Source organism: Streptomyces sp. NPDC021749, assembly GCF_040640655.1.
Taxonomy (GTDB): domain Bacteria; phylum Actinomycetota; class Actinomycetes; order Streptomycetales; family Streptomycetaceae; genus Streptomyces.
In genome coordinates, this window is the sequence record NZ_JBFACE010000004.1 from 1 (window position 1) to 112,113 (window position 112,113).

The following is a 112,113-nucleotide window of genomic DNA, read 5'->3' on the forward strand; positions in this document are numbered from 1 at the left end:
TACAGTGCCGCCAGAAGGGCGTCCAGGCTGGTAGTCACACACGAGCCAACGGGCGCCCTTCGCCATAGTTGCGGCCAGCACAAACATCGGACTCATTCATCTAGATGTAGCGACCTGGAGCGCCGATCATTCCGGGCGCGGGTGTGCGGCCCCCTCCTGCTGGGGCTCGTGACGTGGAGGGGCTTCGGTCCCCAGACGCACGGTCGGGTGCGCGGCCTCTGACTGAGGGGATACTTCGCTGCGGTGCCGACCGCCCTGGCCCGCGGGCTGTACTTCGCGCGGCTGGCCGCCGTGTGAGCGGTGGCCGTCTCGTATGCCGACCGCGAGGCGAACGGGCCTGCTGCTTCCGGCCGTCGCCGCGCGCGGCGTGAGGGAGGCGCGCGGCGCTGTGGTAGCCGCACGGGCACGGCACTCAGCTGTGTGCCGGCGCCCGGCTGAGGCGACGGCCCTCGGCTGACGCGACGGCGTTGGTGGGTGCCACGGCGCCTTGGGCAAGTCGAGGAGGATCCGGCCCGGCGCATCGGGCCGGATCCTCCTCGCCTGCTGGGCATTACGCTCAGGGAGCGGGCGTCCTCGGGACCGTACCGGTTGTCGTCGCCAGGCGGCGCTGCTGGTGGGCGCGGGCGGCCGCGTCGCGGGGGCCGTTCCGCTCGGCGAGGCGTGCGGAGATGCGGTGCTGGACGGTCTCGCTGCGCTTGCCCCCGTATTTGAACTTGGCGCGGATGTCGTGCACTTCGAGGCGCAGGCCGCGGATGCCGGAGAGCAGCCGCCCGTACGGTGCCTCGCCGGCGGCGACCGGAGCCGAGCCACCCTCGGGCTGGAAGTGGCCCATCTGCCGTTGCAGCAGCGCCGCCTTCGCCTCCGGATCGTCCACGACGTGGGCCGTGCAGCTCAGCTGGACCGCGGCGTAGAAGCTCGTGGGGACGCCGTGCTCGGGCGGCCGGTCTTCCTCGGCCTGCCAGGGGCCGGGGATGAAGGTGTAGTCGTCCACCACGCTCAGCAGCACCTGCGGGCGGTCCGCCAGCGCCTCCCAGAGGGGGTTCGGGCGGGCCAGATGCGTCACGGCCTCGCCGCGGTCGGGGTCGTAGGCGAAGTGCAGGGGCTGTACCAGCGGCGGTTCACCGATTCTTCCGTTGGCGGCCAGCTGGCCGAAGTCGTGTGCGGCGAGCCAGTGTTGCCACTCGGCGTCGTTGGTGGGGGCGTCCCAGGGGTGGATCAGCACGGGTGCTCCTCAGCGGGCGGTGAGGTACGCCGGCTCCGGGATGCCGGGTGCGAGGTCGTCGGACGGTATGGGGGCGCCGTACACCGGGGCCACGGGAAGGACGCCGCTCCAATACGGCAGCGCGACGTCCTCCGGCTCGTCGCTGGGGCCGCCGGTACGGATCTTGGCGGAGACGTCGCGCAGGTCCAGGCGGATCACGGCGGTGGCGGCCAGCTCCTTGGCGTTGCCGGGGCGGGAGTCCGCGGCACGCCCGGGCAGGACGTGGTCGACCAGCGCATCCAGCGCGGCCGTCTTCTCCTCCGGGTCGGTCACCTGGTACGCGGTGCCGTGCACCACCACCGAGCGGTAGTTGATGGAGTGGTGGAAGGCGGACCTGGCCAGCACCAGGCCGTCGACATGGGTCACGGTGACGCAGACCTCAAGACCGGGGTCCGGGGCTCCGCCGGCCATCCGCAGCGGCCGGGAACCGGTCGAACCGTGCAGGTAGAGGCGGTCGCCGACCCGCCCGTAGAGCGTCGGCAGCACGACCGGGGAACCATCGCGGACGAAGCCCAGGTGGCAGACATAGCCCTCGTCGAGGATGGCGTGCACCGTCTCGTGGTCGTAGGCGGCGCGCTCGCGGGCGCGTGTCGGGGTCGTGAGGTCGCTCGGCGCGTACGACTCGGCAGAGGCCATTGCCAGCTCCATTGCACTAGTGCATAATCGAGTTTGTGCTAGGAGAGTATCGGATCGAAGGGCGGCGCGCATCGGACATTGCCGCCAGCGTCGAGCGAGCCATCGGTGCGGGCGAGCTCCAACCAGGCGAAGTCCTGCCACCACTGCGGGAGTTGGCCGTCTATCTGGAGGTCAATCCCAATACGGTCGCGGCCGCGTACCGCACGCTGCGTGACCGGGGAGTGATCGAAACCGCGGGCCGCCGCGGCAGCCGGGTGCGCCCGCGCCCCGCGAGTACTCCTCGCGAGGCACTGCGGGTGGAGGTGCCCCCGGGGGTCCGCGACACCTCCGACGGCAACCCGGACCCGTCCCTGCTGCCCCCGCTCGAACGGGCGCTGGCCGCCGCCGCGGCGCGCAGTTCCCGGCGGCCGGTGCTCTACGGCACCCCGGCCGTCGACGGGGAGCTGGCCGCGCTGGCCCGCTCGGCCTTCGCCGGCGACGGCGTGACGGAGGGCCCGATCGCCGTCACCAGTGGCTCACTCGACGCCATGGAGCGGGTGCTCGCCGCCCATCTGCGGCCCGGTGACAGCGTGGCCGTGGAAGATCCCGGGTGGGGCAGTCTGCTGGACCTCGTCCCGGCACTCGGACTGCGTCCCGCACCGGTCGGCGTGGACGACGAAGGGCCGCTGCCCGCCGGGCTGGCACGGGCGCTGGAGGACGGCGCCCGCGCGGTGGTCGTCACGGCCCGGGCGCAGAACCCCACCGGCGCCGCCGTGACGGCCGCCCGCGCCGCCGAGCTCCGTGCGCTCCTCGCCGAGCATCCCGGCGTCCTCCTCATCGAGGACGACCACGGCCACGGCATCGTCGATCTCCCGCTCCATCCGCTCTCCGGCGTCACCGACCACTGGGCGCTGGTCCGCTCGACGGCCAAGGCGTACGGCCCCGATCTGCGCCTTGCGGTGCTCACCGGGGACACGGTGACCGTCGACCGGGTGCGCGGACGGCAGAGTCTGGGTCCCGGCTGGGTCAGCCATCTGCTCCAGGACGCGGTCGTGCAGCTGTGGCAGACGTCCGCCGTCGACCCGAAGGCCGTGGCCGCCGCATATGACCGGCGCCGGGACCCGCTGATACGGGCCCTGGCCGAGCGCGGCGTGCCGGCGCGAGGGCGCAGCGGGATGAACGTCTGGGTGCCGGTCCCGGACGAGACCGGCGCGGTGGCCCGGCTCCTGCATGCCGGCTGGGCGGTCGCCCCCGGCGCGCGCTTCCGGCTGCAGTCCCCACCGGGAATCCGCATCACGGTCTCCCAGCTGTCCCACGACGACATCGACCCGGTCGCCGACGCCGTCGCCGCGGCCACGGGGGCGGGTGAGCCACGACGATACGAATAGGGGGTGTTGAGGCGCTACGGGGACCCGCCTCGGTCGTACCGCCCGTGCATCCAAGCTGCTGACTGCTGACTGCTGACTGCGGGACGGGTCAGGGCTGCCGTCGGGGTAGGTCGGGGGCGAGGAAATTGGTCCGTCGGGCGCTGCTCGGTGCGGAGCCGTCGAAGGTGAACAGGCTTTGCTCGGGGGTGTTCGGGCCTCGGCGGGCGGCGGCGAGGGTCGGTCAGTCGTAAGTGCCGCGGTGGGGCTCCAGGCCGTTCAGTGGGCGCGGCTGTCCCAGAAGCGCATCGCGCCTATGGGGAGCCGATATGGATCCGATGTGGATCCGATGTGGAAGTGCGGCATGGTGTCGGCCGGTGTCGGAGCCCATGGTGATCCCGAAGGTCGTCCGGGATGCGGGATGCGGGATGCGGGATGCGGGGAGGGGCGCGGGGTGTGGGGAGGGGATGCGGGGAGGGGGCACGGGACGCGGAGAAGGGGGCGGGGGAGGGGAGGGGAGGGGCCCAGGGGCCCAGCAGTCGCCGGCGCCGTCGCCGAAGCCCGTCGTACCTGGCGACTCCGCCGGCCGGGTGCGTGCTCCCGCCCAGTGCGTGCTCCCGCCCAGTGCGTGCTCCCGCCCAGTGCGTGCCCCCTCGCCCGTTGCCTTGGCGCGGCCCATTGGGGCCAACTGCCGCAGGCAGCCGGCTCGTTGCCCTGACCCCAAGGAGGAGGGGCAACGGGCCAGGGGCTCAGTCCGTGGCGGTGGAGCGCTGGGACGTTGACGGGCGGGGGCGGGGCTTGCTCTGGGTGAGGGCGGCGCCGCCCAGGACGATCAGTGCGCCGACCGGGGTGTTCCAGCTGAGCTGCTCGTTCAGGAGGGCGACTCCGGCGGCGGTGGCGATCACCGGGACGAAGTAGGTGACCATCTGCGCCGTGGTGGGGCCGATCTCGGCGACCAGGCCGTACTGGAGGAGGAAGGCGAAGCCGGTCCCCAGCGCGCCGAGTGCGAAGACCGCGAGCAGCGGGAGGAGCGGGTATGCGGCCGGAGCGGTGGTGAACAGCGGTGTGATGACGGCGAGTTGGGCCGTGGCCAGCAGTATCTGGGTGCTGGACATCGACAGGTGGGAGTGCGGGGCGCCGGCCAGGGTGCGGCGAACGTAGATCCAGCCGATGGGGTAGCTGAGTGAGGCGCCCAGCGCCATCGCGGTGCCGGTCAGATCCGTACCGGCGAAGCCCTGCCAGGCGCCGAGCACGGTCAGCACGCCAAGGAAGCCGATGCCGAGACCGGCGACCCGCCGCCGGGTCGGGCGGTCCTCGGAAAGTGCCACGACCGACAGTGCCATGCCCCACAGCGGCGAAGTGGCGTTGCAGATGCCCGCCAGGGTGGAGGGGATGGTCAGCTCGGAGTAGGCGAAGAGGGAGAACGGCAGCACGTTGAGGAAGAACGCGGCGACGGCGAGATGCCCCCAGGTGCGGGCGGAGCGCGGCAGCCGCTCGCGCTTGATCACGAGGATGGCCAGCAGCACCAGCGCGCCGAACGTCACCCGGCCGAGCGTGACCTGCAGCGGCGCGAAGCTCTGGGTGCCCACCTTGATGAAGAGGAAGCTGAAGCCCCAGATGAGGGTGAGGATCGCGAACTTGACCTGCCAGCCGCGGGCGCGCGGCCGGGCGACGGCGGCGGGCCCCGGGGTGGGGGAGGTGGGGGAGGTGGGCGAGTCCGGGGTCGCGACAGTGGTGGCGGAGGCGACGGGAGTGCTGGTGGCGCTGGTCATGAACCCCAAGATGGTCGATGCAACTTAGTAGCACAAGCGAGTTTTCATGGCTGGTATCGCGTAGCATTGCTTATATGTTGAACCTTGATCGCCTACGGACGCTGAGCGCGGTCGCCCGCCACGGCTCGGTCAGTGCGGCCGCCGAAGGGCTCCATGTGACCACCTCGGCTGTCTCCCAGCAGATCGCCAAGCTGGAACGGGAGACCGGGCAGCAGCTGCTGGCGAAGAACGGGCGCGGGGTGCGGCTGACCGACGCCGGACGGTTGCTCGCCGACCATGCGGTGCGCATCCTGTCCCAGGTGGAACTCGCCCAGGCCGAGCTGGAGGCGCACCGTGGCCAGGCGGTCGGCGAGCTGCGGATGGGTGCCTTCCCCACCGCGGCGCGCGGGCTCTTCCCGGCCGCGCTCGTCGGGATGCGCACCGCGCATCCTCAACTGCGCGCCCACCTCACCGAGATGGAGCCGGACGAGTCGGTACGCGGGGTGGTGCGCGGCGACATCGATCTGGCCGTCGTCCTGGACTGGTACAACCGCCCGCTGTCCCTCCCCGACGGGCTGGCGAAATCGCCGCTGCTGGACGATGCGGCCGATGTGGCGATGCCGGCCACGCATCCGCTGGCTCAGCGGCGGTCCGTGGAGCTGGAGGAGTTCGCGGAGGACGAGTGGATCTCCTGGCCGCAGGGGGAGTTCTGCAACGAATGGCTGATGTTCACGCTGCGCAGCAAGGGCATCGAACCACGCATCGCCCATATGGCGGAGGAGCACGGTACCCAGCTCGCCCTGATCGCGGCCGGGCTCGGCGTGGCGGTGGCGCCCCGCCTGGGCCGCGGGCCGGTGCCCGAGGGGGTGAGTGTGGTGCCCGTACGCCACACGATGCGCCGCCATGTGTACGCCATCTGGCGGGCGGACGCGGACCGGAGGCCCTCGATCCGGGCCGCGGTGGACGCGCTGCGGACGGCCGCGGAGAAGGTTGAGGCGGACTGAACGGGGCCGTGGGCGACCTCAGTTGTCCGGGACCGCCGCCCCGTCACGGGCCGTGGGTACGACCCCGCGGATGACGCCCAGGTCCAGCAAGTCCTGGGGGCGGATGCGGAGTTGTTCGGCGGTGTCGTGCACCTGCCCTTCGTCGCGTTTGAGGATGGCGGCGGCCAGTTCCGGGGCGATCACCGAGAAGTAGCTGTCCGGCGTGGCCCAGAGCCGGCCCGGCGCGGCGAGGGCCAGCGCGCCGCCCGAACCGCCCTCGCCGATCAGCAAGGACGTCACGGGGACCTCGGCAGTGGCCAGCGCCGCGAAGGTGTCGGCGATCGCCGCTCCGGCACCGGCCCGCTCGGCCTCCGCGTCGTTCGCGGCGCCCGGGGTGTCCACCAGCGTGAGCACGGGTATGCCGAGCCGGTCGGCGAGCCGGACCAGCCGGGCCGCGGTGCGGAAGCCGGCCGGGCGGGTGGCCGTACCGCACTGGGCGACGAAGGCGATCGTCCGGTCGTCGCGACGGCCGAATCCGCACCGTATACCGGGGTCGGTGCCGCCGCAGCGGTCGCCGCTGATCTCCTCCCGGTCGTCGAAATACGCCCGCAGGTACGCTTCGGCGCGCGGCCGCCCGGCTGCCCGGGCGCGCACCACCGCGTCCCAGCCGGCCTCCGGCAGCCCCGGCGCGCCGAGGGCGGCCGGTGGAGGCGCAGGCGTGGTGTCGGCTCGGCCCGGCCGGCCGGCGGGTGCGAGCAGCCGCAGCCACCGCTGGAGCGTGCCCCGCAACCGGTCGGGCGGGACGACCGCGTCGACCTGGCCGGCGGCGAACTGCCCCTCGGCGGAGTAGGCGTACGGGTCGGCGTCCCGGGGACGCACCCGCGAGCCGGCGAAACCGATCTGCGCCCCGGGCAGCGCGAGGATCACATCGGCGGATGCCCCGAGCGTGGCCCAGCCGCCGCCGGTGGTCGGATCGCGGACCACGGCGAGCTGCGCCAGCCCGGCGGCGCGGTTCAGCGCCGACTGCCGGGCCACCCGCTGCAGTTGGCTCAGGGCACGCATGCCCTCCTGCATCCGGCTGCCGCCGGTGGCGATCAGCGAGACCACCGGCAGGCGCCGCTTTCTCGCCTCGGCGTAGGCGGCCTCCAGACGGTCGCCGGTGCGCTCGCCCAGGGAGCCGCCGAGGTAGCGGAACTCGAAGGAGACCACAACCGCCTGGGTCCCACCGATGTCGGCCACGGCCGTGACCACCGACTCGTCCTCGCCGGTCGAGGCGCGGGCGCGGGCCCGGGCGGCGTCATAGCCGGGCCAGCCGAGCGGCCCGTCCGGCCCCGGTGGCACCGTGACCGACGGGATCGGCAGCTCGGTGTACGTCTCCGCGACCGCTGCCAGTGCCTGACGAGCCGTCAGGCGCGCACACGGTTTCGCCATGCCGCCCGCGCCCATACCCGCGCCCGCGCCCATGCCCGCGCCCGCGCCCGTACTTGCGCCGGTCGGGCCGCCCTTGCCGTCCCCGCCGTCACGCATGGAGCTCTCGCTTCAGGATCTTGCCCATGTCGTTGCGCGGCAGCGCGTCCAGGAAGTGCACGGTGCGCGGCCGTTTGTGCGGGGCGAGTTGGCGGGCGACATGGTCGGCGAGTTCCTCGGCGGACGGTGGCGGACCGGCTTCCGGGCCGCGCTCGGTCACGACCCAGGCGACGATCCGCTCACCGAGGTCCTCGTCCGGGACGCCGGTGACGGCCGCCTCGGCGACCCCGGGGTGCGCCAGCAGTGCGTTCTCGATCTCGCCGGCCCCGATCTTGTAACCGCCGCTCTTGATCAGATCGGTGGCCCGGCGGCCGACGATGCGGTAGTTGCCGGCGGTGTCCCGGACCGCCATGTCGCCGGTACGGAACCAGCCGCCGTCGAAGGCGGCCTCGGTGGCGTCGGGGCGGTTGAGGTACTCGACGAAGAGGTTCGGGCCGCGGACCTGGATCTCCCCGACCGTCTCGCCGTCCCCGCCCTCGATGACCTGGCCGGTGTCGTCGACCAGCCGGACGAACACCCCCGGCAGCGGTACCCCGACCGTGCCCGTGGCCTCCGGGCCGTCCGCGCGCACGCTGGTGTTCATCAGCGTCTCCGTCATGCCGTACCGCTCGATCACCCGCCGTCCGGAGGCCGCCGCGATGAGCTCGTGATCGGTCAGCGGCAGCGCCGCCGAACCGGAGACCAGCAGCCGGGCGCGCGACAGCGCCTTCGCCAGGGCCGGATCGCGGCCCGCCTCCACGGCCAGACGGTGGTACATCGTCGGTACGCCGAAGAGCATCGTGCCCTCTCCCGACAGCTCCCGGGCGACCGCGTCCGTACGGAAACGCCCCAGGTGGTGGACGCTGCCGCCGCGGCGCAGCGGCCCGAGGATGCCGAGGATCAGACCGTGGACGTGGAACAGCGGCAGGGCGTGCACCAGGACGTCGTCGGCGGTCCACTGCCAGGCGTCCTGGAGGGCGTCGAGGGTGTGGGCGATGGCGCGGCGGGGGAGGACCACGCCCTTGGGCGGGCCGGTCGTCCCGGAGGTGTAGACGATCAGCGCAGGTGTCTCGTCGCCCGGTTCGTACGGCAGCGTGGACCCGCCCTCCTCGGGCGGCTCGGTGGCGTCGACGTCGATACGGGGCAGCGCGGCGAGCGGGGTCGGCAGCTCGTCGTCCGCTCCGGCCAGCACCAACGTGGGGGTGCTGTCGCCGACGATGTGCGCCAGTTCGCTCTCACCGATCTTCGGGTTCACGGGGACGGCGGCCACCCCGGCGAGCAGCGCGGCGACCACCCCCACGGCGGTTTCGAGCGTCGGCGTCGCCCAGACCGCTATGCGGGTCTCACCGGCGATCCGCTCGGCCAGCGCGCCCGCCACCGACGCCAGCTGCCGATGGCTCAGCCCACGGTCACCGAAGCGCAGCGCGGGGGCGGGCGAACCCTCGCGCAGTGCGGGGAAGAGCACGTTCACCGGATCTCCTTCGTCTCGTCGGCACCCGGCCGCGCCCGGCCGGGCCGTCCCGCCTCCGCACCCTGCGCGGGCGCGGAACGGGCTGACGCAGACCACTCTCGCAGACACCACTGACAACGCGATGAGATCCGGCGATCACCGCGGGTGACGCGGCCCCGGCCGCCTCGTCATGACCGGCGCTCAGCCCGGGATCTTGCGGAAGTCCCACGACACCACGGAATCCGGCGTCAGCCGCAGCCAGGCGTGCCGCCCGTCGTGCGGCATCGCGGTCAGTCCGAAGTATTTCTGCGCGAACAGCCGCTCCGGGGGGTCGAGTTCGGCACAGGGCTCACCGGTCCGCGGCGCCTCCCCGACGCACTCCGCGCGACCCGACAGCTCCACGCCGCGCAGCTCGCCGTACTCGTGCCCGTCGTCGATCACCACCGCGATCCGCGGGTCCCTGCGCACCTGGGCCCATCGTTTGCTTCGGGTGATCGAGTAGAGCCACAGTGCGGTGCCGTCCCAGGCGAACCACAGCGCCCCGACGTGTGGCGCCCCGCCCCCGCCGACCGTCGCGACCCGGCAGGTGCGCTGCTCCCTGAGGAACGCGTCGAGTTCGCCCGGCGTCATCATGATCCGGCGCCCGCGCCGCTGTGTGTCGGTCATCCGGCATCGCCTCCGCTACGACTGCCCGGCCGGGACCGCTCGGCCGGAACCACCTGACTGGGCGTCAGAAATCATCGGCGCTCTTCCTGGCGGACGCAATGCCCGGTACTCTCGCCCGCCTCGAAAGCCCGGCAGGCAAGGCCGCCCGCCGGGGGAGGCCGCTGTCAGGGACCGGCCACCGGAACCGGGAGGACCCTTCATGCCCACGGACGCCGCACGGCTCGGCGAGCAGCTCGACCCGGCCTCGACGGTCCTGCTCACCGTCGAGTGCCAGCGGGGCGTGGTCGGCCCGGAGAGCGCGCTGCCCGAACTCGCCGACGTGGCCCGCACCTCAGGGGCGCTGGCGAACATCGCCCGCCTGGTGGCGGCCGCGCACGAGGCGGGTGTCCAGGTGATGCACGCGGTCGCCGAACGCCGTCCCGACGGGCGCGGCGCCAGCCGTAACGCGCGCTTGTTCAGAGCCGCGGAGAAGCTGCCCGTCCAACAGCTCGCCGGATCCATCGCGGTGCGCATCGCCGAACCCGTACCGGTCGGTGCGGCGGACCTGGTGGTGCGCAGGCTGCACGGCCTGTCGCCGGTCGCCGGCACCGAGGTGGACGCGCTGCTGCGCAACCTCGGCTGCCGGACGCTAGTCGTCACCGGGGTGTCGGCGAACGTGGCGATCCCCAATACGGTGTTCGACGCGGTCAACCTCGGCTACACGACGGTGGTGCCCGCGGATGCCATCGCCGGGGTGCCCGCCGACTACACCCCGGCGATGATCCGCAACACTCTCGCCCTGGTCGCCACCATCACCACTACGGAGGCGGTGCTGACCAGCTGGCGGAGACCGCGCCGCACCCGCTGACGGGCCGCACCCGCTGACGGGCCGGGCCGGCCGACGGGCCGGGCCGGCGGCGCAGGCCGGGCGCGCGGCGGCGCGCCCTTCCACGGAACGTCGACGTGCCTCAGGCGAGCGTGACCGTACCGCCCTTGACCTCCACCTTGGCCGGCGGCAGGCCCTTGGTGGCCGGGCCGTGCTTCACGCTGCCATCGGTGATGTCGAACTTGCTGCCGTGACAAGGGCAGTTGATGGTGCCTCCGGAGACCTCGTTGACGACGCACCCGGCATGCGGGCAGACCGCGGAGAACGCCTTGATCTCGCCGTTCTGCGGCTGGGTGACCACGACCTTCTCCGCCTTGAAGATCTTTCCGCCGCCCTGCGGGATCTCCGCCGCCTTGGCGAGCTCCTTGCCGGCCGGACCGGCGCCACCGCCGGCCTCGGCGCCGCCCGCCCCTGTGGCGCCGTTGTCGTCCGCCGCCTTGGAGCCGTCGCCGCCCGCGTCCGCCATATCGCCGCCGCAGCCCGCGAGCGCCGCCGTGAGGCCGGCCGCGCCGACCGCCGCAACCACGGTCCGCCGGGCCATACCGCAGCACGGCCGTGCCGGAACCGTCTCCTCCGTGTCCGTCGTCGCCGCGGTCTCCGTCCGCCCCGTTGTTGCCTGTCGTGCCATGGTCTGCCTCCGGTTCCTGGTGGTGCCTTCGGTGCGCGATCTGGTCCATGGACGTTGCACAGGCTCCATACGGGGGCGCCGGTGGCCGCGTTCAAACCCGGGCACGTTTTTGTCGGTGCGTCACACTCCGACGGCCGACAGCGCGTCCCGCAGGAAGTCCCGCTGGAAGTGCAGCAGCTGCTCGTTGACCGCGTCGTCGGCCGGCATGTGGGTGGCTCCCGGCAGCGGCAGCACGCTGTGCGGCCGGCCCGCCGCGAGCAGCTCGGCCGAGAAGCGCAGGGTGTGCGCGGCCGCCACGTTGTCGTCCGCGAGCCCGTGGACGAGCAGCAGCGGACGTGTCAGCAGATGACCGTGCCCGGCCAGGGAGGAGCGCACATAGGCGTCCGGACGCTCTTCCGGGTGGCCCAGGAACCGCTCCTTCCAGTGGGTGTCGTACAGCCGCTGGTCGGTGGGCGGGGCGCCGGCCACCGCCGCGTGGAACACATCGGGGCGGTGCAGCACCGCGGCGGCCGCCAGGAACCCGCCGAACGACCAGCCGCGGATCGCCACCCGAGACAGGTCCAGGTCCCGGTACCGCGCCGCGGCCGCCCGTACCGCGTCCACCTGGTCCTCCAGCGCCGGTCCGAGCTGGTCGCCGTGCACCGCCTTCTCCCAGGCGGGCCCCCTCCCCGGCGTGCCTCGCCCGTCGGCCACCAATACGGCGAAGCCCTGCTCGGCGAACCACTGCGACACACAGGTGAACCAGTCGCGGGCCCGCCCCACCGTCTGGATCCCCGGCCCGCCGTACGGATCGAGCAGGACCGGCAGCCGGCCCGCGCCCTCCCTGTGCCACGACGGCAGGTAGAGGGCGGCGCGCAACTCCCGCTCCCCCAGGGTGAGAAAGACCGGCCGAGGGGTGATCGCCGGCGTCTCGGCGAGCGAGGTGAGGGGCGTCGCGGGCCGGCCGTCGCGCACCACACCCACCTCGTCGCCGTGTGGGTTCTGCCCCTCGACGACCACGGTGCCGCCCCGCCCGGTGCCCGTGAACCGGCCCGGCCCCCGGCTCAGCCGCCGGTTGCCGCGTCCGGGCTCATGGCACCACACATGGGTCTCCAACGGGTCCTCGCTCGCCGTGAAGAGCACCCGTTCCCCCTCGACCCCCACTACGGTGCGCAGTTGCAGCCCTTCCGGCGTGACCCGCCGGCCCCCGACGGCCAGATAGCGGGTGCCGCCGTCGTCCTCGGGGAGCACCCACGCGCCGGACGCGGTACGGGCCGGGGTGCCCGGTATGAGCTCCACCCAGGCCGGATCGGTCCGCTCGTGCCGCACCTCGGTGGCCCCGGTCGCCGGGTCGACCGCGAGCAGCCGGACCGTGCGCTGATCACGGCTCTGCACGGCCAGGAACGGGCCGTGCGCGTCCCAGCCGGCCTCGGTGAGGTACTCGTACGCCGTGCGGTCCCAGACGACCTCCACGCGCGTGCCGTCCAGAGCGACGAGGTGCACGGTGACGTCCGCGTTGGCGGTCCCGGCGGAGGGGTACCGGATCGTCCGCGGCGGCCTGGCCGGATCCGCGGGGTCGGCGAGGTAGCGCCGTGCCACCCGGCTCGTGTCGACCCGCGCCACCAGGAGACGGCGGCTGTCCGGGGCCCACCAGTAGCCGCGCAGCCGGCCCATGGATTCGGCGGCCACGTATTCGGCGAGTCCGTAGGAGACCTCGGGACCCTCCGCGCGGGCCAGCTGCCGGTCCTCCCCGTCCGGGGTGACGACGTGCAGGGAGCGGCCGCTCACATAGGCGATGGAGCGCCCGTCGGGGGAGGGGCGGGGGTCGATCACCGGCCCGGCGGCCGGGACGGGGAATGGCGCGCCCCCGTCCGTCCGCACCGCCCACAGCGCACCGGACAGCGCGAACGCCACCAGCCGCGCGGCGTCGTCGGCCGCATAGGAGACCACCCCGGTCGAGCGCTCACGGGCACGCTCCCGGCGCAGTCGCTCCTCCTCGGGGAGCGATTCGGCCGTGTCCCCTACGAGGAGCGCCGGGTCGGCCAGCACCCGTTCCGCACCGTCCTCGTACTGCCAGAGCCGGCCCACCGGGTCGGTGCCCGAACCCGTACGGACGAAGAGCACCCGGCGGCCGTCCGGGGAGACGGTGAAATGCCGGGGCACCCCCAGGGAGAAGCGGCGGGTGCGCGCGAACTGTCGTGGAAAGGCTGCTGAGTTGGCGGAATCGGTGGGGTTGGCGGGGTGCGCGGGGTGCGCGGGGTCGTGGGGGTGCGCGGGGCCGGCGGTGCCGGTCTCCATGATGCTGTCGTCCAGGGGGCGGTCGTCCACGATGCTGTCCTCCAGTGTGTGTGCTGCACTCTCATCCCGGGATGCCGCCGGGGCGTTCCACAAGCGGTTCTGCGCGGTATTCCGCCGAGGCATTCCGAGGCGGTCTCCGGGGCTTTCTGACGGAATCCGCGCAGCACGGAGCACCGGTACCGGACCGGGCGGAAAAGGAAGAACGCGTGGCGGAACGCTGCCGTAGCCTGTGGGGATGTTGACCGAAGTCATGGCGACCCGCTATGTCACGCCGTTGCGTGAGGGTGGATCGCTCCCGGGAATCGTCGAGGCCGACGATCTCGGAACTTATATCATGAAGTTCACCGGTGCGGGGCAGGGACGGAAAACCCTCGTCGCCGAGGTGCTCTGTGGGCAGTTGGGCCGTCGGCTCGGGCTGCGGGTACCGGATCTGGTCCGGATGCAGCTCGACCCCGTCATCGGCCTCAGCGAGCCCGACCAGGAGGTCCAGGAGCTGCTGAAGGCCAGCGGCGGGCTCAATCTCGGCATGGATTACCTCCCCGGATCGCTGGGATTCGATCCGCTCGCGTTCGAGGTGAGTGCACGGGAGGCGGGCCGGGTGGTCTGGTTCGACGCGCTGATCAACAATGTCGACCGGTCCTGGCGCAATCCCAATCTGCTGGTCTGGCACGGCGAACTCTGGCTGATCGACCACGGCGCCGCGATGATCTGGCACCACAACTGGCCGACCGCCGAAAAGGCCGCGGCCCGGCCGTACAACGCGTCCGACCATGTGCTCGCCACGTTCGGTCCGGACCTCGCGGCGGCGGCCGAGGAATTCGCGCCGCAGATCACCGAGGAACTGCTGACCGAGATCGCGGCGGACGTGCCGGACGAATGGCTCGTCGGCGAGCCCGGATTCGACTCGCCGGACGTCCTGCGCCAGGCCTATGTGAAGACGCTGCTGGCGCGCGCCCGTACGATCAGCGATCGGATCACCGTCGGGGAGCCCACCAAGGACAAGCCCTCGCAGGCGCCGGCATGGCTGGCCGGGAAGTTGCCTCGGAGGGCAGTGAAGTGACCGGTCTGCACAACGGACGCGATGTTTTCGAGTACGCCCTGCTGAAGGTCGTGCCCCGGGTGGAGCGCGGCGAGATGATCAATGCCGGTGTGGTGGTGTACTGCCGTGCCCGGCGCTTCGTCGAGGCCCGCACCCATCTGGACGAGGCCCGGCTGCTGGCCCTGGATCCGACGGTCGACGTCGAGGGGGTGCGCGCCGCCCTCGGCGCAGTGGAAGGGATCTGCGCGGGCGGCGAACGGGCCGGACAGGCCGCGGCGGACGACGCGGGGCGCCGGTTCCGCTGGCTGATCGCCCCGCGCAGCACCATCGTCCAGCCCGGCCCGGTGCACACCGGGCTGACCGCCGATCCCGCCACCGAGGCGGAGCGGCTGCTGGACCTCCTGGTGCGCTGATATTCGGTTATCAGATTTCGGACTCTCGATTCTGGATTCTGGATTCTGCGTGCAGCCGGTCCTCGCCGCTGCACGCGCGGATTCGGCAGGCACCTGCATTCCGCCGACAACCGGTTGCGTCCACCAGGGCGCCCGGCCCGTTTTCCGGGCCGGGCGCCCTTTCCTTCTTCCGTCCGGTTTGCGCTCCTCCACCGGGGCGGTGCAGGTGAGCTCTGCAACGGCGCGGTGGTGGGGCGTTGACAGCGCGTGGCCGGGCTTCTAGCGTCAGCCCTGCTCAGGCTACTAAGCGGTTGCTCACCCACGGGATCGGTGCGGACCGCTTGTCGAGGTTTCGAGGTGAGGAGAACCCGCATGTCCACCACCGAGCAGCGCGTCGCCATCGTGACCGGCGCGGCCCGCGGTATCGGCGCGGCCACCGCCGTACGCCTGGCCGCCGAGGGTCGTGCCGTCGCCGTACTCGACCTCGACGAGGCGGCCTGCAAGGACACCGTCGAGAAGATCACCGCGGCGGGCGGCAAGGCCGTCGCGGTCGGCTGTGACGTCTCGGACGGTGAGCAGGTCGAGGCGGCGGTGGCCCGGGTCGCCTCCGAGCTCGGCGCGCCGACCATCCTGGTCAACAACGCCGGTGTGCTGCGCGACAACCTGCTGTTCAAGATGAGCGAGAGCGACTGGGACACGGTCATGAACGTGCACCTCCGGGGCGCGTTCCTGATGTCGCGCGCCTGCCAGAAGCACATGGTGGACGCCAAGTTCGGCCGGGTCGTCAACCTCTCCTCCAGTTCGGCGCTGGGCAACCGCGGCCAGGTCAACTACTCGGCCGCGAAGGCCGGTCTGCAGGGCTTCACCAAGACCCTCGCGATCGAGCTCGGCAAGTTCGGTGTGACCGCCAATGCCGTCGCCCCGGGTTTCATCGTCACCGACATGACCGCCGCCACCGCCGAGCGCGTCGGCATGGGTTTCGAGGATTTCCAGGCCGCGGCCGCCACCCAGATCCCGGTCCAGCGCGTCGGCCGGCCCGAGGACATCGCCAACGCGATCGCCTTCTTCACCGGCGACGCGGCGGGGTTTGTTTCCGGCCAGGTCCTGTACGTCGCCGGCGGCCCGCTCAACTGACCGCCCACCGACCACAGGAGTACAGGACCAGGAGTAAAGGACATGACCGAGCAGGCAAGCGGGCTCCCGGAGCCCTCCGGCAAGGTGGCGCTGGTGACCGGCGCCAGCCGCGGTATCGGCTACGGCATCGCGGAGGCGCTGGTCGCCCGCGGTGACCGGGTCGTCATCACCGGGCGCAACGAGGACGCCCTCAAGGAGGCCGTCGAGAAGCTGGGCGCGGAACGGGTGCTCGGCGTCGCGGGCAAGGCGCACGACGAGGCCCACCAGGCCGTGGCCGTCGAGCGGGCGATGGAGACCTTCGGCCGGGTCGACTACCTCGTCAACAACGCCGGTACCAACCCGGTGTTCGGCCCCATCGCCGACCTCGACCTCGGCGTCGCCCGCAAGGTGTTCGAGACCAACGTCATCTCGGCGCTCGGCCTCGCACAGCGCACCTGGCACGCGTGGCAGAAGGAGAACGGCGGCGCGATCGTCAACATCGCGTCGATCGCCGGGCTCAGCGCCTCGCCGTTCATCGGCGCGTACGGCATCAGCAAGGCCGCGATGATCAACCTGACGCAGCAACTGGCGCATGAGTTCGCGCCGTTGGTGCGGGTCAACTCCATCGCGCCCGCCGTGATCAAGACCAAGTTCGCGGCCGCGCTCTACGAGGACCGCGAGGAGGAGGCGGCGGCCGCGTATCCGATGGCGCGGCTCGGTGTCCCTGAGGACATCGGCGGGGCGGCGGCCTTCCTGCTGTCCGACGCGGCGGGCTGGATCACCGGCCAGACGCTGGTCGTGGACGGCGGGTTGTTCCTCAACGCGGGGGCGTGAGCAGACATCGCCCATCGGGGCGGCGTGGGCGTGCTCCGACCTGGTCGGTGGGGGTGTGAGCGCGCTCCGGTCTGATCGCGTCGGGCTGAGGGGGCTCGGCCGGACGGCGCGCGGCCGGCCGAGCCCTTGGCGGACCTGGTCGGCAGGCCCTGGCCGGGCCTGTATCGGTGAACGCTGGGTGAGCCCGGGCCGCTGAGCCCCGGGGCTTGCGTTGGTGTGCGCTCCAAGAGGCAGAGTCCGTGGTGCCGGTCCCCGAGGGGCCGGCACCACTTGCGTGAGCGGACCGCCGGGAGACATGCCATGCACCACCGCACGCTCGGGAGCGGCCACGGGCCCCGGATCAGCGCCGTCTGTCTGGGCACGCGGCCGTTCGGCACCACGGTCGACGAACCGACCGCGTTCGCGATCCTCGACCGCTTCGCGGAGGCCGGCGGTACGTTCGTCGACACCGCGAACCACTACGCCTGCTGGGTGCCGGGCGCCACCGGCGACGAGAGTGAGCTGCTGCTCGGCCGCTGGCTGCGCAGCCGGCGGGCGGCCGGCCGTACGGTCGTGGCCACTACGGTCGGCGCCCGGCCCGATCCCGCCCACGGAGGGCGGTGGCCCGCCAATACGGAGGGCCTGGGCGCCTCAGCCGTACGAGCCGCCATGGAGGGCAGCCTGCGCCGCCTGGGTCTCGACCGGGTGGACCTGTATTACGCCCACACCGAGGACCGCGGCGTTCCGCTGGAGGAGACCGTGGAGGCGCTGGCCGGTCTGGTGCGGGACGGCACGGTGGACGTCCTCGGGGCCGCCCACCACCGGACCTGGCGGCTCGCCGAGGCCCGTCTCCTGGCAGCCGGTCGCGGTCTGCCCGGCTTCCAGGCCGTACAGCAGCGGTACACGTATCTGCGGCCGCGCCGGGGGCTGCCGCCGGACCACCAGGTGGAGACCGACGAGGAACTGCTCGACTACGCGGCGGCGCACCCCGGCCTGACGCTGCTCGCCCACGGGACGCTGATGGGCGGGGCGTACGCGCGCCAGGACCGCCCGCTGCCCGAGCGCTACGACCACCCCGGGTCGGTGGTGCGGCTGCGCGTACTGGCGGAGGTCGCGGCGGAGTGCGGCGCCACGGTGAACCAGGTGGTGCTGGCCTGGCTCATGGGCGGCCAGCAGCCGGTCGTGCCCGTAGTGGGAGTGACCTCGCCGGCCCAGCTGGACGAGTGCCTGGCGGCCTTGGACCTCCACCTGGATCCGGTGCAGAGGGCTCGGCTGGATACGGCGTGAGGGGCTAGGGGGTGAGGGGGGAGGGCTCAGGGGCTGAGGAGTTGGGTGGGGTGGGGCGTTGGGGGCCGGCAGGGGGCGGGCTGCAGACGGGCTGGGGCTGGGCGGGGGTGGAGGTGACGGGGTGGAGGTGGTGGGGGGGAGGTGGCGGGGTGGGGTGGGGGCTCCGGTGGTCGTTGCGGAAGTGGCCCCATCCCCCCACCCCCGAACCCACCCCCCGCCCCCTCCCCCGAAGGGGGAGGAGGGGGAGGGGGCGGGGGAAGTCCGCCAAGGCCCGGCGGGGGCCGTCCCCGTCCCCGCCCCGTCCCCGCCCCGTCCCCGCCCCGGCTCCGACCCCGGCCCCGACCCCGACCCCGGTCCCCGCCCCGGCCCCGGCCCCGGCCCCGGCGGGAAGGAAATGGCCCGTCGGTGGTGTTGTCAGTGGTCGCCGGTAGGTTCTGTGAGTGAGAACGCAACGCACACCGGAGGTTGTTGACGTGGTGACCGACATGCTGCCCGAGTCCTGGCGCGGGGTACTCGGCGAGGAGTTGGCGAAGCCCTATTTCAAGGAGCTCACCGACTTCGTCGAGCAGGAGCGGGCCCAGGGCCCGGTCTATCCGCCCCGCGAGCAGGTCTTCGCGGCGCTGGAGGCGACGCCTTACGACCAAGTGAAGGTGCTCATTCTCGGCCAGGACCCGTATCACGGCGCGGGCCAGGGTCACGGCCTGTGCTTCTCCGTGCAGCCCGGGATCAAGACGCCGCCGTCGCTGCGGAACATCTACAAGGAGATGAAGGAAGAGCTGGGCCACCCCATTCCGGACAACGGTTATCTGATGCCCTGGGCCCAGCAGGGCGTACTGCTGCTGAACGCCGTCCTGACGGTCCGCGAGGCGGAGGCCAATTCGCACAAGGGCAAGGGGTGGGAGAAGGTCACCGACGCGGTGATCCGGGCGGTGGCGGCCCGGCCCGACCCGGCGGTGTTCGTGCTGTGGGGGAATTACGCCAAGAAGAAGCTGCCGCTGATCGACCAGGACCGGCATGTCGTGGTGCAGGGTGCGCATCCCTCCCCGCTGTCGGCGAAGAAGTTCTTCGGCTCCCGCCCGTTCACCCAGATCAACGCCGCGATCGCCGCGCAGGGCCACGCCCCGATCGACTGGCGCATCCCGGACCTGGGCTGAGCAGCCGGCCGGGAGGCGTACAGCCCGCTCTCGTAGGGGGCTGTCGCAGGACCGGGAGCGCAGCCCCCTCTCGTACGGCTGTCACACGGCTGGGAGTGCAGCCCGCCCTCGAAGGCTGCGCCCGGCCCTGCCCGGCCCGGCCCTGCCCGGCCCCGCCCGGCCCGGACCGTGGCGCGCTCCCGTAAGGCTGGCGCCTGGCCGCCCCGTAAGGCTGGCGCCCGGCCGGAGCGTGGCGCGCTCCCGTAAGGCTGCCGCCCGGCCGCCCCGTAAGGCTGGCGCCCGGCCGGACCGTGGCGCGCGCTCTCGTCATGCCGCCGCCCGGCCGGGACCGTGGCCCGCTCTCGTACGGCTGCCACCCGGTGCGTCGCGCACACCGAGCGAAGCTCCCCGGTGGCGGTTAGCGTCGAGGAAATGTCAGCGGCGGTGAGTGGATACGGGGAGTGCGCGGTGGTGGAGGAGCGGCGGGCGGCGAGGCCCGAGGACGGCGTTCTGACCCGGATCGGCCAGGCGATCATGCTGCATCGGGCCGGCGACCGCGAAGAGGCGCGCAACCGCCTCTCCGCACTGTGGCACGAGATCGGGCCGCAGGGCGACGCCTTCCACCGCTGCGCTCTCGCGCACTACATGGCCGACACCCAGGACGACCCGCAGGACGAGCTGGACTGGGACCTCCGGGCCCTGGAAGAGGCCGAGGGCTTCGTCACCGAGCGGCGCGAGGGCCCCGGGCCCGCCGCGGGTGAGCCCGGTGTGGCCGCCGCGCCGGGGGCGGGCCCCGGCACCCGCCAGCACCCCCTCGTCGCGCTGCGGGCGTTCTTCCCCTCGCTGCATCTCAACATCGCGGCCGACTATGCGGCCCTCGACCGGCCGGCCGACGCCCGGGCCCAGCTGCTGCGGGCCCGGGCATCGGTCAATGCGCTCGCCGACGGCGAATACCGCCAGGGGCTGCGGGACGCGATCGATCGTCTGGAGCTCCAGCTCGGCGGGACCGCCGGCCGTACCCCTTAGCGTCCCGGGGCCTGGCGGTGCAGCATTCCGGTCAGGAGTTCCGTGCAGGAAGCGCGTAGCTCGGCGCGGGTGGGGGTGGCGGTGTGGAACTGCCCGGCGGTGCAGGAGAACAGCACACCGTCGCACCAGGCCACCATCGTGAGCGTATGCCGTTCGGGCGCGGGGGAACCGGCTGCTGCCAGCATCGCCGCCATCGGTTCGCGGAAGGCCCGCCCCGCCCGGTCGTAGATCTCCCGCAGCGCGGGCCTGCGGGTGGCTTCCAGAGCGATTTCGTAGCGGGCGAGGAGCAGCTCCCGGTGCCGGGAGAGGTAGTGGTGCAGCGCGAGTGAGAGAGCGTCCGCGAGCGCCTCGGGGCCGGTGTCCCGCCCGTCGGCACCAGGGCTCGCCGCCTCCGGGGCCGTGGTGTGCGCCGGGCGGCCGGCCGGCATTTCCGTCGGGGTGAGGACCGCGGCCTCCCGCTCGGCCAGCCGCCGTACCGCCGTCTCCAGCAGGGCCTCCCGGGTCCGCGCGAGGTTCGAGGTGGAGCCCAACGGCAGACCGGCCGCCTCGTCGACGGCCCGATGGGTCAGGCCCCGCATCCCGCGTTCGGCGAGCAGTGCAAGTGCCGCGTCCGCGATCAGTCGAGGGCGGCCGGAGGGGGAGGGCGTGGGTGTGGGGGCGGTCGGGGCCGGGCGGGCCGGGCGGCGGCGGTCACGGGCGGTCATGTGGCTGAGCCTAGCGGGCTCACTACGGACGTAGTCCCGATTGCTCACTACAGGTGTAGTCTCGGTGGTGCGGCGGTAACTACACTTGTAGTCAAGCGATCCGCCCCGGACGGACTGGGAGACGAGATGACACGGCAGCGCACCGCGCTGGTGATCGGTGGTGGGATCGGCGGGCTCACCGCTGCGGTGGCCCTGGAGCGCCGGGGGTGGTCGGTCACCGTCCTTGAGCGGGCCGCCTCGCTGGAGCCGGTCGGGGCGGGCATCGCGCTGGCGCCCAACGCCCTGCGCGCACTGGACACGATCGAGGTGGGTGACGCGGTGCGGGCGATGGCTCAGTGGCAGGGGGCCGGGGAGTTCCGGCTGCCCGGCGGCCGTCGGCTGGCCCGTACGGACAACGCCGCGGCCGTCCGGCGCTTCGGCGGGCCGGTGGTGGTCGCCCACCGCGCCGAGATCGTCGATCTGCTCGCCGCCCGGCTGCCCGACGGGGCGGTCCGTACCGGTGCCACGGCCACCCTCGTCGACCCGGGCGACCCCCGCCCGGGCGGCCGCCCGGCGCGGGTCCGCATCCACACGGGCCGGTACCGCGACACCGATACCGCCACCGCCACCGACACCAACACCGAGACCCGCACTCGGCCCGACACCCCCACCCGCACTCACACCCACACCCTCACGCCCACCCGCCGCACCCACACCGCCCCCGACACCGCCCCCACCCCCCACCTGGAACTCTCCGCCGACCTCGTAGTCGCCGCCGACGGCATCCACTCCCTCCTGCGCCGTGAGCTCTTCCCCGGTCACCCCGCGCCCCGGTACGCCGGGTTCACCGCCTGGCGGTTCGTCGTTCCGGCGCCCGACGGGGTGGGCACAGTGGCGCACGAGACCTGGGGGCGCGCCAGTCTGTGGGGCACCGTGCCGCTGACCGGCGGGCGGATCTATGCGTACGCCACCGCGGCCGTGCCCGCCGGGGGCCGGGCCGTCGACGACGAGCGGGCCGAACTCCTGCGGCGCTTCGGGGCCTGGCACCACCCCGTGCCGGCGCTGCTCGACGCCGTCGGCCCGGCCGAGGTGCTGCGCAACGACGTGTACACCGCGGCCGCCCCGCCGCCCGCCTTCCACCACGGAAGGGTCGCCCTGCTCGGTGACGCCGTCCATCCGATGACGCCCAACCTGGGGCAGGGCGGGTGCCAGGCCGTCGAGGACGCCGTCGTGCTGGCGTACGAGGCCGGGCCGGACGCCGATCTGGGCGCCGCGCTCGCCGCGTACACCCGGCAGCGGTTGCCGCGCACCATGGAGGTGGTGCGCCGGGCCGAGCGGATCGGCCGGCTCACCACCTGGCGGTCCGGGCCCGCGCGGGCACTGCGCGCCGGGCTGATGGCCGCCACCGCCCGTCTGGCCCCCCATCTCGCGCTGCGCGCCCTCGACGGCATCGCCGACTGGCGGCCGCCGGCCGGCACGTATGCTGCCGGGGCACGGGGCACCGGGACCGCGGCACGACGCGAGGAGCAAGAGTGAAGATCGGCTGCATCGGACTCGGCGACATAGCGCAGAAGGCGTACCTGCCCGTACTGGGCGGCCTTCCGGGGACCGAACTCCATCTGCACACCCGCACCGCGGCCACCCTCCAACGGGTCGGCGCGGCCCACCGGCTGACCGGCGACCGGCTGCACGCGGATCTGGACTCGCTGCTCGCCGTCGGCCTGGACGCCGCGTTCGTGCATGCGGCCACCGCCGCCCACCCGGAGCTGGTCACCCGGCTGATCGAGGCCGGTGTGCCGACCTACGTCGACAAGCCGCTCTCCTACGAACTCGCCGAGTCCCGGCGGCTCGTGGCGCTGGCCGAGGACCGGGGCGTGGGCCTGACCGTCGGCTTCAACCGCCGGTTCGCGCCCGCCTACGCGCAGTGCCGGGAGCACGCCCGCGATCTGATCCTGATGCACAAGAACCGGGTCGGGCTGCCCGAGGACCCGCGCACGCTGGTGCTGGACGACTTCATCCACGTCGTCGACACCCTGCGGTTCCTGGTGCCGGGCGAGCCGGACCACATCGACGTCCGGGCCAGGATCCGGGACGGTCTGATGCACCACGTGGTGCTGCAGCTGTCCGGCGACGGGTTCACCGCCATCGGCACCATGAACCGCCTCAGCGGCTCGGCGGAGGAGGTCCTGGACGTCTCCGGGCAGGACTCCCGGCGGCAGGTCGTGAACCTCGCCGAGATCATCGACCACAAGGGGCAGCCGACGATCCGGCGGCGCGGCGACTGGGTGCCGGTCGCGCGCCAGCGCGGCATCGAGCAGATCGTCCTGGCGTTCCTGGACGACGTACGGGCCGGCCGGCAGCCGTCCGCCCGGGACGCGCTGCGCACCCATGAACTGTGCGAGCGCGTCATCACCGACGCGGTCGAGCAGGCCGCTCGCTGAGCCGGCCCGGGCGCGCCGCCCGGCCGCCGGGCTCGGGTGATCGCGGGGTCCGGCCGCCGGGCCGCCTTGAGTGCAGCCGCCGGCCCCCGGCCCACGCGCCGGCGAGTACCAGCGCGCCCACCGCCCCGTACGGCACCCAGTCGCCGAACCGGGCGTACGGGCTGGTGCCGGCGGCCAGCGGCAGGTCGTAGACGGCGGCCGCGCTGCGGTCGGTGCCGAGCGTGCCGCCGATCCGCTCACCGCGGGGGCCGTACACCGCACTGACGCCGGTGAGCGTGGCGTGCACCATCGGCCGCCAGGTCTCCGCGGCCCGCAGGGCGCCCAGGGAGGCGTGCTGCCCGGGCGCCCAGCTGTCCTGGAACGTGGACGTCGAGGACTGCGCGACGATCACCTGCGCCCCGCCGCGCACCAGCCGTCGGCTGAGGTCGGGAAAGGCGGTCTCGAAGCAGACCAGCGGCCCGATCCGCAGCCCGCCGGCCGTGGCGACCGGCATCACCACCTGGTGGGTGCCGCGTATCCGGTCGGTGGTGGCCGCCTTGCCCACCTTCGTCGCCCAGCCCAGGACGGACCGGAACGGTATGTACTCGCCGAACGGCACCAGCCGTCTCTTGGCGTAGCGGTCGCCGGTCGGGCCGTGCGGGCCGATCAGTACCGCGCTCTTGTAGATGCCCGGCCGGCCGGCGCGCCGCGAGTCGGCGTTGACCAGCAGGTCGGCGCCGGTCTCCCGGGACAGTGCGGCGAGCCGTGCGGCGAGCGCCGGGCGGTCCGCCGGGTCCTGGTACATGCTGCTCTCGCCCCAGACGACCAGGTGCACCCCGCGGCCGGCCAGCGACCGGGTGAGCGCCTCGCTGCGGGCCAGCCGCTGGGTCGGGGTGCCGTCCGGGCCCGGCTGGACGACCGCGATCCGTACCGTGCCGGCCGGGCGGGGGGCCGGCGCCACGCACCACGCGCCGCCGCCCGCCAGTGCGCACACCAGCAGACCGGCGACCGCGGGCCGCCGTGCGGAGCGGCGGGCGATCAGCTCGGCCAGCGCCGTGTTCACCACCACGATCAGGAAGCTCAGCAGCCAGACCCCGCCGATCGACGCCAGCCGCAGGGCCGGCGCGACCTGCCACTGGCTGGCGCCCAGCAGGCCCCAGGGGCCGCCCAGGTACTCCCAGGAGCGGACGAGTTCCACCATCAGCCAGCCGGACGGCACCAGCACCAGAGCGGCAGCCGCTCTCCCGGCGCGCGGTGTGCCGCCCAGCAGGGCCCGTACCAGCAGCCCCCAGGGCGCCCAGAGCGCACCGAGCAGCAGGGCGAGGACGAGGATGAAGACGTGCAGGCTCGGCAGCAGCCAGTGGTGCACCGCCAGCATGAAACCGGCGCCGCCCAGCCAGCCGTCCAGCGCCGCCCGCCGGGGCGTCGGCGCGGTCCGCACCAGCAGCAGCCACGGCACCAGGGCGACGTACGCCAGCCACCACCACGACGGGGCGGGGAAGGTGAGGGCCGGCAGCGCCCCGGCGAGCGCGGCGGTCGCTCCCCGGCCCCAGGCGGAGCCGAGCCACCGTGCCCGGGGGCCGAGCGGTCTGTCCATGCGGTCTCCACGGTCTGCCTGGGTGCCGGTGCGTCCGTCCGGCCGGGCGCGCGGACCGGCCGGACGCTCAGTGTGCGCGGGTGATGCGATCAAGGAAAGGGGGCCTCGCCCGGGGACGCGGACCCTCGCCGGGACGGCCGAGGCGCCCGCGGCCGCGGACCGCCGGGGGTCAGTCGCTCGGCTGCCGCACCTCCCGCCATTTCTCCCGTACGACGACTCCGGTCAGCCGCCAGCCGTCCGGGGTGCGGCGGGCGGTGAAGTCGTAGCGGCCGGCGCAGGTGTAGTTGGGGGCGGTGGGTCCGCCGTCGGCGTCGGTCGCCGGGCCGGCCAGCCGCATGGGGTTGAGGTAGTCGGCCCGGACGGTGGCCGTGTCGCCCGGTGCGCCGTCCTGTGAGGACAGGGTGATCAGGCGGTTGACGATCAGGTGCTGGCGGATCTCGAAGAGCCGCAGCATCTCGGCCAGCCATGCGGCGACCTCCTCGGCGCTGCCCTCGATGCCGCCCGCCGAGCGGTAGTCGACCCGTGCGTCCGGGGCGAAGAGGGCCAGGTAGCCGGGCCAGTCGCCGTCGTCCACGGCGAGCGCGTAGCCGGTGACCAGGTCGTCCAGGGCGAGCCGGTCCATGACGATGGAGTGTTCCGCGCGCTGCGTCATCTCCTCAGTTTTCGGTATGCGGAAGGCCCCCGCCAAGAGGTGGGGGCCTTCCGCATGCCGTGTTCAGTTCACCAGCGCGGGGTCCACCAGGAGGTCGTCGCCGGAGCCGGCGGGCGCGGCCGCGGCGTCCGGGCCCGCGGGCGGCCCGCTGGGCGACGCCGTCGCCTCGGTGAACTGGGTCCGGTACAGCTCCGCGTACCGCCCGTCGGCCGCCAGCAGCGTCTCGTGGGTCCCGCGTTCGACGATCCGGCCGCCCTCGACGACCAGGATCAGGTCGGCGGCGCGTACGGTCGACAGCCGATGGGCGATGACCAGCGCGGTACGTCCCTCCAGGGCCTCACCGAGCGCCTCCTGGACCGCCGCCTCCGAGGTGTTGTCCAGGTGGGCGGTGGCCTCGTCCAGGATCACCACCCGCGGGTGGGCCAGCAGCAGCCGGGCGATGGTCAGCCGCTGCCGTTCGCCGCCGGAGAGGCGGTAGCCGCGTTCGCCGACGACCGTGTCCAGGCGGTCGGGGAGGCCGGCGATCAGCTCCTCCAGGCGGGCCCGGCGCAGCGCGTCCCACAGCTCGTCCTCGGTCGCCTCCGGCTTGGCCAGCAGCAGGTTCTCGCGGATCGAGTCGTGGAAGAGGTGGCCGTCCTGGGTGACCATGCCGAGGGTCTCGCGCAGCGAGGCGGCGGTCAGATCGCGGACGTCCACGCCGGACAGCCGGACCGCGCCGGAGTCCGCGTCGTACAGCCGCGGCAGCAGCTGCGCGACGGTCGACTTGCCGGCGCCCGAGGAGCCGACCAGGGCGACCATCTGGCCGGGTTCGGCGCGGAAGGAGATGCCGTGCAGCACTTCCTCGCCGCCGCGGGTGTCGAGCGTGGCGACCTCCTCCAGGGAGGCCAGCGAGACCTTGTCGGCGGACGGGTAGCCGAAGCGTACGGAGTCGAACTCCACCGACACCGGGCCGTCGGGGACCTCGCGGGCGTCCGGCTTCTCGGCGATCAGCGGCTTCAGGTCCAGCACCTCGAAGACCCGCTCGAAGCTGACCAGGGCGCTCATCACCTCGATGTGGGCGCCGGACAGCGCGGTCAGCGGGGCGTAGAGGCGGGTGAGCAGCAGGGCGAGCGAGACGATCGCACCGGCCTCCAACTGCCCGCGCAGCGCCAGGAAGCCGCCCAGGCCGTAGACGACGGCCAGCGCCAGCGCGGAGACCAGGGTCAGCGCGGTCACGAAGTACGTCTGGACCATGGCCGAGCGGACGCCGATGTCCCGGACCCGGCGGGCGCGGACGGCGAACTCGGCGGACTCGCGGGCCGGGCGGCCCATCAGCTTGACGAGGGTGGCGCCCGGGGCGGAGAACCGCTCGGTCATCTGGGTGCCCATCGCCGCGTTGTGGTCGGCGCCCTCCCGGCGCAGCGCCGCCAGCCGGCGGCCGACCCGGCGGGCGGGCAGGACGAACACCGGCAGCAGGACCAGGGCGATCAGGGTGATCTGCCAGGACAGGGTGAGCATCACGCCGAGCGTGAGGAGCAGCGTGACGATGTTGCTGACGACCCCGGAGAGGGTGTCGCTGAACGCCCGCTGGGCGCCGATCACGTCGTTGTTGAGCCGGCTGACCAGGGCGCCGGTGCGGGTGCGGGTGAAGAAGGCGATCGGCATCCGCTGGACGTGGTCGTAGACGGTGGTGCGCAGGTCCAGGATCAGTCCCTCGCCGATGCTCGCCGACAGCCAGCGGGTCAGCAGTCCCAGGGCCGCCTCGGCGACCGCGATGACGGCGATCAGCCCGGACAGCCCGACCACGAGGGCGGACGAGTCACCGCCGACGATCGCGTCCACCACCCGGCCGGCGAGCAGCGGGGTGGCCACCGCGAGCATCGCGGTCACCGTGCTCAGCACCAGGAACCAGACCAGATGCCGCCGGTGCGGCCGGGCGAACGCCAAGATGCGGCGCAGTGTGCCGCGGGAGAAGCGGTGCCGGCCCTGCTGCGCGGTCATCGTGCTGTGCAGCGAGTGCCAGGCGGTGACTTCCATGTCCATGGTGGCCTCCGGTGTGCCGGGTCGTCACGGGATCGCCGTGCGTGACCGGCGACATGAAAGGAACCTAGGACCTCAACCAATATTGAGGTCAAGCGATTCCCGCAGGATCACCCGCCGGGTCCCGCGGGGGAGCCGGACGGGTGCGGAAAATGACCGGCGGCCCGGCCCGGACCGTGGTTACGGTGCCCCGGTGATGACGACTCAGCCGCGCCCCGACACCGGCCCGCCGGGCACCGACGACGACGAGAAGGCCACCCTGCTCGCCTTCCTGGACTACGTCCGCGAGGCCGTGGCCGCCAAGGCGCAGGGACTCGCGGAACAGGAGGCACGCGCTCCCGGGGTTCCGTCCGGGACCAGCCTGCTCGGGCTGGTCAAGCATCTGACCGCGGCGGAGCGGTACTGGTTCGTCTGGGCCTTCGAGGGCGCCGGGGACGCGCCGCCGGACCTCGGCATGACGGTCGGCGAGGCGGAGAGCGTCAAGGACGTGCTGGCCGGATACCGCGCGGCCGTCCGGCGGTCCAACGAGATCGTCGGGCGCTGCGACGACCTGGGCCGCAGCTGCGTCCGGCCGGCGGGGCAGGCCGGGGCGATCCGGTCGCTGCGCTGGGTGCTGGTGCACATGATCGAGGAGACCGCGCGGCACGCCGGGCACGCCGACATCCTGCGGGAGCAGGCCGACGGGGCGGTCGGCAGGTGACGGCGTGCGTGACGCGGGTACCGGCCGCCGTGCGCCGAGGGGCGACTTTGAGACAACCTCGTGAGGCGGCGTACGCCGGGGAGTTGAGGGGGCGGGACGGCGGGTAAGCCGTAGACAACTCAAGCGCAACGACGCCCCGGAAACGGGCCGACCCGCCCGGATCGCGCCGGGCGCCCCCCACCTCTCTTGTACGTCTCCGCCACGGCGTACGGCCGTTTCCGGCGCCGCGGCACGAAAGTGGGCCGGGCCGATGGACGAACGTCAGTACTACCCGAGAATCGTGGGTACCGGTCGCGCCGCCGACGGTGCGACCGTCTTCGAGCTCCGCGGGGAGCTCGACATCTTCGCCGTGTCGGTGCTCTCCGCCCGGCTCGACGACCTCACCAACGCGCAGGGCGCCGATCTCGTGCTCGACGTGCGCGCGGTGACCTTCATCGACTGCGCCGGACTCTCGCTGCTCAGCCGCGCCCGCTACCGGGCCGGGCAGCGGGGCGGCCGGCTGCGGCTGGCCGGGGTCACCGAGGACGGCAGCGTCGCCCGGCTGCTGCGGATGACCGGGCTGACCGGTCACTTCGCGCTCGTGCCGGACGACGCCCCCGGCCCCGCCGGCGACGGTGCCGGAGCGGCCGAGGGCGCGGACACCGCCGTGGCGTGAGGCCCGCCCGGGCTCAGGCCGGCAGGGCCGCCTCGATCGCGGCGACCAGCTCGGGGGCCTCCGGCTCGGTACGCGGCCGGAAGCGCCCCGCGACCCGGCCCTCGGTGTCGATCAGGAACTTCTCGAAGTTCCACTGCACGTCGCCGGCGTTCCCCTCGGCGTCCGCGGCGGCCGTCAGTTCCGCGTACAGCGGCTGTCGGGCGGTGCCGTTGACGTCGCCCTTCTCGAAGAGCGGGAAGCTCACGCCGTACGTCGTCGAGCAGAACGTGGCGATCTCCTCGGCGGTGCCGGGCTCCTGGCCCGCGAACTGGTTGCTGGGGAAGCCCAGCACGGAGAAGCCCCGGTCGGCATAGCGCCGCTGCAGCCGCTCCAGACCTTCGTACTGCGGGGTCAGCCCGCACTTGGACGCCACGTTGACCACCAGCAGGGCCTTGCCGCGGTGGTCGGCGAGCGAGGCGGGCTCACCGGTCAGGGTGCGCAGCGGGATGTCGTACAGGCTCACGGTCATGCTCCTCTTGACGGTTACGCGGACGGGGACGGCCCTCATCGTTCGCAACAGCGCCGCCCGCCCTGATCTTCCCTGGATCGTCGGTGGGCCAGGAAACCGTCGGGCGCAGGGTGCCGTCCCGCCATTCCTTGAGCAGCTGGTCGAAGATGGGTGTGTCCTCCTCCGGCGGCCGGCGCGCCTGCGGGGCGGGCGGCGGCGGCAGCGACGGGGGCCGGTGCGACAGCGAGATCCGCTGAAAAGGGTGCGAGACGGGCTTCTTGACATCCATGCCCGGACTCAACCGGAAATCGGCGCCCGGGTTGCGGGACGCGGCCGGGGCGGCCCGCAGATGCCCCTGCGGTGGTGACGAGCAGAAGATACGTTCCCGGTGCGAAGGGGTCGGCGGACGCACCGCCGGCCCCTTGGTTCACCTCAGCACCACCGGCCGCAACGCCAGGGGCGTGTCCGGTGGCTCGGCCCGGTTCAGGACCGGCACAGCAGGGCTTCGAAGACCTCCGCGAGCGCCGCCTCGGGATCGGCCACCCGGCCCTCCGCCCGCCACGCCACATAGCCGTCCGGCCGCACCAGCACCGCGCCCTCGGGCGTCGTGCCGTGCTTCTCGGCCCAGTCGGCGCCCTCCTCCGGGGCCAGGTCGTCGTCCGGTTCGGTGCCGATCAGATAGCAGTTCAGGTGCACCCCGAAGCGCTGGACGGCGCCCTTGGCCGCGGTGCGCCACATGTCGCCGTCGGAGCCGGACAGCAGGGTGAACGAGGTCTCGTAGAGGTCGAGGGTGGAGCGGCGGCCCTCCGGGCCGGTCAGCCACATGTGCGGGGCGCGGGTGCCCGGCTCGCCCGTCATCCGCAACTGGTCCGGGACCACCGGCAGTTCGGGATCGGCGCCGACGACCGCACCGCGCGGGTAGCAGTAGCCGAGCGCGACCGTGAGCACCCCGCGCTGCCGCCCGCCGCCGGCCCCGGGCGCCGGTGCGTACCCCGGGTGGCTGTGCTCGGCGGAGCGGGCCGAGGCGCGGGCGCTGGTCTCCCGGGCCACCGGCAGCCGCTCCGTCTCGTACGTCGACAACAGCCCCGGCCCCGCCGCACCGTTCAGGACGGCGGCGATCTTCCAGGCGATGTTGTGGGCGTCCTGGATGCCGGTGTTCGAGCCGAACGCGCCGGTGGGCGACATCTCGTGGGCCGAGTCGCCGGCGAGGAAGACCCGGCCCTCGCCGTACCGCTCGGCGACCCGCTCGGCGGCGTGCCACGGGGCCTTGCCGGTGATCTCCACCGCCATGTCCAGTGCGCCGGTCGCCCGCCGGATGTGGTCGATGCACCGCTCGTCGGTGAAGTCCTCCAGGGTCTCGCCCTGATCGGGGTGCCAGGGCGCGTGGAAGACCCAGTCCCGCTCGTTGTCCACCGGCAGCAGCGCGCCGTCGGCCTCCGGGTTCGTCAGATAGCAGGCGATGAAGCGGCGGTCGCCCACCACCTCCGCCAGCTCGGGGGCCCGGAAGGTGATGCTCACGTTGTGGAACAGGTCGCCCGGGCCGGTCTGTCCGATGCCCAGCCGTTCGCGTACCGGACTGCGGGGACCGTCGGCCGCGATGAGGTAGTCCGCGCGCACGGTGCTCCGCTCGCCGGTCTCCCGGCTCGAAAGCGTGGCGGTCACCCCGTCCGCGTCCTGCTCGAAGGAGACCAGCTCGGTGGAGAAGCGCAGGTCGCCGCCGTGCTCGCGGGCGCACCGCACCAGGACCGGTTCGAGGTCGTTCTGGCTGCACAGACACCACGCGGACGGGCTGATCCGGGCCAGCCCGCCGCCCGGGTCGATCTCCTTGAACAGCCATTCCTGTTCGTCACCGGTCAGTGAAGGCGCCTGCAGGATCCCGTGGTTGCCGGCCAGCGTCGAGGCCGCCGCGCGGATCGGCTCCTCGGCCCCGGCCACCCGGAACAGCTCCATCGTGCGGACGTTGTTGCCGCGGCCGCGGGGGTGATGGGAGGTGTCCGGGTGCTTCTCGACCAACAGGTGCCGTACACCCAGCCGTCCCAGGAACAGTGAGGCGGACAGGCCCACCAGGGACCCGCCCACGACCAGTACCGGGACCTGTTCTCGGGGGGTGGGATTCATGGCGTGCTCCAGCTCCAAGGCGCATTGAGGGCAGATGGAGCACGAATGCCCGGCCGCGGGCCTGTTCGATCACGGTTCACCTGCATGGCTCACAGATCTCGCGCCGCCCGTACGTCCCGGCCACGATCGAATCCGGGACACCCCCCGGACACCGGGGCGGGCAGCCCCACCATCCGGCTCAGTCACCCGGATCGCACCGGAACTGACGACGCACCACAGGAGCCCTCGGGCACCGAAGGAGATGCGTAGACGATGACCACGCTGTCGGAACGAATATCCCAGTCAGCCTTCGACGGCTCCCGGCTCAGGGTCGTACTGCTCCTGGACCTCCACGACGGAGCCCAGCAGCAGTTCCTGGAAGCCTACGAGCACCTGCGCAACCAGGTCGCGTCCGTTCCCGGGCACCTCACCGACCAGCTGTGCCAGTCCATCGAGAACCCCTCGCAGTGGCTGATCACCAGCGAATGGGAGAGCGCACCCCCCTTCCTCGCCTGGGTCAACAGCGAGGAGCATGTCAAGATGGTCCAGCCGCTGCACGCCTGCGTCCGCGACACCCGCTCGCTGCGCTTCAGCGTCCTGCGCGAGACCTCCAACATCGCCGCCCGGGCCCCCGAGCCCCCCAAGGGCCGGCTGCAGGCCAACCCCCGTGTCGGCGACGGCGTGGTGCGCCATGCGCTGACCTTCACCGTCAAGCCCGGCAGCGAGGACAAGGTCGCCGAGATCCTGGCCGGCTACGACTCGCCGGAGGCCCGGGTCGACGACACCACCCGGCTGCGCCGCACCTCCCTGTTCATGCACGGCAACCGCGTGGTCCGGGCGGTCGAGGTCCAGGGCGACCTGGTCGCGGCGCTGCGCCACGTCTCCCAGCAGCCCGAGGTCCGGGCCGTCGAGGAGGCCATCAACCCCTACCTGGAGCAGGACCGCGACCTCAGCGATCCGAACTCCGCCCGGGTGTTCTTCACCCGCGCCGCCCTGCCCGCCGTGCACCACGTCGCCTCCGGCAGCGCGCGGCCCGAGGACGTACGGCGCCACGCGCTGTTCTACCCCGCCAAGGAAGGCTGCGGCATGGCGCTGGCCAGGATGCTCGCCCGCCAGGACGAGCTGGCCGCCGACGACCCGGACTGCCCCGTCGCCGGCAGCACCATCTTCCAGCGCGACGACGTCGTCGTCCGGCTCATCGACATGCGGATCCCGCTCGACCGCGATCCGCTGCTGTCGCTCGGCATCCGCGGTCCGCGCAAGACGGCCGTGCTGCGCCGTCTGCTCGACACCGAAGTGGCCGGCGGTCTGTCCAACGACCGCGAGCTCGCACGCTTCCTCGCGCGCTGCGACATGGCCCTGATCACCGACCGCCGGTCCGCGGGCGCCTGACACCGCCCGCCCGCCGCAGGTCCCACCCATCCCACCGCCGGCTTCACGCAGCCCCTGGAGGAAAGCCATGACCACGCACCGCCCACGCATCGTGGACCTCAGCGAGACCCAGCCCAACCGCCGGCGCGGAGGTGATCTGCGCGCCATGCTGACACCCAGCGCGGTGGGCGCCACGAGCGGCTTCATGGGCATGGCCCTCGTCCAGCCCGGCGAACGCATCGGCGAGCACTACCACCCGTACTCCGAGGAATTCGTGTACGTCGTGCAGGGCGCGCTCGAAGTGGACCTCGACGGGGAGCCGCACCCGCTGCGCCCGGACCAGGGCCTGCTGATCCCGCCCTACATGCGGCACCGGTTCCGCAACGTCGGGGACGTCGAGGCCCGGATGGTCTTCCACCTCGGTCCGCTGGCGCCCCGCCCCGAGCTGGGCCACGTCGATACCGAGGGCACCGAGGAGGGCACCCCCGCGGCCCCGCCCGAACGCACGGAGCCGGTGTCATGAGTCGCCGCGTGGCGGTCACCGGAGTCGGGATCGTCGCGCCCGGCGGGGTGGGAGTGCCCGCCTTCTGGGACCTGCTGTCCGCCGGCCGTACGGCGACCCGTGGCATCACCCTCTTCAACCCGGAGGGGTTCCGCTCGCGCATCGCCGCCGAATGCGACTTCGACCCCGCGGCGCACGGCCTGAGCGCGGAGCAGGTCGCCCGCTCGGACCGGTACGTCCAGTTCGCCATGGTCGCCGCGGACGAGGCGCTGCGCGACGCCGGCCTGGACCCCGAACGGGAGGACCCCTGGCGCATCGGGGTCTCCCTGGGCACCGCGGTCGGCGGCACCACCCGCCTCGAACACGACTACGTCGCCGTCAGCGACCGCGGCAAGCGCTGGGACGTCGACCACCGGCCGGCCGGCCGCTACCTGGAGCGGGCCTTCTCGCCCAGTTCGCTGGCCTCCGCGGTGGCCGAACAGGTCGGCGCGCACGGCCCGGTGCAGACCGTCTCCACGGGCTGCACCTCCGGTCTCGACGCCATCGGCTACGCCTTCCACTCCATCGAGGAGGGCAAGGTCGACGTCTGCATCGCCGGCGCGTCGGACTCGCCGATCTCCCCGATCACCGTGGCCTGCTTCGACGCGATCAAGGCGACCTCCGCCAACAACGACGACCCCGCCCACGCCTCCCGTCCGTTCGACGCCCACCGCGACGGTTTCGTCATGGGCGAGGGCGGCGCCGTGCTCGTCCTGGAGGAGCTGGAGCACGCCCGGGCCCGCGGTGCGACCGTGCACTGCGAGATCCGCGGCTACGCCACCTTCGGCAACGCGTACCACATGACCGGTCTGACCCAGGAGGGCCTGGAGATGGCCGAGGCGATCAACCGCGCGCTCGACCACGCCAGGATCGACGCCACCCAGGTCGACTACGTCAACGCGCACGGCTCGGGCACCCAGCAGAACGACCGGCACGAGACCGCCGCGGTCAAGCGGTCGCTGGGCGCACACGCCCACAAGGTGCCGATGAGTTCCATCAAATCCATGGTGGGCCACTCGCTGGGCGCGATCGGCGCCATCGAGATCGTCGCCTGCGTGCTGGCACTGACCCACCAGGTCGTGCCGCCGACGGCCAACTACGAGACTCCGGACCCGGAGTGCGACCTGGACTACGTGCCGAAAACGGCGCGGGCACTGCCGCTGCGTTCGGTGCTCTCGGTCGGCAGCGGCTTCGGCGGATTCCAGTCAGCGGTGGTACTGACCCGACAGGGTGGGAGGGCAACATGAGCTCCCCGAAGGAACGACGCTCCGTCGTCACCGGCATGGGTGTGATCGCCCCCAACGGGGTGAGCACCGACGCCTTCTGGAAGGCGACCAAGGAAGGCATCAGCGTCCTCGACCGGGTGACCCGGGAGGGCTGCGAGCACCTGCCGCTCAAGGTCGCCGGTGAGGTACGCGGTTTCGAGCCGGCCGACCTGATCGAGGAGCGCTACCTCGTCCAGACCGACCGGTTCACCCACTTCGCCATGGCGGCGGCCAACCTCGCGCTGGACGACGCCCGCCTCGGCCGCGCCGACTACGCCGACTCGCCGTTCGCGGTCGGCGTGGTCACGGCCGCCGGATCCGGCGGCGGCGAGTTCGGCCAGCGGGAGCTGCAACGGCTCTGGGGCCAGGGCTCCAGATACGTCGGCCCCTACCAGTCGATCGCCTGGTTCTACGCCGCCAGCACCGGACAGATCTCCATCCGCGGTGGCTTCAAGGGCCCCTGCGGCGTCGTGGCCAGCGACGAGGCGGGCGGCCTGGACGCCCTGGCGCACGCCTGCCGCACCGTGCGGCGCGGCACCGACGCGGTCGTCGTGGGCGCCGCCGAGGCACCGCTGGCCCCCTACTCGGTCGTCTGCCAGCTCGGCTACGACGACCTGAGCACGCTCGACGACCCGGTCCGCGCCTACCGTCCGTTCACCGACGGGGCCTGCGGATTCGTGCCCGCCGAAGGCGGCGCGATGCTGGTCGTCGAGGAGGCGACGGCGGCCGAGGGCCGCGGCGCACCCGTCCGGGCCGAACTGGCCGGGCACGCCGCGACCTTCACCGGCGCCTCCCGGTGGGAGGAGTCCCGAGCCGGACTCGCCCACGCCATCCGCGGCGCGCTGGAGGACGCGCGGTGCGCCCCGGACGAGATCGACGTGGTGTTCGCGGACGCGCTGGGCGTCCCCTCAGCCGACCGGGCCGAGGCGCTGGCCCTCGCGGACGCCCTGGGCCGGCAGGCCGCCCAGGTCCCGGTGACCGCGCCCAAGACCGGCACCGGGCGGGCGTACTGCGGTGCCCCCGTCCTGGACATCGCGGCCGCGGTGCTCGCCATGGAACACGGTGTGGTGCCGCCCACCCCCAACGTCGTCGACGTGTGCCACGACCTTGACGTCGTGACCGGCCGGGCCCGCCCCGCCGAACTGCGAACGGCGCTGGTGCTGAGCCGGGGACTGATGGGCTCGAACGCGGCCATGGTGCTGCGGCAGGGCCCGCCGTCCCCCTCGTGAGAAGGAGAACCGCACATGACTGCTCAACTGACTCTCGACGAGCTGGCAGCGCTGATGAAGTCCGCCGCCGGCCTCACCGTCGACCCGAAGGACCTGGCGAACCGGGCCGACTCGACCTTCGCCGAGTTCGGTCTCGACTCGCTGGGCCTCCTGGGCATCGTGGGCGAGCTGGAGAACCGGCGCGGCCGGCCGATGCCGACCGACGCCGAGCGCTGCAAGACGCCGCGCGACTTCCTCGCCCTCGTCAACACCCCCGGCAAAGCCCCCTCCGAAGCCGAAAAAGTGCCTACGACAGGAGCCTGACATGCCCGGCCACACCGAGAACGACATCACCATCGCCGCGCCCCTCGACCTCGTCTGGGACATCACCAACGACATCGAGAACTGGCCGCAGCTGTTCAGCGAGTACGCCGCGGTCGAGGTGCTCTCCCGCGAGGGCGACAAGACGACCTTCCGGCTGACCATGCACCCGGACGACAACGGCACCGTCTGGAGCTGGGTCTCCGAGCGGGTCGTCGACCGCGCCCACCGCACCGTCCGTGCCCGCCGGGTCGAGACCGGCCCGTTCCAGCACATGGACATCCACTGGAAGTACGCCGAGATCCCGGGCGGCACCTCGATGCACTGGACCCAGGACTTCGCGATGAAGCCGGACGCCCCGGTCGACGACAAGGGCATGACCGAGCTCATCAACCGCAACTCCCGGATCCAGATGGAGCTCATCCGGGACAAGATCGAGCAGCGGGACCGTGAGCTGCGGTCCGCCGCCGTCAGCTGACGGCCCGCCGGGCCGCGTCCGGACCGCCACCCGGCGGCAACGAAGGGATCTTCCCGATGCATCACGCTCTGATCGTCGCCCGTATGAAACCCGGTTCGGCGCCGGACATCGCGGAGGTCTTCCGCGAGTCCGACCGTACGGAACTGCCGCACCTGGTCGGCGTCTCGCGGCGGACCCTGTTCCAGTTCGGTGACGTGTACCTGCACCTCATCGAATCCGACCGGCCGCCCGGCCCGGAGATCGCCAAGGTCACCGGGCACCCCGAGTTCCGCGCGGTGAGCGAGAAGCTGTCCGCCTTCGTCAGTGCCTACGACCCGGAGACCTGGCGGAGCCCCAAGGACGCGATGGCCCAGCAGTTCTACCGCTGGGAGCGCGACGGCAGCGGCTGACGCGCAGGCGGAGCCGAGGCGATCCCTGGGCTCCGGCCACCGCCCGGGAACAGGCACGGCCGCCCGGCGGGGAGCGAACTCCCCGCCGGGCGGCCGGCCGTTCGCGGGCGGCATCACGACGGCGGGTTCCTCATGCCGGGACGGTGCACTCGAAGGCGTGCAGATACGGGTTGACGACCAGCACGTCGTGCACCTCCAGCCCGGCGTCCGAGATCCGGCGGACCATGCTGTCCTTGGTGTGCTTGGCGCCGCCCACGTTCAGCAGGAGCAGCAGGTCCATGGCGGTGGTGAACTTCATCGACGGGCTGTCGTCGACGAGGTTCTCGATGACCACCACCCGGGCACCCGGCCGGGCCGCCGCCTTGACGTTGTGCAGCGTCCGGCGGGTGGAGTCGTCGTCCCACTCCAGGATGTTCTTGATGATGTAGACGTCGGCCCGGACCGGGATCTCCTCCCGGCAGTCGCCGGGCACCAGCCGCACCCGCGGGGCGAGCGGGCCGCCCGGGCGCAGCCGGGGGTCCGGGTTCGCCACGACCGTGGGCAGGTCGAGCAGGGTGCCCTCCAGGGAGGGGTGCTTCTCCAGCAGGCTGGCGAGGACGTGTCCCTGCCCGCCGCCGATGTCCGCCACCGACTGCGCCTTCGACAGGTCGAGCAGCCGGGCGACGTCCTCGGCCGACTGCTTGCTGGAGGTGGTCATGGCCCGGTCGAAGACCCGGGCGGACTCCGCGGCGTCCTGGTGCAGGTACTCGAAGAAGCTCTTGCCGTACAGGTCGTCGAAGACGTTGCGCCCGGAGCGCACCGCCTCGTCCAGCCGCGGCCACGCCTCCCAGGTCCACGGCTCGGTGCACCACAAGGAGATGTAGCGCAGGCTGTTCGGGGTGTCCTCACGCAGCATCCGGGACATGTCGGTGTGGACGTACTTCCCGTCGTCGGTCTCGGCGAAGATCCCGTAACAGGACAGGGTGCGCAACAGCCGTTCCAGCGGCCGCGGTTCGGCCTTCACCTCGGCGGCCAGCTCCTCGGCGGAGGCCGGCCGGTCACCGAGCGCGTCGGCGACGCCGAGTCGCGCCGCCGCCCGTACCGCCGCCGCGCACGCGGCGCCGAAGATCAGCTCCCGCAGCCGCATGGCCGGCTGGGGCGTGGGACTTACGGTGGACATTGGAGCCTCAATTCTCCCGTGGTAGGTGAGCGCACCCGTGGCACCGGGCGACCCGGTGGGCCGTCAGCACAGCCCGGCCGGCTTCGAGGTCCGGCAGACGTTGCGGACGAACCGGTTGCCCCGGCCCTTGGTGTCCCGGTTGACCAGGTCGGCCGGCTTGTTGCGCAGCACGATGTTGTCGACGACGGTGTTGTGCTCGTTGAGCGCGCCCACGAAGCTGTGGAAGAGCACGACGCCGCCGGAGAGCGGCGACTTGCCCCGGTTGTCGCGGACCAGGTTGTGCCGCACCAGTGCCCGTTCGGTGCCGGTGAGCACGATGCCCGAGCCCTGGAGGAACGGCAGCCGCTTGGTGGCGGCGCAGTACTTGTTGTTCCGGGAGACGTCGTTGTCCCGCACGGTCAGCGCGCCCGCCCGGGGGCGCGACTCGTCGCCGACGATGAAGACCCCGCTGCAGTTGTCGGTGATGGTGTTGTGGCCGACCGTCAGGTTCCTGACCCGGCGGATGGTGACGCCGATCCGGTTGTGGGAGAGCCGGTTCTCGGTGATCGACGCGCCCCGGGTGTCGGTGGCGCCGCCCTCTTCCTTGACGGTGTTCGCCAGGAAGATGCCGGAGTCACCGTTGCCGGTGACGAAGTTGTCGCGGATCACGCCGCGGGTGGACTTCTCCTGCGCGATGCCCCAGACCCCGTTCTTCCGGGACGTCACCTCGTGCACGGACATCCGGTCGGTGCCGGAGGCCCAGATGCCGTTCTTCTTGAAGCCGGTGACGGTCAGCGCGCGGATGCCGACCTCCCGGAGCGGACGGTGCCGCGAGCCGAGCACGCAGATGCCGTTGCCCTCCTCGCCGCAGCGGTTGTTCGCCGCCCGCTTCGCCGGCGGGCGGATCACCGTCTTCTTGCCGGCCCCGACGAGGCGCAGCCGCGACGTGGTGATCAGCACGCTCTCGCGGTAGACCCCGGGCCGCAGGACGACGGTGTCACCCGGCCGGGCCGCGTCCACCGCCTGCTGGATCGATTCGCCCGGGCGGACCACATGCCGTCCCGGAGCATCGGTGGGAGGGGCCGCGCCCAGTCCGCCGGCCATCACCGCGGCGACGCAGCCCAGGAGTGTCATCTGTTGTAGCGCCATGAGGCGAAGCTATGGGCGATCAACCCCGCTCGCCATTCGTGGTGAGCCGATGACGGGGGAGGGCGCGCCCGCCGGCGTCCGACACGCCGTCAGGTCGGCTGGCAGGCCGCCCGTCCGACCGCGCATCAGGGCCGGTCAGCGGGGTTCTCCGGGGGCTCGTCGCGGCTTTGCCGGCCGGTCGGCGGATCGACCGGCCGGCACTCACCTGACCGGGTATCGGATGCCCCGTCCGAACGGTCCCCGGGCTGCGCATCCGACGGGGGGTCAGCCGGGCCGTCCGGCCACACCTCGGTCAGGAACGCCGTGAGGCTGGCCGGCAGGAACCACGGTCGGACGCGGAAGACGGTCATGGCAGACCAACGCGCGGGGCCCGGCCGACGACACCGGCAACCGGCAGGACGCCCCCTTCATCACCCCAACGGCCCTCGGCGGCGGGGCCGGTGCGGCCGGTCCCGGCTCAGCGGGCGCGCCGGACCGCCGCCTCGATCCCGTCCAGGACGACCGCGAGCCCGCCCTCGAAGGTCGCCCGCGCCTCGCGTTCCAGATACGGCACCGCGTCGTCGGTGACCGGTGCCGCGCCCTCGGTCTCCAGCCGGACCAGCAGCGGGAAGCGCTCGGCGAAGTCGGGCACCACCTCCTCCAGCATCCCGGACCGGGCCAGCCACCAGTCCTCGTCGGACACCCCGGTCGAGGCCGCGGCCGCCCGGGACTCGGCGACGGTCTGCGCGGCTCCGCGCACGACGTGCACCAGCGTCCCGACCACCGGCCGCAGCACCGCGGAGTCCAGTTCCGTGGCGTACAGCAGCCGGAGCAGCGTCTCCAGGGCGCGGTACTCGTGCGGGCCGAGCACCGGGCGGGCCTGGGAGACCTGCAGCACCCAGGGGTGGCGCAGATAGAACTCCCAGGTGTCCTCGGCCCAGGACGTCACCGCGGCCCGCCAGCCCGCCGTCAGGTCGTACTCCCGTGGCAGCTCGGCCAGCACCTGGTCGTACATCAGGTCCACCAGCTCGCCCTTGCCCGGGACGTAGGTGTACAGCGCCATGGCGGTGCGCCCCAGCCGCTCGCCGACCGCGCGCATGGACAGGGCCGCCATGCCTTCCGCGTCGGCGACCGCGATCCCCGCCCGGACGATCGCCGCCACGCTCAGGGCCGGCTTGGGGCCCGGCCACTGCCGTGCGCGCGCTCCGTCGGGGCGCTCGTCGCGCCACAGCAGAGCCATCGACCGACGGGGGTCGCCCTGGCCGGCGAATACCACCACTTGCCGTCTCCTTACGCCATAAAGTAACGTCGCCCAGCGAACTCTTTACGGTGTAAGGATATCAGGAGGGGTGGCGGCTGACATGGGGGCCGAGCAGGTGGGAAAGCCGGAAAGCGGGACCGGGTACGCGGCGGACGGCCATGAGGTGATCGAGGTGCGCGGCGCCCGGGAGAACAATCTCGCCGACCTCTCCGTGGACATCCCCAAACGCCGTCTCACGGTCTTCACCGGAGTCTCCGGATCCGGGAAGTCCTCCCTGGTCTTCGGCACCGTCGCGGCCGAGTCCCAGCGGCTGATCAACGAGACCTACACGGCCTTCGTGCAGTCCTTCATGCCGGCCCGCAGCCGGCCCGACGTGGACGCCCTGCGCAATCTGAGCGCGGCCATCGTCGTCGACCAGGAACGCATGGGCGCCAACGCGCGCTCCACGGTCGGCACCGCCACCGACGCCCACACCATGCTGCGCATCATCTTCAGCCGCCTGGGCACCCCGCACGCCGGCACCTCCACCGCGTTCAGCTTCAACAGCGCCGAGGGCATGTGCCCCGAATGCGAGGGGCTCGGGCGGGTCTCCACCATCGACCTCGACCAGCTCGTGGACACCTCGCGCTCGCTCAACGAGGGCGCGATCAGCGCCCCCGGATTCACCGTCGGCTCGTGGTACTGGCAGACCCTCGCGCACTCCGGATTCTTCGACCCGGATGTGAAACTCGCGGATTTCACGCCCGCGCAGTGGGACGATTTCCTGCACAAACCCGCGACCAAAATCAAGCGCGGCACCTCGAACATCACCTATGAAGGACTGCTGACCCGGGTCCGGCGGACGTATCTCGCCAAGGACCGGGAATCCCTGCAGCCGCACATCCGGGCCTTCGTCGACCGCGCGGTGACCTTCACCGCCTGCGGTGCCTGCGGCGGCGCCCGCCTCAACCCCGCGGCCCTCGCCTCCCGCATCGCCGGCCGCAACATCGCCGAATGCTCCGCCCTCCAGATCAGCGATCTGGTGGAATTCGTCCGCGGCATCGACGACCCGTCGGTGGCCCCGCTGGTCGCCACCCTCCGCGAGACCCTGGAATCCCTCGTCGAGATCGGCCTCGGCTATCTCAGCCTGGACCGGGAATCCGGCACCCTCTCCGGCGGCGAGGCCCAGCGGGTGAAGATGGTCCGCCACCTCGGCTCCAGCCTGACCGACGTCACCTACGTCTTCGACGAACCCACCGTCGGCCTGCACCCGCACGACATCCAGCGGATGAACGAACTGCTGCTGCGCCTGCGCGACAAGGGCAACACCGTCCTCGTCGTCGAGCACAAACCCGAGACCATCGCGGTCGCCGACCACGTCGTCGACCTCGGCCCGGGCGCCGGACCGGCCGGCGGACGGCTCTGCTACACCGGTGACGTCCCCGGCCTGCGGGCCTCCGGCACCCTCACCGGCCGCCATCTCGACCACCGCGCCCCGCTGCGCGAGCAGGTCCGGCGGCCCACCGGCCACCTCGCCATCACCGGCGCGACCACCCACAACCTCAAGAACGTCAGCGTCGACCTGCCGCTCGGCGTGCTCACCGTCGTCACCGGCGTGGCCGGCTCGGGCAAGAGCTCCCTCATCCACGGCTCACTCGGCGGACGGGACGGCGTCATCACCGCCGACCAGTCCCCGATCCGCGGCTCCCGGCGCTCCAACCCGGCCACCTACACCGGACTGCTCGGCCCGGTACGCACCGCCTTCGCCCGGGCCAACGGCGTCGGTCCCGGACTGTTCAGCGCGAACTCCGAAGGCGCCTGCCCCACCTGCAAGGGCATCGGCCTGGTCTACACCGACCTGGCGATGATGGCCGGCGTGGCCTCGGTCTGCGAGGAGTGCGAGGGCCGGCGGTTCACACCCAAGGTGCTCACCTACACCCTGCGCGGCAAGAACATCAGCGAGGTGCTCGCGATGTCGGTCGCCGAGGCCCGGGAGTTCTTCCCCACCGGGCAGGCCCGCACCGTCCTCGACCGGCTCGCCGACGTCGGCCTGGCCTACCTCGGCCTCGGCCAGCCGCTCACCACCCTCTCCGGCGGCGAACGGCAGCGGCTCAAACTCGCCCTCCACATGGCCGCGAAGGGCGCGGTCTACGTCCTCGACGAGCCCACCACCGGACTGCACCCGGCCGACGTGGACCAGCTGCTGGGCCTGCTCGACCGGCTCGTCGACGACGGCAACACCGTCCTCGTCATCGAACACCATCAGGCCGTCATGGCGCACGCCGACTGGATCGTCGACCTCGGCCCCGGCGCCGGCCACGACGGCGGCCGCATCGTCTTCGAAGGTACCCCCGCCGACCTCGTCGCCACCGGCGACTCCCTGACGGCCCGTCACCTGCGGACCTACCTCGGCCGGTCCGCCGGATAGGCCGGTGGACGCCGTCTCGGCCCGCGCGCGAGGGTGTTGACCGCCGCCTCAGCCCGCGCGCTCCGCCGCGCTGCGCTCCACACAGAACTCGTTGCCCTCAAGGTCGGCCATCGTCGCCCACCCCGTCCCGTCGGGCCGGCGGTGGTCGGCCACCAGGGTCGCGCCCAGCGCCAGCAGCCGCTCGACCTCCTCGTCCCGGCCGCGGTCCTGCGGCTGCAGATCCAGATGCAGCCGGTTCTTCCCGGCCTTGGCCTCGGGCACCGCGACGAACAGCAGCGCACCGGCCGCGGCGCTGACCGTGGCCTCCGGGTCGCCCGGGACGTCGTCCTCGGCCAGTGAACCGCCCAGCACCGCGGCCCAGAAGGTCGCCAGCCGGTGGGCATCGGTGCAGTCGACGGTGATGTGCCGTATCAGTGAGGTCATGCGCGTCACTATCGGCGGACGCGCCGGGGCTGTCCACCCGGTTCCGTGCCGGGGGGACCCGGTTTGTCCGGCCCACCCATTCAGCTCGGGCACCCCCGTCGTCTACAGTTGCAGAAATCCGCAATTCAACAGATGACGCGACGGCCGTGCGGCCTGAACGCGGAGGACCATGCGTGGGCGGTTTCGCCGAGTGGGTACGGGCACACCAGACGCGCGGTGCGGGCCGGGCGCGGACCCGGGAAGGGGCGCGGACGTGAGCGGCGCCCGGTCACACCACGCCGGGACCGGGTGAGCGCGGATGTCCGGCGCAGCTCGGCGCAAGGGACCGCCGCCCTGGCGGGCGGTCCGCTCCCGCACCTGCATACCGGCGCCCCCCGGCCCGGGTGCCGGCCGCCCCTGCCGCGGGCGCCCGCCGGCCCGGGGGCCGTTGCGCCGCCCCCGCGGACACGGCCGCGGCTGCCCCGAACCGACCCTCCGTCACCACGCCTCCCCGCGCTGCGGCGTCCGGCGGCCGGGCAACACCGCGCTCCGCCCGGGCCTCCAGCTGGCCCGGCTGCCCGGCGCCGTACTGGTCACCCACCGGCCGCCGCGCACCGGCCCGTTGCGCCGGGTCCTGCTCTCCATCCTCGTCACGAACCTGTTGCTGCTCTTCCTCGCACTGGTCGTCTATCTGGGACGGCACGCGGGCACGTAGGGGCGGCTCCCCGCGCACCCGGCCGGACCCGCCACAGCCACCTGACGTCCCGTCCGAACGACCACACCAGCAGCGCCAGCGCCCCGGCCACCGCGACGCCGTCCACCGTCCGCGGCACGATCCCGGCACCGGCCACCACCAGCACGATGCCCTGCAGCGCCGCCACCGTCTTCCGGGCCGTGCTGGGCGGCAGTTCACCGCGCAGCCACGGCCAGGCCCAGGACGCCGCGACGAACGCGTACCGCATCAGACCGATCGCCAGGACCCAGACGCCCAGCGGCATCGCGACGTACACGGACAGCACCAGGATCAGGAACGCATCGACCTCCATGTCGAAGCGCGCCCCCAGCCGCGTCGCCGTGCCGGTGCGCCGGGCCACCTGGCCGTCCACGGCGTCCAGGATCAGCGCCACCGTGGCCAGTGCGGTCAGCACCGCCACCGGGGCCCGGTGGTCGAAGGAGTCCGCGACCAGCGCGGTCACCCCGCCCACCAGGATCGTCCGGGCCAGCGTGACGCGGTTCGCCGGCCCGAACGGACCGGTCCACGACCGGCGCAGCGCCAGCGTGAGCACCGCCCAGGTCACCACCGCGAACACCGAACCCGTCAGCCACCCCGCGGTACCCAGCCCGGCCACCCGGCACAGCGCCTCCAGCACCAGCAGCTGCACGCCCATGCCCGCCGTGGTGTCCGGGGCCAAGGCTCTTGTGTCGTAGTGCTCTTGTACGGCCACCATGCCTCCTCAAGACCTGTGGCGGAGTCGGGGGCCGCCGCGTAGGGTGACGGCGTCCTTGATCCCCAGCATCGAGGACTCCTCGCCGTAGCGTCCAGGAGGATTCCGTTGTCGCGCGCCGCTTGTGCCTTTTGGACAAACGCCCCAGGGCAGGGCGGGATCCGGCCGGCGGAGCTGCCCGCGCCCGGCCCCGACGAGGTGCTGGTGCGCACCCTCTGGTCCGGTGTGAGCCGCGGCACCGAGACCCTGGTCTTCCACGGCGGGGTGCCCGAGAGCCAGCACACGGCGATGCGGGCGCCCTACCAGGAGGGCGACTTCCCCGGGCCGGTCAAATACGGCTACCTCAACGTCGGTGTCGTCGAGGAGGGACCCCCCGCGCTACGCGGCCGTACGGTCTTCTGCCTGTACCCGCACCAGACGCACTACGTCGTCCCGGCCCGCGCCGTCACCCCCGTACCGGACACCGTGCCCGCCGCCCGCGCCGTCCTCGCGGGCACCGTCGAGACCGCGGTCAACGCCCTCTGGGACGCCGGGCCGCTGATCGGCGACCGGATCGCGGTGATCGGCGGCGGCATGGTCGGGTGCAGTGTGGCCGCCCTCCTCGCCCGATATCCGGCGGTACGGGTGCAATTGGTGGACGCCGATCCCGGCCGCGCCGCCACCGCCGAGGCGCTCGGCGTGGACTTCGCGCTGCCCGCCGACGCCCGGGGCGACTGCGACCTCGTGGTGCACGCCAGCGCCACCGAGGAAGGGCTGGCCCGGGCCCTCGAACTGCTCGCGCCGGAAGGCACCGTCCTGGAGCTGAGCTGGTACGGCGACCGGCGGGTCAGCCTGCCGCTGGGTGAGGCGTTCCACTCCCGCCGGCTGGTCGTGCGCAGCAGCCAGGTCGGCACCGTCTCCCCGGCCCGGGGAGCCCGCCGCAGTTACGCGGACCGGATGGCGCTGGCCCTCGAACTCCTCGCCGATCCCGCCTTCGATGCACTGATCACCGGCGAATCCGCCTTCGAGGAGCTGCCGCAGCTGCTGCCCCGGCTCGCCTCCGGCGACCTCCCGGCGCTCTGCCACCGCATCCGGTACGCGCCGCCGGACGGCCGGTAGGCGCCGCGCCCGGCCCCGGATCCGCCCCTCACCACACCGTCACTGAGACCGACATCACACCGGAGGAACGGCCTTGTTCAGCATCACCGTCCGCGATCACCTGATGGTCGCGCACAGCTTCCGCGGTGCCGTGTTCGGCCCCGCGCAGCGGCTCCACGGCGCGACGTTCATCGTGGACGCCACCTTCCGCCGGCCCGAGCTCGACGACGACAACATCGTCGTCGACATCGGCCTGGCCACCCAGGAACTCGCCGGTGTGGTCGGCGAGCTGAACTACCGCAACCTCGACGACGAGCCCGCCTTCGCCGGGACCAACACCTCGACCGAGGCGCTGGCCAAGGTCATCGCCGACCGGCTCGCCGACCGCGTGCACGCCGGCAACCTCGGCGAGAGCGCCCGCGAACTGACCGGCATATCGGTCACCTTGCACGAATCGCATATCGCCTGGGCCAGCTACGAGCGCGCGCTGTGACCCGCGGCGGCACCGCCCCGGCGGGGGAGCGGACGGTGCACTTCGTCCTGCCCGGCGGTGTCGACGACCCGGCGGCGCCCAGCGGCGGCAACACCTACGATCGCCGGGTGTGCCGGGGCCTGGCGGCCGCGGGGTGGCGGGTGCACCCGCACACCCTGCCCGGCGCCTGGCCACGGCCGGGCGCCGCCGACCGGGCGGAGCTGGCCCGGCGGCTGGCGGCGCTGCCCGACGGCGCGGTGGTCCTGCTCGACGGGCTGGTCGGCTGCGGCGTCCCCGAGGCCCTGGAGCCCGAGGCCGCCCGTCTGCGGCTCGGCATCCTCGTCCATCTGCCGCTGGCCGACGAGACCGGACTCGAACCCGTTCCGGCGGCCGAACTGGACGCCCGGGAACGCCGTGCCCTGCACGCCGCCGGCGCCGTCGTGGCCACCAGCACCTGGACCGCCGGCCGGATCACCGCCCACCACCAAGTGCCGCCCGCCCGTGTGCACCTCGCCCGGCCGGGGACCGACCCGGCACCGCTCGCCCCCGGCACCGACGCCGGCACCGCACTGCTCTGCGTCGCCGCACTCACCCCGCGCAAGGGGCACCGCCGGCTGCTCGACGCCCTGGCGGCCGTGGCCGACCGGCCCTGGCGGTGCACCTTCGTCGGCGGTTCCGGCGGCGACCCCAAACACGCCACCCAACTGCACGACCACGTGGGCGCGTTGGGGCTCGGCGACCGGGTCCGCTTCGCCGGGCCACGGACCGGCGCCGAGCTGGCCGCCCACTACGCCGCCGCCGACCTGCTGGTCCTCACCTCGCACGCCGAGCCCTACGGCATGGTCGTCACCGAGGCGCTGGCCCGCGGAATTCCCGTCCTCGCCACGGCCGTCGACGGCATACCGGAGGCCCTCGGACGGGCCCCCGACGGCACCCCGCCCGGCCTCCTCGTCCCCTCCGGGGAGCCCGCGGCGCTCTCCGGCGCCCTGCGGGACTGGCTCGCGGACCGCGCGCTGCGGCACCGCCTGAGGGAAGCCGCGCACGGACGGCGTGCCATGCTGGAAGGGTGGGAGATGACGTCGCACAGCCTGGCCGAAGCGCTGGAACGGCTTCGGCACGAGCCCCGGAGCAGCCGTTGACCGCCGTCGGCAGTCCCCGATTCCCGTCCCGCTGGCTGCAGTTGCGCGAACGCGCCGACGCCGCGGCCCGGGCCCCCGAACTCCTCCGCCCGCTGCGCGGCTGGCTGGCCGGACGGGCCGGCCCGCCCGGCTTGGTCATCCGCGATCTGGGCTGCGGCACCGGCTCCATGGCGCGCTGGCTCGCCGTCCGGCTGCCCGGCCCGCAGCGCTGGATCCTGCACGACCACGACCCCGCGCTGCTCGCCGAGGCCGGCGCCCGGATGCCCTCGACGGCCGCCGACGGCACGCCCGTCACGGCCGGCACCGAGCGCGGCGACCTGACCGCCCTCACCGCCGCCGACCTCGCCGGGACCTCCCTGGTCACCGCCTCCGCCCTGCTCGACCTGCTCACCCGCGACGAGATCGAGGCGCTCGCCGCGGCCTGTGCCGGTGCCGGCTGCCCGGTCCTGCTGGCGCTGTCGGTCGCCGGACGGGTCGAGCTGACCCCGCACGATCCGCTCGACGCCGAGCTGGCCGGCGCCTTCAACGACCACCAGCGCCGTACGGACGAGGGCCGCGCCCTGCTCGGACCGGACGCGGTCGCGGCGGCGGTCGGGGCGTTCGAACGGCACGGCTGGACGGTGCAGCTGCGGACCAGCCCCTGGCGGCTCGGCTGCGCGGAGTCCGCGCTGACCGCCGAATGGCTGCGCGGCTGGGTCGGCGCCGCACACGCCCAGCGGCCCGAACTGGCACCGGAGGCGGCGGCGTATCTGCGCCGCAGGCTGGAGGAGTGCGCGGCGGGCGAGCTGGGCGTGACCGTGGACCACACCGACCTGCTGGCCCTGCCCGGCCCGCCGTCCGGGGACGGGGGATGAACCGGCGCGGCTGGGCGGTGCTGCGGCTGCTCGCGGGCGCGGGCATCCTGGCCGCCCTGGTGTGGCACCTGGGTTCCGGTGCCTTTCTGGACGGGCTGCGCCGGATCGACGCCCCGGCGTTGCTCGCGGCCCTCGGCCTCGGCCTGCTGACCACGGTCGGCAGCGCCTGGCGCTGGTGTCTGGTGGCCCGCGGACTGGGCCTGCGGCTGCCGTGGGGCCGGGCGGTCGCCGACTACTACCGGGCGCTGTTCCTCAACGCGGCGCTGCCCGGGGGCGTCCTGGGCGACGTCCACCGCGCGGTGGGGCACGGCCGGGCCGCCGGCGACCTGGGCCGCGGGGTGCGGGCGGTGGTCCTGGAACGCACCGCCGGCCAGCTGGTGCTGGTGCTCGCCGGGACCGTGGTGCTGCTCGCCCGGCCGTCCCCGGTCCTGGCACCGGCCGTACGCGCCCTCACCTCGCCCACCGCCGCGGTGACCGCCGCCGTGGCGGGCGCCGCGGCGCTCGTCCTCGCCCGGTGGCTGCGGCGGCGCCGCGGTACCTCACGCGTCCGGCGGGCGCTCGCCACCTTCCTGACCGAGGCGCGCCAGGGCCTCGGCGCCCCCGGTGTCCGGTCCGGTGTCGCGCTCTCCTCCGTGGTGGTCCTCGCGGGCTACCTCGCCACGTTCGTGCTGGCCGCCCGGGTCGCCGGTGTCACCGCGCCGGCCGCCGAGCTGGTGCCCCTGGTGGTGCTCGCGCTGCTCGCGATGGCGCTGCCGTTGAACGTCGGCGGCTGGGGCCCCCGTGAGGGCGTCGCCGCCTGGGCCTTCGGCTCCGCCGGGCTGGGCGCGCAGCAGGGCCTGGCCACCGCCGTCGTCTACGGCGTGCTCGCCTTCGCCGCGAGCCTGCCCGGCGCCGTGGTGCTGGGCGTCCGGTGGGGCGCCGCCCTCCGCGCCGGCCGTCCGCAGCTCCAGCTCGAAGAGGGTGTCCTCCCCGAGCAGGCTGCGCCGCAGCGGCGGCCGGAGCGCCTCACGCATCACCGTCGTCCCGGGAAACCGCAGGCCGGGCACGCCGTCCCCGATCAGTACCGGCGCGACGGTGAGGTACAGCCGGTCCAGCGCACCGGCCTGCAGGAAGCGCGACACGGTCACCCCGCCGCCCTCGATCAGCACCCGGCCCAGGCCGCGGCGCGCCAGGGCCGCGAGCAGCCGTGACGGTGCGAACGCCGCCGCATCGGGCAGCCGGAGCACCTCGACCCCCGGGCTCGGGACGTCCGGCGGCAGCGTGGCGTCCGGCCCCACCAGCCACAGCGTCGGCGCGGCCCGGTCCGTGAACACCCCGCTGCCGCACGGCACCCGGCCCCGCGGATCGAGCACCACCCGCACCGGGTTGTCGCCGGGGCAGGCCCGTACGGTCAGCCGGGGATCGTCCGCCACGGCCGTGCCCGCCCCGACCAGGACGGCGTCGGCGAGCGCCCGCAGCCGGTGCAGATGGCGGCGGTCGGCCGTCCCGGTGACGTAGTCGGCGTCGCCGGTACGGGTCGCCACGAAGCCGTCCAGGCTCTGCCCCAACTGCCCGAACGCCACCCGCGGTCCGGCCAGGCAGAGCGGCAGATAGCGTGCGGCGAGCTCGGCGGCGCCGGACGAGGCGGGCTCCGCCCAGCGCGGCGTGCCGTCGCCGTCCCGTACCAGCCCGGCGGCCCGGGCCTGCCCGTCCGTGCGGACCCGGCGCAGCCGCTGCCACGCCTCCGCGGTCCCCAGTACCTCAGTCATCGGCGTCCGCCCCGGCATCCAGCAGCGCGACGTACTCGGCGAACGCCTCGGTCAGCCCGGCCAGCAGCTTTCGGCCCTTGGGAGCGGAGGCGAGCGAGGGGCGGCCGACGACACCGGACGAGGTGTACGCCGACAGCCCGAGCGTCAGCAGGTGGCGGCGGTCGTCGGCCGCGCAGTCCGCGCCGGCGTAGCCGTCCTTGACCAGTTCCGGATGGGCGTGCAGGAGGATCGAGGTCTCCAGTTCGCCGGCGTGCATGTCGCTGTGCGCGGAGGTGCGTATCCCGGCCCGGTCGCGCGCCGCGTCCCAGTCGGCGGTGCCGGGGAACAGCGCCATCCGCATGCCGCGCCCGGCGGATTCCTGCACCACGTTGCGCAGCACGTAGTTCCCGCCGTGGCCGTTGACCAGGACCAGCGCCCCGATCCCGGACCGGAGCAGCGAATCGGCGAGGTCCGTGACGACCGCGTGCAGCGTCCGTGCCGAGATGCTGACCGTGCCCGGCCAGGCGGCGTGCTCCTGCGAACAGGAGACGGTCAGTGGTGGCAGCAGCAGGACGTCATGGGCGGCGGCCACCTCCCGGGCGATGGTGCAGGCGATGACCGTGTCGGTGGTCAGCGGCAGGAAGGGGCCGTGCTGTTCGAAGCTGCCGACGGGCAGCACCGCCAGCCGCGGCCGCCGGCTGCGGACGTCCTCGGTGGTGTCGGCCGGCAACAGCCCGGCGGGCGGCGGCGGTTGCGGGGGAGCGGTCATCGGGATCGGTCCGCCTTTCGTCGGTGGCTCGCCGGGAGCCGGTCGGGACGCGGGTGCCGCAGCATACTTGTCATGTAGTTGAGTGATCGCTGACGGGTTCCGACCCCCGTGGGTAGCATCGCGGCCATGACGGACCCCGACGCCCTGTGCGGCCCCCGCCCCGGTCATGACCTCGCCGTCGCTCCCGACGCGGCCCGCCCGTTGCCCGGTGTGGCGCGGGTGGTGTCGGTCCGGCTGCCGACCGCCTACGGGGAGTTCCGGGCCGTCGGCTATCTCGACCGGCCCAGCGGCACCGAGCACGTGGCGCTGGTGCACGGCGAGGTCACCGGCGAACCGGTGCTGACCCGGGTGCACTCGGAGTGCCTGACCGGGGACGCCTTCGCTTCCCAACACTGCGAATGCGGCGACCAGCTGGCCGCGGCGCTGCGTGCGATCGCCGCGGCCGGGCGCGGGGTGCTGGTCTACCTCCAGGGCCACGAGGGCCGGGGCATCGGCCTGCTGGCCAAGCTCCGGGCGATGCAGCTCCAGGAGGAGGGACTGGACACCGTCGAGGCGAACATCGCGCTCGGCCTCCCGGTCGACGCCCGGGAGTACCGCGCCGCCGCGCAGATCCTCGACGACCTGGGCGTCCGCGCCGTACGGCTGCTGTCCAACAACCCGCGCAAGCGCGCCGCGTTGCTGCGGCACGGCATCACCGTCGCCGAACGCGTTCCGCTGCTGGCCGAGCCCCAGGCGGAGAACCTCCGCTATCTGCGTACCAAGCGCGAGCGGCTCGACCACGACCTGCCGCACCTGGACGGCATCCCCCACCAGTTCTGACGGTCCGGGGCCCGCGAGGAACGACTCGCGGGCCCCGGACCGGTGGTGCGGTGGATGCTGCGGATCAGGAGGCCACGGAGACCGCCTCGGCCCGCTCGGCGGCCGGCCGGGCCGCGACGACGCGGTCCGCCAGATGCCCGAAGACCAGCCCGAAGGCGGTCCACAGCACCAGCTGGACGGCGAGCGCCGACAGCCGGAACTGCCACAGCAGCGTGGCGGAGAAGTCCGCCGGTACCTCGTTGACGGCCGGCAGGAACGCGTACGCGAGCCCGACGGCGACCGCGAAGGCGGCGACGGCGGCCACCGTCGCGTACCAGTTGCCCAGCTTCGGAGCCAGCCGCCGGCCGAGGAGCGTGGCGGCGACGGCCAGCAGGATGCCGAGCAGCATCATCAGGAAATACAGGGCGGTGCGCTTGCCGATGGTGTCGGGGTCGCCCACCGACGGCGGATTGGCCGGGTACTTCAGGAACGGCACGACGTAACCGGCCACCAGCGCCGCCCCGGAGAGCAGCAGGGCCGTGGCGCGGGCCCCGAACCGGCCGATCCGCCCCAGCGCGAAGCAGAAGGCCAGCGCGGCGATCCCGCCCAGCGCCACGCCGTAGACCAGGACGCCGGTGGCGAGCCCGGCCGTGGACTGCAGTCCCCGGCTGACCACTTCCATCTCGTGTTCGTGGCTGTGCGCCTCCTCGAAGGCGATGGCGGCGTCGATCCGCGGTTCGCCCAGCACGTAGGCGACGAGGAGCGCGAACCCGCCGGCGGCCAGGCCGGCGAGCATGCCGCGCATCAGCAGGGTTCTGACGGTGAGGGAGTTCATGGCTGCGGCCGCCCGCTCAGTGGCAGGGGAAGCCGAGGAGGTGGCGCCCGTCGTGCAGCCATTCGTGGACGTCCGAACCGGACAGCAGCGAGGTGGCGCCCTGCTCCGCGCCGACGAAGTACAGCAGGACCAGCATCAGTACACCGGCGAACAGCGCCCAGGGGGCGATGGCCTTGAGCGGGAGCGGGGCGGGGGTGGCGCCGGTGGCCGGCGGTGCGATGGTCTGAGCCATGGCAGGACCTCCTGTTGGGGGGAACTCGCGTCCCCGGTAAATGGGAGTGCATAACGACATGCGGGTCTGGCTCGTCCGGTACCGGCCCCTGGCGGGCTGATAAAAAACCGGACATACAGTGGCGCGACCGCGCCGGGATCCCACCGGCTTCCGTCATGCCGTCGTCAAGCACCCGTGAACGTACCGCGATCCGGCCACCTGGCCAAGACCGTACGGGGGGCGGACGGGTGCGGAGCGGGGCGCACCGACCGGACAACTCCCCTGATGAGGCCGTGAGTTGGCGTTCCGGGAACGAAAGAGAGAAGAGGGCATGACAACTCGGGTGATACTGGTCTCACCGGCCGCGGGCGACGCCCAGCGCGAGGTGCGTTTCGACGACGACGCCCCGCCGCACGCGGCCGGACTGCGACGGGCCCGGGCCGCCGCGGGGGCGCTGCCGGCCGCCGACCGGGTCTTCACCTCGCCCTCGGTGCGCTGCCGGCGCACCGCGGAGGAACTCGGGCTGCCGGCCGGGCCGGTGCCGGAGCTGGCGGGCTGCGCGATGGGGGAGTGGTGTGGACGGGCCCTGGCGGAGGTGGCCGAAACGGAACCGCACGCGGTCTCCGCCTGGCTGTCCGATCCGGGCTTCGCCGGGCACGGTGGGGAGTCGCTGCGGCAGCTCTGCGACCGGGTCGCGGGCTGGCTGATCCGGATGGCGCTGGACGCCGGACGGGTGGTGGCGGTCGTGGAACCGGACGTCGTACGGGCCGCCGCGGTGTGTGCGATGCGGGTGCCCGCCGACGCGTTCTGGCGGCTGGACGTGGCGCCGCTGACCGTGACCGAGCTGAGCGGACGGGGCGGCCGCTGGAATCTGGGGCTGGGTCGGGCGCTGGGCCCCGGGGCGGGCGGCTGACCTGCGAGGAGCCGTCGGCACCCGCGAGAAGCTGACCGTACCCCTTCAAAATTCATCTGTCGCTTCATCTACACATAAAGGCGACATAAGCGCAGAATAAAGCCGTGGCCCGATGCCACGCGATAACGGCCAGGCTTGCGAGCGAAGGAGGCGAGTCGCATGGCCGACGTCTCACACCCCAGGGGAGATCTCGCAGGTCACCCCGACGCATCAGAGATGGCTGCCCGGTACGAGCGGGTGCTCGGCGGGCGTGACGTGGTCCTCGTCGACGGTCCGGTGTTCCTCGTCGGCCTGTACTGCGCCGTCTCGCCGTGGATCGTCCACTACGCGCTGGCACAGCCGGCCCTCATGGCGCACAACCTCATCGTCGGGATCGCGATCGCCCTGCTGGCGGTCGGCTTCACCACGACCCCGGCGCGGATGTACGGCCTGAGCGGCGCGATGTGCGCGATCGGCGTGTGGATGATCATCGCGCCCTGGATCGTGGGCCGAGCCCCGGACGCGGGCGTCATCTGGAACAACATCGTCATCGGTGCTCTGACGTTCCTGCTGGGCGCCCTGTGCGTCGGCGCGGCATCGAGGCGCCGCGCCACCTAGGCGTCTCCCGCAGGGCCCGCACGAGTGACCGCCGGCCCGCCTGCCCCTCCCCGGGCAGGCCGGCCGGCGGCCGTGTGCCCGCCCCCGGACGGGGACTCCTACCGGCGCCGCCCGCGCCCGGCCGCCGCGAGGTGCCCGGACAGTCCCGCCAGGACCAGCCCGCCCGCGAGGAGCAGGGCATGGCCCAGCAGGACCCCGGCGGCCAGACTGCCGGCCGCGGCCGCGGGCAGCAGCCAGCCCCTGCCCCGGCGCCCGGCACCGGACCGGGTGCGGCGGGCGGCGGGCGGGGTGCGGGGGCGGGCGTACGGAACGGCACGGTGCCGGAACGACTCGGCGAGCTCACCGAAGGCATGGTCGTCGTACGGGGACAGAGGGCGTCCCTCCTCTCCCGGAGCATCGGGGCGGAGCCCCGCCCCGGCCGGCTGAAATGCCGCGCCCGGAGACGACCCCACCTGCGTGGTTGTGCCCTGCCCGGCCGTGCCTGTAACGCCGTTGGCCGCGCCGGCGCTCCCCGGCCGCCCCGGAGGCAGGCATGCGTCATCCGGACAAAACCGGTTAAATCGATCGTGTGGGGCAGGGGCCTTGGGCCCGCCGCCGCCCAGGAGAGGGAGCGCCCCGTGACCGCTGCACCCGTCGATGACCACGAAGACTTCGCCGACGCCGACCGCGGCTTCATCGCCGAGCTCGACCCGCCGCGGATCACCACGGACGACGGCCGTCCGGTGTGGGACGCCACGGCCTACGGATTCCTGGCCCAGAACTGCCCCGACACCGCCCACGAGGGCCTCTGGCGGCAGGGCCGGCTGATCGGCCGCCAGGGCCTCTACGAGGTCACCGACGGCATCTACCAGGCCCGCGGCCTGGACCTGGCCCATATGACCATGGTCGAGGGCGACCACGGCGTCATCGTCATCGACCCGCTGGGCTCCGCCGAGACCGCCGCGGCGGCCCTGGAGCTCTACCGCAAGTACCGCGGCGACCGGCCGGTCACCGGGCTGATCTACACCCACTCGCACGCCGGCCACTTCGGCGGCGCCCGCGGCGTCGTCCCGGCCGGGCACGACCCCGTACCGGTCCTCGCCCCGGCCGGCTTCCTCGCCCACGCGGTCGGCGACCACCTCGAAGCCGGACCCGCGATGTCCCGGCGCGCCGCCTTCACGTACGGCACCGCACTGCCGAAGGGACCGGACGGCCAGATCGGCTGCGGGCTGGGCACCACCCGGTCCACCGGCACCCGCACCCTGATCCCGCCGACCGTGGACATCACCCGCACCGGCCAGGAGGAGATCCTCGACGGCGTCCACCTCGTCTTCCAGCTCACCCCGGGCGCCGAGGCCCCCGCCGCGATGAACTTCGGCTTCCCCGCCCACCGGGCGCTCTGCCTGGCCGACAACGCCACCCACACCCTGCACACCGTCCTGCCGCTGTACGGCGGGGCGGCCCGCGACAGCCGGGCCTGGGCCCGGTACCTGGACGAGGCGCTCGCCCTCTTCGGCGACGAGGCGGAGGTCGCCTTCGCCTCACACCACTGGCCGACCTGGGGCAAGGACCGCATCCGGGCCCTGCTGGCCGGCCAGCGCGACCTGTACGCCTATCTGCACGACCAGACCCTGCGCCTGCTCAACGCCGGGTACACCGGCCCCGAGATCGCCGAACAGCTGCGGCTGCCGCCGGCCCTTGCCCGGGTGTGGTCCCACCACGGCTACTACGGCTCGGTCAGCGACCACGTCAAGGCCGTCAGCCAGCGCTACCTGGGCTGGTTCGACGGCAACCCCGCCCACCTCTGGGAGCACCCGCCGGCCGAACTTGCCCGGCGCTACGTCCACGCCCTCGGCGGCGTCGAGGCCACCGTGGACGCCGGCAAGCAGTACGCGGCCGACGGCGATCTGCGGTTCGCCGCGACCCTCCTCAACCACGCCGTCTTCGCCGACCCGGACAACCTCCGCGCCCGCCGCGCACTCGCCCAGGTCTACGAATGGCTCGGCCACGGCGCGGAGAACGCCGTCTGGCGCAACGTCTACCTCACCGGTGCGGGCGAACTGCGCGGCGCCCCCGCGGCCCGGGACGACACCGGGGACGCCACGGCGGCCCCCGACCTCACCCGGGAGCTCACCGTCGACCAGCTCCTGGACTCGCTGGCCCTGCGCATCGACGGCCCGCGCGCCTGGTCCACCGCGCTCACCCTCGACCTCTACCTCCCCGACGAGGACCGCACCTGGCGGCTGACCCTGTCCAACGGCGCCCTCACCCACCGGGCTTCCCCCGGTGCCCCGGCCCCCTCGGCCGACGGCGCCCCCGACCTCACCCTCACCCTGACCAAGGCCCAGCTGCTCGACCTCCTCACCCCGCACGCCCCCGCCGAACCCGCCCCGCCCACCGAACCCGGCCCGCTCCGCCAGCTCCTCGCCCTCGTCACCACCCCGGACCCGGCGTTCCCCGTGGTCACCCCCTGACCCCCGCCGCCGCGCGGGCCCGGCGTCAACCCCGCGCCCCCCGGACCACCACGCCACCCCACGCCACCCGGCGCAAAGCTGGGGCACACTGGCCCCGTGGCGAGCAGCATTCCCGAGGAGTCGACCAGCTTCGTCGGACGGCGGAGCGAACTGCAGCGGATCGACCAGGAGTTGACGGCACACCGGCTGGTCACGCTGACCGGGCCCGGTGGCGTGGGCAAGACCCGGATCGCCGTCCGGGCGGCCCGGGCGGCCGCACCGCGGTTCCCCGACGGAGTCGGATGGGCCGATCTGTGGCCGTTACACGGTGAAGGGCTGCTGCTGGCCACCGTCTGCGACGCCGTCGGGCTCGCCGACCACACCGCGCGCGCCCCGGCCGCCGCGCTGTGCTCCTGGCTCACCGACAAACGGCTGCTGCTGGTGCTGGACTCCTGCGAGCACCTCGTGGCCGCCTGCCGGGACCTGCTCGGCGACCTGCTGACCGCGGCGCCCGGCGTGACCGTACTGGTCACCAGCCGGCAGCCGCTCGGCCTCGACGGCGAACGCGTCACCGAGATCGGCCCGCTGCCCTGCACCGGCGACAACGACGCGCTGACCCTGCTCACCGACCGGGCCGGCGCCGCCGCGCCCGGCCTCGTCCTCACCGACCCCGCCCACGCGGCCACCGCCGACGGCATCTGCCGGCGGCTCGAAGGCATTCCGCTCGCCCTGGAGCTGGCCGGCGCGCAGCTGGCCACCAGCACCGTCGAGGGGATCGCGGAGCGGCTGGCCACCCGCTTCGACACCCTCGACACCGGCGAAGGGCGGTCGCTGCCGCCCCGCCACCGCACCCTGCGCTGCACCATCGGCTGGAGCCACGAACTGTGCACTCCCCTGGAGCGGCTGCTGTGGGCCCGGCTCTCGGTCTTCCGCGGCACCTTCGACAGGGAGTCGGCCAAGGCGGTGTGCGCCGGCGGGCCCCTCACCGGGCCCGAGGTGCACACCGCGCTGACCGGACTGGCCGCCAAGTCCGTGCTCACCCGTGAGGGCGGCCGCTTCCGCATGCTCGACACCCTGCGCGAGTACGGCCGGATGTGGCTCGGCGAGCTCGGTGAGGCACCCGCCCTCGCCGACCGGCACGCCGCACACTTCGTCGACCACGGCCGCCGCGCCGAACAGGCCTGGCTGGGCCCCGGGCAGGTCGGCTGGTACCGCAGGATCGCCGACGCGCACGTCGACCTGTGCACCGCACTGGACCACCTGCTGGTCACCGCCCCCGAGGGAGCCCGGGAACTCAGCGCCGCGATCGGCTTCTTCTGGAGCTGCTGCGGCCATCTGCACGAGGCCCGCGACTACCTCTCCCGCGCCCTCGCCGCCGACGACCGGCCCGGCCGCGCCCGCACCCGGGCGCTGTGGGCGCTCGGCGTCGCCGTGCTCCTCCAGGGCGATCTGCCGCAGGCCGACGCCCTCGGGCGGGAATGCGCGCGGGCCGCGAGGGCGTCCCGGGACGCCGAGGCGGTGCTGGAGGCCGGCTACCTCATCGGCCTCACCCACCTGATGGCCGGCCGCCCGATGTCCGCCCGCACCGTCATCGACCAGGTCCTCGGCCCGCCGCCGGACGCCCCCTTCGGCTCGTCGGGACGGCTGCGCTGCCACCTGGTACGGATCTTCGCGCTCACCGGCCTCGGCGAGCTCACCGAGGCCCGCGCCGAGGCCACCGCACTGCGCCGCGGCTGCGTCGAACGCGGCGAGTACTGGACCCGCTCCTACACCGACTACCAGCTCTCCCTGATCTCGCTGTTCCAGGGCCGGCCCGAGGAGTCCGCCGGCCACGCCCGGGCGATGCTCGCCGCCAAGCAGGGCATCGGCGACAAGTTCGGCATCGCCCTCGGCCTGGACCTGCTCGCCGCCGCGCTGGCCGCGCAGGGCGCCGGCGCCGCGGCCGCCCGGGTCTACGGCAGCGGCCAGGCCCTCTGGCGCACCGTCGGCCACCCGCAGCGGGGTACCCCGGAACTGCGCGCGGTCCGCGAGGAGTGCGAGCGGCGGGCCCGCGCGGCGATCGGCGACCGGGCGTACACGGAGGTCTTCCGGCAGGCCAGCGAGGAACGCCCGGGCACCGCCCTGCCGTTGATCCTGGCCGGCGAACTGTGACCGCCCGGCCCGCGCGCGCTCACGCGGGCGGCTCACCGGCCAGCGCGTACAGCGTCTCGTAGGCGGTGGTGATCATCCGGCAGGTACGGCCGCGCCGGGTGGCCAGCGCCACCAGACCGGTGTGCGTCGCCGGGTGGAACCCGAGGAACGCCTGCTGCCCGAAGGTCGCCCCGACGTGGAAGAGCAGCGGCCCGCGCGGTGCCGGGTGCTGGTACCACGTCAGGGTGTGGGTGGTGCGGCGCCGCCAGCCGCGCCGCAGCAGCGGGACCTGGACGTCACGCAGCGGCCCGGCCAGCGGCGTGTCGTCCGGCGAGAGGTGCGCCTCCAGATAGGTGAGCAGGTCGCCGGGCGTGGCCCGCACCGATCCGGCGGCCATGAACGCGCCCATGTCGGCGCTGGCCACCGGCGTCACCCCGTTCGTCCGGTGCCCGACCGCGTCGGTGCCGGTGGCGCCGGGCGCCAGCGTGGTCCCGGACAGCCCCAGCGGCTTCAGCACCCGGCCGCCGAGCAGCGCCGGATAGTCCTCGCCCGCGGCCCGGGACATCGCCGGACCGAGCAGCGCCAGCCCGAAGTTCGAGTACCGCCAGCGGGCGCCCGGCCGGTTCCGGGGCCGGGTGCGGGCGAAGGTCCGCAGCAGCCGTTCGGTGTCGTAGCGGGCGTAGCCGTTGGCGTACGGGTGCACCAGCGCACCGGCGATCAGGGCAGCGGGGATCCGCGGCAGTCCCGAGGTGTGGGTGGCCAGGTGCCGCAGGGTGATCCGGCGCGAGTGCGGGTGGCGCAACGGCAGCTCGGGCAGATGGGCGACCAGCGGATCGTCCAGTGACAGCACCCCGGACCGGGCCAGTTCGGCCAGCAGCAGCACCGTGAACGTCTTGGACAGCGAGCCGAGTTCGTAGCGCAGGGCCTGCCGCGGGGTGGGCGGGGCCAGCGCGGTGCCGCCGGTGACCACGGTCCGCAGGCCGCGCCGGGTCACCGCCAGCACCACGTCCGGCGCGTCGATCCGGGTGACCGCGTCGGCCAGGCGGTCGGCCGGCGGGGCGCCGCGTGCCGCGGCCATCAGACCGTACCCATCAGACCGCGGACATGGCCCGGGAGGTGGCCATCGCCGAGGCGAACGCGGCGACCAGGGTGGGGTGGTGCACCAGGTCGAAGACCCGCGCCGGATCGCCCTCCGGCATCCCCCGCCGGACCGGCATCGCGCCGCTGTCGGACTGCGCGGCGGCGTACCGCTCCCACAGCTCCGCGTCCAGCGTGGGCCGCGGCAGACACGCGTCGACGACCAGCAGCTCGCCCAGCAGGTCCCAGTGTTCGAGGTCCGCCCAGTCCTCCATCCAGGCCGGCAGGTACCGCGTGAGGTAGTCCGCGATGTCCGGCGGGATCCGCTCGGGCGCCTCGCCCCAGTTGGTGAGGTGGAAGACGGTGTGGGTCAGGTCGTAGGCGATGTGCAGCTGCACCGTCCACGGCTCGGCCAGCTGCCCCAGCCAGGTGCGCGCCACCGCCTGATCGAAGTCGCTGCTGGGGGCGAGGCCCAGCTTGCGCTCGGCGTTGAGCACCCCGAGCCGCCGGTTGGGCATCATCTCCAGCGCGTTCCAGGTGGCGGTGCGCCGGCACACCGTCACGGCCGCCTCCAGCCCCGGATGCCGGTGCCCCAGCTCGTGGAAGGTCGCATAGACCTCCAGCGGTACGGGGGAGAGCGGCTCGTCGTGCTGCAGCCGGGCCAGCACGTTGCCGCCGTCCAGCAGCTCCCGCCAGGCGAAGTCCAGCAGCTGCCCGGCCCGGGCCTTCTGCCGGGAGCCGGCCACGCCCTCGCGGAACAGCACGTGCATGTTGAGCGCCAGCTCCCCGATGGGCTTGAGCCGTTCGACCACCGCGCCGCCCGAGCGGAAGTCCTCGGGGGTCAGCCGGAAGTGCTCGCGGTGGTCGTCGAGCCAGGACAGGGCCCGGTCGCCGACACCGTGCAGCAGGGCGGGGGACGCGGCCGTCACGGTCACGGGGCACTCTCGCTTTCGCCGGGCGTCCGGCCGCCCACCAGCACCGGGTCCCCGCCGCGCGGGCCGGCCTCGGCCTCGTCGGCGGCGATCCGGGCCAGGGTGGCGGCGAACGCGGTCACCAGGGTGGAGTGGTAGCAGGCGGTGAACATCTCGCCCGGGTCGCCGGAAGCGGGCGCCGCGCCCAGCTCCGGCACGCTGCCGTCGGCCGCCTGCGCACCGGCCAGCCGCTGCCAGGCCACCGGATCGTACGGGGCCCGGGGCAGGCACGCGGTCACCGCCAGCAGCTCGCCGACCAGGTCCCACAGCTGCTCCTCCAGCCAGTTCTCCAGCCAGGAGGGCAGCCACAACCGCAGATAGCCGGCGAGTTCGGGGGACAGCCGCTGCCGGTTGCGCCCCCAGTCGGTCAGGTGGAACACGTCATGGGTGATGCCGTAGGCCGCCTTGCGGTCCAGCGCCCAGGGCTCCGGCAGCCGGCCCAGCCCGGTCAGCGCCAGCACCGAGGCGAAGTCGGCGTGCTGCCGCAGCCCGATCCGCCGCTCGGCGTTCAGCACCCCGAGCGTACGGGTGTGGTCCTCGCGCGCCACCCGCCAGCCGCGCAGCCGCGTGGTGGTCCGCACCAGCTCGTCGGCCTCGGCATGGCGCAGCCCGGCCTGCGCGAACACCCCGTACAGCTCCACCGGGTAGGTCGCGAACGGTTCGCCGCGGATCAGCTCGGCGAACAGTTCCCCGTCCCGGGTCTCGTTCCAGGCGAACGCGAAGAGCCCGCGGGCCGTCCGGCGGATCTCCTCCCGCGGGTGCACCGCCCCGATCAGCTGGGTGAGTTCGGCCAGCTCGCCGAGCGGCTTGAGGGTCAGGTTGGGGTCGGCGTCGGTCGTCACGTCGGGCGGCAGGCGGAAGAACCCGCGCGCCCCGTCCAGCCACCCGAGGCCCGTCCGGACCAGGTGGTCCAGCAGCCCCGGGTCGCCGTGCCCGCCGCTCACCCGCCCCGCCCGTAGAACCGCCGGGCGGCCGCGACGTGCAGCGCCACCCGTGGATCGGCGCCGCCCATCTGGTGGACGAACGCCAGCCCGCTGTCCAGCCCCAGGGTCCCCGGCACGTCGGGCAGCCGGGCCAGCCAGCGGCCCACACCGGCCGCCTGCGGCCAGTCCCGGCGGCGGACCGCCCGGACGAAGCCCCGGGCCAGGTCGTCCGTACGGGCGGCGAGCTGCTCGGCGAGGCCGGACACCAGCCCCGGCAGGGCCAGCGCGGCCAGCTGGGACACCCGGTGCGACAGCTTCGGCCAGGGGGAGTCACCGACCCACGCGGTGCCGGCCTCCGGTGCCGGCGGCCACGGCCGGCCGCCGGCGGGCAGGAACGCGTGCGCGGCCTCGACCAGGCCGCGGTAGCTCCACACCGACACCTCCGAGGCGCCGTCGCCCGGCGGATAGGCCGTCAGCGCCTGCCGCACCACCGCTTCGTCGTCCGCGCCGGCCGGTGCCGTCCGGTGTTCCACGGCGTACGGCGCCAGCGCATCGGCGCCGAGCACCCGTACCGCGGCCGGGGTCAGCGCATCCTCGTGCCGCAGCATGCCGGACAGCGCATAAGGGTCGCCCTCACCCCGCAGGGCGAGGGCGACCCCGGTTGCGGCATCGGCGATCACAGCGCTGAGCGGGACTGCTCCTTGCGTCTGTTCAGCCAACGCTTTCCCCTCAGCGGACGTCGGTCTTGGGCCGGGGGGTGGGCGGCGAGATCAGGAGCAGCGCGGCCAGCAGCAGCGCACCTCCACACTCGCGGGTGTCGCGGAAGACGCCGTCGGCCTCGGCGGGTTCAAGCAGTCCCTCGACCTCGGCGGCCAGGGTGGCCGTCTCGACCGGCGCTGTGCGATCCGTAACCATGCGATCAACTCCTTTGACGAATGGGATACCAGATTCACATCGGGATTTTTGGGACGCAACGGGAGAGAACCCGCCAAACGCCGCGAACTTCGCATTCTTGACGTCGGCTCAGAGGCCGTTCCCCAGCTCAAAATGCCTGCGGATCCACGAAGTTGGGACCTTCGTGCGGCATCCCTGCGGCGGTGCTCCCCGGGCGCTCCACGGGTGATCAGCTGGCACCGATGGCGGATTTCGCTGCTCCGTTCGGATGGCACCGGGTGCCGTGAGGGGCGGCCCGGCGGCCGCGGGCGGCGCGGTGGCGGGCTGCCCTAGAGTGCGAGCGTGCCGACGTACAGCACTGGTCAGGCAGCGGCCGGGTGTGAGTTCGCAGACCGTCCGGCGGTGGGCCGACCGCGGTCAGCTGCGCGGGGAAGGGACTACGGCCACCGCGACGGCGCGGCACGCCGGCGGTACCGGTCCACCACCTCGGTGACGCCGGCGGTACCGGTTCACCACCTCGGTGACGCCGGCGGTACCAGCGGCGCCGGGGCCGGTGCGGTCAGGCCGCGGCGAGCGCGATCTCGGTGGACTTGACCAGCGCGGTCACCTCGGAACCGGCGGCCAGCCCCAGGTCCTCGGCCGCGTCCCTGGTGATCGCGGCGGTCAGCTCGCCGCCCGCGACGGCGACCTTCACCCCGGCCATCGCACCGCCGGCCGAGACGGCGGTGACCGTGCCGGGCAGCCGGTTGCGGATGCTCAGCCCGCCGACCTCACCGGTGGCCAGCGCGACCTCGGTGGACTTGATCAGCGCACGCACCGCTGTACCTTCCGTGAGGCCCAGTTGTCCGACCGCCTCGCGGGTGACCGCGGCGGTGATCTCCTGCCCACCGTCCAGCCCGACCCTGACCAGGGCCATGACCTCGCCGGGGGAGACGGAGCGGACGGTCCCGGACAGCTGGTTGCGGATGCTCAGGCTCATGCCCCACACCCTGCGCGCTGCCGCCCGGCCGCGCATCGCGAGGAACGTCGTCCCTTCCTCCAAGTCGGCTGGCATTTGCTACGGAGATCCTTCCAGTGGATTGCATCTGCCAGGCCGGGCTGCCTATCTTGTCGCACATGCAGTCCTACACAATCGGCCAGGCGGCGCGGCTGCTGGGCGTCAGCCCGGACACCGCCCGCCGGTGGGCGGACGCCGGCAGGGTCGCGACCCATCGCGACGACAGCGGCCGCCGCCTCATCGACGGCCGCGATCTGGCCGCCTTCTCCGTCGAGGTGGCGCAGACCGGCACCGGTGAGGACGACGCCTCGTACACCTCCGCCCGCAACGCCTTCCCGGGCATCGTCACCGCCGTGAAACTCGGCGATGTCGCCGCCCAGGTCGAGATCCAGGCCGGTCCGCACCGGCTGGTCTCCCTGCTGACCCGGGAGGCGGTGGAGGAACTGGGACTGGAGGTCGGCATGCAGGCCACCGCCCGCGTGAAGTCCACCAGCGTGCACATCGACCGCTCCTGAAGGCCCCGACCGCTCCCGTACCCCCGCGGTGGCGTCCGCCCGCAGCACCAGGCCGGCTCCCCACCGTCCACCGCGGCAGCACCACAGCCGGACCGCGCCCCGTCCCCACCGGCCGGCTGCTCCTCCCAGCGGCGTCGCCCGTCCACGGCGCGGCTTTTCCCGTCCGCTCGGACGACCCCCTCGTCCCGCGTCACAAGGAGTCCCGCCCATGTCCCCGTTCCTCACCGGCCGCCGCGCCGCCGCCGCGGTGGTGACCGCCGCCCTCCTCGTCCCGCTCGCCGCCTGCGGCAAGGGCGACGCCGAGACGGACAAGGGTGCCGAGAAGTCCGGCGGCAAGTCCGCCGAGACGCAGCTGACCGTGCTCGCCGCCTCCTCGCTCACCGACGTCTTCAAGAAGGCCGGCGCGGCGTACGAGAAGGACCACCCGGGCACCAGGGTGAACTTCTCCTTCGCCGGCTCCCAGGAGCTCGCCGCCCAGGTCAAGCAGGGCGCCCCCGCCGACGCGCTGGTCACCGCCGACACCAAGACCATGGACGGGCTGAAGGCGGACGCCGGAAGCCCGACCGTCATCGCCCACAACCGCCTGGTCATCGTCACCGGCGAGGGCAACCCGAAGAAGGTCCACACCCTCAAGGACCTCACCGACCGCAAGCTGAAGGTCGTGCTCGCCGCCCCCGAGGTGCCGGTCGGCCGCTACGGCAAGCAGGTCCTGGACGCCCAGAAGCTCAAGGTCACCCCGGTCTCGCAGGAGCCCAACGTCCGCGCCGTCCTCGGCAAGGTCGAAATGGGCGAGGCGGACGCCGGCCTGGTCTACAAGACGGACGCCGCCACCGCGCCGAAGAAGGTCGACGCGATCGACATCCCCGACGACCAGAACGCCGTCGCCGCCTACCCGGCCGCGACCCTGAAGACCTCGCAGCACGCCGCCGCCGCGGCCGCCTTCGTGAGGTGGCTGAGCACCCCCGAGGCCCAGAAGATCCTGCAGAACGCGGGCTTCCAGAAGCCGTGACGGGGTTCCGCGCGCACGGGGCTGCCCGGCTCGGGGCAGCGGACGGCCCCGTGCGCGCCACCGGGGCCGGCCCGCCCCGGCCGGCCCGCCCCGCACCGACCCCAGGACCGACGATGAGACGCTCCCGCACCCCGGCCACGCCCGCAGCGGCCCGGCCCGCGGCCGCCCGGCGCCGCACGCCCGGCGCCCGTACCCCCGTCGCGCTCGCCGTGCCCGCGCTGCTCGCCGTCGCGTTCCTGCTGATGCCGCTGCTCGGCATCCTCGCCCGCACCACCTGGAGCGACCTCGGCACCCATCTGACCAGTCCCGGCGTCACCGAGGCGCTCGGCCTCTCCCTGCTGGTCTCCTTCTGGGCGCTGGGCCTGTCCCTGCTGCTCGGCGTGCCGCTGGCCTGGCTGCTGGCCCGGGTCGACTTCCCCGGCAAGGCAGTGGTCCGCTCGCTGGTGCTGCTGCCGATGGTGCTGCCGCCGACCGTCGGCGGTGTCGCCCTGCTGCTCGGCTTCGGCCGCCGCGGACTGCTCGGCCCCTGGCTGGAGGGCACCTTCGGCGTCGTCCTGCCGTTCCACACCTCGGGCGCGGTGGTCGCCGCCACCTTCGTCGCGATGCCGTTCCTGGTCATCAGCCTGGAGGGCACGCTCGCCGGCCTGCGCCCCAGCTACGAGGAGACCGCGGCCTCCCTCGGCGCGTCCCCGGTCCGCGTCTTCACCACCGTCACCCTCCCCATGGTCGCCCCGGGCCTGGCCGCCGGCGCCGCGCTCACCTGGGCCCGGGCACTCGGCGAATTCGGCGCCACCATCACCTTCGCCGGCAACCTGCCCGGCACCACCCAGACCCTTCCGCTCCAGGTCTACCTGCTGCTCCAGGACTCCCCGGAGGCCGCCACCTCGGTCTCCCTGCTGCTGCTCGTCATCGCCATGGCCGTGCTGATCTGCCTGCGCGGCCGCTGGACCGGCGCGACGCCCGCCGGCCGTACGCCGCGCACCGCGCCGGCCGCCGACGAGACCGAGCCGCCCGGAACCACCGGCGGCGACCCACCAGTGGTGACGGACCGTCAGGAGCCAGCCGTCACGGAACCGCACCGGGACCGCTGGCCGCTGCACGCCGAGGTCACCGGCTTCACCGCACTGACCCTGGACGCCGGACCCGGCACCACCATCGCCGTCGTCGGACCCAACGGCGCCGGCAAGACCACCCTGCTGCGCGCCCTGCTCGGACTCACCCGGCGCGCCCACGCCACCCTGCGCCTCGGTGACACCGACGTCACCGCCCTGCCCCCGCACCACCGCGGGGTCGCCTGGGTCCCCCAGGACGGTGCGCTCTTCCCGCACCTGAGCGCCCTGAGCAACACCGCCTACGGCCTGCGGGCGCACGGTGTCCCGCGCGCCGAGGCCCGCCGGGCCGCCCAGGGCTGGCTCGACCGGCTCGGCGTCGGTCACCTCGCCCACCGCCGGCCCGCCCAGCTCTCCGGCGGCCAGGCCCAACGCGTCGCGCTGGCCCGGGCCTTGGCCGCCCGTCCCCGCCTGCTGCTGCTCGACGAACCGCTGGCCGCCCTCGACCAGACCACCCGCGCCCACGTCCGGCATGCGCTGCGCGGCCATCTCGCGGGCTTCGACGGGGTCTGCCTGCTCGTCACCCACGACCCCGTCGAGGCGGTCTCGCTCGCCGACCGGGTCCTCGTCCTCGACGACGGCCGCGCCCTCCAGGACGCCCCGCCCGCCGAGGTCACCCGGCATCCCCGCTCGCCCTGGGTCGCCCGGATGCTGGGCCGCAACGCCTGGCCCGGCACCGCCACCGGCGACGGCCTCGCGCTCGCCGGCGGCGGGCACCTCGTCGTCGCCGACCGCCTGCCCGAGGGCGTCCGGGCGCTGGCGGTGATCGCGCCCGAGGCGGTCTCCGTCCACCTCGACAAACCCGCCGGCAGCCCCCGCAACGTCTGGCCCGGCACCGTACGGGAAATCACCTCGGCGGGCAGCCGGCTGCGGATCCTCATCACCTCCCCGCACGCCCCCGACCTCGTCGCCGAGATCACCCCCTCGGCCGCCCTCGAACTCGGCCTGGCCGACGGGGTACCGGTGTGGACCGGCATCAAGGCCACCGAGGTCTCGCTGGTGACGCTCTAGCCGACGACCGTGGTCCCGCTGCCTCAGCGGTGTTCCGCGGCCGCCGGCTCCAGCACGAACACCGGGATCTCGCGGGTCGTCTTCTTCTGATAGGCGTCGTAATCCGGGAACGCCTCCACCGCCCGCCCCCACCACACGGCCTTCTCCTCGCCGCTGACCTCACGGGCCGTCATGTCCCGGCGGACCGGGCCGTCCTGGAGCTCCACCCGGGGGTCGGCGACGACGTTGTGGTACCAGAGGGGGTTCTTGGGCGCGCCGCCCAGGGACGCCACCACGGCGTACGTCCCCTCGTGCTCGACCCGCATCACCGGGGACTTGCGGATCTTGCCGCTCCGGGCGCCGCGGGTGGTCAGGACCACGACCGGCAGCCCACGGATCGTCGTGCCCCGCGTCCCGCCGGAGCTCTCGTACTCCTCGACCTGCTCCCGGACCCACGGCGTCGGGCTCGGTTCGTACTCACCCTGAAGAGGCATCCGCCCGTCCTCTCTTGCTGTACGGCGGTCATGGCACCGGCAGCGGCGCACCGCGGTTCCGCGGCCGCCCCTGACCTTCGCTCAACCACCGTGGCGGACGCAATCATCCCGGCCGCCCCGTCGTGTCCCGGCGGGCGGCGGAGGTGGAACGACCGGGGCCCGGTTCCGCGCACCGTTCGGTGCGCGGAACCGGGCCCCGCGAGGACGGCCGGAGGTCAGGACACCAGCGCAACCGCCCTGAGGCTCCTCCGGTGCTGCTCGGCCCAGTTGGTCAGCGCCGCCTCACAGGCGTGGTCGAGATGGCGCAGCCCGCTCAGGTCCAGCTCCACGTCCCGGTGGGCGGGCAGCGTTTCGAGCTGGTCGAGGATCTTGGGCAGCCGCAGGAAGGTGGCGTTGCCGACCGCGCGCACCAGCACCGGCTGCTCCTCGTCCTCCGGGGTCTCGATGTCCAGGTGGACGTGCGAGGTCTCCCAGGCCGTCTTCGCGATCGCCAGCAGCAGACCGATCAGCACCCCCTCGAACATGTTCACCGTGACGATGGCGAGCGCGGTGACCAGCAGCACCACGGCCTCCCCGCGGTGCTCGCGCCACAGCGGCCGCCATGCCTTCAGCGGCAGCAACTTCCAGCCCGCGTGGATCAGTACGCCCGCCAGCGCCGCCACCGGGACGATGCCCAGCGCGGCCGGGAAGGCCGCGGCGAACACCAGCAGCCAGACCCCGTGCAGCACCCGGGACGCCTTGGTGCGGGCCCCCGCCTGGACATTGGCGGCACTGCGCACGATCACCGCGGTCATCGGCAGCGCGCCGAGCAGGCCGCACACGGTGTTGCCGGCGCCCTGGGCCATCAGCTCCTTGTCGTAGTCGGTCTTCGGCCCGTCGTGCAGCCGGTCCACCGCCGCCGCACTGAACAGCGATTCGGCGGAGGCGATCAGTGCGAAGGCGAGGACCGTGCCCAGCACGCCGACCTCGGTGAGCCGGCTCAGATCCGACATGCCCGGTGGCTGGATCGCGTCCAGCAGCCCGCTGACCCGGACCCGGGCGACCGGCAGGTCCAGCGCCCAGACCGCGGTGGTGGCGAGCGCCACCGCGACCAGCGGCGCCGGGAGCACCCGGGCGCCGCGCCGCCAGCGCGGCCACAGGATCAGCACGGCGACGGTCCCGGCGCCGACCGCGAGCGCGGACAGCGCGGTGCCGGAGCCGACGGTGGCGGCGGCCAGCGCCGGTACGCCGCCGAGGTTGGCCAGTCCGCTGCCCGGCGCCTTGGCGTCCGTGAGGGCGTAGACCTGACCGGCGATCAGCACCAGGCCGATGCCGGCCAGCATGCCCTGGACGACGGCGACCGAGATCGCCCGGAACCAGCGGCCCAACTTCAGTGCGCCCATGGCCAGTTGGAGTATCCCGGCCGCCAGCACCAGGGCACCCAGCGTCCCGATGCCGTACTCCTTGACGGCCTCGAAGACCAGCACGGTCAGACCCGCGGCCGGGCCGCTGACCTGCAGGCTGCTGCCGGGGAGCAGCCCGGTGAGCAGACCGCCGACGACACCGGTGACCAGGCCGAGTTCGGCCGGTGCGCCGGAGGCGACGGCCACCCCGACGCACAGCGGGACGGCCACCAGGAAGACCACCAGGGAGGCGGTGAAGTCGGCGCGGAAGGACGCCGCGCGGGAGGAGAGCAGTCGCTTCATCGTCGTCCCCGCGCTCACAGCGGAAGGAACAGGTCGGAGGCCGGGTGATGGGCCACGACCAGGCCGGTGTGCACTTCGTAGAACCAGCCGTGCAGGTTCACCTCGCCGGCCGCCAGCCGCTCCTGCACACAGGGGTACTCGCGCAGCCGGGCGACCTGTTGGCGCACGTGCTGCTGGACCGCGGCGGCGACCGTCGGCTCGGGGTCCTCGGGCAGTTCGTCGGAGAGCGCCTGGGCCAGCCAGTCGCGAACGGCCGGCGCACCGGTCAGGTCCTCGCCGCGGGCCTTGGCGCCGACCGCGCCGCAGTGCGAATGACCGCAGACCACGATGTCGGCGACCCGCAGCACCCGCATCGCGTACTCGATGGTGGCGGCCTCCGCGCACGCCGCCATGTCGTCGCGGTAGACGGGCACGGCGTTGCCGGCGGTGCGCAGTTCGAACAGTTCGCCCGGACGCGCCCCGGTGATCAGGGACGGTACGACCCGGGAGTCGGAGCAGGTGATGAAGAGGGCGAGGGGGGACTGGCCGGACGCGAGCCGGCCGTAGGTCTCCTGCTCCTCACGTCGCTCGGCGATACGGGCCGTCAGGCTCCGGGCATGCTGGATGAAGGTTTCCACGAGGAGGTCTCCTGCTGGTGAGTGGTGCCACTGTGGGGGTGGTGGCGGGAACGTGCGAGGTGCGGCGGGTGGTGCAGGCCACCACGGCCGCGCTCAGCAGCGGAAGACGCAGTGCAGGACGGGGAACGGGGCCGGTCTCGAAGCGGCCCGGGTGGAACTGCCCGCGGCCGGACCGCCGGACCCGCCGGCGGACGACATCACCGGCGGGGCGTCCGCGCCGGACGGCGGCAGCGGGCGGCCGGCGTGCCGGGGCACGCCGGCGGAGGTGCGCGCGCTGCCCCGGGGCGCACCGCGCTCGGCGTCCCGTTTGGTCTTCTCCTCGTCGGAGTCGGAGTCGGAGCCGGGCTTGACGGCAGGCGGGGCGCCCGCGGGCTTGGCGACGGGGGCGGCGAACGTGGCGGTCGCACCGGCGCCGGCGCCCACCGCGCCCAGCAGGAAGGCCAGTACGACGGCGACGGCGATCAGGGCGCCCCGGAGCAGGCCGCGCACCGGTATGCAGGGTGTGCCGCGGTCCTTCCGCATCCTCGCCCCCCGTCGCAGGTCCATGGGCCTACAGCTTCTCCTCACAGTGCAGCATCCAGGTTTCCGGCATGAAAACGAGAAATGACGCCATGTTTCGAGATTTCTCCTGGTGCACTCGTGCACCATCCGCCCGGCGTATCCGTGCACCGTCCGCCGGGCGTACCCGTGCACCGTCCGCCGGGCGCACGGGCGTTCACGTGCGGCCGGCTTCGGTACGGGCGGCCGCTCGCTGCGCGCGGTCGGTGCGCGGCGTCCGGGCCGACCAGCCCACGGCGGGCAGCACCGCCAGCGCCAGGACCCCGCCGGCCAGCGCCAGGACCGGGTAACCGCCCGCCGCCACGACCAGCCCCGACGACAGTCCGCCGGCCGCACCGGCGCCCGCGATGCCGACGTCGACCAGGCCCTGGACCGCGGCGCGCCGCTCGGGCGGCAGGGCGTCGGTGACCATGGCCGTGCCGCTGACCAGCCCGGTGTTCCAGCCCAGGCCGAGCAGCACCAGCGCGGTGGCGAGCAGCGGGACCGAGTGCGGCGGCGCCGTCGCGGCGAGCACGCCGGCCGCCAGCAGCAGCGGGCCCGACGCGGCGGCGATCCACCGCCGGCCGTACCGGTCGACGAGCAGTCCGGTGAGTGGCGAGGGCAGGAACATGGCCGCCACGTGCAGGGCGATCACCAGCCCGGCGGCCTGCGGGTCCGAGCCGTGCGCCAGCATGTGGACCGGCGTCATCGTCATCACCGCGATCATCACGAGCTGGGTGAGGACCATGACCGCGGTGCCGGCCACCAGGCCGCGCCGCTGCGCACCGCCCAACGGAAGCCCCGGCGCGGGGACTTCGTCCGGTGCGGCGTCCGCCCGCTCCGGCTCGGCGGCGAGCCTCGCGGCCAGCCGGAGCGGATCGGGCCGCAGCAGCGCGGCCAGCACCGCCGCCGCCGCGGCGAACGCCGCGAAGGCCAGCAGGAACGGCCCGGCCAGCCGGGGGATGCCCCAGGCGTGCGCCAGGTCGCCGGTCCACGTCACCAGGTTGGGGCCGGCCACCGCGCCGAGCGTGGTGGCGAACAGCACCGTGCTCACCGCGCGTCCGCGCCGCGCGGGGGAGGCCAGATCGGCGCCCGCGTAGCGCGCCATGAGGTTGGTCGCGGTGCCCGCCCCGTAGACCAGCAGGGCCCCGCACAGCAGCGCGGCGCTCCCGACGGCTGCCGCCACGACCACCCCGAGGCTGCCCAGCGCCGCGGCGCCGTACCCGAGGGCGAGCCCGGGGCGCCGGCCCCAGCGGCGGCACAGCCGGCCGATCCCGGCCGCGCCGAACGCGGCCCCGGCGGTGAACAGCGCACTGGGCACGCCCGCCAGACCTGTCGAGCCGAACATGTCCTCGGCGAGCAGCGCGCCGACGGTGATGCCCGCGGCGAGCCCGGCCCCGCTGAGGATCTGGGCCGCCACCAGGACGGCCAGGACGCGCCGTTGTTCCGGTCTCTCGTGCATGACCTGCGAACCCCTATACCGGTGCCGGCGGCTTCAGCGCCGCGATGTCCGCGAGCGGCATGTCCAGCTGTCGGTGCAGGAAGCGCACGATCGTCCAGTGCGGCAGTGCCCCCTCGTCGAACGGCCCGAACTCCGCGCAGTACAGCGGGATCCAGCGCAGCGCCTCCTCGATGACCTGCTCGCGCCCCGGCTCGCGCTGGTAGTCCTCGTAGGCGATGCTGCGGTGCTCGATGAAGTACCGCCCGGGCAGCCGCTGCTCGCACAGCTCGCGGTACTCCCGGGTCTGCAGGATGAGGTAGTGCCAGATCTCGTCGATGTCCTGCTCGACCGGGAGGAACAGTCCGCCGAGCCGGTCGCGGTAGCGCGAGACCAGGTAGAGGTACCGCAGGCATTCGGTGACCTGCCGTGCCACGAACTCCCGCGGGGCCTCGCTGCGGGCGGCGAAATGGTCGATGACCTCGGTGTGCAGCGCCTGACCGAGCAGGTCCCGGAGGGCGTCGGCGGATATCGGCGGGCGGCTGGTCATGGGTCTCCTGTGCGGGTGCGGACGGGCGGGTGGAGAGGGGGGTGCGGATCAGTCGGCGTCGACGAGCCAGGCGTACTTCCCCGACTTCCCGATGGGGACGTGGGCCTGGTGCACCGGCCGGCAGCGCCGCCCGGTGAGCTCACCGACGGCGTCCTCCAGCGCGGCGGACTCGGCGCCCCCGACGGGCACGCCGTGGAAGGTGGTGTACGCCAGCAGGGCCTCGCCGGGGCCGGTCAGCTGCAGCTGGTAGACGAACACGTCCGGGGAGATCTCGCCGATGCACCGGTCGAGGTCGCCCTGGGCGACCGGCCCGTTCGGTGTCGGCAGCAATTCCTTCCGGCGGCCGCAGAATTGGGTGATCCGGTCCGGGTCCGGGGTGCCGTCCAGGGTGCGGACGCAGTCGCCCGAGCGGTAGCGGATCAGCGGCATGAAGGGGTTGCGCACACTGGAGACGACGAGTTCGTGGATCGTGCTGCCCGCGGCGACCGGATGGAGCTCCACGCTCATCCCGTCGAGGTACGGCCGGTACCTGCCGCGCCGGTCGCTGTAGTAGAGGTAGCCGAGCTCGGTGCTGCCGAAGAGGTCGATGACCGGGCAGTCGAAGTGCTGGGCCAGGAAGCGGCGGACGTTGAGCGGGGTGTACTCGTAGGCGTGGATGATGCTGGCGGGCGGCGGGAAGGCGTCCCACAGCCTCCATTCCGCGACCTTCCGCAGCAGATGCGCCAGGTGGTAGCCGGAGCAGTCGAGGTGGTACGAGCCCTGCGGATGCGACTGCCGGGCCGCCTCGATCTCCTGGAGCATCCGCACCACCTCGTCGCGTTCCCAGCGCGCGGGGTCGAGCCGCAGGTTGAGGTAGCAGGTGCGGTCGTCCAGCCACCGGTCCTCGAAGGAGGGCACCGGGGCCGGCGGTACGCCGCGCCGGGCCGCACCGACCCGGGCCACGTGCTCGGTCGCCAGCACGGTGGTGAGCGAGACCCGCCGGCAGCCCGACTCCCAGGTCCCGGCGATGTCCGGATGCTCGCTCCAGAGCCGGTAGTAGGAGTGCAGCAGGAAGTACGGGGGCCGGATCAGCTGCATCCGGGCGTGGTTGGTGCCCGTGGAGAGTACGTATTCCGCCTCGCCGGCTTCCAGGGCCGCGGCCAGCCGGGGGGTCATCCAGTTCTCCGGGAAGCCGCGGGCGATGTCCGGTTTGTCGAGGACCGGGAAATAGCCCTTCGCCAGTGAGGCGCGGTAGAGCGGTATGTCGCGGATCTGCTCGATGACCTCGGCGGTCGGCTGACCATCCATGGAACCCTCGTCATGGCTCGGAGGAGAAGGGGAGTGCCCGCGGGGACGGGGCGCGGCGCCCGGGGGCGGGCCGGCGGCGGCGGGGGGAGTGCCGCGGCCGTCGCTCGCTCCCGGGCGCCGGGGAGTGCCGGAGGACGGTCAGGAGATACAGCCGGCCTTGGGGGCGGCGCTGATGCAGCCGGCCTTGGGCGCGGCGCTGATGCAGCCCTCCTTCGCCGCCTGGGAGGCGGAGTTGGCGGCCAGCCAGCTGCGCCACACGTCGTCCTGGGCCATCTTCTTGATGAGCTGCTCCATGGGAACCTCCGGTGAGAGTGCGGAAGACGGTCCGGCATCGGCGCTGACCTGCGCCGATGCCGCACACAGAAAGTAAAAGGCTAGCCAAGCAAATGTCAATGAAAGGCAATGCGGGGGCGGTCTGAAGCGGCTTCGGCGCGCCAACTTTGGCGGGATACCGCCGAGATGGCCCGCGACCGGAACTACCTGACGGGCAGTCAGCCCTGCCCGGTCCCGCCCGGCCGGGTCCGGTCGGCGCCTTGCGCCATCCGGCCGACGCCGATCGGGGGACCTGCCGGGCGGGCGCGCGGCGCGCGGCCGTACCCGGGGAACGCTCACCACCGGCCACCCAGGCCCGTCGCACACCGGTTGCCGCACCAGGGGAGTGAAGCCGTGCACATTCTGCTCATCGCCGGCGCCTTCAACAGCCTGACCCAGCGCGTCCACGCCGAACTCGGCGACCGCGGACACCGGGTCGGCGTGGAACTGGTGACTGCGCACACCCCGCTGCTCGACGTGGTACGCCGGCACGCCCCCGATCTGATCGTGGCGCCCATGCTCACCACGGCCGTCCCCCGGGAGGTGTGGTCCGCCCACACCTGTCTGATCGTGCACCCCGGCCCGGTCGGCGACCGCGGCCCGTCCTCCGTGGACTGGGCGGTGCACCTGGGCGCGGACACCTGGGGCGTGACCGTCCTGCAGGCCAACGACGAGATGGACGCCGGCGACATCTGGGCCTCGGCGAGCTGCCCGGTCCCCGAGGTGGGCAAGAGCGACCTGTACCGCAACGAGATCGCCGACGCGGCCGTCGAGGCGGTGCTCACCGCCGTCGAGCGCTTCGCCTCCGGCACCCACCGCCCGCAGCCCCAGGCCACCCTGCCCGAGGGCGCGCGAACCGGCCGTCCCCGGCCGCCGTTCCGTCAGGACCTGCGCCGGATCGACTGGCGGTCCGACCCCACCGCCACCGTCGTACGCACCCTCCGCGCCGCCGACTCCCGGCCCGGCGTGCGCGACGAACTCCTCGGCGGCACCTGGATGTTGCACGGCGGGCACCCCGAGGACACCCTGCGCGGCCGGCCGGGTGAACTGCTCGCCACCCGGTGCGGCGCGATCTGCCGGGCGACGGCCGACGGCGCGGTGTGGATCCCCGAACTCCGGGCGCCGCGCAAGGCGGGGGAGCCCGGCACCGTCAAGCTCCCCGCCACCCTCGCGCTGGGCGACCGTCTGCCGCCGCTCCCCGAGCTCCCGGCCCCGCTCGACGCGGGCGACGCGCCCCGTACCTGGAGCGACATCCGCTACCGCGAGGACGGCCCGGCCGGTTTCCTGGAGTTCTCCTTCCCGGGCGGGGCGATGAGCACCGACCACTGCCGGCGGCTGCTCGCCGCCTACCGCCACGCCTGCACCCGGCCCACCTCCGTGCTGGTCCTGGGCGGCCGCCGGGACTTCTTCTCCAACGGCATCCACCTCAATGTGATCGAGGCCGCGGCCGACCCCGCCGAGGAGTCCTGGGCCAACCTCAACGCCATGGACGACCTCGTGGAGGCCGTACTGACCACCACCGACCGACTGGTGGTCGCCGCGCTCGGCGGCAATGCCGCGGCCGGCGGGGTGATGCTGGCGCTCGCCGCCGACGAGGTGTGGTGCCGCTCGGCCGCGGTGCTCAACCCGCACTACCGGCTGATGGGGCTCTACGGCTCGGAGTACTGGACCTACACCCTGCCCCGCCGGGCCGGGCGCGAGGCGGCCGAACGGCTCACCGCCCGCGCCCTGCCGGTCACCGCCGCGACCGGGCGGCGGCTCGGCCTGGTGGACGAGGCCGTCGAGTGCCCCGCGCAGGACTTCCCGCGCCGGACCACCGAACTGGCGCGGCGGCTGGCGGCCTCGCCGGCGGTCCAGTCGCGGATCGCCGCCAAGAAGGACGCCCGGGAACGGGACGAGGCACAGCGGCCGCTCGCCGCCTACCGGGAGCACGAACTCGCCCGGATGCACGAGATCTTCTTCGATCCGGACCAGCCGTACCACGCCCTGCGCCGCGCGTTCGTCCGCAAGGAGCTGCCGGCCGGCACCCCCACGCACCTCAACCCGGGTGCTTCCGCGGGGGCCTGAGGCGCGGCGCAGGGCGCCGGCCGTCGTCAGGGCGCGGGCTGGTACTTGTATCCGATACCGAAGACCGTGCGGATCGAATCGCGCAGGCCCGGCCCCAGACGTCTGCGCAGCCGGGCGATGTGCACGTCGACGGTACGGGTGCTCGATTGGCAGCTCGGCCAGACCGCGGCCATCAGCTGCTCCCGGGTGAAGGCCCGCTGGGGATGCCGTACGAGATGCGCCAGCAGGTCGAATTCGAGCTTGGGCAGGCCGAGTTGGCGGCCCTTGATGAAGACCGTGCGGGCGGCGTTGTCGATCTGGATCGGCTCCGGGCGGGGGGCCGGTCCGGCCGCCGGCTCCTCGGGACGGGGCGGGGCGTCACCCGGCGGGGCCAGGATGATGTGCACCTCGTCCGAGGGCAGCCGGTGCACCGAGACCGGCTCCAGGGAATGCAGGGTCAGTTGCCAGGTGCCGTCCGGGAGACGGTCGACCGCCAGGGGTGGCCCTTCGCCGGGCCCGGCCATTACCGGGCGGCCGAAGTCGGCGTCCGGTCGCAACGCAAGCGGGGTCGTCGAGGAGTTCATAAACATGATCTGGGCCCATTCCTCTTGCAAAGCAGGCGTGTACGGACAGACATGGCGGTGCTCGACGTTCGAAGGGTGCTGAGGTGCTGTGCAGCCATCGCGACGTTGATCCGGTGGTGGGGCGTGGTGGCGAACAGGCACGTGGGAGGCGGCTGCGCCCAACGGGGGCAATCGCTCCGTCCGTGCCACGAGAACGTTCGCGCCCATGCCCGTACTTCGGCCATGACGTGGTGCGTGGCCACGGCCGCCGGTCGGAACGAACGCTACATGTGATCGCGCGGTTCCGGAAAGTAGCTTCCGCTAATTTCGGTTGCTCTTGAGTCGAATCCGTGCTTGCGGCCTGCCGACTCCCGCGTGGGTCCGCCGTGTTGTGACCGGCCCCGGGACGTCGTTTCGTTCAACGAAGGTGCGAAAAACCGCCGGAAGCTGAGCGGGCGTCATCAGCGTGACAGTCGTTTGCGCCTGGAAGTGCGCCGCGAAGACGTTCGGAGCGGTGTCCGCACCCCGTGCGCGGTGACTTCTCGGCCCGGGAACCGGTCCCCGTTCGGCATGGCCGGAAATCGCGGGCGAACTGGCCGAGACGTGGGAGGCGTCGGGTGCATGGAGGGGTCCCGTCCGGCAAGGCCGGCGGCCGTCGCGGGGTGTCGGGCGGGCGAGTGGTGCGCGATGCGGAGGGGTAGGGCGCCAACGGCCTCCACTTGTGGAGGGTGCGTGAACGCCTGAATATGCCAATTAAATGCGCAGCGGCCGGACGGGGGGCTCGAAGTGAAGGGTTCCCGGGGTAGTTGGCCGGAAAGTGGTTTCCTCTTCAATCTCTTTCTCTTCGTCAGAGCAAAAGGGTGCGGAACCAGATATTCCAGGCGACTGTTTTCCTGGCGAGTTGATGATGAGTAGGGTGTGGCCCGCTGCTGCTCGACCGGTGGCAGGACCAGCTGAATTCGGCGCGGCTGGAATGCGGTGTGGCGGATGACGCCTTCGTGACCGGGAGGGGACCATGGCGGCCGGCTCTTTCGAGGGGCAGTACGTGTGGAGTCCGGCGGCCGACGACCGGGCACTGGCCCGGGCCTGCATGGACGTCACCGCCGGGCGGTACCTGAGCGCGCACGACGTCCTGAAGGAGGCCCGCGACGACTTCGAGGTGCGCGCCCACCGCTCGCTGGTCCTGGCCTCCGTCGCCGCCGACTCCGACCTCGCCGAGCGCTGGCTGGCCGAGGAGCCCGGTCCGGAGGCCGCGCTGCTGTGGGCCCGGGTGGCCATGGTCCGGGCGCTGCGCATGGCCGACGCCGGTGACCGGCGGCAGGGCGCGCTGGCGCGGATCGCCCGGACGGCGTGCGACCGGGCCGCGAAACTGCTGCCCGAGGACCCCACCCCCTGGGTCGCCCAGCTGGCGCTGACCCGCCTCGACCGCCCCCTGGACCCCGCGCCCCAAGGGCTGCTGACCGCGCCGCCCGGCCCCTGGTACCTCTTCGCCCACATCCTCCGGCTCGACCCCTGGCACCGCGAGGCGCACCACCGCTTCCTGTCCTTCTTCTTCCCCCGCTACGGCGGCTCGTCCAGCGCGAGCTGGGACGTCGCCGCGTTCCTCAGCCAGCGGGCACCGGTCACCTCGCCGCTGCGGCTGCTGCCGCTGGTGGCCCTGGTCGAGGACTACAACCCCGCGGCACCGCTCGCCGACCGCACCTGGGAACAGCCGCAGTGGATCAGCGCGGCGCTGAACATCTACCGCAACTGGTTGCCGCAGGTGCCCGGCCACCGTTTCACCCCGGTGCTCGATCTGGCCTATCTGGCGCACGCGTTGTACATGGCGAAACACGAATTCGAGGCGCGCGAAGTCCTCACGGCGATGGGGCCGTACGCCTCCCGCATGCCCTGGAGCGCATTCGGCGACCCCGCGGAGCAATTGTCGAAGGCGAGGCGTTCCTGCGGCCTCCCGGTACCGCACGACACCTGATGCAGTAAATTCCCCCCAGAAAGGTTGCGGTTGTGTCCGAGCGCACGTCGATAACCCGCTCGAAATCCCCCCGCCCGGCCGAGCCGGTCACCCTCGATGACGATGCCACTCTGCACGCCATGGGCTATCCGCGGAAACTCACCCGAAGATTCCGCGCGTTCGACAATTTCGCCATCTCCTTCACCATCATCAACATCATCTCCGGGATCTTCTCGTCCTTCGGATTCGGCATGAACGCGGGCGGCCCGCGGATCCTGATCTTCGGCTGGATCGGGGTGTCGGTCATGGTGCTGTTCGTCGGCGCCGCGATGGGTGAGATCGCCTCCGCCTACCCGACCAGCGGCGCGCTCTACTTCTCGGCCGGCAAGCTGGCCAAGCGGCACCAGGGCGCCTGGTCCTGGTACACGGGCTGGCTGAACTTCGTCGGCCAGGTCGGCGGCACCGCCGCCACCAACTTCGCGGCCGCCACCTTCATCCAGGCGTTCGTCGCGATGCAGTGGCCCGCCTACAAGCCGACGCCGCAGCAGACCGTCGTCATCACCGCCGCCATCCTGCTCGTCCAGGCGCTGGCGAACACGTACACGGTCCGGCTGGTTGCACTGGTGAACCGGATTTCCGTCTGGTGGCTGCTGATCGGCATGGTGGTGATCGTCGGTGCGCTCACCTTTGTTCCGGACCATCACCAATCGCCCTCGTTCGCCACGCACTTCGTCAACAACACCGGCTTCACCAACGCGATGTACGGCGGAATGCTGGGACTGCTCGTCACCAGCTGGACCTTCACCGGTTTCGACGGCAGTTTCCACATGTCCGAAGAAACCGTGAAGGCAACGGTCAACGCGCCCCGCGGCATCATGCGGGCCATCACCTGCTCCGCGATCACCGGGCTGCTCCTCATGCTCGCCCTGGTCTATGCGATTCGTGACTACGGCCATGCGGCGGGCGCCGAGGCGCCGCCGGTGCAGATTCTCATCGACGCGCTCGGCCAAAGCACCGCGAAGTTCCTGCTGTTGATCGTCATCGGCGCGATGCTGTTCTGCGGCCTGGCCAACATGACCAGCAATACCCGGCAGATCTTCGCGTTCTCCCGGGACGGGGCGATGCCCGGCTCCCGCTGGTGGCATTCGGTGTCCGCCCGCACCCGCACCCCCGTCAAGGCGGTCTGGCTCGCGGCGGCCTGCCCGCTGGTGCTGGTGCTGCCCGGCTGGTGGTCGCACACCGCCTTCACCGCGGTGGTGAGCGTCAACGTCGTCGGTCTGTTCCTCGCCTACGCCGTGCCGATCTTCCTGCGGCTGCGGCTCGACGACTTCCAGGCCGGGCCCTGGCACCTGGGCCGCTACGGCAAGCCGGTCGCGGCGATCGCGGTGATCTGGATCCTGATCAGCAACGTGCTGTTCATGCTCCCGCAGGCGTCCCCGATCACCCCCGCCTCCTTCAACTACGCACCCCTCGCGCTGGCCGTGGTGCTCGTCATCGCCACCGTCTGGTGGTTCGCCACCGCCCGCCGGCGCTTCCAGGGCCCGGTCAGCTACGGCCGCCCGGACGAGGTCGCCGCGATGGACCTCATCTAGGACGCGAGGGACCTCCGCCCCGCCGCCCCCGACTCCCGCTGCCCCCACCGGAAGGACCCGATCACCCGTCATGCCCGCCATCGACGAACTCACCGTCACCACCGCCACGCCGGACGACTGGCAGCAGGTGGTGCAATGGGCCGCCGACGAGGAGTGGAACCCCGGCCGTGACGACACCGCCTGCTTCCACCCCACCGACCCGGACGGCTTCTTCCTGGGCCGCCGCGGCACCCGGACCGTCTCCGCGGTCTCCGTCGTCAACTACTCCGCGTCCTACGCCTTCCTCGGCTACTACCTCGTCCACCCCGACCTCCGCGGACAGGGGCTGGGCCTGGCGACCTGGCGCGCCGCCTTCCCGCACGCCGGTGCCCGGACCGTCGGCCTCGACGCGGTCCCGGCCCAGCAGGCCACCTACCGGCGGGCGGGATTCACCCCCGCCCACGAGACCATCCGCTACGGCGGGCGCCCCGGCCGTCCCGGCACCCCGCCGTCACCCGAGGTCGTCCCCGTCACCGGCTCCCACCTCGACGCGCTCGCCGCCTACGACCGGCGCTGCTTCCCCGCCGACCGGCGGGGCTTCCTCACCCGCTGGCTCACCGCCCCCGGGCACACCGCCCTGGCGTACCTGCGCGACGGCGAGATCGCCGGCTACGGCGTGCTGCGCCCGGCCCGCACCGGCCACCGCATCGGCCCGCTCCTCGCCGACACCGACCGGGTCGCCGAGGCGCTCTTCGACGCCCTGGTGGCCACCCTCGCCCCCGCCGACGAGGTCTGGCTCGATGTCCCCGGCCCCCGCTCCGGCGCCCACGCCCTGGCCACCGGCCGCGGCCTGGCCCCCCGCTCCCACACCGTCCGCATGTACACCGGCCCGGTCCCCCCGACGGACCAGCACCGCACATACGGCGTAACGAGCCTGGAACTGGGCTGACCGACCGTCCACCGGGCGCCCCGGCGGGGGCGCCCGGACGGTTCAGGCGCCCACGGTGCCGTCGATGCCCTCGCGGAGGAGATCGGCATGGCCGTTGTGGCGGGCGTATTCGTGGATGAGGTGCAGCATGACCAGCCGCAGCGAGACGTGTTCGCCCCAGCGGGGCTGGTAGCCCGTGACGTCGAGGGACGGGGCCTGCTGCTCGATGCGGCGGGAGTGCGCCACCTCCTCCTGCCAGGCGGCGAACGCCTCGGCGCCGGTGGAGCCGCTCGGGTCGTAGGCCGCCTGGTAGTCGCCCTCGGCGGACCAGACGAGCGGGAGGTCCTCGCCGTTGATCACCCGGCGGAACCACGTGCGCTCCACCTCGGCCATATGGCGTACCAGGCCGAGCAGCGTGAGCGCGGAGGGCGGCATCGAGCGGCGGCGCAGCTCCTCGTCGGTCAGGCCCTCGGCCTTCATGGCGAGGGTGGCGCGGTGGAAGTCGAGAAAGGCCCGCAGGCTCTCCCGTTCGCCGGCGCGTACGGGCGGGGAGATGCGTTCGGTGGTCATGCCGGTCCTTGGGAAGAAAGGGAAGGTGAGGCGGCCGGAGGCCTCCGGGCGGCGGAGCGGGAAAGTAGCGGACCGTCCTGGTCTGGGGGACGATCTTCGGGAGTGCTCCGTAGCGCGCCGGGGAGGCGGCCGATGGGATCTTCCCGAGTGGTGCGGGCCGCCGCAAGCTTTTTTCTGGCGCTCGCCGCCGCGGGCTGCGGCCAGGACGGCGGACCACCCGTCCCGCGGGCGGGCCCACGGGGTCCCGGTCCCTGGCACCGGGTCTTCGCCGACGACTTCCGCGGCGACCGGCTCAACACCGCCAAGTGGACCACGTGTTACGACTGGAACCAGGGCGGATGCACCAACCGCGGCAACGACGAGCTGGAGTGGTACCGGCCCGGACAGGTCTCGGTCGGCGGCGGCCGGCTCACCCTGACCGCCCGGCGGCGGACGACCCGCGGGACCGACGGCCGCGACTACCCCTGGACCTCCGGCATGGTCTCCAGCGGCCGCAGCTCCTGGAACGCCCGCCCGCGCGCCGTCTTCACCTACGGCTACTTCGAGGCGGCGATGCGCATTCCCCGGCAGGGCGGCATGCTGCCGGCCTTCTGGCTGATGCCGGCCTCGCGGTTCACGCCCCCGGAGATCGACATCGCCGAGGTGCTGCAGACGCCCCGGCTGATCGACATGACGGTGCACTGGCGGGGGCCGGACGGCGGGGAGCGGGCGACCGCGGGGAGTTTCGGGCCGGTGGACTTCCCGGCCGGTTACCACGTGTTCGCGCTGAAGTGGGAGCGTGACGCGCTCACCTGGTACGTCGACGGCGAGGTCGGGTTCCGGGTGACCGATCCCGAGAAGATCCCGCATGTGCCGATGGAATTGCTGCTCACCCTCGCGGTGGGCTATCCCCGGCTCCCGCCGCCGGACGTGCACACGGCCCGGATGTCGGTGGACTGGGTGCGGGTCTGGCAGCACTGAGCCGGTGGACGCACGGGTCCGGCCCGGCGACCCCACGGGCCGGGGAGACGAGGCGGGTCAGCCGCGTCACCCCGTCCGGCGCGTCACCCCGTCCGGCGCGTCACCCCGTGCCCCGAGGGAGGGTGCCGGATGCCGACGGCCCGCCGACCGGGTGGCCGAGCAGGGCACGGGTACGGCGGTACAGGCGCCAGCCCGTCGTGCGAAACGACTCCCCGGGGGGATTCACCGGCGCGCCGCCGCCGTGGACCCACTGGGTGAACAGCTCCGGCCGGGTGTCCGCCCGCACCATCAGGCGGGGGATGCGCATCGGGTCGCGGTCGGCCGTGGCGAGCGCGTTGCGCACCGCGCAGGACGAGGTCCAGCCCGCCTCCCGGACCGTGCGGCGGACCCCGCTGCTGGAGTAGCCGTGCGGATAGGCGAAGGCGTAGACCGGGTGGCTGAGCGCGTCCTCCAGCCGTCGCTTGCAGTCGACGACCTCGTGCCAGACGCGCTGCGCGGGCAGGGTGTCCAGCTGGGGGTGGGTGACGGTGTGGCCGCCGATCTCGATGCCGAGCGCGTCCAGGGTGGCGATCTGGCGCCAGCTCAGCATGGGGGCGGGCGGCAGCAGACTGCCCTCCGGCGCGCCGCCGGGCGGATGCACGGCACCGGTGGTGATGAACACCGTTGCGGGCAGGGCGCGTTCGGTGAGCAGCGGGGCCACCGACCAGTAGAAGTCCGCGAAGCCGTCGTCGAAGGTCAGCACGGCGCAGCGGGCGGGCAGAGCGGGCCCGCCCCGGATCGCGGCGACCAGCCGCCGCAGCGGGATCACGGTGAGTCCGGCGTCCGCGATGCGGTCGAGCTGTTCGGTGAACGCCCGTGGCGTGACCGTGTACGGCGCGATCCAGGGAGGCGGGTCGCTGGTCACCGAGTGGTAGAGGAAGACGGGCACGGCGCTCATGACCATGTCCTTTCAGGACCCCCGTGCGGGACCGGTAGTGCTCTCAGGAACCTCCTGGGGTGCGCTCCGGCAGGATGCGATAGATGACCGCGTCGGCGGTGCGGTGGACGACGGGGTAGTCGGAGCGGTGGGCCAGTACGCTCCGCAGATGGGCGAGGGTGTCCGGCGGCAGCGCTCCGGTGGCGGTGACCTGGGCGTCCTGGGCCCGGTTGAGGATCAGGTAGACCGGGCGCGGCCCCGAGCCGGACAGCACGTGCAGCTCGCCCGCGGGATCACGGCGCACCTGCCACTGGTCGCCGGGCGCCGCCTCGGACAGCCACAGCCGGTCGTGGTACTCGTAATCGTGGTACGCGTGCGGGAAGTTGTCCGAGGCGCCGACGATCAGCGAGCCCTCCGGGGCGTGCGTGGCCAGCCACTTGGCGGCCGAAGTCTCCGACACGGTGAAGTAGTTGACGTCCTCCTTGCCGAAGTACGCCAGGGAGAGCGCGCCGAACAGCGCCACCAGCACCACCGGCACCGCCGCGGCCCGTACCCGCCGCAGGGCCCGGCGCAGGCCGCGGCCGCGGGACGGGCTCAGCAGCGGGGGCAGCAGCAGCGCCGCGGCGCCGAACGCGGTCGCGGGCAGCGCGAACAGGTACACCCGGAAGATCATCTCGCCGCCGTAGCTGTTGGCCACGGCCCAGGGCAGCGGCGCCACCGCGAGCCACGGCAGGGCGCTGCGCCGCAGGGAGGGCCGCACCAGCACCGCCAGCCCGGCGAACAGGAAGACCACCGCGGACAGGATCCGGTCGGCCCAGGCGACCATCACCTGGCCGCTGGTGGCCCCGGAGAGGCCGAGCAGCCCGGACCCGGCGTTCGACTCGGGCGTGGTCAGGCCGGAGATCAGGTCGTTGAGGTTCTCCTCCAGGAACGGCCGGGCCGCGGTCAGGTCCCAGGCCAGCGTCAGCGCCAGCGCGACCAGCAGGACCGGCACCGCCACCCGGCGGTTGCGGCGGGGCAGGGACAGCAGGAGCAGCGAGCCGACCAGCATCATCGGGGTGAGCGGATGCGACACGACGATGGTGGCGATCGCGAGCAGCACCAGCACCGCCCAGCCCAGCGGTGGCGGGCCCGCTCGTGGCCGGCCCGGCCGCGGAAGGCGGTGCACGACGGCCGCCATCACGCACACGTACAGCAGGAAGGCGAACGCCTGCGGCGAGAAGTAGTCCTGGCCCACCCACGAGCAGCTGAAGAAGAGGAAGACGCCGCCCCAGACCAGCCGCCGGCTCCGGCTGAAGGAGCGGTACAGCGCCAGCAGCGGGACCACCAGCGCCACGTTGATCAGCAGCGGGAACCAACTGGCGTAGGAACCGGGCGACTTGAGGCCCATATGGGTGACGAAGAGGTCGTTGGCCCAGAAGAAGCCGGGCCAGCGGGCGTATACCGACAGCCGGCCGGCCGCCGTGGGCAGGGTGCCGGTGTCCAGCAGGACGTCGGTGACCGCGACGTGCTTCCAGGCCCAGGAGTAGCGCAGTTCGGGGTAGAGCGCGAGCGGCGTGGCGTGCAGGAAGGTGATCAGCGCCAGCACGTAACCGGCGTGGTGGAGACCGTGGGTGCGCCGGTCGGTCAGCGCGGCGCAGAACCCGATGCCGAGCAGCGCCAGCCCGGTCCAGTAGGTGACCGGCAGGACCTGCACCAGGCCCAGGTCGCTCATCGCGCCGAGGTCCACCCCGCGCAGCGAGAACAGCCACAGCAGCAGCGCGGCGGGCAGTGCGAGCACCGCCAGGGTGTGCAGCGCGGCCTGGGGGCGGGTGCGCTCCACGGGTCGGCGCAGCCGGCCGACGGCGTAGCCGAGGACGGTCGCGCTCACCCCGGTCGCCAGCGCCGGCACCGTGCGCGGCGGCGCCCCGCCGCCCGGCCGCAGCCCGTCGGCGACCGCGGCCGGGAGGGTGTGGCGCAGATAGGTGCGTTCGCTGGCCAGCGCCGGGCCGGCACCGGCGTGCCGGGCGACGGCCGCCTTCGACAGCCCCTCCGCGTAACAGCGGGCCCGGAAGTACGTCCGCGTGGTGCGGGCGGCGGGCACGTGGTGGCGGACCGCGGCGGCCGGCTCGTACAGCAGCTTCCCGCCGGGGTTGCGGGCCGCGACCCGCAGGCACAGTTCGGTCTCCTCGCAGCCGAGCGGGCGGGTGCCGATCCGGCCCAGGTCGGTGCGGAAGCCGCCGGCGGCCAGTACCTCGGCGCGCCGGAAGGACATGTTGGCGCCGATGAAGTTCCGTACCGGCACCCGGTGTTCGGGCAGGCCCCGGTACGAGCAGCCGACCACCCAGTCGAACTCGCGGGGGAACCAGGCGGGCCGGCCGGTCTCCCACAGGGGCCGGACCAGCCCGCCGACGCCGAGCACCCGCGGGTCGTGGTAGGCGGTGAGCAGCCGGGCGGTCCAGTCCGGGTCGGCCGCCGCGTCGTCGTCGAGGAAGGCCACGATCTCGCCGTGCGCGGCCCGGACCCCGGTGTTGCGGCCGCCGGACAGCCCCTGGGCCTCGGCGTTGGGCAGCACCCGTACGCCGGGCAGCGCGCACTCGGCGCGCCGGGCCAGCTCGGGGCAGTGGTCGACGACGAGCAGGATCTCGTCGGCCGGGTGGTGCTGGCGCTGCACCGAGCGGACCGCGTCCAGCAACTGCTCCCAGCGGTCGAGGGTGTAGGCGCAGATGACGACGCTCAGGCTCGGCTCGGTGCGGGCCGCTCCGGCGGCGGACTGCGCCGGCCGCACCGCGACGGTCGCCGGTCCGCTGCCGCACAGCATGCCGAGCACGAAGCGGAGCGCCTGCAGCAGACCGGTGCCGGCGAGGCGGAAGCGGAGCGTGTTCATCGCGGGCTCCTTGCGGGGGACGGCAGCCAGCGCGGCAGTGTGATCAGCAGCGGCAGGGCGAGTGCGCACTCGGCCAGCAGCCAGGCGGCCCCGACACCGGTGATGCCGAAGAGCGGGATCAGCCGGACGGTCAGGCCCAGCACCAGGGCGCACAGCGCCGCCTGCAGCGCGACGGCCCAGGCCAGCCGGCGGCGGGCGCGGGCCACGTCGATGGCCACGTTGAGCAGCAGGTTGGGGAGGGCGGACAGGGCCAGCAGCCGCAGCACACCGGTGGCCTGGTCGGCGTAGTCGGCACCGAAGACCGACAGCAGCCAGGGGGCGACGACGACGAGGACGACCACCGCGACGGTCAGCGGCGGACCGGTGTGCCGCAGCACCCGGCGGCCGAGCTCGCTGATCCGGGCGGGGTCGTGCGCGGACTCGACCAGCAGCGAACTGCCCATGTTGTAGGTCGCCAGGTACAGGGTGTACGCGATGACCCACGACAGGGAGAAGTAGGCGTTGCGGGCACCGCCCAGGGTGTCGAGCACGATCAGCGGCACGATGTTGTAGGCGGACAGCCGGAAGAGGGCGCCGCCGTAGTCGGTGGCGGCGTAGCCGAGCAGCCGGGGCGGCATCCGCCCGTCCGCGTGCGCCCGTTCATGGGCCGGCACCGCGCGCCGCAGCAGCACGTAGTTGGCGACGAGGAGCGAGACGGCCAGCGCCCCGGCCCACGACAGCAGGATGCCGGAGCTGACCGCCCAGCCCGCGGCCAGCGTCAGCACCAGGACCTTGACCACCGCGAACACCGCGTTCTCGCCGAGCACCCAGTGGGCCCGGCGGACGCCGGTCAGCGCCCCGTCCTGCACGATGAACAGTGCGTAGCCCATCGTCCCGGCCACGAAGAACGGGGCGATCAGCGGGCCGCGCAGGAAGCCCAGGCCGGGGGCGAGCAGCGGCACCAGGGCGAGGAAGGCACCGGCCAGCAGCCCGGCGCAGAGGCCGGCCGCGGCGTAGCTGCGCAGCAGCAGCCGCCGGGTGTGCCGGCCGGCCGACGGGACGAACCGCACCAGCACGTCGGTGAGGTTGAGCTGCCCGAAGCCGGCGAGCAGGGTCACCGCGGAGATCACCGCGTACGAGCGGCCGACGGTGTCCGGGCGGTACCAGGACGTGGCGAGCACCCAGTAGAACGCGCCGACCGCGGCCGTCATCAGCGAACTGGCCACCAGGACGTGCCCGTTGCGCAGCAGCGGCTCGTAGTGGAGCGCGGAGCCGACCCGCCGGCGCAGCACGACCAGATAGGGCGCGGCGGGCAGGTCCGCGACGCCCGGGGGAGCGGTGTGCGGGGTCATGACGGGCCCGTACCGGCGGTGGCGGCGTGACGGGTGGCGTGGACGCTGCGCAGATAGCCGACCGGCCCGTAGAGCATGCCGCGCAGTTCCAGCAGGGTCAGCCGGGCCGGCCAGACGCCGGCCGGTGCCGAGCGGTCGCGGGCCCGGCCGACGGCGAGCCGGATGCCGCCCGGCAGCCGGCGCAGCAGGGCGGGCAGCGCCCCGGGACGGTGCCGCAGCGCGGCGGCCAGGAAGGCGCCGAACCCGGCGCCGTAGCCGAACGCCTGGGCCGGCAGGGCGTCCGCCTCACGGCGGTGGCGGTGCCAGATGACGGCGTCGGGCTGATACACGATGCGGTGCCCGGCGGCCAGGACGAGGAAGAAGGCGAGCAGGTCGTCGCCGCCGTGCGCCGGGGTGCCGGTGCCGGTCGACGGGTCGAAGCCGCCCAGCTGCCGCAGGACGTCGGTGCGGAAGGCCATGTTGGCGCCGGAGCCGAACTGCCCCGCGGTGAACGGGAAGAGCGGATCGGCGGGCGGGTCGGCCAGCGACCAGCTGCGCGGGGCGAACCCCTTGCCGAAGCCGCCGTGGAACTCCAGCGCGGACTGCGCCGCGGTCGCCAGTTCGGCGGGCACGATCAGCCCGGTGACACAGCCGACCGGCGCCCCGCCGTCGCCCGCGGCCCCGCCGTCGAAGGCGTGCTCCAGGGCGTCCAGCCACCCGGGGTCGGCCAGCGTGTCGTCGTCGGTGAAGGCGCAGATCCGGCCGCGGGCGGCCAGCAGTCCGCGGTTGTGCGCCCGGGCCAGGCCCGCCATGGTTTCCCTCACATACCTGACCCGGGACGGATAGCGGTCGCGCACCAGCCGCTCGGCGGCGTCGTCGCGCGGCGCGTTGTCGACCACCACGATCTCGTACGAGGGATGCCGGCTGCGCAGCAGCGATTCCAGGCACTGGCGCAGCAACCCGGGACGGTTGTGGGTGGCGACGATGACGGTGAACGCGGGCGGCGCGGCCGCTCCCGGGGCCCGGACCGGACGGCCGGGAACGGTCCGGGGTGCCTTTGGGGCGGCCGGTGTGGTCAGTTGGCGATGCGCGGCTTCGGCCAGCGCCTGGTACAGGCCGGTGGTGTCCCCGAGGACACCGTGGGCGCTGACCATCCCGAGCGGGTGTCCTTGCAGCCGCACCAACGCCAACACGCGTCCACCCGGGGCGGCGGCCGGCGCGCCGCCGGGCGAGCGCAGCTCACCGGGCGCCGCCAGGTCCAGCTCGACGACATGGGCGGGGGTGTAGAGCGAATCGCGGGCGGCGAGTCCGGGGCAGGCCGCAGGGGTGCGCGGGCCGAGGCCGATCATCGCTTCCCCGCCCCCAGGGGCGCCGAGCGCCGGCCACCGGGGCGTTCGGCGAGCAGCGTCCGCAGCACCCGGCGGCCGTCGGAGACGGCGTGCAGGTGCGAGCGCCCGCTACGGCGGGGAAGTTCCAGGCTGGGCACCTCGGCGACGCGGAGTCCCAGCCGCAGTGCGTGGGCGATCAGTTCCGCCTCGATCTCGAATCCGGGCGCCTGCGGGTGCAGGTCGTCGAGGAAACTGCGGCGGAAGGCGCAGAAGCCGTAGCACAGGTCTGTCAGGGTGGCGTGGTAGAGCCGGTTGACCACGGTGAGCAGCGCATGGTTGCCCAGCGAGCGGACCGCCGTCAGATCGAGCGAGCCGCCGCCGGCGATGAAGCGGGAGCCCTTGACGAAGTCGAAGCCGTTTTCGAGGAAGTGCACGTAATGCGGGATCTCGCCGGGCCACATGCTGCCGTCGGCGTCCATCATGACGATGTATTCGCAGGTCGCGGCCAGGAAGCCGGTACGCAGTGCATCGCCCTTGCCGTGCCCGGTCTGCTGGACCACGCGCACCGACGGCAAGCAGTGCGCGGCCATCCGCACGGTCGCGTCGTCGGACGCACCGTCGACCAGGATCACCTCGTCGACCGAGGACGGGATCTGGTTGAACACCCAGGGGACGTTGCGTGCCTCGTTGTGGGCCGGGATCACCAAACTGACGGTGTGTGAGATCGGTGGGAGATCGCTGGCGCGTCGCATCGGGAGCGGACTGGTGATGCGGTCGCTGGAGCGGCGCAGCGGGCGGCCGCCGTTGACGGTGCGCTGGATCGTGCCCGAGGGCAGGGGGGAACTCATGAGCGTGCCTCACGAAACGGCAACGGACGCCCGGGCCGGAAAGCCGCAGGGCGTACCGGAGGGTGAGGGGCGTACGCCGGCGGCGTCGGCCGCCGGGGCCTGTTCGAGAAGGCGCGGTACGCCCGCGAACCGAAGGAGAACGAGCTGCGGGGACGCGACGCAGGAGGGCCTCGCGGAGGAACTCGGTCGCTGTGCCCGGGCGATGAGACGCCGGTCGTTCTCGGACGCTGGAAGCGTCGACCACCACGACTGGCAAATGTGCTGTCCGTCGGGGCTGCGGGGCGGTGCCCGCGCTGCCTACGGGTGCCAGGGCCCCATCATGGGCAGGTCCGCGGCGACGCGTCAAGGGGAAATGTCCAAAATGTCGGAGAAATTATCTTCGGGGGGTGGTGGGGTGTTCAGTCCTCGCCGTTGGCGCGGGTACCGCCCGCGGCCTCGACGATCCGCCGGGTGATCTCGCCGGGCCGCACCGGACGGCCGTAGTACCAGCCCTGCGCGCAGTCACAGCCGATCGACCGCAACCGCTGGGCGTCCGCCGCCGTCTCCACGCCCTCGGCCGTCACCGACAGCCCCAGCGAATGCGCCAGCGCCACCATGCCGCCGATGATCCGCCAGCCCACCGGATCCTCCCCGTTCGCCTCCAGTTCGGACACGAACGACCCGTCGATCTTCAGCCCGGAGACCGGCAGGTCCCGCAGGTACGCCAGGTTCGACCAGCCGGTGCCGAAATCGTCCACCGTCAGCGACACCCCCAGGCCGACCAGCTCGTGCAACGCCTGCAGCGCCGGGTCCCGCGGGCCGAGCATCGCGCTCTCGGTGATCTCCAGCTGCAGCCGGGCCGGATCCAGCTCGCTCGACCGCAGGATCCGGTCGATGTCCGCGATCAGCCCGGCGTTCCGGGCCTGCCGCACCGCCAGATTGACGTTCATCCGCGGCGCCGCGTCACCGAACCGCGCGGCCCAGCGCGCCGCCTGCTCACAGGCGTGCAGCAGCACCCAGCGGCCCAGCGGGATGATCAGCCCGCTGTCCTCGGCCGTGGTGATGAACTCGTCCGGGCCCAGCACCCCCAGCTCCGGATGGCGCCAGCGCACCAGCGCCTCCACCGCCACCATCGCCCCGTCGTCCAGCGCGCACAGCGGCTGGTAGTCGAGGAAGAACTCCCCGCGGTCCAGCGCCAGCGGAATCCGCACCGACATCGCGTACTGGCTCACCGCCACCGCGTTGCGCTGCGGATCGAACAGCGTCCAGCGGCCCCGGCCCTCCTTCTTCGCCCGGTACAGCGTCAGGTCCACACTGCGCATCGCGGCGCTCGCCGTGGTCGCGGAGACCGGCTGCTCCACCACCCCCATGCTGGCCCGTACCACCAGTTGCTGATCGCCGATCAGGAAGGGCGGCGCCAGCGTCCCCAGCACCCGCTGGGCCACCGCGATGCCCTCCTGCGGTCCCCGGCTCCGCTCCATCAGGACGGCGAACTCGTCCCCGCCCAGCCGCGCCACCAGGTGACCCAGCGGCGCCACCCCGGCGTGCAGCCGGTCCGCGACCGCCCCCAGCAGCTGGTCACCCGCGTCGTGGCCCAGGCTGTCGTTGATGTTCTTGAAGCCGTCCAGGTCCAGTGAGCACAGCCCGAAGCGCGCCCCCGGCCCCGGATCGTCGAACAGCGCCTCCAGCCGCTCGAAGAACGCCGTCCGGTTCGGCAGCCCGGTCAGCGGATCGTGGGTGGCCTGATGGCGCAGCCGTTCCTGCAGCCGGTGCTGGTCGGTGATGTCCTCCAGCATCGCCACCTGGTAACGCGGCGTGCCCTGTTCGTCGCGGATCAGCGAGACCGTCAGATGCGTCCAGATCACCTCGCCGTCCCGCCGGTAGTACGGCTTGTCGCACTGGAAGTTCTCCCGCCCGCCCTCCACCAGCTCGTGATACGTCTCCCACACCTCGGCCGAGTCGTCGGGGTGCACCAGCGACTCGACGTTGAGCCCGCGCAGCTCCGCGGCGGTGGCCGCGAACATCTCCTGCAGCGCGCCGTTCACCGCGATCAGGTTCCCGTCCAGGTCCGCGAAGCCGATGCCGATCGCCGCGCGCTCGAACATCGCCCGGAACCGGGCCTCCGACGCGTACAGCGCCCGCTCCGCGTCCCGCCGCGCCAGGTCCACCGCACGCCGGATCGCCTCCTGCTCGCGCAGCGTCCGGTCCCGCAGCGCGGCCGACCAGCCCGCGGCGAACGCCCCGGTCAGCGCGGGCCCCCGGTCGTCCGCCGCCGGCCACTCCTGGAGCAGCTCGACGGCGCGGGCGAGCACCACGGGATCGGTGAACTGGGCGTCGACCAGCAGCGCCCCGGCCCGCTCGGCCGCCCCCGGGTCGAACGGGTCCTCCGTGTGGGCGCGGCTGAGCAGCTCGGCCGTGCGGTACACCAGCGGCCCCAGGACCCCCGGGCTCACCGCGGCGCCGTGGCCCTGCCGCAACAGCCGCGACCAGGAGTCGCGGAAGCGGACCGCGGCGGCGTCCAGACGCCCCCCGGTCAGGAAGCTCACGGTTTCCGCCCCACTCCCGCCAGGCCGCTGATCAGCTCCGGATGCGGTCCCACCAGCGCGGGATCCTGCGGACGCCACTCGGGGAGGTAGACCACCCCCGGCTCCAGCAGCTCGAAGCCGTCGAACAGCGCCACGATCTGCTCCCGCGTGCGCATGGTCAGCGGCGCCGACGCCCGTGCGTACAGGTCCTCGTGCTTCTCCACCAGGTCGGGCCGGCCCTCCCGCGACCCGTGCGACAGCGCCAGCGCACTGCCCGACGGCAGCGCGGCGGACAGCTCCCGCACGATCCGCTCCGGGCCCTCCTCGTCCGTGACGAAGTGGAGCACGGCCAGCAGCAGCACCGCCACCGGCTCGCACGGACGCAGCAGTTCCGTCACCGCGGGCCGCGTCAGCAGCCCCGCCGTTTCCCGCATGTCGGCCTCGACCACCGCACACAGCGGGTCATCGGCCACCAGCAGCCTGCTGTGCTGCACGGCCACCGGGTCGATGTCCACGTACACCACCTGCGCCTCGGGCTGCACCACCCGCGCGACCTCGTGGACCGGGCCGAACGTGGGGAGTCCGGAACCGATGTCCAGGAAGCGGGTGATGCCCTCCCCGGCGAGGAACTGCACGGCCCGCCGCAGGAAGGCCCGGTTCGCGCGCATGATCAGCGGCAGGTCCGGCCACATCTCGATGGCCTCCCGGGCCAGCTCACGGTCGGCCGCGAAATTGTGCGAACCGCCCAGATAGCAGTCGTAGACCCGGGCGACGTTCGGAACGTCCTGGTCGGTGCCCTCGGGCACCCACCGTCGCCGCGTCATGGAGCGTCCCTCCTCCCCACGCGAGAGGGATCCCACGCTGCAGGAAAAGCCTCCTACGATCTCATATCCACCGCAAGCGGGCTAATCGGAAGCAAGGCGGTGTGTGCCGAACGGGCGGACCGCGCGCACCGCCGCCGCCGCGCGCAGAATGGAAACCTCCGAGGGGACGCCATGCCCGGACGCATCGAGGACTACGCCCTGCTGGGCGACCTGCAGACCGCCGCCCTGGTGGGGCGGGACGGCTCGATCGACTGGCTCTGCCTGCCCCGCTTCGACTCGCCCAGCTGCTTCGCGGCCCTCCTCGGCGACGAGCGGCAGGGCCACTGGCGGATCGCCCCGCTCTCCGGCGGACCCTGCACCGGCCGCGCCTACCGCGGCGACACCCTGATCCTGGAGAGCACCTGGGAAACCCCCGACGGCGCCGTCCGGGTCCTGGACTTCATGCCGCAGCGCGACCAGTCACCGCGGCTGGTCCGCCTCGTCGAGGGCCTGCGCGGCACCGTCGAGATGCGCGGTGACCTGCGGCTCCGCTTCAACTACGGCCGGATCGCGCCCTGGGTGCGGCGCACCGAGCACCACCGCATCGCGGTCGCCGGCCCCGACTCCGCCTGGCTGCGGCTCGCCCCCGGCGTCCACACCTACGGCCACGACACCAGCACCCGCTCGGAGTTCACCGTACGGGCCGGCGAGCGGGTGCCGTTCGTCCTGACCTGGCAGCCCTCCCACCTGCCCAACGCCCACCGGATCGACCCGGACCGGGCGCTGCGGGAGACCACCGACGCCTGGCGGCGCTGGACGGCCGGCTGCCGCTACGAAGGCGAATGGCGCGAGGCCGTGCTGCGCTCCCTGATCACCCTCAAGGCGCTCGCCTACCGGCCGACCGGCGGGATCGTCGCCGCCGCCAGCGCCTCCCTGCCCGAACACCTCGGCGGGGTACGCAACTGGGACTACCGCTTCTGCTGGCTGCGCGATTCCAGCATGACGCTGTCCGCCCTGCTGCGCGGCGGCTTCCGCGAGGAGGCGGCCGCCTGGCGCCAGTGGCTGGTACGGGCCATCGCCGGCGACCCGCGGGACCTGCAGAGCGTCTACGGCGTCGCCGGCGAACGGCGGTTGCCCGAGACCCACGCCGACTGGCTGCCCGGCTACGAGCACTCCGTCCCGGTCCGCTTCGGCAACGCCGCCGTCGACCAGCTCCAGCTCGACATCTACGGCGAGGTCGTCGACACCCTCTACCTCGCGCTGCGGGCCGGCATCCCGATGGAACGCCATGTCTGGGGCCTGCTGCGGACCTTGATGTCCTTCATCGAGGCGCACTGGCAGGACCCGGACGAGGGCCTGTGGGAGGGCCGCGGCGGCCGCCGGCACTGGGTGCACTCCAAGGTCATGTCCTGGGTCGCCGCGGACCGGGCGGTCCGGATGGCCCGGCTGGCCGGCCTCCCGGCACCCGTCGACCGCTGGCGGGCGATGCGCGACGCGGTGCACGCCGACGTCTGCGCGCACGGTTACGACCGGGAACGCGGGGTGTTCGTCCAGCACTACGGCAGCCGCGAACTGGACGCGGCCACCCTGTTCGTCGCCAAGACCGGCTTCCTGCCGCCCGACGACCCGCGGGTCGTGCGCACCGTCGACGCGGTGCGCGACGGACTCGACCACGCCGGCTTCCACCGCCGCTACGCCGCCCGGACCGCGGCCGACGGACTGCCCGGCACCGAAGGCGCCTTCCTCGCCTGCTCGTTGTGGCTCGCCGACGCGCTGGCCGCGACCGGCCGCCGGGACGCCGCCCGGGAACTGTTCTCCCGGGTGCTGTCGGCGGCCAACGACGTCGGCCTGTTCTCCGAGGAGTGGGACCCCGCGCAACGCCGCCAACTGGGCAACACCCCCCAGGCGTTCACCCATGTCGCGCTGGTGAACACGGCGTTCCTGCTGTCCGAGGACGCGCCCGGCGCCGCCTGACCCGCCCGCCCCGCCGCCCCGGTCGACTCCCTTTCGCCGCCCGCCGCTTCTCGCCGCTTCAGCCGCGCAGCGTCCCGTAGCGCCGCAGCGCGCCGCGCACCCGGGACCGCAGCCACGGCCGGGCGGTGATGAAGTCCCGGGCCGTGCGCTCGGCCGCGTCGTGCAGCAGACAGCCGCCCGCCACCAGCGTCGGCCGCCACAACAGCCCCTGCGGCAGGGTGCGTTGCTCCGTGGTGAACGCCTGCTTGTACTCCGAGTCGCCGGTGCCCAGGTCGACGGTGGTCACCCCCAGCTCCGCCGCCGTCGCGATCACCCGGCCGAGCAGCACCGTCCCTGGCGAATGCGCCGCGTACCGGTGGTCGAAGGCGGTGGCGCAGCACGTCATCACGGTCGCCGAACGCAGCGTGAGCTGCATCGCCGCCGGATCGTCACCGAGGTACAGCACGGACAGCGCGCCCGTGCACGTCGGTGTGCGCAGGCCCGCCAGGACGTGCGCCAGCTCCGTACCGCGCTCCGCGTCCAGCGGATCGGACCAGCCGCTGGCCCGGTACTGCGCCGACTTCCAGCGCAGCATCGTGCCCAGCAGCCGCGGATCGCGCTCGTCGAAGACGTACCGCACCGGCAGCTCGCCGCGCGCCAGCCGGTTCTCGTGCTTGCGCAGCGTCTTCGCCGAGGCGGGCGAGCGCCGCCGGACGGCCGCCCGGTGGGCCTCGTAGCCCTCGCTCAGATCGGCCAGCGGACTCGGCACCCGGCCCAGCAGCCGGACCCCGGGAGGCACCGACGTGCCCGCCCCGCCGAGCGGCGGACCGGCCGGCTCGGCCTGCACGAACCGCCACACCGCCAGCCCGCAGGCGGCCAGCACGGCACGGTAGTCGGGCCGCGGCAGCCCGGGCTCACCGAGCAGCCCGCCCACGTCCGTGAAGCCCTTGCCGATGACCTCCCCGACGCCGTGCCCGCGCTCCTCGAAACCCAGCCAGCCGCACCGCCCGTCGCTCTCCAGCACCGCGACCCGGGCGGCCGGGCGGACCTCGCCGACCGCCCCCGCGAAGTCCGGGGACAGCACCGGGTGCGCGGGGCCGCCCGGCGCGGACAGCGCCCGCGCCCAGCGCTCGGCCAGGACACCGCCGAGCGCACCGGCCGCCAGGACCTCGATGTCCATCCCTGCGCCTCCGCATCCCGCGCCGGGCCTGGCCGGCGCGGGGCCGTCGGGGAGATCCGGAAGAAGACCTCAGGAGCGTCCCCCGGAGCGCGCGGCCGTCACGGCAGATACCGCTCGATGACGCCCGGCCCCTCCTCGTCGATGAGCCGCTTGGCCCACGCCAGGCTCGACGGGGTCGGTTCGCGCCCGGACGCCCGCACCAGGTCCTCCGGGTCGTAGGGCCGCTCGCTGCCGGTGTACAGCTCGGCCGGCCGGTGCTCGGCCGGCTGCTCCTTGCCGTTGGTCGTCACAGGTCCTCCTTCGTCCGCGCCCGCCGGGTCGCCGGGACCTCGCTTGGTTCCATGATGGGGCGGCCACCGAACACCCGCACGGCGTACGCCGGGCCGCGGCTCCGCGGCCGGTCAGTCCACCGGCCGGGGCGCCCCCGGATACCGCGGCGGGAACGCCTGCTCGGTCCAGATCGTCTTGCCGTACGGCGTGTACCGGGTGCCCCAGCGCTGCACCAGCTGCGCGACGATGAACAGCCCCCGCCCGCCCTCGTCCTCACTGGCCGCGTGGCGCAGGTGCGGCGAGGTGTGCCCGGTGTCGGACACCTCGGTCAGCAGGGTCAGATCGCGCAGCAGCCGCAGATGCAGCGGCCCCGAGGCGTGCCGCACCGCATTGGTGACCAGCTCGCTGACCGCCAGCTCGGTCGCGTACGACAGCTCCTCCAGGCCCCAGTCCCGCAACTGCGCGGTCGCCAGCTCCCTGGCCGCACCCACCGCGGCCGGTTCCGCGGGCAGCTCCCAGGCCGCCACCTGCCGTGCGTCCAGCTCACGGGTGCGCACCAGCAGCAGCGCCGAGTCGTCGGCGGCCGGCCCGTCCGGCAGCAGCTCGGCCATCGCGGAGTCGCACAGCTCCTCCAGCGGCCGGCGGTTCTCGCCCAGCACCCGGCCCAGGATCGCCAGCCCCTCGTCGACGTCCCGGTGCGACGACTCCACCAGCCCGTCCGTGAACAGCGCGACCAGACTGCCCGGCGGCAGTTCGAGATCCAGCGACTCGAACGGCAGCCCGCCCAGCCCCAGCGGCGGCCCGGCCGGCAGATCGGGGAAGAACATGGTGCCCGACGGATCGACCACGGCCGGCGGCAGATGCCCGGCCCGGGCCATGGTGCAGCGCCGCGACACCGGGTCGTAGACCGCGTAGAGGCAGGTCACGCCGGTGGCCACATCGTCCGGGCCGGTATGCGTGCCGACCTGGCCCGTGCCCTCCTCGCCGGGCTGCCCCACCAGGTCGTCCAGCCGGCTCAGCAGCTCGTCGGGCGACAGGTCCAGCTGGGCCAGCGCGCGGACCGTCGTCCGCAGCCGCCCCATGGTCGCCGCCGCCTCCAGGCCGTGCCCGACCACGTCCCCCACCACCAGCCCGACCCGGGTCCCGGACAGCCCGATCACATCGAACCAGTCGCCGCCCACCCCGGCCCGGTCGTCGCTGGGCAGATAGCGGTACGCCACATCCACCGCGGACTGCTCCGGTACGTGCTGCGGCAGCAGGTTGCGCTGCAGGGCCAGCGCGGCGGTGTGCTCCCGGGTGAAGCGGCGGGCGTTGTCCAGGCACACCGCGGTCCGGGTGACCAGCTCGTCGGCGAGCTCGATCTCGCCCTTGTCGAACACCGACGGATGCGTCCCCCGCGTGAAGGTGACCAGCCCCATCGGGGCGCCGCCCGCCCGCAGCGGCACCACCATCGAGTCCTCCGCCCGCACCCTCCCCCCGGAGGACAGACTCCGGTACGGCAGCGACCCCGGCGGATACTCGATCCGGTACGGGCCGTGCGGCACCGCGTCCGGCGGGTCACCGGCGCTGCGGGTGGCCACCCGGACCAGCGGCGGCACCGTACCGTCCCCCGGCGCCGGCTCCTCGCCCTCCAGCACCGGACGCACCAGGTCCACGGTGACCGTCCGCGCGAAGTCCGGCACCGCGACCTCGGTGATCTCCCGGGCCGTGACCGTCATGTCGAGTGTCGTCCCGATCCGGGTACCGGCCGCCACCAGCAGGTTCAGCCGGCGCTGCGCCTGATAGCGGTCGGTGATGTCGAAGGCGTCCTCGCACACCCCGAGGACCTCCCCGTGCGCGTCGTGCAGCCGGTAGTAGGAGCACGACCAGACGTGGTCCGGGCCCGGCTCGGACGGCTGCTGGCCGACGAAGTGCAGGTCGAGGACCGGCTCACCGGTCTCCAGGACCTGCTGCATCACCGCGTCGAGCGTGCGCGGGTACCCCTCCGTCACGAACTCGCCGTCCGGGTACAGCGCCTCGGCCCGGGTGCCGAGGAACTCCCGCAGCGGCAGCCCGATCTCCTTCACGAACGCGGCGTTCCCCCAGGTCACCCGCAGATCGGTGTCATAGATGCCGAGCCCCACCGGGGACTGCGTGGCCAGCCCGTGCAGCATCGCCTGCCGCGACTCCCACTCCTGCTGCGCGCCCAGCCCGGCCGCCACCAGGACACAGGCCGGGGCGCCCGGCCCCAAGTCGGCGGACGCGGTCCCCAGCGGGCAGGTGGTGACCGCCACCGGCAGCAGCCGGCCGTCCCGGTGCCGCGCCGTCCCCGGCCGGCCGCTGCTCAGCGAGGCCCCCTCGGACGCACCGGGCCATGCGCCACCGGCCGCCTCGGCGGCCGGGAAGAACGCCTCGCAGGGACGCCCGATGACCTCCTCCGGCCGGTAGCCGAGCAGCCGCTGGGCCGCCGGACTCCACCCGATGACCAGGTCCCGGGCGTCGAGCACCGCTGTGGCCGCCCTGGTGACGTCGAGGGGACCACGGAAGTCGGCGCTCTCCGCCGCGTTCCATGCGTTCATGGCATCAACCCAGCCCGGTTCAGTACCTACAGCATCGAGCCTGATCAAGACCGGCACAACTGCGCTGCCCCGCGGCGGGCGCCCCGGTGCGGCCCCGCTGCGTCGCTGGCACAGTGGGAGGGGGCGAAGCGACAGGAGGCAGATGTCATGTCGGCCCATGGCCCCACGACCCCGGTGCGCGGCGCTCCGTGCTGGGTCAGCCTGATGGCCCGCGATCTGGAAACGGCGCAGGAGTTCTACTCCGCGGTACTGGGCTGGCGGTTCCGCCCGGCCAGCCTCGGCCAGGAGTTCTCCGTCGCGATGGCCGACGGGCAGCCGGTCGCCGGCATCGGCGCGCTCGCCCAGAGCTTCCAGGTCGCGGTGGCCTGGACGTCGTACTTCGCGGTGGAGGACGCCGACCTGACCGCCGACCGGATCCGCGAGCGCGGGGCGACCGTCGCGGTCGGCCCGCTCAAGCTCGGCCCCGGACGCGCCGCGCTGGCCGCCGACCGCGACGGCGCCACCTTCGGCTTCTGGGAGGGCCAGACGCTCGCCTGGTCGGTCGGGCAGGGCCGCGCCCCCGCCTGCCTGGAGTTGCGCACCCGCGACGCCTTCGAGGCCGCCATCTTCTACGCCGAGGTCTTCGAATGGGCCTCCGACCGGTCCGGCGGCTGCGAGGTCACCTACGAACACGACCAGGTCGTCGTGCACGACGGCACCCACACCGTCGCCACCCTGCGCGGCGGCGCGGTGGAGGCCGCCCCGGACCCGCGGGTGCGGCCCCGCTGGCACGTGCACTTCCCGGTCGACGACATCGACAAGGTGACCGCCGCCGCGGTCGCCGCCGGCGGGACCGTCACCCCGGTGACGGCGACCGCCGACGGCAACGGCAGCCAGGCCGTCATCCGCGACCCCGACGGCGGCCTGTTCACCGTCACCTCACCCGAAGCCCCCTGACCCCCGCCGGACCTCGCCCGCGGCCGGCCGGTGCCTCACCGGCCCTTCTCCGGTTCCAGTGCGGGACACCACGCCGCCTGCTTCCGCCCGCCGACCCGGCCGCAGAACCCCGCCTGGACGGGCCGCCCCGTCTTGTCGATGCGCTGCACCGACAGCAGCTTGTCCAGCGGGACTTGGCGGTCCACCTCACCGCCGAAGCTGATGATCCCGCTCGCCCCGTCGAGCGCCTCGTCGCCGTGCACCCCGCTGATCGCGTGCCACACCGCGGGCGGCGTCAACGGCATCTGCGCGGCATCCTCCCGCAGCTGCTTGACCGCGTTGACGTACAGCTTCACGGCGTCGAAACCGAGCGCCGCATGCCCGTCGAGCGAGGAGTTGGGGACCTTCGCGCACTCCTCGGGGAACAGCCGGCTCAGCTCCGCGTACAACTCGCTGGTGCCGTCGCAGTGCGCCGAACCGAGCGTGAAGTCCAGGAAGTCGTACGGGATCCCCGGATAGTGCCCCCGCCGGTCCGCGTCCGCCGCCAGCCGGGCCACGTCGTCACCGCCGATCAGCACCGGCGGATCCGAGTTGCAGGACTCGTTGACCCCGCCGAGCAGCGACTCGAAGTCCTCCGAGCGGCCCGCGAAGAACACCACCCCCGGGTACGAACAGCTCCGCTGCCCCACCGTGCCGGGGCCGGGGGCGTCCGACGAGGGCTCCTGGCCGGGCGGCGGGGGCGGGGTGAACGACGTCCGCTCCACCGCGAACCCCCGCGCCCGGAAACGCCGTTCGACGTCGTCGCTGAGCGTCCTGCTGTAGGTGTCGCTGGGATCGGCGGACGCGATGATCCGCACCCGCCGGCCCGGCCGGCCCGCCCCGGTACGTACGACGTGGTCGGCGTACGCCGCGGCGACCTCCGCCTCCCGGGTGTTCTGCGGCGACACCTGGAAGTACATCGGCGACTGGCGCACCAGCGAGTCCGCGGACAGCGTCGTGGCCACCATCGGCAGCCCCACCGCGGTCAGCCTCCGGATCGTCCGGTTGGTCGCCTCCCGGCTCTGGTCCAGCCCGGTGACCCCGACCAACGACGGGTCCTGCTGCCTCAGCCGGTCCAGGATCTCCACCACCCGCGGGCCGAACCGCATCCCCGACCCGGCGTTCGCCGGGAAGATCCGCAGGATCGGCTCGGTGGCCCCGCTGCTCCGCAGCTGCCGGGACTGCGCGCTCGCCGCCCCCTGCAACGCCTCGCGCCCGTAGGCGAGTTGGCCGGTGAGCTTGCCCGAGACGCTGAGCAGCGCGGACAGATGCACCAGCGTGACGAACGGCCGTTCCGGCGCCGCCCGGTGCTCCTGCTCGGCGACCGCGTTCTGGGCGTAGATCTTCTGCAGGGTCCGGTCCAGCGACGGATCGGGGGAGTGGAAGGTGAAGCCGTGCCGGGCCACCCCGATGCACTCGCCGGTCTCCGCGGTGCGCAGCGTCTCCGCGTCGGGGTTGAACCGGCCGAGCCCGCAGTGCGCCTGCCGGTACCGGCTCTCCGCGCCCAGCACCAGGCCGCCCGCCCCCAGCAGGGCGGCGGTGACCGCACAGACCGCCACGACGGACACCATCCGGCGCGCCCACAACGGCGGTGCGGGGATCCGCAGCCGGGCGTCCTGCGCCACCTCCAGCCGCCGGGTCAGCTCGTAGCTCTCCTCCGACGGCGGCATCAGCCGCGGCACGCTGACCGGCAGGTACCAGGGGGCGCGGTTACGGGCCCGGCCCTGGTGCAGAAAGGTGTCCCGCCAGCCGCCGTAGAGCCGGTCGGTCAGCTCCCACAGCTCGCTGCGGCCCCAGTCCGCCCGGACCCGGCTGCCCTCGGGCGGCGGCTCCGCACCGCAGGCGATGATCAGCAGCGGGTCGAAGGCGCCGGTCTCGTTGCGGACGTCGATGACGGCCTGGAGCAGCGGATGGCCGCAGTTGTCCGGGCCCATCCCGTCGAGCAGCGCGACGCAGTACGCGGTGCGCCGGGCCGTACGGGGACGCCACGGGCGGCGGCGGAAGGCGACCCGCAGATCCTCCAGGAACGCGTTGACCATCAGCTTCCGCAACTGCTCCGGGTCCTCGACCTGGTTGTGCGGTGCGGTCAGCCGCTCGGCGAACCCGACGAAGGTGCCCGGGTCGCGCGGGGCGAGATAGGGCTGGTTGAGCAGCCAGCGGTACTCCCGGCCCAGGCCGCGGCGGACCCGGAACCAGGCGAGCGGGAAGACGTGCACCGCGAACAGCCACACCCACCACGGCACCTTGCCGTCGACCGCCAGCTCGGTCTCCGGGGAGCGCAGCAGCCCGAACATCCGCCGCCGCCGGAATTCCCGCTCCCGCAGGCCCTGTAACAGCGTGTGGTCGGTGCCCTCCATGTCGCCCAGGTCGTCGGGGCGGTTGCCGGTGCCCACCTGGGTCAGCCAGTTGACGAGCCCGAACCGGCGGAAGCGGACGCGGCCGTCACTGCCGTTGACGCTCCGCGCGAAGCCCTGGGCGAGGCGTTCCAGGGTCCGCCGCACCGCCTCGACGGACTCCGGTTCGGACCGCGGCGCGTCGGCCGCGAGGTCGTACAGCACGTGCGGCACCCGGCGCGGATCGGCGTGGCTGAGGAAGTATCCGATGCCCTTGGCGAGGGGGGTGTGGTCCGGGCCGGCCACCAGACAGAGCACCGGCAGGCCCTCCCGGCCCTGCGCCACTCCTCGGTGCCGCACCGGTTCCGGACACTCCCGGCGGCGTGGCCTGCGGATCAGGTCGGCGATCAGACGGAGCAGATGGCCGGCTCCGCGGAAGACGGGGATCTGGGAATCGAGTTCGTTCGACGCCATGGTGCCCCTGAGAGGACGGGTCGGAGTAGGGCCGGTAATTCTGGCACCGCGTCCCAGGCGGTCGCTACGGTTCCGCCGGTACTCAAGGACCCCGTCGCCACCAACGTCCCCGCCCGCCCTGGGGATGGGGGGCGGGCGGGGCGTCGTCTGCGCCGTCGATGGTGTCGTCCGACGTGGTTCTCCCACGTCGCTGTCAGACGTTGTCGTCGGTCGTCGTTACCGGTTCGTCGTAACCGGTCGCCGTTGCCGGTCGTCCTTGTCGGACGCCGTGATCAGTTCAGCGAATCGGTCAGCGCATCACCCCCCGCTCCCTGGTCGCTGCCGGCGCCCTGGTCGGCACCCGCGCTCTGGTCACCCGCGGCACCTTGCTCGCCGCCGGCGCCCTGGTCGCCGCCGGCGCTCTGGTCGCCGCCGGCGCTCTGGTCGCCGCCCGCAGCGCTCCCGGCGCCTCCGCTGCCGTCGCCCCCGCCGGCGCCGATCTCCGCGCCGGTGGCCTTGAGCGCGTCGGTGACCGGCTGGAAGAAGGTCTCGCCGCCCTGGGTGCAGTCGCCGCTGCCGCCCGAGGTCAGCCCGACGGCGGCGTTACCGGCGAACATCGAGCCGCCGCTGTCGCCCGGCTCGGCGCAGACGTCCGTCTGTATGAGGCCGTTGACGATGTCGCCGTTGCCGTAGTTGACGGTGGCGTCCAGCCCGGTGACGGTGCCGTCGTGCACCCCGGTGGTGGACCCCGAGCGCTGCACCTTCATGCCGACGGCGGCCTCCGCGGCCTTGGTGATCTGCTGGGTGGAGCCGTTGCCCAGGTCCACCGCGCTCTGCGGCTGCGCGTTCTTGTCGTCGTAGGTGACGATCGCGAAGTCGGTCTTGGGGAACTGCGAGTCCTGCACGCTGCCGAGCGGCTGGCTGCCGCCCTGGTCCGCGGACCAGGTGGGGGAGTCGTTGCCGCAGTGACCGGCCGTCAGGAACGCGGGCGCGCCCTTCACCGTGACGTTGAACCCCAGCGAACAGCGGGCGTTGCCGCCGAAGATGGCGCTGCCCCCGATCGGGCCCGCAGCCGAACCGCCGCCTGCCTGCCCGCCGTTGCCCTGTCCTCCGCTGCCCTGCCCGCCGTCCTGACCACCGGCCCCCTGGCCGCCGCTCTGCTGACCGCCGTTCGCCTGGCCGCCGTTGGCCCCCTGGCCCCCGTTCTGGCCGTTGCCGCCACCCGGCGGGGTCCCCGGGTCCTCGCTCATCCCCCCGCCGTCGAACCGCCGGAACTCGCCCTGCGACCGCTTGACGGTGACCATGCCCGCGCCCATGCCCTGGGTGGCCTTGGTGAGCGTGGCCATCTTCGCGCCGGTGACCGTTCTGTCGGCGACCACCACGATCTTGTTGGTCCGGGGGTCGATCGACCAGGCGGTGCCGGGGACCGAGGCGGTCTCGCGCAGCGTCTTCGTCCCGGCCTTCAGCGCCGTCATGCTGTTGTGCACGACCCTGGCGACCGCGCCCTTGGCCTGCACCCGAGCGGCGGCGTCCTGCGACAGCACGTTCATCACCAGGTGGCCGTTGGCGCCGTCCAGGTACCAGCCGGCGTTGTCCGCGCCGAGGTCCGACTTCAGGGCCGTTGCCAGCTGCGTCGCCGCGGAGGCGCTGAACGTGCGCGGGGCCGGCGGACGGTCCGTGCTCGCGTTGGCGTTGGGGAGCAGGATCGCCGCGCCCATGACGGCGGCCGCGGCGGCGCCGATGACGACGCCGGTCCGCTTGTTCACATGTCGGTGGCTCACTTCACTGACCTCCAGGCCGCACAGGAACGGAGCACACGGAGCGCCGTGGTGCGGCGCGGCGCGCCCCGTGTGTGGTTGCATCCAGTCCTACGGAGTCCGCCGCACCCCGGACTCAGGCCCGCTCAACCTGTGATGAATTCCGCCGGCCACCCGCGCGACGCCCTACACTCCCGCGCCCGGCCCGCGCGGGACCGGGCCGGGAGTGACCGAATCCGTGCCCTCACCGCCCCGGCTCTGCTTGGCTGGTGCCCTCGGCGATCACCACGACCGGGCGATCACCACGACCACGGGAGGTCCACGCCATGGCGCTCACCCACTGGGGATTCATCTACACGGCGGCCGGCAGCGCCGACGGCGGCGAGGTCAGCACGGTGGACACCGGCGCGTGCCGCAGCGTGTTCATCGGGGTGACCAAGCCCGAGGAGGGCATCGAGGCGGCCCGCAAGCTGGTGGCCGACGGGGTGCAACTGATCGAGCTGTGCGGTGGTTTCGGGCCGGTCTGGGCCGGCCGGATCATCGACGCGATCGACGGCGCGGTCCCGGTGGGCACGGTCGGGTACGGGCCCGAGGCGGTCGACCAGGTCCACGCGATCTTCTCCTGACCCGGGCCGAGGCCCTGCCCCGCCGGGAGAGCCGCGGCGGGGTGTGAAGATCAGCTGTCACCGCGCTTAAGAAAACCTCGATGGACCCGGCGCCCGTCGTACGGAAGATTTTCCGGCGGAGATCGGGTGGCCGGAACATGACCGCCCCCGACACGTCATGCACTCTTACGTACGGGAGCCGTCGCGGTGAAGGCACTGGTCAAGCAGAAGGCGGAGCCGGGACTCTGGCTCACGGAGGTGCCGGAACCGGCCATCGGCCCGGGCGACGTACTGATCAAGGTGCTCCGCACCGGCATCTGCGGCACCGACCTGCACATCCGTGCCTGGGACGGCTGGGCTCAGCAGACGGTGACCACCCCGCTGACGATCGGCCACGAATTCGTCGGCGAGGTGGTCGCCACCGGCCGCGACGTGGCCGACGTCGCGGCCGGCGACCTGGTCAGCGGCGAGGGCCACCTGGTCTGCGGCAAGTGCCGCAACTGCCTCGCCGGGCGCCGCCACCTGTGCCGCGCCACGGTCGGGCTCGGCGTCGGCCGGGACGGCGCCTTCGCGGAGTACGTGGCGCTGCCCGCGACCAACGTCTGGGTGCACCGCGTTCCCGTGGACCTCGACATCGCCGCGGTCTTCGACCCGTTCGGCAACGCCGTGCACACCGCGCTGTCGTTCCCGCTGGTCGGCGAGGACGTCCTGATCACCGGCGCCGGGCCGATCGGCCTGATGGCGGCGGCGGTGGCCCGGCACGCCGGCGCCCGCAACGTCATGATCACCGACGTCAGCGAGGAACGCCTGGTGCTCGCCCGCAAGATCGGCGTCAGCCTGGCGCTCAACGTCGCCGAGGCGGACATCGCCGACGGACAGCGCGCGCTCGGTCTGCGCGAGGGCTTCGACATCGGGCTGGAGATGTCCGGGCGGCCCGAGGCGGTCCGCGACATGATCGCCAACATGACGCACGGCGGCCGGATCGCCATGCTCGGCCTGCCCGCCCAGGACTTCCCGGTCGACTGGTCGCGGATCGTCACCTCCATGATCACGATCAAGGGCATCTACGGCCGGGAGATGTTCGAGACCTGGTACGCGATGTCCGTCCTGCTCGAAGGCGGACTGGACCTCGCCCCGGTGATCACCGGCCGGTACGCGTACACCGACTTCGAGGCCGCCTTCGACGACGCCGCGAGCGGCCGCAGCGGCAAGATCATCCTCGACTGGACCGCCTGAGCACGGCCTGACCGCGCCCGTTCCGCCCGTCACCACCCCACCTCCTGGAGACTTTCTGATGTTCGACTCCGTACGCGACGAACTGCGCGGCACCCTCGACGAGATCGTCGCCGCCGGCCTGCACAAGCCCGAGCGGGTCATCGGCACACCGCAGTCGGCGACCGTCGACGTCACCGCCGGGGGCAACCCCGGTGAGGTCCTCAACTTCTGCGCCAACAACTACCTCGGCCTCGCCGACCACCCCGCGGTCATCGCGGCCGCCCACCAGGCGCTGGACCGCTGGGGCTACGGCATGGCGTCCGTACGCTTCATCTGCGGCACGCAGGAGGTGCACAAGGAGCTGGAGGCGCGGCTGTCCGCGTTCCTCGGCCAGGAGGACACCATCCTGTACTCCTCCTGCTTCGACGCCAACGGCGGCGTCTTCGAGACCCTGCTCGGCCCGGACGACGCGGTCATCTCCGACGCCCTCAACCACGCCTCCATCATCGACGGCATCCGGCTGTGCAAGGCCCGCCGCTTCCGCTACGCCAACCGCGACCTGGCCGACCTGGAACGGCAGTTGAAGGAGGCCACCGAGGGCGGCGCGCGCCGCAAGCTGATCGTCACCGACGGCGTCTTCTCCATGGACGGCTACGTGGCGCCGCTGGGCGAGATCTGCGACCTGGCCGACACCTACGACGCGATGGTGATGGTCGACGACTCGCACGCGGTCGGCTTCGTCGGAGCCGGCGGCCGCGGCACCCCCGAACTCCACGGCGTGATGGACCGCGTCGACATCATCACCGGCACCCTCGGCAAGGCACTGGGCGGCGCCTCGGGCGGCTATGTGGCGGCCCGCGCCGAGATCGTCGCCCTGCTGCGCCAGCGCTCGCGGCCGTACCTCTTCTCCAACTCGCTCGCCCCGGTGATCGCCGCGGCCTCGCTCACGGTCCTCGACCTGCTGGAGTCGGCCGGTGACCTGCGCGAGCGGCTGCACGCCAACACCGCGCTGTTCCGCTCCCGGATGACCGAGGAGGGCTTCGACGTCCTCCCCGGCGACCACGCCATCGCCCCCGTCATGATCGGCGACGCGGCCCGGGCGGCCCGGCTGGCGGAGCTGCTGCTGGAGCGCGGGGTGTACGTGATCGGCTTCTCGTACCCGGTCGTGCCGCAGGGCCAGGCCCGGATCCGCGTCCAGCTGTCCGCCGCGCACTCCACCGAGGACGTGCACCGCGCGGTGGACGCTTTCGTCGCGGCGCGAGCCGCGATGGACGCCGAGACGCGGGCCGCGACGGACGCCGAGGCAGCCGGCACGGGGGAGTGACCCGGCCCCTCCGTCCGCATCCTGGGACACTGGGGGCATGATCGAAGCACGCCGGCTGCACATCCTCCGTGCGGTGGCCGACCACCGCACGGTCACCGCCGCGGCCGCCGCGCTCTACCTCACGCCCTCGGCGGTGTCCCAGCAACTGGCCGCCCTGGAACAGGAGACCGGCCACCGCCTGGTGGAGCGCAGCGCCCGCGGGGTCCGGCTGACCCCCGCGGGCGACATCCTGCTCACCCACGCCCACGCCGTCCTCGCCCAGCTGGAACGCGCCGAGTCCGAGCTCGCCGCGTACGGCTCGGGCGAGGCCGGCACGGTCACCGTCGCGTCCTTCGCCACCGGCATCGGCCTGGTCGTCGCGCCCGCGCTCACCGCGCTGGCCGGCCGCGCGCCCGGCATACGGGTCCGCGTCCAGGACGCCGAGGGCGACGCCAGCCTGCGGATGGTCCTCGACCGGCAGGTCGACGTCGCGGTGGCCGTCGAATACCGGGGCGCGCCCCGCGCCGACGACCCCCGGCTGACCCGGGTCCCGCTCTACGCCGAACCCTTCGACGCGGTCCTCCCGCCCGGCCACCGCCTCGCCGAGGCCGACCGGGTCGCCGTCGCCGACCTCGCCGAGGACCCCTGGATCGGCCCCTACCCCGGCAACCCCTGCCACGACGTGGTCGTCCTGGCCTGCGAGTACGCCGGTTTCCAGCCCCGGCTGGAACACTCCTCGGACGACTTCCGGGCGGTGGTCGCGCTCGCCTCCGCCGCGGCCGGCGTGGCGCTGGTGCCCCGCTCGGCACTGCGCGACATGGACCTGACCGGGGTCGTCGTCCGCCCCCTCGACGACGTCGCGCCCACCCGCCGGGTCTTCGCCGCGGTGCGCCGCGGGGCCGAGCAGCACCCGCTGTTCCGGCCGGTCCTGACCGCGCTCCAGGAGGCGGCGGCCGCGCAGGGCTGAGCGGCGTTCGGGTGCTTCGGACCGCCGCGGACGGCGTCCTTCCGGGCCGCCCGTCCCGGCCGTGGCAGGCTCGTCCCGGCTGCGGCGAGGAGGCGAGGCGATGTCGGTCGGCCCCACCGGGCAGAGCGGTCCCACCGGCCCTGGCGGTCCCACCGGCCCGGACGGCACCCCGCCGGCCGTCGCGCCCCCCGACCCCTACGCACCGGTACGCACCCGCGGCTACGCGAAGCTGCTGCTGGCCGCGGCGTTGCTCGGGTTCCCGGTCTGTGTGATCGCGTTCGGCTTCCTCGCCATCGTCCACGCCCTGGCACCGCTGCTCTACGACGACCTGCCCCGGGCGCTGGGCTTCGCCGGCGCGCCGCTGTGGTGGCCGCTGCCGATGCTGGCCGTCGCCGGGCTGCTGACCGGGCTCGCCATCCGCCACCTCCCCGGGAACGGCGGCCACGAACCGGCCGACGGGCTGGCGCTCGGCGGCCCGCCCGCGCTGTCCGCACTGCCCGGCGTCGCGCTCGCGTCCCTGGCCTCGCTCGCCTTCGGCGCGGTGCTCGGCCCGGAGGCACCGCTGATCGCCCTGGGCGGCGGGCTGGCCGCGGGCGCCGCCCGGCTGACCGGTCGGTGGACGGACGCCAGGGCGGTGGCCGCGGTGGGCGCGGCCGGCAGCTTCGCCGCGATCAGCGCGCTGCTCGGGTCGCCGCTGCTGGGCGCGTTCCTGCTGATGGAGGTCTCCGGGCTGGCCGGCCCGATGCTGGGGATGATGCTCGTGCCCGGCCTGCTCGCGTCGGGCATCGGGGCGCTGGTCTTCACCGGGCTGGGCGACTGGACCGGGCTCGGTACGTACTCCCTCACGCTGCACGACGTCCCCCGGGCCGCCGAACCCACCGTCCCGGAGTTCGGCTGGGCCCTGGTCATCGGGGTGGCCGCCGCGTTCGCCGGTGCCGGGGTCCGGTGGTTGGCGCTGCTGCTCAAGGGCCGGGTGGTCCGCCACCGGGTGCCGGTGACGGTACTGATGGGCCTGGTGGTGGGCGCCCTGGCGGTGGGCTTCTCCGCGGCCACCGGCAAGCCCGCCCAAGAACTGCTCTTCTCGGGCCAGTCGGCGCTGGGCACGCTGTTCCACGACAGCGCCGGGTATTCGATGGCGGCGCTGCTGCTGCTCCTCCTGGGCAAGGGCCTGGCGTACTGCGCGTCGCTGAGCGCCTTCCGGGGCGGGCCCATCTTCCCGGCGCTGTTCCTCGGCGGGACGGGCGGGGTGGTGCTGTCGCATCTGCCGGGCCTGTCGCTCACCCCGGCGTTCGCGATGGGCGTCGGGGCGATGGCGGTGGCCATGCTCCGGCTCCCGATGACGTCGGTGCTGATGGCGACGCTGCTGATGGGCCGCAGCGGACTCACCGTGATGCCCCTGGTGATCGTCGCCGTCGTGGTCGGGTACGTCGTGACGCTGTGGCTCACCCCGGCCCCCGCCGCGCCGGGCCGCACCACCGCGGCGCCGTCGGCCGCCTGACCGGGCGTCCGTTCAGCGCGGTGTGCGGCCGGTGGCCGTCCAGGTGGCCAACTGGCGCTCCGTCCAGGTGTTGATGACCCGCTCCGCCGGTACGCCGCACTCCTCGGCGCGGGCGCAGCCGTAGATCTGCCAGTCCAGCTGGCCCGGTGCGTGCGCGTCGGTGTCGATGGAGAACAGCGTCCCGGCCTCCAGCGCCCGGCGCAGCAGCCGGCGCGGCGGATCGAGCCGCTCGGGGCGGCAGTTGATCTCCACCGCGGTGCGGTGCTCGGCGCAGGCCGCGAACACCTCGTCGGCGTCGAACTCCGACTCCGGGCGGCCCCGGCCGGTCAGCAGCCGCCCGGTGCAGTGCCCGAGGACGTCCACCAGCGGATTGCGCACCGCGGCCACCATCCGCCGGGTCATCGGCGCCCGGTCCATCCGGAGCTTGGAGTGCACCGAGGCCACCACCACGTCGAGCCGCTCCAGCAGCTCCGGTTCCTGGTCGAGGGAGCCGTCGTCGAGGATGTCGCACTCGATCCCGGTGAGCAGCCGGAACGGCGCCAGCCGTTCGTTGACCTGTGCCACCAGCTCCAGCTGTTCCCGCAGCCGTTCCGCGGACAGCCCGCGGGCGACGGTGAGCCGGGGGGAGTGGTCGGTCAGCACGCACCACTCGTGACCCAGGTCGCGGGCGGCCCGGGCCATCACCTCGACCGGGCTGCCGCCGTCCGACCAGTCGGAGTGCAGATGGCAGTCGCCGCGCAGGGCCTGCCGCAGTCGCTGCCCCTGCTCCCCCTCGACCAGCGGGGCGCCGGCCTCGTCCTCCAGATGCGCCAGATAGGTGGGCCGCACGCCCGCCAGCGCCTCTTCGACCACCCGGGTGGTCTTGGGGCCCAGCCCCTTGAGGCGGACCAGCGTGCCCTGCCGGGCCCGCTCGTGCAGCTCCTCGTCGGACAGCGCGCCGAGGGCGGCCGCGGCCCCGCGGAACGCCTGTACGCGGTAGGTGGCCGCGCCCTGCCGCTCCAGCAGGAACGCGATCCGCTCCAGCGCGTCGACGGGCTCCACGTGCGGCTCCTTCCGGGTGCGCCGGTCCCGCGGGTCCCTCTCACCGTGCCGCAACCGGGTACCGGCTGCCACCGGGCCCGCCCGCCGCGCCGCATCCCGGGGCGGGACCGGCGGTAAATCGCCCATTCCCGCCGAGTCGGACGGCGTGGCGTTATGCGGTTATGTCCGTTCTCGGGGCGGTGGATCCGATTCCATGGGAATGCCGTACGGATGGTGCCGATGAATCCGTGCAAGGTGTTCGAAGGGTGTGCGGCCACTCGCGGTAACTCCGGGTAAATCGGGCGTGTTCCATGCTTGTGCAACATTCGGCGGAGGGTTCCTCGGGCGCTCGGCCGAGTTCTGCGGGGCCCCGTCGATCGGTGCCGTAAAAACTGTGTGTCTTCAAGGAATCTGCACACCGATTGCGCAGCCGACGCACCCCCTTCCGTCCTTTCTTCAGGCGCTGACCTGCAGGTAAGCAGATTGATGCGGGAATGTCCTGTTCGTCTGACGGGCCTTCAGCGAACGACGGGAACGCAAACCGCAGGAGTTGTGAAGAAGCTGCCACCAATTCATGGACGTGCGTCCACGTCAGGTAATTGAGAGGTTCGAAGCGGTCCGGATCGGCCGTAGTCCGATTCGCAGCACAACCCGCCTGCATGCTTTGATCCTTCGCACTGCAGGAGTCGCG

At 73.4% G+C, this 112,113-nt stretch carries 101 protein-coding genes, 1 pseudogene and 1 riboswitch; of the genes and pseudogenes, 48 read left to right on the top strand and 54 right to left on the bottom strand.

What is annotated here, in order from left to right:
* Positions 1-556: 556 nt before the first annotated feature.
* Both AB0G35_RS05065 and AB0G35_RS05070 read right to left on the bottom strand, forming a co-directional pair.
* Positions 557-1,222, bottom strand: a complete 666-nt coding sequence (locus AB0G35_RS05065; protein ID WP_360943858.1) for an FMN-binding negative transcriptional regulator — start codon at positions 1,220-1,222, stop codon at positions 557-559.
* A 9-nt stretch (positions 1,223-1,231) separates the two neighbouring features.
* Positions 1,232-1,897: a pyridoxamine 5'-phosphate oxidase family protein gene (locus AB0G35_RS05070; protein WP_360943861.1), complete on the bottom strand. Its 666-nt coding sequence runs from the start codon at positions 1,895-1,897 to the stop codon at positions 1,232-1,234.
* A 35-nt stretch (positions 1,898-1,932) separates the two neighbouring features.
* Here AB0G35_RS05070 and AB0G35_RS05075 point away from each other — a divergent pair, with 35 nt between their 5' ends.
* Positions 1,933-3,264 carry an aminotransferase class I/II-fold pyridoxal phosphate-dependent enzyme gene (locus AB0G35_RS05075; protein ID WP_360943864.1) on the top strand — a complete coding sequence of 444 codons (1,332 nt, stop codon included), beginning with the start codon at positions 1,933-1,935 and terminating at the stop codon, positions 3,262-3,264.
* 725 nt (positions 3,265-3,989) lie between these two features.
* Here AB0G35_RS05075 and AB0G35_RS05080 read toward each other — a convergent pair.
* The gene (locus AB0G35_RS05080) at positions 3,990-5,012 is read right to left on the bottom strand and encodes a DMT family transporter (protein ID WP_360943867.1); all 1,023 of its coding nucleotides are present in this window, start codon (positions 5,010-5,012) and stop codon (positions 3,990-3,992) included.
* Positions 5,013-5,086: 74 nt separating this feature from the next.
* On the opposite strand from AB0G35_RS05080, the gene AB0G35_RS05085 reads away from it, so the two are divergent.
* On the top strand, positions 5,087-5,995 hold the full coding sequence (locus AB0G35_RS05085; protein WP_360943869.1) for a LysR family transcriptional regulator: 909 nt from the start codon (positions 5,087-5,089) through the stop codon (positions 5,993-5,995).
* 18 nt (positions 5,996-6,013) lie between these two features.
* On the opposite strand, the gene AB0G35_RS05090 is transcribed toward AB0G35_RS05085, so the two are convergent.
* The 3 genes from AB0G35_RS05090 to AB0G35_RS05100 all read right to left on the bottom strand — a co-directional run bounded on the left by AB0G35_RS05090 (position 6,014) and on the right by AB0G35_RS05100 (position 9,596).
* A complete protein-coding gene (locus AB0G35_RS05090) occupies positions 6,014-7,405 on the bottom strand; it encodes a carboxyl transferase domain-containing protein (protein WP_360944580.1) in 1,392 nt (463 codons plus the stop codon).
* An 88-nt stretch (positions 7,406-7,493) separates the two neighbouring features.
* Entirely contained in the window at positions 7,494-8,951 is a 1,458-nt protein-coding gene (locus tag AB0G35_RS05095; protein ID WP_360943872.1) for an acyl-CoA synthetase, read from the bottom strand.
* 180 nt (positions 8,952-9,131) lie between these two features.
* A complete protein-coding gene (locus AB0G35_RS05100; protein ID WP_360943875.1) occupies positions 9,132-9,596 on the bottom strand; it encodes a pyridoxamine 5'-phosphate oxidase family protein in 465 nt (154 codons plus the stop codon).
* A 199-nt stretch (positions 9,597-9,795) separates the two neighbouring features.
* Here AB0G35_RS05100 and AB0G35_RS05105 point away from each other — a divergent pair, with 199 nt between their 5' ends.
* Positions 9,796-10,443 (top strand): cysteine hydrolase, encoded by a 648-nt coding sequence (locus tag AB0G35_RS05105; protein WP_360943878.1) that lies wholly within the window; start codon positions 9,796-9,798, stop codon positions 10,441-10,443.
* Positions 10,444-10,543: 100 nt separating this feature from the next.
* Here the strand turns inward: AB0G35_RS05105 and AB0G35_RS05110 are convergent, their stop codons facing one another.
* Together AB0G35_RS05110 and AB0G35_RS05115 are read right to left on the bottom strand one after the other, a co-directional pair.
* Positions 10,544-11,089, bottom strand: coding sequence for a Rieske (2Fe-2S) protein (locus AB0G35_RS05110; protein ID WP_360943881.1), 546 nt, complete (start codon positions 11,087-11,089; stop codon positions 10,544-10,546).
* A 120-nt stretch (positions 11,090-11,209) separates the two neighbouring features.
* On the bottom strand, positions 11,210-13,396 hold the full coding sequence (locus AB0G35_RS05115; RefSeq protein WP_360943884.1) for a prolyl oligopeptidase family serine peptidase: 2,187 nt from the start codon (positions 13,394-13,396) through the stop codon (positions 11,210-11,212).
* A 205-nt stretch (positions 13,397-13,601) separates the two neighbouring features.
* On the opposite strand from AB0G35_RS05115, the gene AB0G35_RS05120 reads away from it, so the two are divergent.
* The 7 genes from AB0G35_RS05120 (at position 13,602) to AB0G35_RS05150 (ending at position 20,169) form a co-directional block, all read left to right on the top strand.
* Entirely contained in the window at positions 13,602-14,426 is an 825-nt protein-coding gene (locus tag AB0G35_RS05120; protein WP_360943887.1) for a HipA family kinase, read from the top strand.
* Positions 14,387-14,818 carry a DUF3037 domain-containing protein gene (locus tag AB0G35_RS05125; RefSeq protein WP_360943889.1) on the top strand — a complete coding sequence of 144 codons (432 nt, stop codon included), beginning with the start codon at positions 14,387-14,389 and terminating at the stop codon, positions 14,816-14,818. The genes AB0G35_RS05120 and AB0G35_RS05125 overlap by 40 nt, the downstream gene beginning before the upstream one ends.
* Before the next feature lie 351 nt (positions 14,819-15,169).
* The gene (gene fabG, locus AB0G35_RS05130; protein WP_360943892.1) at positions 15,170-15,931 is read left to right on the top strand and encodes a 3-oxoacyl-ACP reductase FabG; all 762 of its coding nucleotides are present in this window, start codon (positions 15,170-15,172) and stop codon (positions 15,929-15,931) included.
* Positions 15,932-15,973: 42 nt separating this feature from the next.
* Positions 15,974-16,744, top strand: a complete 771-nt coding sequence (locus AB0G35_RS05135; RefSeq protein ID WP_360943895.1) for an SDR family oxidoreductase — start codon at positions 15,974-15,976, stop codon at positions 16,742-16,744.
* A gap of 300 nt (positions 16,745-17,044) precedes the next feature.
* Entirely contained in the window at positions 17,045-18,010 is a 966-nt protein-coding gene (locus AB0G35_RS05140; RefSeq protein ID WP_360943898.1) for an aldo/keto reductase, read from the top strand.
* Between the two features lie 485 nt (positions 18,011-18,495).
* Complete coding sequence (locus AB0G35_RS05145) at positions 18,496-19,164, top strand: uracil-DNA glycosylase (protein WP_360944583.1); 669 nt, start codon at positions 18,496-18,498, stop codon at positions 19,162-19,164.
* Between the two features lie 411 nt (positions 19,165-19,575).
* Entirely contained in the window at positions 19,576-20,169 is a 594-nt protein-coding gene (locus AB0G35_RS05150) for a hypothetical protein (protein ID WP_360943901.1), read from the top strand.
* Here the strand turns inward: AB0G35_RS05150 and AB0G35_RS05155 are convergent.
* On the bottom strand, positions 20,166-20,873 hold the full coding sequence (locus tag AB0G35_RS05155; RefSeq protein WP_360943904.1) for a TetR/AcrR family transcriptional regulator: 708 nt from the start codon (positions 20,871-20,873) through the stop codon (positions 20,166-20,168). The genes AB0G35_RS05150 and AB0G35_RS05155 overlap by 4 nt on opposite strands.
* A gap of 126 nt (positions 20,874-20,999) precedes the next feature.
* On the opposite strand from AB0G35_RS05155, the gene AB0G35_RS05160 reads away from it, so the two are divergent.
* Positions 21,000-22,388 (top strand): FAD-dependent monooxygenase, encoded by a 1,389-nt coding sequence (locus AB0G35_RS05160; protein WP_360943907.1) that lies wholly within the window; start codon positions 21,000-21,002, stop codon positions 22,386-22,388.
* Positions 22,385-23,293, top strand: coding sequence for a Gfo/Idh/MocA family oxidoreductase (locus AB0G35_RS05165; protein WP_360943910.1), 909 nt, complete (start codon positions 22,385-22,387; stop codon positions 23,291-23,293). Before AB0G35_RS05160 ends, AB0G35_RS05165 begins: the two co-directional genes overlap by 4 nt.
* Here AB0G35_RS05165 and lnt read toward each other — a convergent pair.
* From lnt to AB0G35_RS05180, 3 genes are all read right to left on the bottom strand, one after another.
* Positions 23,262-24,869 (bottom strand): apolipoprotein N-acyltransferase, encoded by a 1,608-nt coding sequence (gene lnt, locus AB0G35_RS05170; protein WP_360943913.1) that lies wholly within the window; start codon positions 24,867-24,869, stop codon positions 23,262-23,264. The genes AB0G35_RS05165 and lnt overlap by 32 nt on opposite strands.
* Before the next feature lie 169 nt (positions 24,870-25,038).
* Positions 25,039-25,521: a nuclear transport factor 2 family protein gene (locus AB0G35_RS05175; protein ID WP_360943916.1), complete on the bottom strand. Its 483-nt coding sequence runs from the start codon at positions 25,519-25,521 to the stop codon at positions 25,039-25,041.
* 63 nt (positions 25,522-25,584) lie between these two features.
* Positions 25,585-27,543 carry an ABC transporter ATP-binding protein gene (locus AB0G35_RS05180; RefSeq protein ID WP_360943919.1) on the bottom strand — a complete coding sequence of 653 codons (1,959 nt, stop codon included), beginning with the start codon at positions 27,541-27,543 and terminating at the stop codon, positions 25,585-25,587.
* Between the two features lie 190 nt (positions 27,544-27,733).
* On the opposite strand from AB0G35_RS05180, the gene AB0G35_RS05185 reads away from it, so the two are divergent.
* The gene (locus AB0G35_RS05185) at positions 27,734-28,240 is read left to right on the top strand and encodes a DinB family protein (RefSeq protein ID WP_360943922.1); all 507 of its coding nucleotides are present in this window, start codon (positions 27,734-27,736) and stop codon (positions 28,238-28,240) included.
* 250 nt (positions 28,241-28,490) lie between these two features.
* Positions 28,491-28,895: an STAS domain-containing protein gene (locus AB0G35_RS05190; protein ID WP_360943925.1), complete on the top strand. Its 405-nt coding sequence runs from the start codon at positions 28,491-28,493 to the stop codon at positions 28,893-28,895.
* A 13-nt stretch (positions 28,896-28,908) separates the two neighbouring features.
* Here the strand turns inward: AB0G35_RS05190 and AB0G35_RS05195 are convergent, their stop codons facing one another.
* The 3 genes from AB0G35_RS05195 to AB0G35_RS05205 all read right to left on the bottom strand — a co-directional run bounded on the left by AB0G35_RS05195 (position 28,909) and on the right by AB0G35_RS05205 (position 31,500).
* Positions 28,909-29,397, bottom strand: coding sequence for a glutathione peroxidase (locus AB0G35_RS05195; RefSeq protein WP_360943928.1), 489 nt, complete (start codon positions 29,395-29,397; stop codon positions 28,909-28,911).
* On the bottom strand, positions 29,357-29,671 hold the full coding sequence (locus AB0G35_RS05200; protein WP_360943931.1) for a hypothetical protein: 315 nt from the start codon (positions 29,669-29,671) through the stop codon (positions 29,357-29,359). Before AB0G35_RS05200 ends, AB0G35_RS05195 begins: the two co-directional genes overlap by 41 nt.
* 194 nt (positions 29,672-29,865) lie before the next feature.
* Positions 29,866-31,500 carry an FAD-dependent monooxygenase gene (locus tag AB0G35_RS05205; protein ID WP_360943934.1) on the bottom strand — a complete coding sequence of 545 codons (1,635 nt, stop codon included), beginning with the start codon at positions 31,498-31,500 and terminating at the stop codon, positions 29,866-29,868.
* 252 nt (positions 31,501-31,752) lie between these two features.
* Between AB0G35_RS05205 and AB0G35_RS05210 the strand changes: the two genes are divergently transcribed.
* From AB0G35_RS05210 to AB0G35_RS05240, 7 genes are all read left to right on the top strand, one after another.
* Entirely contained in the window at positions 31,753-32,871 is a 1,119-nt protein-coding gene (locus AB0G35_RS05210; RefSeq protein WP_360943937.1) for a TcmI family type II polyketide cyclase, read from the top strand.
* 67 nt (positions 32,872-32,938) lie between these two features.
* Positions 32,939-33,373 carry a cupin domain-containing protein gene (locus AB0G35_RS05215; RefSeq protein WP_360943940.1) on the top strand — a complete coding sequence of 145 codons (435 nt, stop codon included), beginning with the start codon at positions 32,939-32,941 and terminating at the stop codon, positions 33,371-33,373.
* A complete protein-coding gene (locus tag AB0G35_RS05220) occupies positions 33,370-34,638 on the top strand; it encodes a beta-ketoacyl-[acyl-carrier-protein] synthase family protein (protein WP_360943943.1) in 1,269 nt (422 codons plus the stop codon). Before AB0G35_RS05215 ends, AB0G35_RS05220 begins: the two co-directional genes overlap by 4 nt.
* The gene (locus AB0G35_RS05225; protein WP_360943946.1) at positions 34,635-35,885 is read left to right on the top strand and encodes a ketosynthase chain-length factor; all 1,251 of its coding nucleotides are present in this window, start codon (positions 34,635-34,637) and stop codon (positions 35,883-35,885) included. Before AB0G35_RS05220 ends, AB0G35_RS05225 begins: the two co-directional genes overlap by 4 nt.
* A gap of 15 nt (positions 35,886-35,900) precedes the next feature.
* Complete coding sequence (locus AB0G35_RS05230) at positions 35,901-36,188, top strand: acyl carrier protein (protein ID WP_360943949.1); 288 nt, start codon at positions 35,901-35,903, stop codon at positions 36,186-36,188.
* A gap of 1 nt (position 36,189) precedes the next feature.
* A complete protein-coding gene (locus AB0G35_RS05235) occupies positions 36,190-36,663 on the top strand; it encodes an SRPBCC family protein (RefSeq protein WP_360943952.1) in 474 nt (157 codons plus the stop codon).
* A 56-nt stretch (positions 36,664-36,719) separates the two neighbouring features.
* The gene (locus tag AB0G35_RS05240; protein ID WP_360943955.1) at positions 36,720-37,052 is read left to right on the top strand and encodes a TcmI family type II polyketide cyclase; all 333 of its coding nucleotides are present in this window, start codon (positions 36,720-36,722) and stop codon (positions 37,050-37,052) included.
* Positions 37,053-37,182: 130 nt separating this feature from the next.
* On the opposite strand, the gene AB0G35_RS05245 is transcribed toward AB0G35_RS05240, so the two are convergent.
* The 3 genes from AB0G35_RS05245 to AB0G35_RS05255 form a co-directional block, all read right to left on the bottom strand.
* Entirely contained in the window at positions 37,183-38,211 is a 1,029-nt protein-coding gene (locus AB0G35_RS05245) for a methyltransferase (RefSeq protein ID WP_360943958.1), read from the bottom strand.
* 63 nt (positions 38,212-38,274) lie between these two features.
* Positions 38,275-39,339 carry a right-handed parallel beta-helix repeat-containing protein gene (locus tag AB0G35_RS05250; protein ID WP_360943961.1) on the bottom strand — a complete coding sequence of 355 codons (1,065 nt, stop codon included), beginning with the start codon at positions 39,337-39,339 and terminating at the stop codon, positions 38,275-38,277.
* A gap of 457 nt (positions 39,340-39,796) precedes the next feature.
* On the bottom strand, positions 39,797-40,597 hold the full coding sequence (locus tag AB0G35_RS05255) for a TetR/AcrR family transcriptional regulator C-terminal domain-containing protein (RefSeq protein ID WP_360943964.1): 801 nt from the start codon (positions 40,595-40,597) through the stop codon (positions 39,797-39,799).
* 82 nt (positions 40,598-40,679) lie between these two features.
* On the opposite strand from AB0G35_RS05255, the gene AB0G35_RS05260 reads away from it, so the two are divergent.
* Positions 40,680-42,986, top strand: a complete 2,307-nt coding sequence (locus AB0G35_RS05260; RefSeq protein WP_360944586.1) for an excinuclease ABC subunit UvrA — start codon at positions 40,680-40,682, stop codon at positions 42,984-42,986.
* A 48-nt stretch (positions 42,987-43,034) separates the two neighbouring features.
* Here AB0G35_RS05260 and AB0G35_RS05265 read toward each other — a convergent pair whose 3' ends face one another.
* A complete protein-coding gene (locus AB0G35_RS05265; RefSeq protein WP_360943967.1) occupies positions 43,035-43,409 on the bottom strand; it encodes a VOC family protein in 375 nt (124 codons plus the stop codon).
* 298 nt (positions 43,410-43,707) lie between these two features.
* On the opposite strand from AB0G35_RS05265, the gene AB0G35_RS05270 reads away from it, so the two are divergent.
* Positions 43,708-44,103 carry a hypothetical protein gene (locus AB0G35_RS05270; protein WP_360943970.1) on the top strand — a complete coding sequence of 132 codons (396 nt, stop codon included), beginning with the start codon at positions 43,708-43,710 and terminating at the stop codon, positions 44,101-44,103.
* On the opposite strand, the gene AB0G35_RS05275 is transcribed toward AB0G35_RS05270, so the two are convergent.
* On the bottom strand, positions 44,039-44,833 hold the full coding sequence (locus AB0G35_RS05275; protein WP_360944589.1) for a CDP-alcohol phosphatidyltransferase family protein: 795 nt from the start codon (positions 44,831-44,833) through the stop codon (positions 44,039-44,041). The two genes, AB0G35_RS05270 and AB0G35_RS05275, sit on opposite strands and share 65 nt — an antisense overlap.
* A 108-nt stretch (positions 44,834-44,941) precedes the next feature.
* Here AB0G35_RS05275 and AB0G35_RS05280 point away from each other — a divergent pair, with 108 nt between their 5' ends.
* The 5 genes from AB0G35_RS05280 to AB0G35_RS05300 all read left to right on the top strand — a co-directional run bounded on the left by AB0G35_RS05280 (position 44,942) and on the right by AB0G35_RS05300 (position 49,565).
* Positions 44,942-45,931: a zinc-binding alcohol dehydrogenase gene (locus tag AB0G35_RS05280; protein ID WP_360943973.1), complete on the top strand. Its 990-nt coding sequence runs from the start codon at positions 44,942-44,944 to the stop codon at positions 45,929-45,931.
* A 73-nt stretch (positions 45,932-46,004) separates the two neighbouring features.
* Positions 46,005-46,403, top strand: a complete 399-nt coding sequence (locus tag AB0G35_RS05285; protein WP_360943976.1) for a 6-carboxytetrahydropterin synthase — start codon at positions 46,005-46,007, stop codon at positions 46,401-46,403.
* The gene (locus AB0G35_RS05290) at positions 46,400-47,521 is read left to right on the top strand and encodes a glycosyltransferase family 4 protein (RefSeq protein WP_360943979.1); all 1,122 of its coding nucleotides are present in this window, start codon (positions 46,400-46,402) and stop codon (positions 47,519-47,521) included. Before AB0G35_RS05285 ends, AB0G35_RS05290 begins: the two co-directional genes overlap by 4 nt.
* Positions 47,518-48,375, top strand: coding sequence for a class I SAM-dependent methyltransferase (locus AB0G35_RS05295; protein WP_360943982.1), 858 nt, complete (start codon positions 47,518-47,520; stop codon positions 48,373-48,375). Before AB0G35_RS05290 ends, AB0G35_RS05295 begins: the two co-directional genes overlap by 4 nt.
* The gene (locus AB0G35_RS05300) at positions 48,372-49,565 is read left to right on the top strand and encodes a lysylphosphatidylglycerol synthase transmembrane domain-containing protein (protein ID WP_360943985.1); all 1,194 of its coding nucleotides are present in this window, start codon (positions 48,372-48,374) and stop codon (positions 49,563-49,565) included. The genes AB0G35_RS05295 and AB0G35_RS05300 overlap by 4 nt, the downstream gene beginning before the upstream one ends.
* Here AB0G35_RS05300 and AB0G35_RS05305 read toward each other — a convergent pair.
* Together AB0G35_RS05305 and AB0G35_RS05310 are read right to left on the bottom strand one after the other, a co-directional pair.
* Positions 49,479-50,141 (bottom strand): annotated as a pseudogene (locus AB0G35_RS05305) (RibD family protein); the annotation flags it as partial. The gene AB0G35_RS05300 and the pseudogene AB0G35_RS05305 overlap by 87 nt on opposite strands.
* Positions 50,116-50,871, bottom strand: a complete 756-nt coding sequence (locus AB0G35_RS05310) for a creatininase family protein (RefSeq protein WP_360943988.1) — start codon at positions 50,869-50,871, stop codon at positions 50,116-50,118. The gene AB0G35_RS05310 and the pseudogene AB0G35_RS05305, both read right to left, overlap by 26 nt.
* Before the next feature lie 126 nt (positions 50,872-50,997).
* Between AB0G35_RS05310 and ribA the strand changes: the two genes are divergently transcribed.
* Positions 50,998-51,690, top strand: a complete 693-nt coding sequence (gene ribA, locus AB0G35_RS05315) for a GTP cyclohydrolase II (protein WP_360943991.1) — start codon at positions 50,998-51,000, stop codon at positions 51,688-51,690.
* Positions 51,691-51,754: 64 nt separating this feature from the next.
* On the opposite strand, the gene AB0G35_RS05320 is transcribed toward ribA, so the two are convergent.
* Both AB0G35_RS05320 and AB0G35_RS05325 read right to left on the bottom strand, forming a co-directional pair.
* Positions 51,755-52,504: a CbtA family protein gene (locus AB0G35_RS05320; protein WP_360943994.1), complete on the bottom strand. Its 750-nt coding sequence runs from the start codon at positions 52,502-52,504 to the stop codon at positions 51,755-51,757.
* A gap of 16 nt (positions 52,505-52,520) precedes the next feature.
* On the bottom strand, positions 52,521-52,736 hold the full coding sequence (locus tag AB0G35_RS05325; RefSeq protein ID WP_360943997.1) for a CbtB-domain containing protein: 216 nt from the start codon (positions 52,734-52,736) through the stop codon (positions 52,521-52,523).
* Positions 52,737-52,780: 44 nt separating this feature from the next.
* Positions 52,781-52,928: riboswitch (cobalamin riboswitch) on the bottom strand.
* A gap of 118 nt (positions 52,929-53,046) precedes the next feature.
* Here AB0G35_RS05325 and AB0G35_RS05330 point away from each other — a divergent pair.
* Together AB0G35_RS05330 and AB0G35_RS05335 are read left to right on the top strand one after the other, a co-directional pair.
* Positions 53,047-53,628, top strand: a complete 582-nt coding sequence (locus AB0G35_RS05330) for a histidine phosphatase family protein (protein ID WP_360944000.1) — start codon at positions 53,047-53,049, stop codon at positions 53,626-53,628.
* Between the two features lie 159 nt (positions 53,629-53,787).
* Complete coding sequence (locus AB0G35_RS05335) at positions 53,788-54,225, top strand: SPW repeat protein (protein ID WP_360944003.1); 438 nt, start codon at positions 53,788-53,790, stop codon at positions 54,223-54,225.
* Positions 54,226-54,323: 98 nt separating this feature from the next.
* Here AB0G35_RS05335 and AB0G35_RS05340 read toward each other — a convergent pair whose 3' ends face one another.
* On the bottom strand, positions 54,324-54,677 hold the full coding sequence (locus tag AB0G35_RS05340) for a hypothetical protein (protein WP_360944006.1): 354 nt from the start codon (positions 54,675-54,677) through the stop codon (positions 54,324-54,326).
* Positions 54,678-54,842: 165 nt separating this feature from the next.
* On the opposite strand from AB0G35_RS05340, the gene AB0G35_RS05345 reads away from it, so the two are divergent.
* Together AB0G35_RS05345 and AB0G35_RS05350 are read left to right on the top strand one after the other, a co-directional pair.
* Positions 54,843-56,678: an alkyl sulfatase dimerization domain-containing protein gene (locus AB0G35_RS05345; RefSeq protein WP_360944009.1), complete on the top strand. Its 1,836-nt coding sequence runs from the start codon at positions 54,843-54,845 to the stop codon at positions 56,676-56,678.
* 96 nt (positions 56,679-56,774) lie between these two features.
* Positions 56,775-58,808, top strand: coding sequence for an NB-ARC domain-containing protein (locus AB0G35_RS05350; RefSeq protein ID WP_360944012.1), 2,034 nt, complete (start codon positions 56,775-56,777; stop codon positions 58,806-58,808).
* A gap of 19 nt (positions 58,809-58,827) precedes the next feature.
* Here the strand turns inward: AB0G35_RS05350 and AB0G35_RS05355 are convergent, their stop codons facing one another.
* The 6 genes from AB0G35_RS05355 to AB0G35_RS05380 form a co-directional block, all read right to left on the bottom strand.
* Positions 58,828-59,865 carry a serine hydrolase domain-containing protein gene (locus AB0G35_RS05355; protein ID WP_360944015.1) on the bottom strand — a complete coding sequence of 346 codons (1,038 nt, stop codon included), beginning with the start codon at positions 59,863-59,865 and terminating at the stop codon, positions 58,828-58,830.
* 13 nt (positions 59,866-59,878) lie between these two features.
* The gene (locus AB0G35_RS05360; RefSeq protein ID WP_360944019.1) at positions 59,879-60,799 is read right to left on the bottom strand and encodes a hypothetical protein; all 921 of its coding nucleotides are present in this window, start codon (positions 60,797-60,799) and stop codon (positions 59,879-59,881) included.
* Positions 60,796-61,779 carry a hypothetical protein gene (locus tag AB0G35_RS05365; protein WP_360944023.1) on the bottom strand — a complete coding sequence of 328 codons (984 nt, stop codon included), beginning with the start codon at positions 61,777-61,779 and terminating at the stop codon, positions 60,796-60,798. Before AB0G35_RS05365 ends, AB0G35_RS05360 begins: the two co-directional genes overlap by 4 nt.
* The gene (locus AB0G35_RS05370) at positions 61,776-62,438 is read right to left on the bottom strand and encodes a hypothetical protein (protein ID WP_360944592.1); all 663 of its coding nucleotides are present in this window, start codon (positions 62,436-62,438) and stop codon (positions 61,776-61,778) included. Before AB0G35_RS05370 ends, AB0G35_RS05365 begins: the two co-directional genes overlap by 4 nt.
* 49 nt (positions 62,439-62,487) lie before the next feature.
* Entirely contained in the window at positions 62,488-62,673 is a 186-nt protein-coding gene (locus tag AB0G35_RS05375) for a hypothetical protein (protein ID WP_030411128.1), read from the bottom strand.
* A gap of 538 nt (positions 62,674-63,211) precedes the next feature.
* The gene (locus AB0G35_RS05380; protein ID WP_360944595.1) at positions 63,212-63,631 is read right to left on the bottom strand and encodes a TOBE domain-containing protein; all 420 of its coding nucleotides are present in this window, start codon (positions 63,629-63,631) and stop codon (positions 63,212-63,214) included.
* Between the two features lie 137 nt (positions 63,632-63,768).
* On the opposite strand from AB0G35_RS05380, the gene AB0G35_RS05385 reads away from it, so the two are divergent.
* From AB0G35_RS05385 to AB0G35_RS05395, 3 genes are all read left to right on the top strand, one after another.
* The gene (locus tag AB0G35_RS05385; RefSeq protein WP_360944027.1) at positions 63,769-64,164 is read left to right on the top strand and encodes a helix-turn-helix transcriptional regulator; all 396 of its coding nucleotides are present in this window, start codon (positions 63,769-63,771) and stop codon (positions 64,162-64,164) included.
* Between the two features lie 208 nt (positions 64,165-64,372).
* Complete coding sequence (modA, locus tag AB0G35_RS05390; protein WP_360944030.1) at positions 64,373-65,173, top strand: molybdate ABC transporter substrate-binding protein; 801 nt, start codon at positions 64,373-64,375, stop codon at positions 65,171-65,173.
* Positions 65,174-65,286: 113 nt separating this feature from the next.
* The gene (locus tag AB0G35_RS05395) at positions 65,287-67,293 is read left to right on the top strand and encodes an ABC transporter permease (RefSeq protein WP_360944033.1); all 2,007 of its coding nucleotides are present in this window, start codon (positions 65,287-65,289) and stop codon (positions 67,291-67,293) included.
* 23 nt (positions 67,294-67,316) lie between these two features.
* On the opposite strand, the gene AB0G35_RS05400 is transcribed toward AB0G35_RS05395, so the two are convergent.
* The 8 genes from AB0G35_RS05400 to AB0G35_RS05435 form a co-directional block, all read right to left on the bottom strand.
* Positions 67,317-67,766, bottom strand: a complete 450-nt coding sequence (locus tag AB0G35_RS05400; RefSeq protein WP_360944036.1) for a nitroreductase family deazaflavin-dependent oxidoreductase — start codon at positions 67,764-67,766, stop codon at positions 67,317-67,319.
* A 215-nt stretch (positions 67,767-67,981) separates the two neighbouring features.
* Positions 67,982-69,451, bottom strand: coding sequence for a SulP family inorganic anion transporter (locus AB0G35_RS05405; RefSeq protein WP_360944039.1), 1,470 nt, complete (start codon positions 69,449-69,451; stop codon positions 67,982-67,984).
* Between the two features lie 14 nt (positions 69,452-69,465).
* Entirely contained in the window at positions 69,466-70,068 is a 603-nt protein-coding gene (locus tag AB0G35_RS05410; protein WP_360944042.1) for a carbonic anhydrase, read from the bottom strand.
* 93 nt (positions 70,069-70,161) lie between these two features.
* On the bottom strand, positions 70,162-70,614 hold the full coding sequence (locus AB0G35_RS05415) for a hypothetical protein (protein ID WP_360944045.1): 453 nt from the start codon (positions 70,612-70,614) through the stop codon (positions 70,162-70,164).
* A gap of 169 nt (positions 70,615-70,783) precedes the next feature.
* Positions 70,784-72,067: an MFS transporter gene (locus AB0G35_RS05420; protein WP_360944048.1), complete on the bottom strand. Its 1,284-nt coding sequence runs from the start codon at positions 72,065-72,067 to the stop codon at positions 70,784-70,786.
* Positions 72,068-72,080: 13 nt separating this feature from the next.
* A complete protein-coding gene (locus AB0G35_RS05425) occupies positions 72,081-72,593 on the bottom strand; it encodes a hypothetical protein (RefSeq protein ID WP_360944051.1) in 513 nt (170 codons plus the stop codon).
* A 48-nt stretch (positions 72,594-72,641) separates the two neighbouring features.
* Positions 72,642-73,880: a hypothetical protein gene (locus AB0G35_RS05430; RefSeq protein ID WP_360944054.1), complete on the bottom strand. Its 1,239-nt coding sequence runs from the start codon at positions 73,878-73,880 to the stop codon at positions 72,642-72,644.
* Positions 73,881-74,018: 138 nt separating this feature from the next.
* Positions 74,019-74,174, bottom strand: coding sequence for a hypothetical protein (locus AB0G35_RS05435; RefSeq protein ID WP_199816252.1), 156 nt, complete (start codon positions 74,172-74,174; stop codon positions 74,019-74,021).
* Positions 74,175-74,546: 372 nt separating this feature from the next.
* On the opposite strand from AB0G35_RS05435, the gene AB0G35_RS05440 reads away from it, so the two are divergent.
* Complete coding sequence (locus AB0G35_RS05440; RefSeq protein WP_360944057.1) at positions 74,547-76,259, top strand: hydrogenase maturation protein; 1,713 nt, start codon at positions 74,547-74,549, stop codon at positions 76,257-76,259.
* Positions 76,260-76,285: 26 nt separating this feature from the next.
* Here AB0G35_RS05440 and AB0G35_RS05445 read toward each other — a convergent pair whose 3' ends face one another.
* Entirely contained in the window at positions 76,286-76,822 is a 537-nt protein-coding gene (locus AB0G35_RS05445; RefSeq protein WP_360944060.1) for a winged helix-turn-helix domain-containing protein, read from the bottom strand.
* A 994-nt stretch (positions 76,823-77,816) separates the two neighbouring features.
* On the opposite strand from AB0G35_RS05445, the gene AB0G35_RS05450 reads away from it, so the two are divergent.
* The 3 genes from AB0G35_RS05450 (at position 77,817) to AB0G35_RS05460 (ending at position 81,272) form a co-directional block, all read left to right on the top strand.
* Positions 77,817-78,773: a hypothetical protein gene (locus AB0G35_RS05450; RefSeq protein WP_360944063.1), complete on the top strand. Its 957-nt coding sequence runs from the start codon at positions 77,817-77,819 to the stop codon at positions 78,771-78,773.
* Positions 78,774-78,892: 119 nt separating this feature from the next.
* On the top strand, positions 78,893-80,344 hold the full coding sequence (locus AB0G35_RS05455; RefSeq protein ID WP_360944598.1) for an amino acid permease: 1,452 nt from the start codon (positions 78,893-78,895) through the stop codon (positions 80,342-80,344).
* Between the two features lie 70 nt (positions 80,345-80,414).
* Positions 80,415-81,272, top strand: a complete 858-nt coding sequence (locus AB0G35_RS05460) for a GNAT family N-acetyltransferase (RefSeq protein ID WP_360944066.1) — start codon at positions 80,415-80,417, stop codon at positions 81,270-81,272.
* A 42-nt stretch (positions 81,273-81,314) separates the two neighbouring features.
* Here AB0G35_RS05460 and AB0G35_RS05465 read toward each other — a convergent pair whose 3' ends face one another.
* Positions 81,315-81,821 (bottom strand): DinB family protein, encoded by a 507-nt coding sequence (locus tag AB0G35_RS05465; protein WP_360944068.1) that lies wholly within the window; start codon positions 81,819-81,821, stop codon positions 81,315-81,317.
* A 132-nt stretch (positions 81,822-81,953) separates the two neighbouring features.
* Here AB0G35_RS05465 and AB0G35_RS05470 point away from each other — a divergent pair, with 132 nt between their 5' ends.
* Positions 81,954-82,781, top strand: a complete 828-nt coding sequence (locus AB0G35_RS05470) for a glycoside hydrolase family 16 protein (RefSeq protein ID WP_360944071.1) — start codon at positions 81,954-81,956, stop codon at positions 82,779-82,781.
* A gap of 100 nt (positions 82,782-82,881) precedes the next feature.
* On the opposite strand, the gene AB0G35_RS05475 is transcribed toward AB0G35_RS05470, so the two are convergent.
* The 7 genes from AB0G35_RS05475 to AB0G35_RS05505 form a co-directional block, all read right to left on the bottom strand.
* Positions 82,882-83,718 carry a polysaccharide deacetylase family protein gene (locus AB0G35_RS05475; RefSeq protein WP_360944074.1) on the bottom strand — a complete coding sequence of 279 codons (837 nt, stop codon included), beginning with the start codon at positions 83,716-83,718 and terminating at the stop codon, positions 82,882-82,884.
* A 43-nt stretch (positions 83,719-83,761) separates the two neighbouring features.
* Positions 83,762-86,563, bottom strand: coding sequence for a glycosyltransferase (locus AB0G35_RS05480; protein WP_360944077.1), 2,802 nt, complete (start codon positions 86,561-86,563; stop codon positions 83,762-83,764).
* Entirely contained in the window at positions 86,560-87,894 is a 1,335-nt protein-coding gene (locus AB0G35_RS05485) for a hypothetical protein (protein WP_360944080.1), read from the bottom strand. The genes AB0G35_RS05480 and AB0G35_RS05485 overlap by 4 nt, the downstream gene beginning before the upstream one ends.
* Positions 87,891-89,222, bottom strand: a complete 1,332-nt coding sequence (locus tag AB0G35_RS05490; protein ID WP_360944083.1) for a glycosyltransferase — start codon at positions 89,220-89,222, stop codon at positions 87,891-87,893. Before AB0G35_RS05490 ends, AB0G35_RS05485 begins: the two co-directional genes overlap by 4 nt.
* Positions 89,219-90,049, bottom strand: a complete 831-nt coding sequence (locus AB0G35_RS05495; RefSeq protein ID WP_360944086.1) for a glycosyltransferase family 2 protein — start codon at positions 90,047-90,049, stop codon at positions 89,219-89,221. Before AB0G35_RS05495 ends, AB0G35_RS05490 begins: the two co-directional genes overlap by 4 nt.
* A gap of 398 nt (positions 90,050-90,447) precedes the next feature.
* On the bottom strand, positions 90,448-92,574 hold the full coding sequence (locus tag AB0G35_RS05500; protein WP_360944089.1) for an EAL domain-containing protein: 2,127 nt from the start codon (positions 92,572-92,574) through the stop codon (positions 90,448-90,450).
* Positions 92,571-93,377: an SAM-dependent methyltransferase gene (locus tag AB0G35_RS05505; protein WP_360944092.1), complete on the bottom strand. Its 807-nt coding sequence runs from the start codon at positions 93,375-93,377 to the stop codon at positions 92,571-92,573. Before AB0G35_RS05505 ends, AB0G35_RS05500 begins: the two co-directional genes overlap by 4 nt.
* Positions 93,378-93,548: 171 nt before the next feature.
* Between AB0G35_RS05505 and AB0G35_RS05510 the strand changes: the two genes are divergently transcribed.
* Positions 93,549-95,330, top strand: a complete 1,782-nt coding sequence (locus AB0G35_RS05510) for a glycoside hydrolase family 15 protein (protein ID WP_360944095.1) — start codon at positions 93,549-93,551, stop codon at positions 95,328-95,330.
* A gap of 58 nt (positions 95,331-95,388) precedes the next feature.
* Here the strand turns inward: AB0G35_RS05510 and AB0G35_RS05515 are convergent, their stop codons facing one another.
* The 3 genes from AB0G35_RS05515 to AB0G35_RS05525 form a co-directional block, all read right to left on the bottom strand.
* Positions 95,389-96,489 carry a GNAT family N-acetyltransferase gene (locus AB0G35_RS05515; RefSeq protein WP_360944098.1) on the bottom strand — a complete coding sequence of 367 codons (1,101 nt, stop codon included), beginning with the start codon at positions 96,487-96,489 and terminating at the stop codon, positions 95,389-95,391.
* 98 nt (positions 96,490-96,587) lie between these two features.
* Positions 96,588-96,779, bottom strand: a complete 192-nt coding sequence (locus AB0G35_RS05520) for a hypothetical protein (RefSeq protein WP_360944101.1) — start codon at positions 96,777-96,779, stop codon at positions 96,588-96,590.
* Positions 96,780-96,890: 111 nt separating this feature from the next.
* Positions 96,891-99,317: a SpoIIE family protein phosphatase gene (locus AB0G35_RS05525; RefSeq protein WP_360944104.1), complete on the bottom strand. Its 2,427-nt coding sequence runs from the start codon at positions 99,315-99,317 to the stop codon at positions 96,891-96,893.
* Positions 99,318-99,464: 147 nt separating this feature from the next.
* Here AB0G35_RS05525 and AB0G35_RS05530 point away from each other — a divergent pair, with 147 nt between their 5' ends.
* On the top strand, positions 99,465-100,253 hold the full coding sequence (locus tag AB0G35_RS05530) for a VOC family protein (protein WP_360944107.1): 789 nt from the start codon (positions 99,465-99,467) through the stop codon (positions 100,251-100,253).
* A gap of 35 nt (positions 100,254-100,288) precedes the next feature.
* On the opposite strand, the gene AB0G35_RS05535 is transcribed toward AB0G35_RS05530, so the two are convergent.
* Positions 100,289-103,078, bottom strand: coding sequence for a hypothetical protein (locus tag AB0G35_RS05535; RefSeq protein ID WP_360944110.1), 2,790 nt, complete (start codon positions 103,076-103,078; stop codon positions 100,289-100,291).
* A 272-nt stretch (positions 103,079-103,350) separates the two neighbouring features.
* Complete coding sequence (locus AB0G35_RS05540; RefSeq protein WP_360944601.1) at positions 103,351-104,823, bottom strand: S1 family peptidase; 1,473 nt, start codon at positions 104,821-104,823, stop codon at positions 103,351-103,353.
* 317 nt (positions 104,824-105,140) lie between these two features.
* Here AB0G35_RS05540 and AB0G35_RS05545 point away from each other — a divergent pair, with 317 nt between their 5' ends.
* The 5 genes from AB0G35_RS05545 (at position 105,141) to AB0G35_RS05565 (ending at position 110,402) form a co-directional block, all read left to right on the top strand.
* Positions 105,141-105,440, top strand: coding sequence for a DUF6506 family protein (locus AB0G35_RS05545; RefSeq protein WP_360944113.1), 300 nt, complete (start codon positions 105,141-105,143; stop codon positions 105,438-105,440).
* Positions 105,441-105,626: 186 nt separating this feature from the next.
* Complete coding sequence (tdh, locus tag AB0G35_RS05550; protein WP_360944116.1) at positions 105,627-106,655, top strand: L-threonine 3-dehydrogenase; 1,029 nt, start codon at positions 105,627-105,629, stop codon at positions 106,653-106,655.
* A 58-nt stretch (positions 106,656-106,713) separates the two neighbouring features.
* Entirely contained in the window at positions 106,714-107,958 is a 1,245-nt protein-coding gene (locus AB0G35_RS05555) for a glycine C-acetyltransferase (RefSeq protein WP_360944119.1), read from the top strand.
* Between the two features lie 37 nt (positions 107,959-107,995).
* Positions 107,996-108,904: a LysR family transcriptional regulator gene (locus AB0G35_RS05560; protein ID WP_360944122.1), complete on the top strand. Its 909-nt coding sequence runs from the start codon at positions 107,996-107,998 to the stop codon at positions 108,902-108,904.
* Between the two features lie 100 nt (positions 108,905-109,004).
* A complete protein-coding gene (locus AB0G35_RS05565) occupies positions 109,005-110,402 on the top strand; it encodes a chloride channel protein (RefSeq protein ID WP_360944125.1) in 1,398 nt (465 codons plus the stop codon).
* Positions 110,403-110,414: 12 nt separating this feature from the next.
* On the opposite strand, the gene AB0G35_RS05570 is transcribed toward AB0G35_RS05565, so the two are convergent.
* Complete coding sequence (locus tag AB0G35_RS05570) at positions 110,415-111,443, bottom strand: PHP domain-containing protein (RefSeq protein WP_360944128.1); 1,029 nt, start codon at positions 111,441-111,443, stop codon at positions 110,415-110,417.
* Positions 111,444-112,113: the final 670 nt, after the last annotated feature.

Coding starts and splice junctions, on each gene's coding strand:
- AB0G35_RS05070 (WP_360943861.1), bottom strand. CDS start 1,897: ATGGCCTCTGCCGAGTCGTACGCGCCGAGCGACCTCACGACCCCGACA.
- AB0G35_RS05080 (WP_360943867.1), bottom strand. CDS start 5,012: ATGACCAGCGCCACCAGCACTCCCGTCGCCTCCGCCACCACTGTCGCG.
- AB0G35_RS05085 (WP_360943869.1), top strand. CDS start 5,087: ATGTTGAACCTTGATCGCCTACGGACGCTGAGCGCGGTCGCCCGCCAC.
- AB0G35_RS05090 (WP_360944580.1), bottom strand. CDS start 7,405: ATGGCGAAACCGTGTGCGCGCCTGACGGCTCGTCAGGCACTGGCAGCG.
- AB0G35_RS05100 (WP_360943875.1), bottom strand. CDS start 9,596: ATGACCGACACACAGCGGCGCGGGCGCCGGATCATGATGACGCCGGGC.
- AB0G35_RS05105 (WP_360943878.1), top strand. CDS start 9,796: ATGCCCACGGACGCCGCACGGCTCGGCGAGCAGCTCGACCCGGCCTCG.
- AB0G35_RS05110 (WP_360943881.1), bottom strand. CDS start 11,089: ATGGCACGACAGGCAACAACGGGGCGGACGGAGACCGCGGCGACGACG.
- AB0G35_RS05120 (WP_360943887.1), top strand. CDS start 13,602: ATGTTGACCGAAGTCATGGCGACCCGCTATGTCACGCCGTTGCGTGAG.
- AB0G35_RS05125 (WP_360943889.1), top strand. CDS start 14,387: ATGGCTGGCCGGGAAGTTGCCTCGGAGGGCAGTGAAGTGACCGGTCTG.
- fabG (WP_360943892.1), top strand. CDS start 15,170: ATGTCCACCACCGAGCAGCGCGTCGCCATCGTGACCGGCGCGGCCCGC.
- AB0G35_RS05135 (WP_360943895.1), top strand. CDS start 15,974: ATGACCGAGCAGGCAAGCGGGCTCCCGGAGCCCTCCGGCAAGGTGGCG.
- AB0G35_RS05140 (WP_360943898.1), top strand. CDS start 17,045: ATGCACCACCGCACGCTCGGGAGCGGCCACGGGCCCCGGATCAGCGCC.
- AB0G35_RS05145 (WP_360944583.1), top strand. CDS start 18,496: ATGCTGCCCGAGTCCTGGCGCGGGGTACTCGGCGAGGAGTTGGCGAAG.
- AB0G35_RS05150 (WP_360943901.1), top strand. CDS start 19,576: ATGTCAGCGGCGGTGAGTGGATACGGGGAGTGCGCGGTGGTGGAGGAG.
- AB0G35_RS05155 (WP_360943904.1), bottom strand. CDS start 20,873: ATGACCGCCCGTGACCGCCGCCGCCCGGCCCGCCCGGCCCCGACCGCC.
- AB0G35_RS05160 (WP_360943907.1), top strand. CDS start 21,000: ATGACACGGCAGCGCACCGCGCTGGTGATCGGTGGTGGGATCGGCGGG.
- lnt (WP_360943913.1), bottom strand. CDS start 24,869: ATGGACAGACCGCTCGGCCCCCGGGCACGGTGGCTCGGCTCCGCCTGG.
- AB0G35_RS05175 (WP_360943916.1), bottom strand. CDS start 25,521: ATGACGCAGCGCGCGGAACACTCCATCGTCATGGACCGGCTCGCCCTG.
- AB0G35_RS05180 (WP_360943919.1), bottom strand. CDS start 27,543: ATGGACATGGAAGTCACCGCCTGGCACTCGCTGCACAGCACGATGACC.
- AB0G35_RS05190 (WP_360943925.1), top strand. CDS start 28,491: ATGGACGAACGTCAGTACTACCCGAGAATCGTGGGTACCGGTCGCGCC.
- AB0G35_RS05200 (WP_360943931.1), bottom strand. CDS start 29,671: ATGGATGTCAAGAAGCCCGTCTCGCACCCTTTTCAGCGGATCTCGCTG.
- AB0G35_RS05205 (WP_360943934.1), bottom strand. CDS start 31,500: ATGAATCCCACCCCCCGAGAACAGGTCCCGGTACTGGTCGTGGGCGGG.
- AB0G35_RS05210 (WP_360943937.1), top strand. CDS start 31,753: ATGACCACGCTGTCGGAACGAATATCCCAGTCAGCCTTCGACGGCTCC.
- AB0G35_RS05215 (WP_360943940.1), top strand. CDS start 32,939: ATGACCACGCACCGCCCACGCATCGTGGACCTCAGCGAGACCCAGCCC.
- AB0G35_RS05220 (WP_360943943.1), top strand. CDS start 33,370: ATGAGTCGCCGCGTGGCGGTCACCGGAGTCGGGATCGTCGCGCCCGGC.
- AB0G35_RS05225 (WP_360943946.1), top strand. CDS start 34,635: ATGAGCTCCCCGAAGGAACGACGCTCCGTCGTCACCGGCATGGGTGTG.
- AB0G35_RS05230 (WP_360943949.1), top strand. CDS start 35,901: ATGACTGCTCAACTGACTCTCGACGAGCTGGCAGCGCTGATGAAGTCC.
- AB0G35_RS05235 (WP_360943952.1), top strand. CDS start 36,190: ATGCCCGGCCACACCGAGAACGACATCACCATCGCCGCGCCCCTCGAC.
- AB0G35_RS05240 (WP_360943955.1), top strand. CDS start 36,720: ATGCATCACGCTCTGATCGTCGCCCGTATGAAACCCGGTTCGGCGCCG.
- AB0G35_RS05245 (WP_360943958.1), bottom strand. CDS start 38,211: ATGTCCACCGTAAGTCCCACGCCCCAGCCGGCCATGCGGCTGCGGGAG.
- AB0G35_RS05250 (WP_360943961.1), bottom strand. CDS start 39,339: ATGGCGCTACAACAGATGACACTCCTGGGCTGCGTCGCCGCGGTGATG.
- AB0G35_RS05260 (WP_360944586.1), top strand. CDS start 40,680: ATGGGGGCCGAGCAGGTGGGAAAGCCGGAAAGCGGGACCGGGTACGCG.
- AB0G35_RS05265 (WP_360943967.1), bottom strand. CDS start 43,409: ATGACCTCACTGATACGGCACATCACCGTCGACTGCACCGATGCCCAC.
- AB0G35_RS05270 (WP_360943970.1), top strand. CDS start 43,708: ATGTCCGGCGCAGCTCGGCGCAAGGGACCGCCGCCCTGGCGGGCGGTC.
- AB0G35_RS05300 (WP_360943985.1), top strand. CDS start 48,372: ATGAACCGGCGCGGCTGGGCGGTGCTGCGGCTGCTCGCGGGCGCGGGC.
- AB0G35_RS05310 (WP_360943988.1), bottom strand. CDS start 50,871: ATGACCGCTCCCCCGCAACCGCCGCCGCCCGCCGGGCTGTTGCCGGCC.
- ribA (WP_360943991.1), top strand. CDS start 50,998: ATGACGGACCCCGACGCCCTGTGCGGCCCCCGCCCCGGTCATGACCTC.
- AB0G35_RS05320 (WP_360943994.1), bottom strand. CDS start 52,504: ATGAACTCCCTCACCGTCAGAACCCTGCTGATGCGCGGCATGCTCGCC.
- AB0G35_RS05325 (WP_360943997.1), bottom strand. CDS start 52,736: ATGGCTCAGACCATCGCACCGCCGGCCACCGGCGCCACCCCCGCCCCG.
- AB0G35_RS05330 (WP_360944000.1), top strand. CDS start 53,047: ATGACAACTCGGGTGATACTGGTCTCACCGGCCGCGGGCGACGCCCAG.
- AB0G35_RS05335 (WP_360944003.1), top strand. CDS start 53,788: ATGGCCGACGTCTCACACCCCAGGGGAGATCTCGCAGGTCACCCCGAC.
- AB0G35_RS05355 (WP_360944015.1), bottom strand. CDS start 59,865: ATGGCCGCGGCACGCGGCGCCCCGCCGGCCGACCGCCTGGCCGACGCG.
- AB0G35_RS05375 (WP_030411128.1), bottom strand. CDS start 62,673: ATGGTTACGGATCGCACAGCGCCGGTCGAGACGGCCACCCTGGCCGCC.
- AB0G35_RS05380 (WP_360944595.1), bottom strand. CDS start 63,631: ATGAGCCTGAGCATCCGCAACCAGCTGTCCGGGACCGTCCGCTCCGTC.
- AB0G35_RS05385 (WP_360944027.1), top strand. CDS start 63,769: ATGCAGTCCTACACAATCGGCCAGGCGGCGCGGCTGCTGGGCGTCAGC.
- modA (WP_360944030.1), top strand. CDS start 64,373: ATGTCCCCGTTCCTCACCGGCCGCCGCGCCGCCGCCGCGGTGGTGACC.
- AB0G35_RS05395 (WP_360944033.1), top strand. CDS start 65,287: ATGAGACGCTCCCGCACCCCGGCCACGCCCGCAGCGGCCCGGCCCGCG.
- AB0G35_RS05400 (WP_360944036.1), bottom strand. CDS start 67,766: ATGCCTCTTCAGGGTGAGTACGAACCGAGCCCGACGCCGTGGGTCCGG.
- AB0G35_RS05405 (WP_360944039.1), bottom strand. CDS start 69,451: ATGAAGCGACTGCTCTCCTCCCGCGCGGCGTCCTTCCGCGCCGACTTC.
- AB0G35_RS05415 (WP_360944045.1), bottom strand. CDS start 70,614: ATGGACCTGCGACGGGGGGCGAGGATGCGGAAGGACCGCGGCACACCC.
- AB0G35_RS05420 (WP_360944048.1), bottom strand. CDS start 72,067: ATGCACGAGAGACCGGAACAACGGCGCGTCCTGGCCGTCCTGGTGGCG.
- AB0G35_RS05425 (WP_360944051.1), bottom strand. CDS start 72,593: ATGACCAGCCGCCCGCCGATATCCGCCGACGCCCTCCGGGACCTGCTC.
- AB0G35_RS05430 (WP_360944054.1), bottom strand. CDS start 73,880: ATGGATGGTCAGCCGACCGCCGAGGTCATCGAGCAGATCCGCGACATA.
- AB0G35_RS05435 (WP_199816252.1), bottom strand. CDS start 74,174: ATGGAGCAGCTCATCAAGAAGATGGCCCAGGACGACGTGTGGCGCAGC.
- AB0G35_RS05445 (WP_360944060.1), bottom strand. CDS start 76,822: ATGAACTCCTCGACGACCCCGCTTGCGTTGCGACCGGACGCCGACTTC.
- AB0G35_RS05450 (WP_360944063.1), top strand. CDS start 77,817: ATGGCGGCCGGCTCTTTCGAGGGGCAGTACGTGTGGAGTCCGGCGGCC.
- AB0G35_RS05455 (WP_360944598.1), top strand. CDS start 78,893: ATGGGCTATCCGCGGAAACTCACCCGAAGATTCCGCGCGTTCGACAAT.
- AB0G35_RS05460 (WP_360944066.1), top strand. CDS start 80,415: ATGCCCGCCATCGACGAACTCACCGTCACCACCGCCACGCCGGACGAC.
- AB0G35_RS05465 (WP_360944068.1), bottom strand. CDS start 81,821: ATGACCACCGAACGCATCTCCCCGCCCGTACGCGCCGGCGAACGGGAG.
- AB0G35_RS05470 (WP_360944071.1), top strand. CDS start 81,954: ATGGGATCTTCCCGAGTGGTGCGGGCCGCCGCAAGCTTTTTTCTGGCG.
- AB0G35_RS05475 (WP_360944074.1), bottom strand. CDS start 83,718: ATGAGCGCCGTGCCCGTCTTCCTCTACCACTCGGTGACCAGCGACCCG.
- AB0G35_RS05480 (WP_360944077.1), bottom strand. CDS start 86,563: ATGAACACGCTCCGCTTCCGCCTCGCCGGCACCGGTCTGCTGCAGGCG.
- AB0G35_RS05485 (WP_360944080.1), bottom strand. CDS start 87,894: ATGACCCCGCACACCGCTCCCCCGGGCGTCGCGGACCTGCCCGCCGCG.
- AB0G35_RS05490 (WP_360944083.1), bottom strand. CDS start 89,222: ATGATCGGCCTCGGCCCGCGCACCCCTGCGGCCTGCCCCGGACTCGCC.
- AB0G35_RS05495 (WP_360944086.1), bottom strand. CDS start 90,049: ATGAGTTCCCCCCTGCCCTCGGGCACGATCCAGCGCACCGTCAACGGC.
- AB0G35_RS05505 (WP_360944092.1), bottom strand. CDS start 93,377: ATGACGCGGCGACGGTGGGTGCCCGAGGGCACCGACCAGGACGTTCCG.
- AB0G35_RS05510 (WP_360944095.1), top strand. CDS start 93,549: ATGCCCGGACGCATCGAGGACTACGCCCTGCTGGGCGACCTGCAGACC.
- AB0G35_RS05515 (WP_360944098.1), bottom strand. CDS start 96,489: ATGGACATCGAGGTCCTGGCGGCCGGTGCGCTCGGCGGTGTCCTGGCC.
- AB0G35_RS05525 (WP_360944104.1), bottom strand. CDS start 99,317: ATGAACGCATGGAACGCGGCGGAGAGCGCCGACTTCCGTGGTCCCCTC.
- AB0G35_RS05530 (WP_360944107.1), top strand. CDS start 99,465: ATGTCGGCCCATGGCCCCACGACCCCGGTGCGCGGCGCTCCGTGCTGG.
- AB0G35_RS05535 (WP_360944110.1), bottom strand. CDS start 103,078: ATGGCGTCGAACGAACTCGATTCCCAGATCCCCGTCTTCCGCGGAGCC.
- AB0G35_RS05545 (WP_360944113.1), top strand. CDS start 105,141: ATGGCGCTCACCCACTGGGGATTCATCTACACGGCGGCCGGCAGCGCC.
- AB0G35_RS05555 (WP_360944119.1), top strand. CDS start 106,714: ATGTTCGACTCCGTACGCGACGAACTGCGCGGCACCCTCGACGAGATC.
- AB0G35_RS05560 (WP_360944122.1), top strand. CDS start 107,996: ATGATCGAAGCACGCCGGCTGCACATCCTCCGTGCGGTGGCCGACCAC.
- AB0G35_RS05565 (WP_360944125.1), top strand. CDS start 109,005: ATGTCGGTCGGCCCCACCGGGCAGAGCGGTCCCACCGGCCCTGGCGGT.